Below are 82184 nucleotides of genomic sequence, written 5' to 3'. Positions count from 1 at the left end.
AACAGCACAAATAAGCACAAGGTAAAGGGTTTAGGAAGTCCACTGAGGGCAGAGCCATCTGGTCGCTGTTGCCGCAGGTACGGACAAATACACTTTTCATTTTTATAAAGTCCGTACCGAATGCAAAGGAGACACCTAATGGGAGCGGGGGGAAACCAAAACCCAACAAAAGCGGGCATTCCCTCGTGCCGCAGTCGGCACATATCTCCCCTACGGTTTCTTCATGCCTTGTAAAAGGCAAGCACTCATCTCTTCCCTACCCCCTCACCCCAACTAAGCCCGCTTTTACAGTTCGGCTTTAACTGTTCTGTTTGTCTCCTTTATCTGGCTTTGTTTAACCCCTTTCACCGCCGCCCCGCTCATTTGCGGTCTGGCGTTTACATATCGAGTATCTGCTGTTCGTTTTGCTTGGCTCTGCGGTGGGGATTGGCTATATCGTCCGTAAAATTTTGAGCTATCATTTAATTCATTAACATATAATTTGTTGCATTTTCCCAACAAAAAAGCCCGAGATCATCTCTCGGGCTTTTTCGTGCTTATATGACATTATTTCTTTTTAAAATCGCTGGAATAATATGTATTTACCGCTTCGCTCTTTGTAAGTATAACAATAGACACAATGTTCAGTCCGGAAGCGAGTACAGATGTTACCAGATGGATTATGTCGTTATTGCCCTTTACAACGTAAAGTCCCAGTCCCACGCCTACATAAAGCAGCAGGCTTACCGCATACATTGCTATGGAGAGCATTTTTACGTGCTTTGACTTTATAAACAGCATAAGTGCGCCAACTATCATAAACACAGCCACGTACTGGAAGAACAGATACGAACCCCAGTTAAGGAATATTGCGGAGATAACTGCGGAGCCGAGCCCCATTGCAATGGGGATAAGCGAGATGCCGAAGCCCTTCTTTGCAATCTTCAGCTTCTTTTCTTCCATAAGGCGGTTGTACATATTCTTGCTGGCACGGGCGTTGAAGTTCTCGGGGCGCTTGCTCAGGTCTTCTTCAAGGCGCTGCTTGAGCACACGCTTCTCGTCGCTGTCAAGCTGATCTCTGTCAACCAGCGACTCAGCCTTTTTCTGGGGAGCGGCATATTCATCGCTCAGATCTTCCAGAATAGGAGCGGGACCCATTTCCATTTCCAGGTCGTCCATTTTTATCTTTTCCTTGATGTTCCTTGCGCTTTCCTCTTCTCTTGTGCGGATAGGCGCAACGTGATCGGTAAGATCCTCAAGGATAATGCTGTCGGTGCTTATATGGTCAAGATCAGCGTCGTAATCGTCTTCAAAGACGAACTTTTCCTCATCTGCCTTTGCCTTTTCGGCAGCCTCTTCAGCCTTTGTGTCATATATCTGGATCTCTTCTTCATTCTCAGTCTCGGGCTTGGGGCGCTCGGGCATTGGAGGAAGCTCAAAATCATCGCCTGACAGGTCTATTTCCTCTACCTTGTCCACTTCGTGCTTCTTTTCGTCCGCATCGGGGAGAGAAGCCTCGGGGATATTGCTTATGGCATCAAGAGAGTTATCCACAGTCTTTTCGGGGAGGGGAGGAAGCTCATTGTTGTCGGGGATATCGGTTATAGCGTCCAGAGAGTTATCTACAGCCTTTTCGGGAAGCGGAGGAAGCTCGTTATCAGCTACGCCCACGCTTACCACAGGCTTTACAGTCTTAGCTGAATCGGCGTCGGTGCCGTCGATATTCTTTGCGGGGCGCTTGGGGAGAGGGGGAAGCTCAAAGTCGTCGAAATTTGTACCATTATTATTCAGAATGTCATTCTGAGGCATTGAAGAACAGTCCTTTCAAAGAGAATTGCGCCGAGATAAATTATTCGCCTACTACGATTGCGTCGGGGAACACGTTTGTGGTGCTTTCCTGCATGAATGTCGTGTTTACATAGCCCTTGATAACGGCTCCGTCGATAACGGAGATGGTGGAAGCGGTGATGTCGCCAACAATAACTGCGTCGTTTTTGAACTCAGCCTTGCCGCCGACCTCCACATTTCCCTTTATCCTGCCGTTAAGGTCAAGGTACTGGGTGTCAATATTACCCAGCAGAACGCTGTCGTGATCCATCTGCACCTGTCCCTTGGAGGTGATGCAGCCCTGCATCTGAGCGCCAGCCATAACGGCATTGTTGCACTCGATGTTGCCTACCACCTTGCCCGAGACGGAAATATTCTTTGTGAGCCTGATATCGCCCTGAACGCTTCCTTCAACGTTCACGTTGGCAAAAGAGCTTATGTCACCGCTGATGCGAGTGTTGCGGGAGATGATAGTGGTCTCCTCAGTCTCATAATAGGGCGTTTCGGGAGGTCTGCCGCCTCTGAACGAGTTGCCTGTGGGAGGAGTATATCCGCCGGAGGGCTGCCTTGGGGGAACATATGTACCCGCAGGAGTGTCCTCGGGAGCGTCAAAGTCATTTTCAGCAAAGGGGTCCTGCCTGTAGCTGCTTGCGGCGGCACGCAGGTTGTCCGAATATGAAGTTCCGTAGCTGTTCCGGCTGCGGGAGGGGTCTTCCTGAGTTGTATTTACGGAGCCTTTGAAAGGGTCATCGCCCACCATGCCGTCTTTTTTCAGAAAGTCTTTGACGGCCTGGTTGAAGTTATCCTTTAAGCTCATTTATATGGCCACCTTTCCTATCTTCTATCAGTAAGTCTATATCTATATTATTTTCATTTATACGAAAAAACACATATACTCAATATAATAATACACCTTTTTGCGTTTTCTGTCAACATAATGGGGATAGAAAATAATACGCAATATTCGGCAAATTTTTCATTTTATGGCTTTCCTGCCGATACTTTTCAGCACTTTCAGAGCCTTTTCGGGGGGATAGTCATTTTCCCTGCACCTTGCCATAACATCGGAAAAATATGTGCTGCCCCCTGTGATGTGCTTCTGGAAGTTGTATTCCATGCGCCTGAAAGCGTCAATGTGCCTGTCGATCCCAAGATGAGCATAAACCTTTTCTTCCGTTTCGGCACTTCCGTTCTGCATTTTCCTGAAAAGATAGAACACCGAGCGGAAGATCACAAAATCCACGGGAACGGGGAAATCGGTGCAGAACTCGTAATCCGTCACAGCCTGACCGCCGTTCACGATAATGTTGTCAAAGCACAGGTCGATATCCGTGTAGGGCATGGTGTAAAAATCAGCGCATTTAAGCCCTTTTCCGAACACTTTGTAAAAATCCTCGGTGAAATGGAATTTCTTCGTCGCCCTTGCTTTCAGATTTTCCGCAAAGCGGTAAATGTGTTCGCAGGCTTTTTCATCATTGACCATTTCCTCCGCAATGATGTCAAAAAGCTCCCTGCCCTCTTCAAAATCGAACCTGACACGTCCTTCGGATATTTTTTCGCAGCGATCAATGGAAATAATGCCCTTTGAGAATATGCCCGACAGCTCATTGTATGAGCGCATGAGCCTGTTTACGTGCTCTATGCTTTCAGGCAGAGCTGTTTTTTCGGCATAAAGCTTTCCGCCCTCTTCAATGATATCCGTCCTTATGCGAAACTGCGGTTTCCGTGAAAACGACATTTTGCTGAAAATACATTCGCTCTCGGGCTTTTCACGTCGTATCATAAGCATGAAAAAGTCCGCAAATCGGCGACCGTCAAGAACAGCGCCCTTGCCGCAAAGCACAGGGTCAAAATACAGCTCGCTTTCCTTTGGCAGCCGCTTTTCCGAAAAGAAAAACATAGCCCCTTTAAGCTTGGGGTATGGATATATTATCTGCACATATGCGCTTGCTTCGCTTACGGAAGCGATATCTTCCGCCGTTTTGATTGGGTCATAACCGCCGCTTCCCTTTCCGTTTGGCAGCAGCATTATCATCCCGCCATTGTCCGTGAGCCTGTTTTTCAGGCTGCGGAACATTTCTGCAGGAGAGCTTTCAAGCGCATCATCAGCGCCGTTTATCCAGATAAGGTCAAATTTTTCATCGGGGATATCGCACGTGACCTCAGCTTCGGGGCAGCGGAGCTTTATAAGCCTGCGGCAGGCTTCGCTTTTGTCTGCAGTTACAAGCCTGCGGCATTTTTTCGCCAGAACCACCGTAAATGCGCCGTAATGACCGTTTATTTCAAGAATATTTTCATATTCCCCCGATAACAGCTGAGCCGCATTGCCCGCTTCCGTGCAAAGCTCTTCCGCCAGAGCAGAGCATGAAGCATTATATGCCCATGAGTTTTCCTCGCCCTTTGGGCAGTTTGCAAAAGCATATTCAAGCAGAGCTTCAAAATTATCAGCGGCCATATGTGTCCTTTCGGCTTTCGGTTTTATCTGTACTTTATCCTGCGGTAAATTTTCAGAGCAAATTCAGGGGTCATGTTCCTGAGCTTCAGCCGCAGTTCATTTTTCTTTTTGGCTTTCTTTGCACGTTCGCCCATGGAAAGCTGTGTGGCGGAGCTTCCCAAAAGCTTTCCCAGCGATGAGATATAGCTGCGGAAGTTTGCAAAGCTTACCGTCGAGTATTTTGACAGCGCCTTTGCAGTGCTGTTGGTCATGTACCGCAGGTTTGTAAGCTCCGTGCGAGCGTATTCCGTGTTATATACCCAGCCCGTAACGCAGCCCTTGTTTGCGGCCGCATAGGGGAGAAGCCGCTCAACAGCGTGGCTGAACGTGCCGTCGCCGTCAGCAGGCTCGGCAGGGAAATCCTCATATGTGAAGTCATTTTCAAAAAGCGCCCTCATTGCGCTTGCCCTGCACCAGAAGCAGGTGCCTATAGCAAGGGGCTGCTTGTCCTTTGCGGGAGTTTTTATGCCTATGCGCTGTGCGAGAGCGCAGGAAACGTCATAGCACACTGTCCAGTAGTCAACGCTGGAATAAAAATATGAGCCGTGGTCAACGCCGAAAGGTGAGAGCATTCCAAGGTAGCTGTGTGCCTTGAACAGTCCTATAATGTTCCTTATATACCCCTCGCTGTGGAGCATATTTTCCCAGTTCAGGCGGTCAAACTCAGCGCCCACGGAAGCAAATTCCTTCTGCGAGCTTTTCTTGTCGTGAACGAAGCAGAGAAATTCGTACTTCATCAGAATATCCCTGCACCCAACCAGCAGTGCGGACATATCCCGTCCTCGGTTGGTCACAAGCCGCACTGAAGCTATATCTCCGTAAAGCTCTTTCAGCCGTGCTTCCTTTTCGGGGGTGTTGGTGGTGATGATTATATCCGTCTCAGCAGGGATATTTTTGAGATAATGCCCGTACCTTTCAAACATATCATCATATACCAGATGAGCTATCACAGCGCTTTCACCTTTTTTCAGCTCAGTGCTGCCAATGTCGGGAAGCACATAATCGAGACAAAGGGAGTTTTTCAGCGTCTCAGGCTCATAAAGCCTCAGCAGATGCTCAAATATCAGTGAGATGTCATAATCGTAGTTCTTTTCAATATATTCCAGCGCCCTGAACAGCTCCGAGCCGTTGGAATACTGCAGATATACCGCCCTGTCCGTGTGGAAAGAGCGCCTTTTTATAATCGGGAAGCGCCTGTTTGCCACCATCTCATAGATGTTAAAGGTGTGCTGGTCAAAATTCTTGCTGCGCTCGCCCTCTAAGTCGGAGGTGTCGCAGAGAACGTCCCACTCATAGCCCAGGTCGGAGAAGTGCATTGTCATTACCGCCACGAATTTTTCCGCCAGCTCGTTGTAGCTTTTAAATTCGGGCAGCTTTTCCCAGAAGCTGAAAAAATCCTCGCTGTGAAGCAGATCTTTCTCAAATACCATGAAATAGGTCTGTATATATCTGGGGCGGTAGCCGTAGGGGCACAGTCCCGAGCCGTTGGCTTCGCCGTGAACGCTCAGTCCCCAGTAGTCCTTGCTGCGGCTCTCCATCTCTTTGTAAATGTCTGCAAAGGGGTAAAAGGGGCCGAAAAAAGAGTCGTTGAAAAGGGTGAGGGAGTCGTATTTTGCAAGCTCCTCTCTGCCGCATATCTCAGTTATGCCCTGCTGCCATGCGCCGATGTCAAAGCCCTTGTTTTCACGGATTACCACCTTGTCGGCAATGCTCTCAAACATCTTTACAGCATTTTCGTCCGCCTTGCCGTTGGCAATCACAATGAGCCTGTCAAGGCAGGGGCGGATATCTTTCAGCATATATTCGACATATCTGTCGGCAACGCCGTCTTTATCGTAGAACAGGAAAATTCCCAGTCTTTTTTCAGCCATTTTTATCTCCATTATTCCGTAAATTCGTAGGTCACAGGCTCATAAACCGCCTGCGTGCCGCTGTTTACCATGGTAAAGGTTATCTTGTCCCCGGCGCTTATGCCGTCCGGTATCCACAGGGTAAAGCCGGTTCGCAGCAGCCCATCGCCGAACTTGTCAGCAACGCCCTTTTTCTCAAAGCCGTATGAACAGCGGTATTTTTTGCCGTTTACCTCTGCAATAAGGTCGGTAAGAGGTGTGTTTGATTCAAAATCAGCCGCCCAGCCCGATATCTGCAGCATATCCATATAGGATTTTGCCTTGCTGAGCGAGATCGTGTTGCCCTCCGCCTGATCTTCTATCCACATACCATTGCTGCCTATCCATTCATCTGAGGTCTGGGCGGGAAGAGTGGCAAAGCCGTCATATTCGCCGCTGTCGGTATAGCTTTCGGCAGGGATCTTTGGCGAAAGGGTGAGAACAGAGTCTATAAAACGCTCGCTGCATCCGAAAATTACCACATCAGGGTCATACGCACTGTCGGCAGCGTAATTTACGGAACGTATTCTCGTGCTCATTACCTCTGAGAAGTTTTCGCACAGGTAAGTGGGCATATTTCTGTGAGCCGCCCACTGGCTGTCGCCGTAGATATACAGCTTTCTGCTTTCAGGAAGGCTGTCGTTCACAAAATACGCAGGGGGATATGCCTTAGCATTCATCTCGGAAGTTGAAGATACCACGCTGTTCATAGCGGCATAAACGCTGCCCTCAGCCACTTCCTCAGATGATTTTTCCCACTCTGCCACAGGCGTTTTTTCGGGCTTCAGAACATCGGGGCTTCCCAGCATTGCGGAAAATTCTCCCTGATATTCGCCCTGACCGAATGTTACGCTGACAGGCTCTCCGTAATCACAGCCATATTCTTTCATCTGCGAAAGAATATAGCTGTAAGCGTTATATGAACCAAACTGGTTCCAGTGGGTGTCGGTCTTTAAGTAAAGCTGCCCCGCTTCCTTTGCAGGGATAAGTCCGTCTTTTACGTTTATCACCTTTACATCGGTGTTTGCCTTTATATAATCGGTAAGGATATCTGCGGCGGTAGTTCCAACAGTGTAGTCGCCGTCTGCCATATATTCGGGATATACAGTCGCCTTGCTTGGGGTGATAACAAGAAAATATTCCTTGCCCATGGACTTGTAGTAGTCGTTTATCCTCTGCTGATTGTGGGCGATAGTCTCAAGCATCTTGTCGTCAAGGGGATAGCCGCCCTTTACCAGCTCAAGGTTATGGTCGGGAGTGTAGAACATCCAGCCGTCCTTGCCGAAAACCACTCTTTCGGAAGAGCTGAGACCGAAGCCGTTTACCATGATATTTGAATAGACTTTCATCATATCGTCACGGAAGCCCAGATGATCCTCGAACCAGTCAGCCAGCTCATAGAAAAATTCCTTGTTGAACTTCCTGTCTTCGTCCAGAGCGCTCGGAAATGCCGCCAGCGTTCTGTTTTCGGTGTCGGAGGTAAGCTTTCCGTAATTCAGCGAAATAACAGGTATCACAAGTGCGGCGCAGAATGCGGAGGTAAATATTATATTAAGCTTTTTATTCATAATATCTCCCCCTTAGAAATTAAAGTAAATGAAAGGATTGTAGCTGCTGCTTACCGCAAATGAGCAGGATATTGCCAGCAGTACAAGGCAGATGACCCTTGTGCATATCTCTGCCGCCAGCTGTGCCTTGGGATTTTCGGGTATCTTTTTCCTTACAAAGCCTGCAACGGGCATACAGAAGACGATGCCAAGCACCGCAACAAGTGCATAGCTGCCTATAAGGTTCAGCGATGCTGTGTCCGCAAAGGCGTTGCCGTTAAGGCAGAACATGGAGCGGATATAGGAAAGACCCATTTTAAGTCCCGGCGCACGGAAAACTACCCAGCCGAACATTACGCACAACAGAGTAAATATGCGGTACAGCACCCTCTGCCATGTGTGAGCAAGCTTTTTGGGTATTCCCGTAAGCTTTTCAAAGGTAAGGAGCACAAAGTAGAAAAAGCCCCATGCCACATAGTTCCAGCTTGCGCCGTGCCATATTCCTGTGAGCATCCATACCACAAAGAGGTTGAACACCAGTCTGCCCTTGGAGCTTACTCTTGAACCGCCCAGAGGGAAATATACATAGTCCCTGAACCATGTTCCCAGAGAGATGTGCCATCTTCTCCAGAACTCGGAAACGGAAGCCGAGCAGTAGGGATAATTGAAGTTTTCATCAAAATGAAAGCCGAACATAAGTCCCAGACCTATTGCCATATCGGAATAGCCCGAGAAATCAAAAAGTATCTGGAGCGAGTAGCAAAGGGCGCAGAACCACGCCATTGCTGCGGATACGCCCGAATAATCGGTCAGCTCGAAAGCCTTGTCCGCCGCTGCCGCCGCCAGATTTGAAAGTATAAGCTTTTTTGAAAGGCCGTAGATGAACCGCTTTATGCCCAGCGAAAAATCATCGAGAGTTTCTTTCCTGTTTTTTATCTCATTAGCCACCGTCTCATATCTTACAATAGGGCCTGCAATGAGCTGAGGGAAGAAAGTGATGTACAGCGCCACGTTAAGGGGATTTTTCTGCACAGAGCCGTTGCCCCTGTAAACGTCAATAACATATGACATCGCCTGAAAGGTAAAGAAAGATATGCCTATGGGCAGCACGAATTTTGTCAGCGGGAATGTGGTGCCGAACAGCGCATTCACGTTGGTTATGGTAAAATTCAGATACTTGTAAACAAAGAAGATCGACACGTTCCACAGCACCATAAGGGTAAGATATCCGTGAGCCGCACGCTTGTTGTCCCTGAATTTATCCACAGCCAGACCGAAAAGCCAGTTTGCCATAATGGATATGAGCATTATGAAAATGAACTTAGGTTCGCCCCAGGCATAGAAGATAAGGGACATTATCAGCAGGAAGATGTTCTTGAATTTTCTGTCCAGCAGATAATATCCTGCCAGTGTTACGGGCAGGAATGCAAACAGGAATATGGGCGATGAAAAAAGCATTTATTTATGTCCTCCGTTTGTTTTTAATAGACTGCTTTCGCTTCCTTAAAAGCTTTCAGCCTTTTTGAAGCAGGAAGATCCATTACGGACATATCCAGCTTTTTGTTTGCAAGATGAACAGCCAGATGCTTTTCAAATATCTCCTTTTCGGAAGGGTCTGAAAGCCTCCAGCGGATATATTCGGGGTCCATCATGAACTTGAATGGGATAAGATAGTTCATTGCAAAGAAATTCAGATACATGGGGTCAACCTCGGGAGCCTTTTCCTCCACCGTGTGGGCAGAGCCGTAATAGGAGGGGCTTTTTACCATGGTGTGAGCCTTTCTGCCCCAGAACATGGCCTCTACGCAAACGTTTGAGCCTATGGAGAATATCTCCTCGCAGGAAAGTATAAAGTCAATGGTGGAATGATCCTTTTTGTCCACGCACATTGAATACTTGGGATATTTAGCGCCGTATGGGTCAAAGGGGTGCATTCTTATGAGCATATTGTTGGTGCCGTACTTACGAGCCAGCCTGTACAGCAGCTCGCTGTCGTTAAAGCCCGACTGCGCCTGAAATATTTCCACCACCGCATAGCCCAGCGCAGCGCCGCATCTTACCTCGGGCCTTGTGCCGTACTTATCCAGCATATCCATTTTTTCGGGGCGCAGCAGCAGTGCCAGCAGCTCCTTTGGGGACATTATGTTCCTGTAGCCCTTCATCTCGGACTGAAATTTCTTGAATCTTACTTCCGTGGTGTTGCCGCCGTGCAGGCTCCGGGTGTCCATAAAAGCGGTCTTCATATAAACAGGCTCTCTGAAGCAGCCCATTTCATAATGAAGCACGGGGATATTGAACTTTGCCGCCGCTGCGGAAAGGCTGGGATTTGCGCTCAGCACGCAGAAAGCCTCGATAGGCTCGCTGTAATTTGCCTTTATGTCCTCGATCTGCCTTGTGATATCCTCCACAAGCGGCTCATAGGGCGCACGGAGAATGTGCAGATAAGCGTCAAGATATGAGCCTGTCTCCTTTACCAGATCGTCGATTATCTTTTTATTCACGGCATAGCCCTTGAAATGCTTGAAATCCTTGCTGTGGGGAGTTTCATACCAGAGATGCTCTTTTATAAAATCAGCGTCATATGCGGCACGCTCGCCCATTTTGATAAAATCCTTGAGAGATGACTTTACATATATCTCCTGACCCATTATAGGCCAGTCGTGATGCTTTGCCATATCCAGACCCTTAAAGAAAAACCAAGTATATGGCGCTTCCGAGTAGGTGGACATATTAAAAATAAAGGGGATTATCATCTTGTGATTGTCCTTTCATCATATCCTGTAGTATTTTTCTCCGATCTGTTCGCACTTCTTTTTGCGCATAGCCTCCCATAAGCCGTGGGGGAGTATGGCTTTGGCAACGTCCTTGAACCGTGAGCGGCTCAGGCGGACGAATATCTTTCCGCTTGTTGTTTTCGGCTCACGCAGACCTTTTGCCTTTTTGACTTCTCCGAAAGTGCCGTCAAAGGAGCGGCAGGCGCTTATGAATGCGGTGGAGCTGGGCGCCCAGCCCACTGCGGGTGAAAGCAGCTGATGATATTTTTTCATCGTCTGGCTGTAAAATGCAAATTCCGATGCGGCATACTGCCTGTTCATTATGGTAGCGGGATAATAGCCTGCGTCCTGCACGGCAATGGAATACAGACGCTCAATGGCGTTCATTAAAGAACCGTCAGGGGGAGCGGGCTCAGTGGGAAAGTCGGAATACTTCCAGTTTATCTTTGCAAGCTTCTCCATAGCCTTTGCCCTGAACCAGAAGACTGTTCCCAGAGGTGCCACAGGCGGCTTGTTTTGGGCTATGGGCACATTGAAGCCGTACTTTTTCACAAGGTCGCATACCATCTCATAATTTTCGCCCCAGTCGCCGTCAGCAAAGCGGAAATATGCGGCATGGGTCGGTGGAGGAGGAGAAGCGATGCCAAGGTGTGGGTCAGTGTCAAAAAGCTCAATAACGTTGTTTACATAGTCGGAGGTAATAGCCGTGTTGTCAAAGCAGGTCTCGGAAAAAGCAGAGCCTACACATTCGTAGCTGCCCCTTGCGCCGATGCCCTTTTTGTCGTGCATAAAGCATATATAGTCATATCCGCCGTTCAGGATAACGTCCCTGCCGCCGATAAGCAGAGCGGAAACGTCTCTTCCCGTGTTTTCAATGGGGATAAAGGTTATCTTGTATTTTTTGGAAAGCTCCGCAGTCATTTCCCTGAAAAGCTTTTCCTTTTCCTCGGAGCCTACTGTGAAATAGATATCCGTGCCTGCGGGGAAGCTTTCAAGGTAGGGAATATATTTTGTGAAAATATCCGTGTAATAGGCGTGGAAAATAACAGCTATCCTGCTGTTTGTCACATGGCTGCTGCGGTCATACGGAAGTATCTCTGTAAGCCCCAGCATATGGTGAAGATCGTACTGGTTTACAGTTCTGATAAGGTTCTCCCAAATCATATCCGTGTCATAATCGGTGTGATCCTTAACGTATGCCAGTACCTTTGCAGGCTCAGTGCTGTTCATGCAGTCGGTGTAATGGCTGAGAGGGCTGCTGAATATCCTCTTTCTGAAATAAGGAATTTTCAGCCTGCTTATCTGGTCATAAGCGTTATGGATAGTAGGAGAGGGGCTTGCTCCCCTGTACTCGCCCCTGTCGAGGGAATAGGAAACAAAGCCCGCATTGGTCATATCATAGGAAAACTGCAGCTCGCCGATGTAAACAGCGTCGGTATAGTTGTTTACGGGTGCAAGCTCCTGCCAGTATCTTGCAAATTCAATGCTGTGCAGGCATTTGCTGCGGATAACACGGAAATTGCTGATTATAGCGTCGGGACGGCAGCCCCAGGGAAGCGTCCTGTTCAGATACACCTTTTCTTCCGGGTCGCCGTAGCTCATCTGCAGTCCCCAGAAGTCGCAGCTCACGTTTTCAACCTCGGCAAAAAGCTCTTTCAGAGGGCGCAGAGGACCATATACAGTGTTGTTTGTAAGGATAAGCTCGTCATATTCCTTCAGCCCGTCATAACCGATATATTCGATGCCGTCCTTGTAAGCCCAGGCGTCAAAGCCCTCGTTTTTTCTTACGAACATATCATCGCATACGTCCGCAAGGCGGTCTCTGCTTTCGGGAGCCAGCTTGCCGTTTATGACCACAAGAATATAGTCGCATACTGTGCGCAGCTCTTTCAGATTGTAGAAGTTGTATTCATCGGCGATGCCGTCTTTGTCGTAAAAGAACAGGATACAGGCACGTTTCATTTGCAGTAATTTCCTTTCAAGCTTTGCAGATCAAAGTTCTCCGCAGTTTTTCAGTATTATGTCTATCTTTTCCCTGCTGCCCCATACAGCGGGTGAATCGTATGGACGGTCGGGGAATGCACCGTAGTTCAGCTTTATCTTGAAGTTATGCTCTTTGATGAATTCCTCCACCTTGTCGGCGAGGGCTACAGGCTTACCCGAGCAGCAGTTGATGATGCCCGTTACCTCGCTCTGAGTAACGGCAGCGCTTATCTGGTCGGCAAGCCCCTCAATGGTGATAAAGTCATACTTGTTCTTGCCCGATGTGAAGGGGAAAGTCTCCTTGCCGTCAGCTTCCGCCTGGCATATCTTTGAGAAGATGGAGTTGCCGTGGATATCGTCGCCGATGATGTAGTAAGCTCTCAGCCACTGCATCACAGCGTCGGGATGATCCTTGAAAAGCACCGCCATAGCCTGCCTGAGGGCATTCTTTGCAATGCCGTAATAGCTCAGGGGATTGCAGGGTGTGTTTTCATCTATCATACCCTCGTGATAGCCTGCCTCGTGCATGGTTCCCATTACCGCAGCCTGCTTTAGACCGCCGTCCAGCATATTCCTGAGAAATTCCATATGCTTGGGGAGATATTCTATGTGGCGTGGGCTGTTGTGCTTAAAGCCGTCCAGCCATGCCATATGGAGAAGAACATCGGGTGAGCCGAGCTTTGCGAAAATATCCTTATCGCCCGAGAAAATGTCGCATACTATCTGCTCCGAAGCGGTGCAGCCTTCGATGGGACGAATATCAGCCGCAATTACGTAGCAGTTCCTTTTCATAAGCGCATTGACTGCAAACCTTCCGATATAGCCGCCTGCGCCTGTTACCAGGACCTTTAGCTGTCTGCTGTTTTCCATATTTACAGATATCCTTTCATCGCTTATTTTTTCATATAGGCGTCGCATACCTTGTCGGTAGGGCCGTCCATTACAAGATTGCCCTTTTCAAGCCATACGCACCGTGTACAAAGGTTTCTTACCTGATTTATCGAGTGGGAGACAAAAAGCACCGTGGTGTTGTTTGCCATCATGTCGGAAATACGCTTCTGGCATTTCTCCTGGAATTTGTAGTCGCCTACCGCCAGCACCTCGTCAACAATGAGTATCTCGGGCTTGACGGTGGTGGCAATGGAAAAGCCCAGACGGGCCTTCATGCCTGAGGAATAGTTTTTCAGGGGCACGTCAATGAAATCTCCCAGCTCGGAGAATTCGATTATCTCCTGCATATGTTCGTTGATGTAGTCCTGAGAAAATCCCAGCAGATAGCCGTTGAGGAAGATATTCTCCCTGCCGCTCAGGTCGCCGTTGAAGCCTGCGCCGACTTCGATAAGGGGGGCAACAGTGCCCTTTACGCTTACCTTTCCCGAGGTGGGCTTCATAACGCCTGCAATTATTTTAAGCATTGTGCTCTTGCCGGAGCCGTTAAGACCCACAAGTCCCACCACCTCACCTCTGCTTATGCTGAAGCTTACGTTGTTCAGGGCGGTGAACTCGGTGTACATGAGCTGATGCTTCAATATTTTTATGGCGTATTCCTTTATGCTGTCTATCTTTTCCTTGCTGATGTTGAAGACCATGGAAACGCTGTCAACATCAATAACAGTATCTTTTCCCATGAAAAGCTCCTTATATGTGAAGAATAAATCTATCCTGAGTCTTCTTGAAGAACAGCACGCCGATAAGCAGAATGCCTATGCCCATGCCGCCGCAGAGAAGATTTTCCCGCAGAGTGGGGAGAGTGCCGTATATTATAAGCCCTCTGAACATCTCAATATAATGATAAAGAGGATTGAGACGGATTATGTTCTGCACCATTTCGGGCACAGACTCAAAGGGGTAGAATATAGGCGTAAGGTACAGCCACATTGTGAGCAGAACGCCGTAAAGGTGCTTGATATCCCTGAAAAATACGTTTATTGCCGAGAGAACAAGTCCCAGTCCCGTGGAGAACACGAACACATACACCATCGGCAGCCAGAAGAGCAGCATAGTCCACCGCAGGGGCAGATGAGTGCAGAACATAACGATTATCAGCGCCAGCAGCGAGAAGAACATATTCACCAGCGCCGCAATGGAGCTTGAAAGGGGGAAAACGTACTTAGGAATGTATATTTTCTTTATCAGTGACGAGTTTGACACCACCGAGTTAAGAGATGTCTTTGTGGCTTCCGAGTTATAGTCATAAAAGAGCCTGCCGCACATCAGGTATATGGGGAAGTTCTCTATCTGGTTCTTGAATATTGTGGAAAAAACCATGGTAAGAACTATCATGGTGAGCAGGGGATTGAGCAGGCTCCACAGCATACCCAGATAGGATTTCCTGTACCGCAGGGATATCTGGTTCTTTGCCAGATATACTATCAGGTCCTTATATTTTTTAAAGGTCTGAAAATAAGCTTTCAGCATTCGGAGCCTCCGTTAAAATGAAAAGCCCAGGTCAGCAAAACGGGGATTTTTCTTGTCCTTTTCGCTGAGAAGTATTTCCATATCTGCGGGGATATTCCAGTCAACGCCGATGTCGGGGTCGTTCCACATGATGCCGCCCTCGTCGGTGGGGTCATAGAGCCGTGTGCACTTGTAAGCAAATGTGGCAGTGTCGGTAAGAACCACAAAGCCGTGAGCAAAGCCCTCGGGGAGATAGAACTGCTTCTTGTTTTCCTCAGAGAGAAGAACACCGTACCACTTGCCGTAGGTCTCGCTGTCCTTTCTCAGGTCAACAGCCACGTCATAAACCTCGCCCTCCAGGCATCTTACCAGCTTGCCCTGAGGGTTCTGCTTCTGGAAGTGCAGACCTCTCAGTACACCCTTTTTGGACTTTGACTGATTATCCTGCACAAATTCGGCGGGAGTGCCGTCCAGATGCTTTATATAAGGCTTGAACTCGTCGTTGTATGTCTCCATGAAATAGCCTCTGTTATCGCCGAATACAGTAGGCTCGATAACGTAAAGGTCTTTGATGCCTGTTTCAATAAAAGTAAACTTTCCCATTTTTTGCACCTCACTGCCTGTTGCCGTACATTTTTTCGTAGTAGTTCTGATACTCGCCGGAGATTATCTCTTCCCACCAGTCCTTGTTGTCAAGGTACCACTGAATGGTCTTTTTGATGCCGTCCTCGAACTTTGTTTCGGGGAGCCAGCCCAGCTCATTGTGTATCTTTGTGGGGTCGATAGCGTAGCGCATATCGTGACCCTTTCTGTCGGCAACGTAGGTGATAAGGCTCTCGGGCTTGCCAAGCTCACGGCAGATTATCTTAACAATGTCGATGTTCTTCATCTCGTTATGGCCGCCGATGTTATATACCTCGCCCACTCTGCCGTTGTGGATAATAAGGTCGATAGCCTTGCAGTGATCCTCGACATAAAGCCAGTCACGTACATTCTCGCCTGTGCCGTAAACGGGCAGAGGCTTGTCAGCCAGAGCGTTTGCGATCATCAGAGGGATAAGCTTCTCGGGGAAGTGATAGGGGCCGTAGTTGTTGGAGCAGCGTGAAATGGTGGCAGGCAGTCCGAAGGTGCGGTGATATGCCATTACCAGCAGATCGGCGGAAGCCTTTGATGCGCTGTAGGGGCTTGATGTGTGGATAGGTGTCTCTTCGGTGAAGAAAAGGTCGGGGCGGTCAAGGGGAAGATCGCCGTAAACCTCGTCTGTGGAGACCTGATGATAGCGCTTGATGCCGTACTTGCGGCAGGCGTCCATCATAGTCTGTGTGCCCATGATGTTTGTTTCAAGGAACACGCCGGGATTTTCGATAGAGCGGTCAACATGGCTCTCAGCAGCGAAGTTCACCACAATGTCGGGGTGTTCCTCCTCAAAAAGCTTGAAAACAGCCTCTCTGTCGGTGATAGATGCCTTTACAAAGCGGAAATTTGGGTTGTCCATAACGCTTTTGAGCGTGGAAAGATTGCCCGCATAGGTAAGGCAGTCAAGGCAGATTATCCTGTAGTCGGGATATTTTTTCAGCATATGGAAAATGAAGTTGGAGCCTATAAAGCCTGCTCCGCCTGTTACGATAATGGTCATATTCTTTTCCTTCCTTATATTCTGTAGTAATTGTCAAAAACGGTCTTCCAGTCGGGTGACGAAAGTCCCGTGACTTTTTCTGCTTTTGATATGTCCAGCACGGAATATGTCGGACGTGCTGCGGGGCTTGGGTAATCGGAGGTGAGACAGTGGGATACCTGCGCCTCTATCCCGGCCTGCGAAACAATGTGGCAGGCGAATTCATATTTTGTGCAGCAGCCCTTTCCCGAAACGTGATATGTTCCGTATCTGCCGCTTTTTATCAGCAGCAGGATATATCTCATAAGCTCCTCCGTGCAGGTGGGGCAGCCTGTCTGGTCGCTCACCACTTTAAGGGAGCCGTCACGCCGTGCCTTGTTCTGTATGGCTGTAACGAAGTTGGAGCCGTATCTGCCGTAAAGCCATGAGGTGCGGACGATGTAGTGCTTATGGGTGATGCTGCGCACATATTCCTCGCTCATAAGCTTTGAGCGCCCGTAAATGTTTATGGGCGAGCAGCTGTCCTCCTCGCTGTAGGGGGAAGTGCCCTTGCCGTCAAATACAAAGTCAGTGGAGAGCTGAACAAAGTCCGCTCCTGCCTCAGCGGCGGCGGTGCATATGAGCCTTGCGCCCTCCGCATTTATCCTGTATGCTTTCTCGGGAGCGGTCTCGCACATATCAACGTTGGTCATGGCTGCACAATTTATCACAGCATCGGGACTGTACTTTTTCATGGTGCTGCGTGCCGCTTCAATGTCGGTAATATCCAGTTCTTTTCTGCCCAGAGGGATAATATCGAACTCCCCCGAGCTGAGGCGGACGGCGGAGTTTTCGGCAAACTCCCTGCCCAGCTGACCTCCTGCTCCTGTAACGAGAACTTTCATCAGTATATATACTTTCCTTTCGCAACGTTTAAAAGGTGAGCGCCGTAGGAGGATTTGCCGTATCTTTCGGCGGACTCGGTAAGCTTTTCTTTGGTTATCCAGCCGTTTTTGTAAGCAATTTCCTCAATGGCGGAAATTTTTATTCCCTGACGCTTTTCAATCATGCGAACAAAGTCGCCTGCGTCAATAAGGCTGTCCATTGTGCCTGTGTCCAGCCATGCAAAGCCTCTGCCCAGAATCTTTACGTCAAGGTCGCCCTTTTCAAGGAATATCCTGTTAAGGTCGGTTATCTCAAGCTCTCCTCTGGCGGAGGGCTTCAGGTTCTTGGCGTATTCAACCACCCTGTTATCGTAGAAATACAGACCTGTAACAGCATAATTGGACTTTGGCTCCTTGGGCTTTTCTTCAATGGAAACAGCCTTGCCGTCCTTGTCGAACTCCACTACGCCGAAGCGCTCGGGATCCTCCACAAAGTAGCCAAAAACGCTGGCACGGTGATTTTCCTCTGCATTGTGTGCAGCTTCCTTGAGCATTTTTCCGAAGCTGTTGCCGTAGAAAATGTTATCTCCCAGCACCATGGCGCAGCAGTCGTCCCCAATGAACTCCTCGCCCAGAATGAACGCCTGAGCAAGACCGTCGGGAGAGGGCTGTACCTTGTAGCTGAGCCTTATTCCGTAGCTTGAACCGTCACCCAGCAGCTTTTCAAAGTTGGGGAGGTCGGTGGGGGTGGATATGATAAGTATGTCTCTTATTCCCGCCAGCATAAGGGTGGAAAGGGGGTAATATATCATTGGCTTGTCGTAGATGGGAAGGAGCTGCTTTGAGGTTATCATTGTAAGGGGATAGAGCCTTGTGCCCGATCCGCCTGCGAGGATTATGCCTTTCATTCGTATCGTCCTTTCATATTATCGGCACAGGTTAACAGAAATTTTTTGCTTAACAAAAACGGTTTGCTGTTCAACAGAAAACCAGCTGACCTGCGGCGGTGAGAAAATTCTGCTTTAAAAATCCGTGTTTTATCAGCAGATAAATCCTGCCAAGCTTGTTGTGATTTGGGATATCGGTGTATATTTCCAGGCATTTCCTTGCCTCATCGGGAAGAATGTCCCTGTAGGTGTCAAGGAAATTTTTTGCCTGTGTATAGGTTATGCTGACCCTTTTTTTGGTTTTCATACGCTGGGAGACTATCTTTGCCGCTCCCGCAAGGCTCCTGTTGTTCACCGCCCCCAGCTGATTGTTCCCGTGCTGGCGGTACCTGATGGTAGGGGTATCAACAAAGCCGATCTTTCCGAATGCCGCTGCAGCCATGGCGAACCACCAGTCGTGCATAAGCATATTTTTGGCGTCAATGCCCTTTACAAGCTCCAGCAGCGGACGGTTCATCATAGCGGTGCAGCCCGTAACATTGTTCTGCGCCGCCAGCCTGTTAAGGGTGTTGGCTTTTGGGTCAAGCCCCTGAAACACCGTGAACCTGCTGTGGGTGATGTTAAGCTCACCGTCAGCAATGGCAAGCTCCGTGTGAACAAGGAGAGGAATATTGCCGTTTTTGGCTTCCAGCTCCTTCATCTTTGCAAGTGTGAGCTTTACCTTGTCTTTCTCCCAGAAATCGTCCTGGTCGGAGAACATGACATATTCCGACTGAGCATATTGGAGCATGGACATAAAATTTGCCTGAGCCGAGCCTGTGGGCACAGCATTTTTGTGTGCGGATATTTTGTCGGGATATTTTTGGGCATAGCCGCTTATTATTTCAAAGGAGCGGTCTTTTGACATATCGTCGCAGATAATAAGGTGCCAGTCCGTTTCCGACTGGGCGAGGATAGAGTCTATCTGCTCCGCAACAAATTTTTCGCCGTTATATACCGCCATGAGGATATCAACCATATTAAACTTCTCCGTTCATGCCTCAAAATGGCATAATTACAGATTATACTTTTTCATTATAGCATTTGCGTCAATGAATGTCAAGCAAACAGCCTAATGTTAACGCCGAATTGGCAGACAGCAATACATCTTTCCCCTTGAATTATTTTGTGCAGTATGCTATAATATTCCTGACATTATCACGAAAGGCGGGGTGGCTGTGCCAAAAGCAGCAGGCATAAATCAGAAGCTGAAGCTTTTGTATATGGCAAAAATATTCGAGGAAGAGACCGATGAGGAGCATATGCTCACCATCTACGACATTTGCGACAGGCTCAGCAAGTACGAGATAAATTCCTCCCGAAAGGTGGCAGCCGAGGATATCGCTCTGCTCACCCAGTTCGGCATGGATATCATCACCGACCGCTCAAAGCGCTCCGCCAGATATTATCTTGGTCAGCGCCGCTTCGAGATACCAGAGCTGAAGCTCCTTGCGGATTCGGTAAGCTCCGCACGGTTCATCACCGAGAAAAAATCACGCTCGCTTCTCAAAAAGCTGGAAGCTCTGGCAGGCAGGTTCAGGGGGCAGGAGATAAACCGCCGTGTGTATGTTGCCAACCGTGTAAAATCCGGCAACGAGATGATATACATCAACATCGACGTGATTTCTCAGGCTATAGACGAGGGCAGGCAGATAAAATTCCGCTATTTTGACTATACTGTTGACAAGAAGAAAAAGTACCGTGAGGGTGCAAGAGTTTGCTCCCCCTATGCCCTGACATGGAATGACGGCAACTATTATCTTGTGGCGCACTACGAAAAATACGGCGGAGACCTTTCCAACTTCCGTGTGGACCGCATGGAAGGCGTGCAGATGACCGATGAAAAGTCAGTGCCCATGCCCGAGGATTTCGACCTTGCGGAATATGCCAACACCAGCTTTTCCATGTTCAGCGGAGCCGAAAGCACAGTAAAGCTCAGCTTTGACGAAAGGCTTGTCAACGCCGTTATCGACAAATTCGGCACGGATATCATAATGATACCCGACGGAAACGGCAGATTTACAGTAAACACAAAGGTAAAAACAGGCGCTGCCTTTTACGGCTGGCTTTTCCAGTTCGGCGCAGGAGCGCAGATAATGGCTCCCGAAAATATCCGCAGGGAGTTCGGAGAAATGCTTGAAAAGGTAAGCACTTATTATACGAAAGAAGTAATGAAATGATAAACGTATTATTTGCAGGAGACATTGTAGGCAGCAGGGGCTGCGATTTTGCCGAGGACACCGTAAGGCGGCTCAAGGGCAAGGAGAAAATAGACATAGTTATAGTAAACGGCGAAAATTCCGCCGACGGAAACGGCATCACCAAGCGTTCCATGGAGCAGATATTCAGCTTTGCGGACGTTATCACCACAGGAAACCATTGCTTCAGGCGCAAGGAGTTCACCGAGTATTACGATATCAAGGAAAATCTGCTGCGCCCTGCCAATTATCCCGACGGCGTGGCAGGCCACGGCGTATGCGTGCTTGATATGGGTGCGTACAGCTTTGCAGTCGTAAACCTTATGGGCACAGCGTTCATGGAGCCGCTGAACAACCCCTTCGAGTGCATCGACAGGCTCCTTGAGGATATCCACACCCCCAATATCCTTGTGGATTTCCATGCGGAAGCCACCTCGGAAAAGAAAGCCATGGGCTTCTATCTGGCAGGCAAAGTGTCCGCCGTCATAGGCACACATACCCATGTGCAGACCGCCGACGAGATAATACTTAATGACCACACAGGATACATCACCGATGCGGGAATGTGCGGCGCAGAGCTTTCCGTGCTGGGTGTAAAGAGCGAGCTTGCCATTGAAAAGCAGCGCTTCAAGTGTCCCGTGCGTTTTACCGAGTCGGATAATCCTCCGTTTTTCTGCGGCGTGCTTATGACCATAGATGAAAAATGCGGCAAAATGCACAGTATTAAACGTTTAATGATTAGGTAAACCGTCATAAATTCGGCGGGAGTATTGCAAAAGCGGCTTTTATAGTGTATAATCAAGCTATATAAAGATAAATTTGGAGGTTACGGATATGGAAGTATTGAGGGTATCTGCAAATTCGTCTCCCAGCTCTGTTGCAGGCGCTATTGCAAGCGTTATGCGCACAAGCGGCGAGGTTGAGGTTCAGGCGGTAGGAGCAGGTGCGGTCAATCAGGCCGTCAAGTCCATTGCCATAGCAAGAGGGTATCTTGCACCTGTGGGCATTGATCTTGTAAGCATTCCCGCTTTCGGCAGCGTTATCATCGCCGATCAGGAGCGGACGGCAATGCGCTTCATATGCGTCAACAGATAATATACATAGTAAAAAATGTCCCGTGAGGCTTATGCTTCACGGGATTTTTGCTTATCCTATATTTTTCAGTATCTTTTCCACATCTCTCTGCCTGCCGAGGACTATGGCGTGGTCGTCCTTATCAAACACGTATTCGGCGGTGGGGATAGTGATAAGCTCGTCACCCTTTTTGATGGCAAGTATATTGAGATTATATTTATTGCGTATATTCAGCTGTATGATGCTGTGGCCGCTCCAGCTGCTGATAATGGGTATCTCATAAATTCCCGTATCGTCGGAAAGCTCTATAAAATCAAAGATGTTTGACACGCTGTACTGCACTGCCAGCTTTTCCGCACGGTCACGCTCGGGATATACTACCTCGTCTGCGCCGTTTCGTGCAAGGAACTTTGCGTGTATTGCTGTGCTTGCTTTGCTGACTACTTTTTTTGCTCCCAGCTCTTTGAGCTGGCTTGTTATTTCAAGGCTTGCCTGAAAGTTGCTTCCTATGCACACAAAGCAGATATCAAAATTTCCCACGCCAAGGCTTCTCAAAGCCTCTTCCTTTGTGCAGTCGGCTATTTTTGCGCTGCAGGTGCTGTGCATTACGGCACGGATATTGTCCTCGTTATTATCAACGACCATTACGTCGTTCCCAAGCTCGGCAAATTTTGCGGCAAGATGATTGCCGAATCTTCCAAGACCGATTATAAGTACAGAACGCATAGATATTCTCCTTTTTGTATCATCAGTTTTTCAGAAATTCCGTCAGCAGACGGATATATTTATCAGGCTGTTCATTGAGAAACTGGGCGTGACCGCAGTTTGGTATGACTTTTTCACGGATATGGGGGATATGTTCTTTCAGCAGCTTGAATGATGCAGTGGGTATAGGCTCATATTCGCCTCTCAGGCTGATTATATCAACGCCGTCGGCGGTGATATTGCCAAGCTTATACTCATAGACCTGCCTGCACACGTTCTTTACCGTTATCTTTGATGTGCCGCTGTACATCATATCCACAACGCTTCTGTTGCCCTTGCCGAAAACCGTTTCTATCAGCTTGTCGGGGACTTTTCCACCCTTTCGCATATAGCCGATGCCGATATTGCACATCAACGCACACATATTGGAGTACAGAGCGCCCTTGTTCTGCACATACACGCCGTCAAGGAACACCTTGCTGACGGAAATTTTCTTTCTTGTGAGCAGATGGACGCATATGGTGGAGCCGAGGGACAGCCCGATAAGGGCATATACGCTGCCGTTTCGGTTTTGCTGTACATACTCTTCTATCTGCTCCGCCTCTTTATCAAGGGAAACAAAGTCGGGCGAACCGTCATAGTGACCGTCCAGCCTGCAAAGTACGCAGTGATAATTGTCTTTCAGTGCTTCGGCTACCTTTGAATAGCAGGTCTCGGCTGTGGTGCATGAGCCGTGAATGAATATAAGAGTGGGGGCATTTTTGCTGCCGTATTCCGCAAATTCCATATTGGTCTCCTTATCCTACGCTTATGGTCTCCTCGGGATTTCTCACGCCGCTGTATCGTTTGGTGTTGGTGAATATGAGCGCAAAGGAAACACTTCCCACTCTGCCGCAGTACATCATCAGCATGATTATGATGCGTGAAATGCTGTTCAGGTCACGGGTGATGCCTGTGGTCATTCCCACGGTATTTATCGCCGAAACTGCCTCAAATACCACGTCTGTGGGGTCAAGCTCGGGCTGTATGCCGCAGATGGCTGTAACGCCGATGACGATAAGGGTAAGGCTGAACGCTGCTACGGAAAGAGCTTTCTTGGGCATATCTTCTTCAAGCCGCCTGCCGAAAAGGTTGATGTCCTCATCGTTCCTCATGCTGGCAATCGCCGCAAGGAAAAGCACTGCCACGGTGACGGTCTTTACGCCGCCTGCGGTGGAGCCGGGGCTTCCGCCTATGAACATGTAGCAGATGGTAAGTATTGTCGATGCGGGGCTGAGAGCTGCCGTATCAACTGTGTTGAAGCCTGCGGTACGGGGGGTAACGGAGTTAAATAATGCCAGCAGAAGCTCTTCGCCGAAGCCCAGTCCTGCGGCGGTGTTATTATGCTCAAAGATGAAGAAAAGTGCTGTTCCGATAAGGGTAAGGGCTGCGGTCATGGAAAGGGCTATTTTGCTGTGGAGCCTGTATGAACGGAATTTCAGCTTATATTTTACGATATCGTCCCAGACCATAAAGCCTATGCCGCCCGAAAGTATAAGCAGGCAGGCGGTGATGTTCACCACGGGGTCGCTCCTGAACTCGCATAGTGAGGAATATGCGCCGTATTGGCCGTTAAGGTCAAAACCTGCGTTGCAGAATGCGGAGATCGCAAGGAAGGCCGAGTTGCCTATGCCCTGCAGAAGCCCCATTTTAGGTATGAACCGTGTGGATAGGAGCAATGCGCCTATGCCTTCGCAAATGAATGTTCCTGTGGCGATCTTTTTCACCATGCGTATTATTCCGCCAAGCTCGGGTTTGTTCACGCTTTCGCTCAGCACGCTGCGCTCTTTCAGACCGATCTTTCTGCCTGTTGCCAGTGCTGCCAGCGAGATTATGGTCATAAATCCCATTCCGCCTATCTGGATAAGGATTATCAGCACTATCTGCCCGAAAATCGTCCACTGGCTGAAAGTATCGTAAACTATCAGTCCCGTAACGCACGAGGCTGATGTGGCTGTGAACATTGCGTCCGCAAAGCGGGGCGGCTCGCCCTTAGATGCAAAGGGGAGCATCAGCAGACAAGTTCCGATGAGTATGAGTATAAGGTATCCTGCGGCGATTATCCTTGCCGAGGACATTCGTTTTACGGGGGAGTATTTTCCTCCTGTTATATCGTCAAGCAAATCCCTGAATCTGCTCACTTCAAGTCCTCCTTACTGACCTATTGCTATAATGAAAATTTTAGCACACACGGATTGAGTTGTCAATCGGTAAAACCGTTGCCATTCAGCTTTAATTCAAAAATGTAATTTTCGCACAAATAGTGGTGAAATAATCAAAAGAAAAATAGTTAAAGTATCTATCTTTTCTGCCGATATATAAGATAACGAGGTTTTTGCGGTAATTTTTGATAAAGGGGGATGTAAACATGACAGCACAAGTATTGGCAGGCGCAGCAAGCGCTTATGCGACATTTCAGACAGCGGAAGTTCGACAGGCTGATGTCAGCGACACAGCATCTTTGTCAGACATTATATCTTTGCAGTCCTCACAGGACAGGATCGAGAATACCTGCATAAAGGCATCTTCGCAGTCACATTCTGCGGTGCATGAGATACACAGTCTTAAAAAGCTTCCCGTATTTACCGAGCTTATGGGTTCAAAGCCCGAAACTTCCGCCGAAAAGGAGCCTGAGGCAGATGAATCGCTGCTGGGGGCTATTCTGGAGGAGCGCCTTGCCCATGTGGAGACTGCACGGAGAATGCTTGCTGATTTTTTCAGCGGCGATGAGACTGCCTGCGAAAATCATGACCTGCTGAAAATGTTTATTGACGGCGATGAGATAGACCTGACCACTGCTCACGGCATATTTGAGTCCCTGAGCGGCATGGACTGGACGGGTGAGGCATCTGCAAAGCGTATTTTTGACATTGCAAAGTTTTTTTCCGATGGTGACAGCGAAATGATGGACATGATGAGATCGGCTGTGCTTTCCGCATTTTCTCAGGTGGAGAGCAGCTTTGGCGGCAGCGGAAGCCTTCCGAAGCAGGCGTATGATATGCTGAACAGTGTAAATTCGCTTTTTGATAAGAACTGAAAACAGACCTCCGTGCGTGTGGTGCAGGGAGGTCTGTTCTTTTGTTTATATGATGACATATAAAAAAGTCGGACGCCATACGGTATCCGACTTTTATTTTTACTGTGCTACAAAGTTTTCGGGGTCAAGGTACTTGCCGTCCTTGCGTATCTCGAAGTGGAGGTGGTTTCCTGTGGAATCACCTGTGCTGCCCACATATCCGATAAGCTGACCTGCCTCGATATAGTCGCCTAACTCTGCGGCAAGCTCTGCCTGATGGGCATATACGGTAACATTTCCGTCGTCATTCTCGATAACGATGCAGTTTCCGTAGCCGCCGTTCCAGCCTGTGCCTGCATCGGTAACTGTTCCGCTTGCGGCAGCGTAAATGGGCGTGCCATAGGGAGCTGCTATGTCGATGCCCTTGTGGTTTCTTCCGTCGCCCTGGTGGGAGGAGATATATCCGCCGTCAACAGGCCATACATATTCGCCCGAACCGCTTGCGGTGATGAACTCGGGAGCGTCGTAGGGAATATCGGAAGCCTTTGCTGTGCCTATTCTGATTATCTCGGAAACAGGCTGCTCAACAATAATCGTATCAATGGTCTTTTTCCTGATAACGGTATCGTCTCTGTATGTAACAAGCTTTCTGGAAAGCTTCTCGCCGTCACGACCCTCTGTCTCGACTATGGTCTGTCCCTCGGGAAGCTCGGGATCTTCGATGGTGATGGTCTCGTGGGTGATGGTGCTTCTGAAAGTCTGCTCCTTGTTGCACTCTACCTGGAGATAGGGTACCTCGGATTCGATCTTGATAAGAGTTCCTACCCTGAGAATGCTGTTTTCAAGGTCATCGATGACCTGTCCGTTATATGTAGCGTAGCAGCTGCTCAGCTCTGCAAGGGTCATACCCTTGGCATCGGCGATCTTCCAGAGGTTGTCGCCCGGCTGTACTTCGTAATACTCGGGAGCTGCTTCGTTGCCTGTAAGTGTGGATATAACATCTTCGGGGTCAACAAGCTCTACGGGATCAACGTATTCCTCAAGGTCGTACTCGATATCCTTATCAAAGTTTATCTCGCTGTACTCGCCTGAGTCATAGGGCTGCTTTATTTCGTCAAGTGCTTCTTCGATAGAGGAATAATCCTCAACTGCTCCGATCACCTGACCGTCAACTCTTACGGCATAAGCCTTTACCTTGCCCTCAATGGCTTCGGGAATTGCTTCCTCTGTTTCGTGTTCGGATTCCTCGGGCTGCTTTTCGTCGTATTTCATGGAAATGCGGTCTTCCATCTTTGCTGCCAGTGTATTCTGGTCGATAACGGTATCGGCAGAAGCCAAAGGCTTGATGGAAAGGGTTGCGGTAACGTAAACATCGCCGTCGGTATCGTAATACTTTACTCTGTCGGCTACAACGCACTGAGCCTCGCCCAGAACCTCTTCGCCGCTTACAACGCCGACCTCAGCGCCATCATACTCGACGGAAACGCCGTAGTCGGTGGACATTACGGTATTTACGCAGAAAACAAGCAGTGCAATGGAGGCTGCGGGGAATGCGATGTTAAGGAAAGCCTTTGCGGAGCCGCCTTTTCTCTTTGCGGCAAGTCTGCTCTCTCTGAACTGCATAACTGCGGCACGCCATGCGCCGAATATCTTGGTTCTTCTTTTAAATGATGAAAGCTTTACGGCTGTATCCTCTCTGCGCTTTGCGGCGGAGGAGGAAGCCTTTGATGAAGCTGTTTTTATCAGATGTACAATGTTGCTTCCGAGAGGTGCAACGGTATTTTTTACGTATCTGCCCGCTCCGCAGATAAAAGCGGCAGCATATTTAACGGCAAGCTCTGTACAGCTGCAAACCAGCGCACCGACGTTTTCGGCGAAGGTAACGGGGGCCTTGAGCATGGGGACGAGCTTGTTCTGCTTTCCGTTGTTCATACAGCATCTCCTTTCTCTGTCTTTTGTACGAGATGTGGGATATTATAACATAAAATGCGTTCGGTTTCAACTGATTTCTTTTATCTTTGGCTTATGTGCCAAAATGTAACCGATTGCACTCTGTAACGCACAGCATATCGGAGAATTTGCAGGCTCTCACGGGTATGCCCCGACGTTCAAAAACGTTTAATAATTACAAAGCGGTTACACATTGTTACTATTATAACTCATTGACCGAAAAAATCAAGTGGTTTTTAGGAATATTGTACATTTGCACAGCTTGTTCGTCAAAATGCACATTTTATTTTAACTGAGATTATTGAATTTAGTGACAATTTTTCTCGCTATGTGTCGTATTTACGCCGATGTTCAAATTTTCTTTGTGTATTTTTTTTTCAGGCATAAATGCAGAAATGCCTTATTTTGCCGTTTTTCAGCCCCGATATGCGGAAAAATCAGTCTGTCCGGACATACTATATTATATAATTCTGCCTTGTGTTCCGCCTTGACAAGCCCGCCTGCTCGTGTTATTATTTATATATATGAATCCATATTTGCAAAGGAGAGAAATTACAAGTGCAGCAACAGGTTTTTCCCGTTCTGGGTGATGAAAAAGAGCTTCCGCTGTATGTGATAGGAATCGGTGTTGAATACAGGCAGTTTCCCATAAACCGCCCTTCAGGCTATGAATTTCCGCAGTTTCTCATTACCCGCAGAGGTGCGGGAAAAATTGTTATTAACGGCACAGAGCATGAGCTGACCAAGGATTCGGTCTGCTTTATCCCTGCGGGCTGTCCCCACAGCTATCAGGCGGTGTCTGAGCCGTGGGTGCTCAACTGGGTGTCCTTCAGCGGATATGAATCGGCTTCCCTGCTTGAAAAGTGGGGACTAAATCACTTTGCCGTTCACGGCGGTGGTGACCGTATGCAGCGCATCATCGGCAAGGCATACTATACTATTAAAAGTGACAAGCTTTACGGAAATCATTACGCTTCCGTTCATCTCTATGACCTGCTGATAGAATACCGCAAGCTGGCAGATAACCGTCAGTCGGAGCTTTCATCAGTGAACACTGCGGCTCTGGCAGATGTTCTTCAGTACATTGAGGACAACTATTTCCAGCAGATAAAGCTCAGCACTCTTTCGGATATTGCAGGCATCACTGAGCAGCATCTTTGCAGGCTGTTCAAGCGCAACTTCCGTATGCGCCCCATGGAATATCTGGCAAAGGTAAGGATACAGCACGCAAAGGAAATGCTGGTATTCTCCGACAAGAGCATCTCCGAGATCGCCGAGACTGTGGGATTTCCCGACAGCTCGTATTTCTCTGCGGTCTTTAAAAAGTATGAGCACATACCGCCTGTGGAGTACAGGAGCAAACTATAATAAGGAAGGCATATAAATGAATACACGCCCCAAAGCCACAGGCTGCATAGTTACCTATAATAATGCGGACAAGATAGAAAAAGTGGTCGCTTCCATTCTGGAGCAGACCCGTGACCTGGATTTCAGGCTGATAATATCGGACAATATGTCCGCTGACGGCACTGCGGATATCATACGGCAAAAATTCCCACAGGTGACTGTGGTGGAAAATCACGAGAACGGCGGCTTCGGCAAGGGCCACAACGCCGTCATGGATATGCTTGATTCAAAGTACCATTTTATAATAAACCCCGATATCTTTCTCACCAATGACGCAGTGGGGGAGTTTATTGACTATTTTGAGAGCCATGACGATGTTGTCATGGCGGTGCCCAAGCTTGTTTATGAGGACGGCACGGAGCAGTTCACCCCCAAGCTCACCCCCAGCGTGAAGTACATGATGGGCGGCAGGCTGGAGAAATTCGGCAACCCTTTCAAAAGGTGGCGTGACGAATACACCATGAGGGGGAAGAATGTGACTGAGCCTGTGGACTGCGGCTTCTGCTCGGGCTGCTTTATCTGCATAAGGACTGACATATTTAAAAGTATAGGCGGCTTTGACGAGAGATACTTCCTTTACAGCGAGGATGCAGACCTGACAAGAGAGGCTCAGAAGTATGGCAGGACAATGTATCTGCCGCAGATAAGCGTTACCCATCTGTGGGAGCGTGCGTATATGAAAAGCAATAAGTATTTCCGCATACAGCTCAGATCCATGTTCATGTACTTCAATAAATGGGGCTGGAAATAAGGCTTTTGTGCAGAATAAACTAAAAAATGCGGAAAACGGCGCAGAAAATCTACGCATAAAATTTCCGCAGACTATTGAAAAATGCAGATGCGTGTGTTATAATACTACTTGCGTGACTGCGAATGATATGCGATGAAGCGGAAGGTTGCTTACGGTATGTAAGGGAATTTCCGCAGAGTATGTCCGATTTTAAACCGGGCGGCTGTAATACCGAACACAGTTTAGTGTCTCAAACCGTGGGTCTTTACCCATAGGTGAGTGCTTTGTGTATTTATGCTGAACCCGTCTGACAAGTGATTGTCTGCGGGCTTTTTTATAGCGGTTCCTGCGGAACACACGGCAGCGTGTAAAACGTTTTGGCAGGAAAAGGGTGTTGCAAACTCGTCCCCATGCAAAATTTTATAGGAGGCGATTTAAGTGGCAGTCAATGAAAAAATCAGAATCAAGATCAAGGGTTATGACCATGCTGTAGTAGATGCAGCAGCAGCAAAGATTGTTGATGCAGCTAAGCGCAGCGGTGCAAGAGTTTCCGGTCCTATTCCTCTTCCTACAGACAAGGAGATCGTTACCATTCTCCGTGCTGTACACAAGTATAAGTACAGCCGTGAGCAGTTCGAACTCAGAACTCATAAGAGACTTATCGATGTTCTCCGTCCTACTGCAAAGACTACAGAGGCTCTTCAGGGTCTTGAGCTTCCCGCAGGCGTTGATATCGTAATGGAGATCAAGTAATCCGATCTCAGGCTTTAAGCTAAGATATCCCGACGATGTGGGGTCAATGTTGGTCCGACGGGATCAACCAATTAACCAAGGGAGGAAAAAATCATGACAAAGGCAATCATCGGTAAGAAAATCGGCATGACTCAGATTTTCGATGAAGCAGGAAAGGTTATTCCTGTTACCGTTGTTGAAGCAGGTCCCTGCGTAGTAGTTCAGAAGAAAACCGTTGAAAACGACGGCTACAGCGCAGTACAGTGCGGCTTCGGCGACATCAGAGAGAAGCTCGTCAACAAGCCTATGAAGGGTCACTTCGCAAAGGCTGACGTTGCTCTCAAGAGAACACTTAAGGAGTTCAGACTCGACAATGCAGAGTCCCTTAACGTGGGCGACGTACTCAAGGCTGATTCTTTCGAGGTAGGCGACATCGTTGATGTTTGCGGTACTTCAAAGGGTAAGGGCTTCCAGGGTACTATCAAGAGAAATAACAATGCAAGACTTAAGGAAACTCACGGTACCGGTCCTGTTCACAGACACGCAGGTTCCATGGGTGCGTGCTCTTCCCCTTCAAGAATCTTCAAGGGCAAGGCTCTCCCCGGACACATGGGTGCTGAAAAGGTAACCGTTCAGAACCTTGAGATCGTTAAGATCGATGCTGAAAACAACCTTATCGCAGTTAAGGGCGCAATTCCCGGTCCTAAGAACGGTATTGTAACAATCGTTGACTGCGTTAAGAAAGCTTAATGGAAGGAGGAAGCGATAATGCCTAATATCAAAGTTATGGACATGACAGGTAATGAGGTTTCCAACATTGAGCTGTCAGATGCAATTTTCGGTATTACTCCCAATGTTCCTGCTATGCACACAATGGTTGTAAATTACCTTGCTAACCAGAGACAGGGCACACAGTCCACTCTTACCCGTACAGAGGTAAGCGGCGGCGGAAGAAAGCCCTGGAGACAGAAGGGTACAGGTCACGCAAGACAGGGTTCCATCCGTGCTCCTCAGTGGACACACGGCGGTATTGCTCTCGGACCTAAGCCCAGAACCTATCGTTTCACTGTAAACAAGAAGCTCAAGAGACTGGCTATGAAGTCTGCTCTTTCTTCTAAGGTTCTTTCCGGCGATATGATCGTTCTCGACGCTATCGCTATGAACGAGTACAAGACCAAGGATATCGTTAAGATGCTCAAGGCTGTTGGCGCTGAGGGACAGAAGGCTCTCATCGTTATGCCCGAGGTTGACTCTAAGGTCATCAAGAGCGCATCTAATATCCCCGGCGTTAAGACCGCTCTCGTAAACACAATCAACGTTTACGACATCCTCAACTACGACAAGTTCGTTGTTGTAAAGGATGCGGTTGCAAAGATTGAGGAGGTGTACGCATAATGACTGCACAGGATATCGTTATCAAGCCCATCATCTCTGAGAAGAGCATTGGCGGACTGCAGGAAAACAAATACACTTTCAAGGTTGCTAAGGATGCTAACAAGATCGAGATCGCTAAGGCTGTTGAAGAGCTCTTCGGCGTTAAGGTCGCAAGCGTTAACACCATGAATTGCAGAGGACGTGCTAAGAGAGTAGGCCTGAGCAGAGGCACAACTCCCGCTTGGAAGAAGGCAATCGTTACTCTGACTGCTGATTCAAAGACTATCGAATTCTTTGACGGCATGATGTAATCCTTTTGGGATCTTCCCGAAACGGAATGTATGGAGAGCATTGCTCTTCGCAAAACCATTTTAAGGAGTTGAAATCACATGGCAATTAAGTCATATAAGCCTACGTCCCCTTCAAGACGTCAGATGACTGTTACTGACTACAGCGAGCTTTCCAAGGTAGCTCCTGAAAAGAGCCTCCTCGCTTCTCTCGATAAGAAGGCAGGAAGAAACAGCTATGGTCGTATCACTGTTCGTCACAGAGGCGGCGGAAACAGAAGAAAGTACAGAATCATCGATTTCAAGAGAGATAAGCAGGGCATGAACGCTACTGTTCTTACTCTTGAGTACGATCCTAACAGAAGCTCCTTCATCGCTCTCGTTCAGTACGAGGACGGCGAGAAGAGATATATCATTGCTCCCTACGGTCTTAAGGTAGGCGACGTTGTAAGAGCAGGCTCCGATGCTGATATCAAGCCCGGTAACGCACTTGCACTTGCTGATATCCCCGTAGGTACCTTCATTCACAACCTTGAGCTTTATCCCGGCAAGGGCGCTCAGCTCGTAAGAGCAGCAGGCAACATGGCTCAGCTCATGGGTAAGGAAGATGAGTACGCACTCGTAAGACTTCCTTCCGGTGAAATGAGAAAGATCGCTGCTGAGTGCATGGCTACTATCGGCCAGGTAGGCAACATCGATCACGAGAACGTTAACCTCGGTAAGGCTGGACGTACCCGTCACAAGGGCATCAGACCTACAGTTCGTGGTTCTGTCATGAACCCCAACGATCACCCCCACGGCGGTGGTGAAGGTAAGTCTCCTGTCGGCCGTCCCGGACCTGTTACTCCTTGGGGCAAGCCCGCACTCGGTTACAAGACCAGAGCTACTCATAACCGTTCCGATAAGTTCATCGTTAAGAGAAGAAACGGTAAGTAATCATATGCTGCATGACGCAGCGTAAACTTCAAAATATTATTATACTCATGGATTCGTAAAGGGGAGAAGTGCTGATTTTGTCAAGCACAAAATCAGCAGTATCTTGCCTCTAAACATCTGAGAGGGGAGGAAAACCAATGAGCAGAAGTATCAAGAAGGGACCTTACGTACAGGAAGTCCTTTTAAAGAGAGTTATTGCCATGAATGAGGCCGGCGAGAAGAAGGTACTCAAGACATGGAGCAGATCCTCAACAATTTTCCCTGATTTCGTAGGACACACATTCGCTGTCCACGACGGAAGAAAGCACGTTCCCGTATATGTTACGGAGGATATGGTAGGTCACAAGCTCGGCGAGTTCGCACCTACAAGAACATTCAAGGGCCATGCAGGCTCCAAGACATCCAACAACGGTAAGTAAGGTAGAGAGGAGAGATTTTTAAATGGAAGCAAGAGCATCATTAACTAATGCTCGCATAGCACCCAGAAAGGTTCAGATCGTTCTCGACCTCATCAGAGGCAAGGACGTTGAAACTGCTATGGCGATTTTAAAGTACACACCTAAGTCTGCCTGCGAATACCTGGAGAAGCTTTTGAAGTCTGCTGTTGCAAACGCTGAAAATAACTTCGGAATGAACAAGGAGAATCTCATTGTTTCCGAGTGCTTCGTTTGCCCCGGACCTATCATGAAGCGCATTATGCCTCGTGCACAGGGCAGAGCTTTCCGCATCAACAAGAGAACATCCAACGTTACTCTCGTTGTAGCAGAAAAAGAATAAGTCGAAAGAGGAGGTAAATTATGGGACAGAAAGTTAATCCCCACGGTCTGCGTGTAGGCGTTATCCAGGACTGGGATTCCCGTTGGTTTGCAAATAAGGCTGCTTTCGGCGACACTCTTGTTGAGGACTACAACGTTCGTAATTTCATCAAGAAGAGCCTCAAGGACGCAGGTGTTCCTAAGGTTGAGATCGAAAGATATGCCGATAAGGTAAGAATTCACGTTTACTGCGCTAAGCCCGGTATCGTTATCGGACGCGGCGGCGAAAATATTGAAAAGCTCCGTCTCAGCGTTGAAAAGATGATGGGCAAGTCTGTTTACATCAACATCGTTGAAGTAAAGCAGCCTGACCTCAACGCTACTCTCGTTGCTGAGAACATCGCTACTCAGCTTGAGAACCGTGTATCCTACAGAAGAGCTATGAAGCAGGCTATCGGCCGTTCCATGAAGCTCGGCGCTAAGGGTATCAAGGTTAAGGTAGGCGGCCGTCTTGCAGGTGCTGAAATCGCAAGATCCGAGACTTACCACGAGGGTACTATTCCCCTTCAGACAATCCGTGCCGATATTGACTACGGTTTTGCTGAGGCTCACACCACTTACGGTCGTCTGGGCGTAAAGGTTTGGATCTACAAGGGTGAGATTCTTAAGGGCGAGGCTTCCGCAGCAAGAGTTAACAAGGCTCCCGCTGAAAAGCCTGAGAGAAAGCGCCGCAACAATGACGGCAAGAGACGTGAGGGCGGTTACAGACCCCGCTCCAATAAGAATGAAGGAGGTAATGCATAATGCTGCTTCCCAAGAGAGTTAAGTACAGAAGAGTTCAGAGAGGAAGACTTACCGGTAAGGCTCTCAGAGGAAACAAGGTTTCCAACGGTGAGTATGGTCTTCAGGCTCTTGAGCCCGCTTGGATCACCTCCAACCAGATCGAGGCTGCCCGTATCGCTATGACAAGATACATCAAGAGAGGCGGACAGGTTTGGATCAAGATTTTCCCCGACAAGCCCATCACTGAGAAGCCCGCTGAAACCCGAATGGGTTCCGGTAAAGGTTCTCCCGAATACTGGGTTGCTGTCGTAAAGCCCGGAAGAGTTCTTTTTGAAATTGCCGGCGTTCCCGAGGAGACTGCAAGAGAGGCTATGCGTCTCGCTATGCACAAGCTCCCCATCAAGTGCAAGTTTGTAGCTAAGGAAGAGGAGGCGAGCAACTAATGAAGGCTTCAGAAATCAGAGATATGACTGCACAGGAGCTGGAAAACAAGCTCGTTGACCTTAAGAAAGAGCTTTTCGCTCTTCGCTTCCAGCACACTGTAAACCAGCTTGACAATCCCGCAAGATTAAAGGCTGTTAAGAAGGACATTGCCCGCATCAAGACCATTATGCGTGAGCAGTCCAATGCTCAGTAAGTGAAGGGAGGACATTATAATGGCTGAAAGAAATCTTAGAAAAACAAGAGTAGGCAAGGTAGTTTCCAATAAGATGGATAAGACTATCGTTGTTGCAATTCAGGATAATGTAAAGCACCCCCTTTACAAGAAGATCATCAAGAGAACCATTAAGCTCAAGGCTCACGACGAGCAGAATGTCTGCAACATCGGTGACAGAGTTGAGATCATGGAGACTCGTCCTCTTTCTAAGGATAAGAGATGGAGACTTGTTGAGGTTATCGAAAAGGCTAAGTAATCTTTGCTTGAAATTTGTCTAAAATGCCAAGGGGTAATTTTGCCCTGCGGTATTGACAAATGCCTTGCGGTATGTTATAATCTTAATGTTGCCGTTACAGGTCGGATGTAACATTTACTACGAAACACACGGCAGCGTTGAGACGATATAATTTATTTAATGTGATCAATCGGTATCAGGCAGGTCAAAACCTGCCTAATGCCGTATTTCACTGTTAAGGAAGGAGTTAATGCGCTGTGATACAGATGCAGACTTATTTAAAGGTCGCTGATAACACAGGTGCCAAGGAGCTTATGTGCATCAGAGTTCTGGGCGGCACACGCAGAAGATATGCTAATATCGGCGATGTAGTTGTTGCTTCCGTTAAAAAAGCAACACCAGGCGGCGTTGTTAAGAAGGGCGACGTTGTTAAGGCAGTAATCGTTCGTTCCGCAAAGGGTCTCCGCAGAGAAGACGGAACTTACATCCGTTTTGATGAGAACGCAGCAGTTATCATCAAGGAGGACAAGAACCCCAAGGGAACACGTATTTTCGGACCTGTTGCTCGTGAGCTCCGTGATAAGGACTTTACAAAGATTCTTTCTCTGGCTCCCGAAGTACTTTAATGGAGGTGCCGAGTTATGAATAAGTTACACGTTAAAACCGGCGATACTGTTGTTATCCTTTCCGGTAAGGACAAGGGCAAGCAGGGCAAGGTTCTTGAGGTTTCCCCCAAGGAGCAGAAGGTTATCGTTGAAGGTCTCAATATCGTTACCAAGCATGTTAAGCCCCGTCAGATGGGCCAGCAGGGCGGCATCGTAAAGTGCGAAGCTCCCCTTTATGCCTGCAAGGTTATGGCTGTTTGCCCTCACTGCGGCAAGCCTACCAGACTTGGTCACAAGATCGAAGCTGACGGCAGCAAGTCCAGAGTTTGCAAGAATGCAGACTGCGGCAAATCTTATTGATGAAAGGAGTTACCTACCATGGCAGCAAATCTTAAGGAATTATATGTCAGCACAGTAGCTCCCTCACTTATGAAGAAGTTCAGCTACAAGAGCGTTATGCAGATCCCCAAGATCGACAAGGTTGTTATCAATGTCGGCGCAGGCGAGGCTAAGGACAATTCCAAGGTCATCGACGCTATCATGAACGACCTGGCTCTTATCACAGGTCAGAAGCCTGTTGTTTGCCGTGCTAAGAAGTCTGTGGCAAACTTCAAAATCCGTGAGGGCATGCCTATCGGCGTAAAGGTTACTCTCAGAGGCGAAAAGATGTACGAATTCCTCGACAGACTTTTCAATGTTGCGTTCCCCCGTGTACGTGACTTCAGAGGAATCAACGGCAACTCCTTCGACGGCAGAGGAAATTACTCCACCGGTATCAAGGAGCAGCTCATTTTCCCCGAAATTGAGTACGATAAAATAGATAAGGTTCGTGGTATGGATATCAACATTATCACTACCGCAAACACAGACGAAGAAGCTAAGGAGCTCCTCGAGCTCATGGGCGCTCCGTTTGCAAAGTAATTGGGAGGTTTAATTAAATGGCTAAAACTTCAATGAAGATCAAGCAGCAGAGAACTCCTAAGTACTCTACAAGAGCTTATAACAGATGTAAAATCTGTGGCAGACCCCACGCTTACATGAGAAAGTTCGGAATTTGCAGAATCTGCTTCAGAGAGCTTGCTCACAAGGGTCAGATCCCCGGCGTTAAGAAGGCAAGCTGGTAATCAAATTACCACAGGCTGATTTCGTCTTAAACCGCTGAATTTTTACAAGGAGGTTAAAGGTATGCAAATTACCGATTCAATTGCCGATATCCTTACAAGAATCCGTAACGCTAACACTGCTAAGCACGCTACTGTAGATGTGCCCGCTTCCAATATGAAGAAGGCAATCGCTCAGATTCTTGTTGATGAAGGCTATATCAAGAGCTATCAGATAATTGACGACGGCAAGCAGGGTATCATCAGAATTACCCTCAAGTACGGCGAAAATAAATCTCAGGTTATCACCGGCCTGCGCAGAGTTTCCAAGCCCGGTCTCCGCATTTACTCCAGCTGTGAGGATATGCCCAAGGTCATGAAGGGCCTCGGAATTGCTATTGTGTCAACTTCCAAGGGAGTTATGACTGACAAGAAGGCAAGAGAGCTTAACGTTGGCGGCGAAGTCCTTGCATTTATTTGGTAAGGAGGAACACGTACAATGTCAAGAATAGGTAGAAAGCCAATAGCTGTTCCCGCAGGCGTTGATGTTAAGATCGACGGTCACGTTGTTACCGTTAAGGGTCCTAAGGGTACACTTACCAAGTCCTTCCACAAGGATATGATCATCAAGCTGGAAGGCAACGAAATCATCGTTGAGCGTCCTACTGAGGATAAGCTCCACAAGTCACTCCACGGTCTTACAAGAACTCTCGTATCCAACATGGTTGAAGGTGTTACACACGGCTTCTCCAAGTCCCTCGATATCGACGGTATCGGTTACAGAGCTCAGAAGCAGGGCAAGAATCTCGTTATGAACCTTGGTTATTCACACCAGGTTATCGTTCCTGAGATCGACGGCATCACCATTGATGTTCCCGCTGCTACCAAGATCATCGTAAACGGCATCGACAAGCAGGCTGTTGGTCAGTTTGCTGCTGAGATCCGTGAGAAGAGACCTCCCGAGCCTTATAAGGGCAAGGGCATCCACTACACCGGCGAGCATATCATCCGCAAGGAAGGTAAGGCCGGTAAGGGTAAGAAGTAATTTTTTACCGAATTTACGTTTTCCCTCAATACGAAAGAGAATGGGACAGTTGTTACTACTATTCTCCAGTTTGATAAGGAGTTGAATATTAAATGGTTAAGCAGATGAACAGAAAGGCTGCAAGAGCCAAGAGACAGGCAAGAGTTCGTTATAAGATCAGCGGTACTGCTACCTGCCCCAGACTCAATGTATTCCGCAGCTCCAAGCATATTTATGCGCAGCTTATCGATGATGTTGCAGGCGTAACTCTGGCAAGCGCTTCCTCTATGGACAAGGGCTTCGAGGGCAATGGCGGCAACAAGGACGGCGCATTCAAGGTTGGCGAGGCTATCGCTGCCGCTGCTAAGGAAAAGGGTATCACCGATGTTGTTTTCGACAGAGCAGGTTACCTTTACCACGGCAGAGTTGCTCAGCTTGCAGACGGTGCAAGACAGGGCGGTCTTAACTTCTGATTTATTTTAAATCGGATAACTTTTAAAGGAGGTTATACTTTTGGCTAAGATAGATGCTACTAATCTCGAGCTCACCGAAAAGGTCGTTGCCATTAACAGAGTTTCCAAGACTGTTAAGGGCGGTCGTATCTTCAAGTTCGCCGCTCTCGTTGTAGTCGGCGACGGAAACGGTACCGTTGGCTTCGGTATCGGAAAGTCCGGAGAAGTTCCTGACGCTATCCGCAAGGGTATCGAAGATGCTAAGAAGAATTTAATCAAGATTTCCCTCAGAGGCTCTACCATTCCTCACGAGGTTATCGGCGAATTCGGCGCAGGCCGTGTTCTCATGAAGCCCGCTGCTCCCGGTACCGGTGTTATCGCAGGTGGTCCTGTTCGTGCCGTTATCGAAGTTGCCGGTATCAAGGATATCAGAACCAAGTCTCTTCGTTCCAACAATGCTTGCAACGTTGTAAGAGCTACCCTTCAGGGTCTCTCCAGCTTACGCAGCGCTAAGGAAGTTGCTGAAGTAAGAGGCAAATCCGTTAAGGAAATTTTAGGCTAAGGAGGATGACAGTAATGGTTACCATTAAGCTCGTAAAAAGTCTTAACAGCTGTAAGAAAGACCAGATCGCTACTGCTAATTCCCTCGGTCTTAGAAAAATCGGCGATACTACTACTCAGCAGGATAACGCTGCTGTTCAGGGTAAAATCAAGAAGATTTCCCACCTCGTTAATGTAACTAACGCTTAAATTGCAGGGAGGTGCGATTGATATGAAGTTATATGAACTTTCTCCTGCCGCTGGCTCCGTAAAGGATGTCAAGAGAATCGGCAGAGGTCACGGCTCCGGCAACGGCAAGACTGCCGGCAAGGGCCACAAGGGACAGAATGCCCGTTCAGGCGGCGGCGTAAGACCCGGCTTTGAAGGCGGCCAGATGCCCATGACCAGAAGAATCCCTAAGAGAGGATTCAACAACATTTTCGCTACTAAGTACTCCGTTGTTAATGTTTCTGATCTTGACCAGTTTGTTGACGGTACAGTTGTTGACGCTGATCTCCTCAAGGCAAGCGGTCTCATCAAGAAGACCAACGACGGCGTTAAAATCCTCGGCAATGGTGAACTCACCAAGAATCTTACCGTTAAGGCTGCAGCTTTTTCCGCTTCAGCTAAGGAAAAAATCGAGAAAGCAGGCGGGAAGGCTGAGGTGATGTAATGTGTTCGAGACCATGCGCAATGCTTGGAAAACACCTGAGCTGAGAAAAAAGCTCTTATACACATTACTCATTATCGTTATCTTCCGTCTCGGATGCGCAATTCCCGTTCCCTTCCTTGACCCCAATGCTCTATCGAACATTGTTCAGGACGGAAACATATTCGGATATCTGGATATGCTCTCGGGCGGCGCTCTCTCAAAGGGCACAGTATTTGCTCTTTCAATTCAGCCGTATATCAACGCTTCGATCATCGTGCAGCTTCTCACCTATGCGCTTCCTCCTCTGGAAAATCTCCAGAAGGAAGGCGAAGAGGGAAGAAAGAAGATACAGAAGATCACAGGATATGTGGCACTGGCTATCTCACTGGTTATGTCCTACGCTTATTACCTCACTATGAGAAAGATGGGCGCTGTTGATTACACCTCAGGCTTTGAAGGCGTGTTCGCTGCTATAGTTATTATGGCAGTATTCACCGCAGGTTCAAACCTCATCGTTTTCCTCGGCAACCTGGTAAACGAAAACGGTATCGGAAACGGTATCTCGATTATCCTCTTCGCCGGAATCGTCGCAAGATGCCCCAGCGATGTAAAGGATATGGTTGAGCTCGCAATAAGCGACCCCAACAAGTACGTTTTCCCCGTTATCTTCGTTCTTCTCATTTATGTTGTAATGATCGGCTTCATCGTTCTTATGAACGAGGCTGAAAGACGTATTCCCATTCAGTACGCTAAGCGTGTTGTGGGAAGAAAGCAGTACGGCGGTCAGAACACTCACATTCCCGTAAAGATCGCAATGAGCGGCGTTATGCCTATCATCTTCGCAATGGCATTCATGTCCATTCCTCAGACGATCGAAATGTTCGTTGCAGCACCTACAGGTGATCCTGCAACATGGAGCTTTGGTCAGAAATTCTATCACGGATTCCTGAACTTCTTCAACTACTCCAGCGGCTGGTATGCAGTGATCTACTTCATTCTCATCATTGCATTCAACTATTTCTACGTTTCAATGCAGTACAATCCTATTGAGATCGCAAACAACCTCCGTCAGAACAACGGCGGTATCCCCGGTATAAGACCCGGTAAGCCTACCAGCGATTTCATTCAGAGAGTACTTTCCAAGATTACTCTTATCGGCGCTGTATGCCTCGGTATCATCGCTATCTTCCCCATTCTGTTCCATATGGCAGTTCCTGCTATGAACATCTCCATGGGCGGTACTTCGATACTGATCATCGTAAGCGTTGTACTTGAAACCGTCAGAACTATGGAGTCCCAGATGATGATGCGTCATCACAAGGGCTTCCTTGAATAATTCACTTACCCCGAAACTCTGAAAGGACGAAATGTATGAATCTTATTTTGCTCGGCGCTCCCGGCGCAGGCAAGGGCACTCAGGCTGAAGTGATCAGCAATGCTCTTAACATTCCCCAGATTTCTACAGGCAATATTCTCAGAGCAGCCGTAAAGAACGGTACAGAGTACGGTCTTAAGGCAAAGAGCTTTATGGACGCAGGCGCTCTTGTTCCAGATGAGGTTGTTATCGGTATTCTGAAAGACAGGATCGCTGAGGACGACTGCAAGAACGGCTTTATTCTTGACGGATTCCCCAGAACAGTTCCCCAGGCTGAGGCTCTGGAGACTATGGGCGTTCAGATCGACAAGGTAATCGAGATCTCCGTTCCCGATGAGGCTATCAAGGCTCGTCTGGGCGGCAGAAGAGTCTGCGAGAGCTGCGGCGCTACCTATCACGTTGAGTTCAACCCTCCCAAGGTAGAGGGCAAATGCGACAAGTGCGGCGGCAACGCTGTTCAGCGTAAGGACGATGCTCCCGAAACTGTAATCAACAGACTGAAAACATACCATGAGGCTACTGCTCCCCTCGTAGATTTCTATAAGGGCAGAGGTAAGCTCAGAACTGTTATCGGTCAGGCTGAGGTAGCTGATACCTCCAAGCTTGTTCTTGAAGCAGTGAATGCCTGATTATTACAGAAGAAGGCGCAGCAATGATTAGTGTTAAATCCAGATCCGAGTTGGAAAAAATGCGCAAGGCCGGTATTATTGCCGGTAATGCGCTCCACTTCGGAGGACAGTCAATAAAAGTCGGTATGACCACTTATGAGCTGGATAAGATAATCCACGATTACATCGTTAAGCACGGTGCAACTCCCTCTTTCCTGGGATACGGCGGCTTCCCCGCTTCGGCGTGCATTTCGATAAACAACAAGGTCATCCATGGTATCCCGTCCAAGCATGAACACATCAAGGACGGCGATATCGTGAGCATTGATGTGGGAGCCTATATAGACGGTTTCCACGGAGATACTGCTTATACGTTTGCTGTCGGAAATGTTTCTGAGGAAGCTGCACAGCTTCTCAAGGTCACCAAGGAAGGCCTTTTCAAGGGTATTGAACAGGCTGTCCCCGGTAACCGTGTGGGAGATATCTCCCATGCAGTTGAGGAGTACTGCTCTTCTTACGGATACGGTATCGTCAAGAACTATGTCGGTCACGGCGTAGGCGCAAAGCTCCATGAGTCCCCTGAGGTGCCTAACTTCGGTAAGGCCGGCAGAGGTCCAAGGCTTGTTGCGGGCATGACGATTGCCATCGAGCCGATGATCAATGCAGTAGGTGAGGACGTTAAGGTTCTTCCCGACGGCTGGACTGTATTGACAAAATCCGGTTCACTCTCCGCTCACTTTGAGCATTCAGTCGCAATCACGTCCGAGGGTCCGGTAATTCTTACCATGCCCACAATCGTTTAAGAGGGGGACGCTGATGTGGAAGCAATCACCGGCAGGATAGTCCGCAGCCTTGCAGGCAGGGACAAAGGAAATTTTCTTGTTGTCATCAAAGCGGACGAGAATTTCGTCTATCTGGCAGACGGAAAAGAGCGAAAGCTTGCTTCTCCCAAAAAGAAGCGCATAAAGCATACAGCTTTTACCAATACTGTCATAGATACGGAAACTCTTACCGATAAGAAGCTCAGAAGCGTTATTGCGGAATATTCCTCGTCGGAAAATTCCTGATAATTAACCGAAACCGAAATCCAAGGAGGCTGTCAGCTTGTCTAAGGAAGATGTAATTGAGATTGAGGGTACCGTTATCGAGGCTCTCCCCAACGCCAACTTTCAGGTTGAGCTTGCAAACGGACATAAAATTCTTGCTCACGTATCGGGCAAACTGAGAATGAACTATATCAGAATCGTTCCCGGCGACAAGGTAACCGTTGAAATGTCACCCTATGACCTGTCCAAGGGCAGGATCACATGGAGAGCAAAGTGATGCGGATTTACCGCTAAAACAACCATTTGAGAAGGAGGATTATCATGAAAGTAAGACCTTCCGTAAAGCCTATCTGCGAAAAGTGCAAAGTTATCAAGAGAAAAGGCAAGGTTATGATCATTTGCGAAAATCCTAAGCATAAGCAGCGTCAGGGCTGAATGCTGTTGTTGGCATAAGGCTTATGCCTGCATGAGCTTCATGCCTGCATGAAATAAGGATTATTATATATCGCCATAAAAACACATGGACGTAAAGTCTAAATTTAATTCGGAGGTGCATTTTTAATGGCACGTATTGCCGGTGTTGACCTTCCCAAGAATAAGAGAGTTGAAATCGGACTCACTTATATCTACGGAATAGGCCGTAAATCTGCGGATGAAATTCTCGCAAACACAGGTGTAAACCCTGATATCAGAGTCAAGGACCTCAGCGAAGACGATGTTGCTAAGCTCCGTGACTATATCGACCACAACTTCATGGTTGAGGGCGACCTTAGAAGACACGTTGCTCTCAACATTAAGAGACTTGTTGAAATCGGCTGCTACAGAGGCGTTCGTCACCGCAAGGGTCTCCCCGTAAGAGGTCAGAGAACCAAGACTAACGCAAGAACCCGCAAGGGTCCTGTAAAGACCATCGCTAACAAGAAGAAGTAAGGAGGGATTGAACAATGGCTCAGGTCAAGGGTAAAAAAGCTACTACCATCAGAAGACGTCGTGAACGTAAGAACATTGAAAATGGCGCTGTTCATATCCAGTCCACTTTCAACAACACAATCGTAACCATCACCGATACTCAGGGCAACGCACTTTCTTGGGCGTCCGCCGGCGGACTCGGTTTCAGAGGATCCAAGAAGTCCACTCCTTTCGCTGCTCAGACTGCTGCTGAAACTGCTGCAAGAGCTGCTATGGAGCACGGTCTTAAGACTGTCGAGGTTTACGTTAAGGGCCCCGGCGCAGGAAGAGAAGCTGCTATCAGAGCTCTCCAGACTGTAGGTCTTGAGGTTAGACTTATCAAGGATGTAACCCCCATTCCCCACAACGGATGCCGTCCTCCTAAGAGAAGACGTGTCTAATTTACAGGAGGTGTTATTGCAATGGCTTTAAATAAAGAACCTATCTTAAAGAGATGCAGATACCTTGGTATCAGCCCTATGGTTATGGGTATTTCCAAGGAGTCCAACAGAAACCCCGGCGCTAACAACAGAAGAAAGGTTTCTGAATACGGCACTCAGCTCAAGGAAAAGCAGAAGCTCAAGTTCATCTACGGCGTTCTTGAGAAGCCTTTCCACCACTATTTTGAGATTGCTTCCAAGATGGAGGGCAAGGCCGGTGATAACCTTATCACTATCCTCGAGTCCCGTCTTGACAATGTTGTTTACAGAATGGGCCTTGCTCTTACAAGAAGAGAAGCAAGACAGCTCGTTACTCACAGACATTTCACTGTAAACGGCAAGCGTGTAAATATCCCCTCTTACCGTGTTAAGGAGGGCGACGTTATCGCTCTTTACGAGGGCAGCCGCAGCAGTGCCAAGTTCAAGGATGTTGTTGAGCAGACCGCTAACAGAGTAGTTCCTCTCTGGCTCGAAGCTGATAAGGCTAACTTCTCTGCTAAGGTTGTTCGTATGCCTCTTACAGAGGATCTCGATTACGAGACTCAGACACACCTGATCGTCGAGCTGTACTCCAAGTAATAACTACTTTGAGTCTGCTCAACACCACATTGCGACTATAGGAGGGTTTTATAAATGCTTGAAAAAATCGAAAAGCCGGAAATTGAGACCGTCAAGCTGGAGCCTAATGGCACTTACGGTATGTTCGTTCTTGCTCCTCTCGAGCGCGGCTATGGTACTACTCTGGGCAACAGCCTCAGACGTGTACTGCTCTCCTCGCTTCCGGGTGTTGCTGTCACCTCTGTAAAGATTGACGGTGTGCACCACGAATTATCTACTATTCCCGGGGTTAAGGAGGATGTCACTGAGATCATCCTTAACCTTAAGGGTCTTACTGCAAAGCTCTATGGCGAAGGCCCCAAGACCATTTATATTGAGGCTGAGGACGAATGTGAAGTCACCGCCGGAGATATCAAGACCGATTCTGAGGTCGATATTCTTGTTCCCGAGATGCACATTGCTACTCTGGGCAAGGACGCTAAGCTTTATATGGAGATCACCATTGACCGTGGCAGAGGATACGTTCCTGCTGAAAAGAACAAGCAGCTTTTCAACCTCGGTATCGATGTGATCGCCGTTGACTCTATCTACACGCCTGTACTGAAAGTAAACTTCCGTGTCGAGGATACTCGTCTCGGTCAGGTTACAGACTACGATAAGCTTATCCTTGAGGTATGGACCGATGGTACCGTATCCGCTAAGGAAGCCGTGTCTCAGGCAGCCAATCTCCTCATTGAGCATCTGAAATCCTTTAGTAATCTCTCTGATGAGTCCGCTATCACCGAAATCATGGTGGAGAAGGACGATAAGGGCAAGGAGAAGATCCTTGAGATGACCATTGAGGAACTTGACTTGTCAGTACGTTCCTTTAACTGCTTGAAGCGTGCGGGAATAAATACTGTTGAAGATCTGATCAGTAAATCAGAAGAAGAAATGATGAAGGTTAGAAACCTCGGTAAGAAGTCCTTTGACGAGGTTAAGGAGAAGCTCCAGTCCCTGGGATTCGACCTTAACGCCGATGATGAATAACCGTTCCAATTATTGGTAAGGAGTGATCATAATGCCGGGAACCAGAAAACTGGGCCGTACAAGCGACCATAGAAAGGCTATGCTGAGAGCTATGGTTACTTTCCTGCTTGAAAATGGCAGAATTGAAACTACAGTTACAAGAGCTAAGGAAGTCCGCTCTATGGCTGAAAAGATGATTACAATAGCTAAGACTAACGACCTCCACTCCAAGCGTCAGGTTTTTGCCTACGTTACTAAGGAAGATGTTGTTAAGAAGCTGTTTGACGAGATTGCACCTAAGTATGCAGACGTTAACGGTGGTTATACCAGAATCGTTAAGATCGGTCCCCGTCGTGGCGATGCTGCTGAGATGGCAGTTATCGAGCTCGTTTGATTTAATTAAATCAATTAAAGTCCGTCCCGTTTGGGGCGGACTTTTTTTATAAAGTATAGTCAATCTTTATGTACCTTAATGATCTCTGCCATTTTTACAGTGACAGTATAGCTTTTATTTATCTTCAGCCTATCATAGATCATTAACGAGCAGCCTAATGTGTGAACCTTTGAGAAATTTTCATACAGGCAATCAACCGTATAATGAGTTACTGTTACCTGCTTTGAGCGAGTGGGACTAAGTCCCTGATAGTAAGTGGATCTTTTATTCAGGACAACTATTTCATGTTTTTTTCCACGGTAAAAAACGAAAACGAAAAAGATGATTAAAAAGAATCCGATAATTATGACAACAATAGCGGTCTGTATTACCTGAGATACATTGTCCATGAATTACCCCACTTTCATTTTATGCCCTGCACCTGAACTCAGGCACTTTCTCTTCCATATACACCCTTAGCGCACAATGCTCGCAGTCTGGCTTGCGTGCAGTGCAGGTGTCTCTGCCGAAAAGCACCAGACGGTGGCAGAAATCCGAGCTCTTTTCCGGCGGGATAAGCTTTTTCAGGTCGGTCTCAACCTTTTTCGGGTCCTTTGAATCGGTCAGTCCGAAGCGGTTGGTTATCCTTATGCAGTGAGTGTCCGCAACGATGGCGGGCTTGTGGTGAACATCACCCATAATAAGGTTGGCGGTCTTTCTGCCAATGCCCGAAAGCTTGGTCAGCTCCTCAATGGTGTCGGGGATAACCCCGTTCAGGTCGTAGTAAAGGGCGTGGGTCATCTCAACTATGCTCTTTGCCTTGGTCTTGTACAGTCCGCAGGGACGTATTATCTCCGCTACATCGTCCATATCTGCGTCCGCAAAGCTTTTCAGGGTGGGATATGCGGTGAAAAGCTCCTTTGTAACGATATTCACACGGGCGTCGGTGCACTGGGCGGACAGTCTGCCTGCTATCATCAGCTCGTAAGGCTCCTTGTATGTAAGTGAGCAGAGGGCATCGGGATATATTTTTTCGAGACATTCAACAAGCGCCTCGGCGGTTTCTTTAAGGGACATAACATCATTCCTCCCATAGGCTTCTTTAACAATAATTATACCACACAGATATACTTTTTGCAATAGAGATATCCCTGTGAAAAATTGCCGATGATATTATATTTTGATTGACATTTATGACGAAATGTGTTAAAATAATTATGCTAAATGTTTGAAAATATTTGCTTATCGGAGGAAAGATATGAAGGAGAAAATGCTTGGAAAACGAATTGCTGCGGGGATTGCGGCAATTATGACAGCGGCGACATTATGCGCCTGCGATGATCTTGATGAATATGACGATTATTCGGAGGAAGACACCTCCGAACAGACAGTTACTTCCCGTTCAGAGGAAGTCACCGAAGCTCTAAGCGACAGATCATCTGAAAGCTTTAACGGCAGAGGCTCAAAGCTGAACCTTGACAGCAACGGGGAAGTGTCCATTACAAGACTGGCGAGGGATAATCCCGCTCCCATGGGCGATGCTGACACCTGGACAGTGTTTGTATATATGTGCGGAAGCGACCTTGAAAGCGAGAACGGTCTGGCAGTTGATGATATCGAAGAAATGGCGAACGCATACACAGGCGATAATGTCCGCTTTGTGGTGCAGACAGGCGGAAGCACCCAGTGGAACGGCTATGATATTTCAGCTGACAGTCTCCAGAGGTTCGAGGTAACAGGCGGCGGTGTTTATCTGGTTGACGAGGTATCAGATGCAGATATGGGTCAGGAACAGACGCTGGAGGACTTCCTCAGATGGGGCGTGCAGAATTACCCTGCCGACAAAATGGGCGTTGTTTTCTGGAACCACGGCGGCGGAAGCATTACAGGCGTTTGCTTTGATGAAAAGAACGAGTACGATTCCCTTTCCCTGACCGACCTTGACAAGGCTTTCACATCGGTCTTTGACGAAATGACCGACAAGTTCGAGTTCGTGGGCTTTGATGCCTGCCTTATGGCAACGGTTGAGACAGCAAATGTCCTTGTTCCTCACGCAAGATACATGATCGCCTCCGAGGAGACCGAGCCGGGACGTGGCTGGGATTACACCGAGATAGGCAGATATCTGGACGAGAACCCCGGCTGCACAGGCGCACAGGTGGGCAAGGTGGCTGCGGACAGCTTCTATGACTCCTGCGCAGCTTCCGACGAGGAAGCGGGAGCAACATTGTCCGTTACCGACCTTTCAAAGATAGATAAGCTTATCATTGCCATAAACAACGCTGCTGCTTCCATGAACGGCGCTTCGGACGACAGCTCAAATCTTTCGGGCATGGTCCGCTCCATAAGAAAAGCCAAGAATTACGGCGGCAACAACAAGTCCGAGGGCTATACAAATATGGTGGATCTGGGCGAGCTGTTCAAGTCCGCCTGCGGCGACAGCGAGGCTCAGGAAGTTATGGACGCTCTGAATGACGCTGTGGTATATAACGTTTACGGCGATGATGAATACGGCTCCAACGGACTTTCAACATATTATCCCCTCAGTATTGAAGGCTCACAGGAGCTTAATATCTTCAAGGATATCTGCGTAAGTCCCCAGTATATGAGCTTTGTGGATAAAATGGCATACGGCTCCGCCAACGGCAGCATTGACGGCTACAGCGACGATATGTGGCTTGACGAAGAGAACGGCTATTGGGACGACGAAAGCTGGGAAGAGACCGATTTCTGGTCATATCTCGATGACCTTATAGGCGGCGGACTGAGCTTTACCGATAATGACAGCAGCATCAACTTTGCCGAGGGGCCTTATCTCAATGATGAGGGCACATTCACCTTTACCCTCGACAGCGGCAGCATTGACAATGTGAGCGGAGTTTACTGCTCTGTTTTCTATGTTGATGAGGAAAACGGCTATTTATATGAGCTGGGCCTCGATAACTATGTTAATGTAGATTGGGACAACGGCACAGTCGAGGATATGTTCGACGGCCTCTGGTATATGCTGGGCGACGGTCAGGTACTTGCTGCATACATCGTTGAAGAGGGCGAGGACTATGACATTTATACAGCACCAATTCTTCTCAACGGCGAGCAGACCAACCTGCGAATAAAGAAGCAGTATCACGATGACGGCTACGATAACTTTATTCTCGGCACATGGGACGGCATCGACGAGAACGGTCAGGCAGACAAGACCGTAAGAAAGCTCCGGCAGGGCGATGTTATCACTCCCGTATATTACACATATGACGAAAACGGCGAGTATGTGGACGATATGACAGGTGACGAGTACGTATATGACGGCGATACAAAGGTGTATGACAACTTCCTGCCCTCAGCGGACTATCTGTACAGCTTCTGCATAGAGGATATCTTCGGAAACAGCAGCTATACCGATTTTGTTACATTTAATGTAGATGACAGCGGAGCAGTTTCGTTTTATATTGACTGATACAGCAAGGGCTGCTGCATATCGCAGCAGTCCTTTTGTCTGTGATCGCATATGAAAAAATCAGCACAAATAATCACCAAGGTAAAGGGTTTAGGAAGTCCACTGAGGGCAGAGCCATCTGGTCGCCCTATGCAGTGGTAAACAAAACAAACAGCAGATACTTGACATCTTATTTGTAAAAACAATAATTTAAGGAAAAAAACATTCTTATAAATTTGCTTACTAAATAACCAAAGAGCTTCAAATAAAAGAACGGAGTGAAGCCCAAGCCTGAAAACATAGCTATAGAAAAAGGTACAAATAGATGAATGGGGTTCGGTCTCCGGCGGCAAGCAAAACGTAGGGGGATAAAAAACGGTAGGGAATAGGGGTTCAAGGAAGAGGTGTGCAGAGGAGAAACCATCAGGGGGAAGGGGAATGCCGTTTTTTGCCCTTGCTTTAGTTTCCTCTTCCCCCTGGTGGTGTCTCCTTTGCATTAGGTGCGGACAAATGAGATTGAAGTGTAGGTATGTCCATGCTTTCGTCTTGCAACAGTCTAAGTGATTTTTAAGAATTAGGGTGCTTAAATGACAGCTTCAACCTTGACTATTCCCCCGAAAAGCAGTAAAATAAAAACCGAACCCCTGCACTGCTGTGGGCAGCACAGGGATCCGGTTAGGGGAATCAGGAGGTCTGCTGTCAGCCGCCGATAAGGCTAAGCATGTAGTTTACTACATCGTCAGCCTCTTCCTCGGTGAGCTGAGTGTATATGGAAGCTATTCCATCGGGTGTTGTGAGCTGGAGAGCAGAGCCGTCATCGGAGATCTGCCAGTCCAGTGAGCCCTGGAGCGCATAGTCTGAGTCATAAAGATAAATGTTGTTGTAGTCAATGCCCCAGATGAACTCGGAAGTAGATGCTGAGCCGTCAGACTCAACTGTTACTGCTTCAAGTGTGCTGTCTGTAATATGAAGAGCCTCTGCAGAGCCATCGCCGACAGTTGCCCAGTATGTGCCCTGCAGGTATTCGCCTACCTTGCACGCAGCTGCCATCTGCTGAACAGCTTCCGCTGCCTGATCGAATGAGTAGCTGTCTGTCTGAGCCATTACGGCGTTGTTGTTGAGCACGAGAACGCTGTTCTCACTGTCGTAGCTCCAGGGTATCTCTGCGAGCTGCTCGGTATTTGCTTCGTCACTGTAGATGTAAAGGTTCTGGTCGCTTATAGCCCAGTAACCCTCGATAGATGAGCCGTCATTAGCTGCGAAATATACGTATGTTCCGTTGAAGCCCAGCGCATAGCAGTCATAATCGGGGTTCATTCCGACCCAGAGTGTGCCGTCAAGAGCGTTTGCCAGTTCCTGGACTGCATCGCCCAGCTCGTCAGTGCTCTCATCTGCTGCTTCGGTGTCTTCCTCGGTGTCTTCCTCGGTGTCAGCTTCGTCTGTGTCGTCGCTGCTGTCGTACTCAGCGTCCTGTACCTCTGCTGCGTTTTCTGCGTCGGCAGAATCATCGTAGGACGTGCTGTCATCTCCGCCGCAGGCTGTGAATGCGGACAGTGCCAGCATTATGGCAAGAGCGGAAATAAGAGTTTTTTTCATATGTTTTATTCTCCTTGAGTGGTGTTGCTCTGTATGTGTTCATATGTGTGTGATTTCAGAACCATTAAAGCACTTTTATCATTATACGTATTTTTTGACTGATTTCAATACTCTTGACGTAAACGTCATATTTTTGTCGTAAAAATCAAACAGTAATCTAAAAATATGTTGCATTTAAGGCAAAAAATATTTAATATCGCTAAAATAATACGCAGAAAAGGACGGTAATGCTTATGAAAACTGCTGTTGTCGATGATATGCAGTCGGAAGCCCTACTCCTTGAAGGCTTCCTTAAAGAATATTCGGTCAAAACGGGGCATGATATGGATATTACCTTTTTTTCAGGGGGAGAAAGCTTCCTTGAAGCCTTTGAAAAAGAGGATTTTGACATTATTTTCATGGATATCTACATGAACGGCATAAGCGGCGTGGAAGTGTCAAAAAAGCTTTGGGAAAGCGGCAGAAAGTATGTTCTGGTGTTCCTTACATCGTCATCTGAGCATATGTCCGACGCCTTTGCCTGCCATGCCTTTGACTACCTTTTAAAGCCCGTGACATACGAGCAGCTGGAAAGGGTCATGAACGATATCACCCGTTCCGACAGCACAGAGAATATCAGGCTCACAAACGGCAGAGAGGAATTTGTGCTGCCATGCAGCAGCTTTGTGTGCGCATACAGCGCCGACCATTACATAATCCTCATCACCTCAGACGGGGAGGAGCACAGGATAAGAGGCTCCTTTGCATCATTTTCCGATGCCTTTGAGGGCGTGGAGAGCTTTATGGTCATAAACCGTGGTACGGCGGTGAATATGGACTGCATATCGGATATAGAGGACGGCTGCTGTGTTATGAAGGACGGCAGGAAGTTACCCATCAAGGTAAGGGAGTACGGCAATATCCGCAGAAAATGGCATGAGTACCGCTTTGAAAAAATACGTGCCGAAAGGAGCAGACAATGACTGTCAGAAGCTTTCTGGAAATGGTCTCCCAGTTTTTTATAATCTTTCCCTCAGCGATATTGTGCTACCTGCCAATGGTGAAAAAGCTGCGGTTCCCGCTGAAAAAGATACTTTTGTGGGAGTTTGGCATACTTCTGGTGCTGTCGCCCGTAATGGCATTTCTGTGCCTCAGGTTCGGGCTGTCCATAAATACGTTGCTCATTCCTGCGCTCATACTGTTTTATATCATGTTCAGGGGAACGGTCACAACGGGAAAAATGCAGACGCTGGCGGTGTTCGTGGGAGTGTGCAACCTTATGTCGTTCCCGTCGGTGTATTCTGTTATGTATGACGCTTACCTACACCCCGACGGACTGCTGGAAAATTACAGCATGGAGGCAAATATCTTTTCGCTTGTACTTACGCTGATATTGTCCGCAGTGATAGGCTATCCCCTCTGCGTAAAAGGCTCGGAGCTTATAGAGCACCAGACCAGCGAAAAGGTTTGGGGACTGACTATCCCCGTGTCACTGGTCATGTTGATGATAAACTACAGCATAGAGCCTGTCTATTACAGGAATATGTATGTGGGCAGAATGTTCTTCCTGGCAATTATGATAATAACCGCAATGCTTCTGCTGCTAATGTTCCTTATGGTCATATTCTACTATGCGGCAATGAGCATCTATCAGAACGAGCAGACCAAGGCAAAGGCAAGAATGCTGGAAATGCAGGAAAGCAGATATCTAAGACTTCAGGACTATATCGAGAAAACAAGGAAGCTCCGCCACGATTTCAGACAGTCGATACACGTTATGAATACCCTTGCTGCGGAGGAGGACTATGATACCCTCAAAAAATATCTTGCCGAGTATGAAGCACAGATGCCGGTGGGGCTTACCGACTATTGCAGGATAAATTCAGTAAATGCACTGCTCAACTACTACGGTCAGTGGGCGGAGCAGAACGGGATAAAGCTCAGCTGGAAGATACAGCTGCCCGACGATGCGGGAATATCCCAGCCCGACCTGTGCAGCGTGCTGGGAAATGTGGTGGAAAACGCACTTGACGGCTGCATGACAGCACAGACAGGGGAGAGATATCATCAGCTTTCGGTGGTCTGCGAGGAGCCGTATATATACATAGTTTCCACCAATAGCTTTGACGGCAATGTTAAGGAAAAGAACGGAAGCTTTATGTCAACAAAGCATAAGGGAATGGGAACGGGAATACCGTCAATAAAAGCGGCGGTGGAGAAATATAACGGCACAGCCGAGTTCAGATATAAAGGTAAGGAGTTTTATGGGGATATTATGATGAAAATGGGGGAGACACAACAAAGCCAATAAAAGGTAAAGGGTTTAGGTCAAGCCTTTTTCCCGAAAGGCTTGCGGGTTTCCAAAGGGCGGAGCCATTTGTCGCAGGTACGGACAAATAAACTTTTCGATTTCAGCACCAATGCACAAATGGCAAACCCATACCCCCATGTTAATGTTGACTAATCACCCGAAAAGCGGTAAAATAATAATGACACTCAGCATATCAGGTCAGGAAAGGTGCTTGTATGACGGATACCGATTTTTCTTTTGACAATAATCTCTATATATGTAAGGTCACAGCCGATAAAAAGAAGTGCCCAACCTATCTGCGCAGTATCCCCGCAGTGGCACAGCTTTTTGACAGAGGCATCGAGTTTAAAAAGCGAATAACCGTTTTCATGGGCGAAAACGGCATAGGAAAATCCACACTGCTTGAAGCTATCGCCGCAGCATACGGGTTTAACCCCGAGGGCGGAACAAGGAATTTTTCATTTTCCACCTATAACTCCCACTCGGAGCTGTACGGCGCCCTGAAACTGTCACGGGGCGGATATCCCAAGGACGGCTTTTTTCTGCGTGCGGAAAGCTTTTATAACGTCGCCAGCGAGATAGAACGGCTTGACAATATCCCTGCGGCAAGTCCGCCTATAATAGACGGCTACGGCGGAGTGTCACTCCATGAGCAGTCCCACGGCGAGAGCTTTATGGCGCTGGCAATGAACCGCTTCCGAGGTCATGGACTGTACATTCTGGACGAGCCTGAGGCGGCACTTTCTCCCACGGCTCAGATGGCACTGCTTGCAAGGCTGTATGAGCTGGCAAGGAACGATTCCCAGCTGATAATCGCCACCCATTCGGTGATAATAAGCGCTCTTCCCGATGCAGATGTTTATGAAATTACCGAAAAGGGCATAAATAAGACAGAATACGTAAAAACTTCCCATTATAATATAATGAAGCACTTTATAAATTCACCCGAAAAAATGGTCAGCGACCTGACAGGAAAGGAAAGATAACAATGAAATTTTCAGAAATGAAGTACGTCCGCCCCGATATGGACAAGCTCAAAGCGGAGGCAGAAAGCGCTGCGGACAGGATAAAGAACGCCGCAAATGCCGATGAGGCTGCAAACGCTTATCTTGACTGGGATAAGGCAGCGGCTTCCTTTGCCACCATGAACAGCCTTTGCTATATCCGCCACACCATCAATACCGAGGACAAGTTCTACGATGAAGAAAACGAGTTTTTCGACAGCGCAAACCCCGATTTCGTCCAGTACGCCCAGACCGTTGCGGAGGTCATTGCAAAGAGCGCTTTCCGCCCCGAGCTGGAAAAGAAGTTCGGCAGGGTAATGTTCATCAACACCGATATTTTCCTGAAGAGCTTTTCTCCCGAAATTATCCCCGAAATGCAGGAGGATAACAAGCTTTCCACCGAGTATGAGAAGCTCATTGCTTCCGCTCAGATAGATTTTGACGGAAAGAAGCTGACCATTTCCCAGCTTTCACCCTACAAGCAGTCTCCCGATGACAATGTCCGTCACGCTGCATGGGCAGCCGAAAGCGCATTTTACAAGGAGCATGAGGAGCAGCTTGACCGCATTTACGACGATATGGTAAAGACCCGCACCGCTATGGCTAAGAAAATGGGCTTTGAAAATTATGTTCCTCTGGGCTACCTGAACATGAACCGAAACTGCTATACCGCTGAGGACGTGGCTAAGTTCAGAAATGCGGTCATCAAGTATATCGTGCCCGTTGCCGACAAGCTGTACCGCAGTCAGGCGGCAAGACTGGGCGTATCGTATCCCATGAAGTACGCCGATACCGCCATAACCTACCGTGACGGCAACGCCGTTCCCAAGGGCACTCCCGAGGATATTCTGGAAGCGGGCAGAAGATTTTACCACAAGCTTTCCCCCAGAACAGCGGAGTTCTTTGACTTTATGATGGAAAACGAGCTGATGGACGTTCTCAGCCGAAAGGGCAAGGCGGCAGGCGGTTACTGCACCGAGCTGCCAGATTTTGAAAGCCCCTTTATCTTTGCAAACTTCAACGGCACTCAGGGCGATGTTGAGGTCATCACTCACGAGGCAGGCCATGCCTTTGCGGCATACACCACCCGCCATATGTTCCCCACCGACAACAGGCAGCCTACTCTTGAATCCTGCGAGATACACTCTATGACCATGGAGTTCTTCGGCTGGGCAAGCGCCGATGATTTCTTCGGCGAGGGAGCGGACAAGTTCTGCTACAAGCATCTGGCGGACGCTATAGAGTTCATTCCCTACGGCGCAATGGTCGATCACTTCCAGCACTCAGTTTATGAGCACCCCGAATATACTCCCGAGGACAGGATAAACGAATGGAAGCGCCTGACCGCTTTGTATATGCCATGGATAGATCTGGACGGCTCGCCTTTCTACGGTGAGGGCAGAGCATGGCAGAGACAGACCCACATCTACGAGCGCCCATTCTATTATATTGATTACTGCCTTGCACAGACCGTTGCTCTGGAGTTCTGGGCTATTATGCAGAGGGACAGGAGCGAGGCTCTTACCCGCTATATGAAGCTTGTTGACCTTGGCGGAACCGAGACCTTTGACGGACTTGTTGCCGCTGCGGGGCTTGATACTCCCTTTGGCAATAATGCCCTCAGGACTGTTGCCGAGGCTGCCGAAAAGTGGCTGGAGGCTTCGCCTGTGAAGTAATAAAGTCATTGATCTTTCCTTTTATCCGAAAATAAATATTGAAATTCGATATAAATGTATTGACATTTAAGAATTGCTATGCTATAATCGGATAAAAGGGGGAACTGACAATGTATTACGTCAACAATATTATCAACACCATAGTCGGCTTTATATTCCTGGCAATTTTATTTACCGTGACCTTTGCTATGCCTGCTGTTATGACGATCTGGAACATCATAAGCCTTACGCCCAAAAAGGATATGATAAAGCATCGGCGGAGAAAGGACATTGCAACGCTGCTGCTGGGGCTGTTGCTTACTATTATCATGCTCGGTCTTATGAGCAGCTATCATTGGGATGAGCCTGTAATTATCGGCGGAGATTTCTTTTCCATACTCCATGAGCCGTTTTCATCGGACTATGCACTGTCGCTGCTGTTATATGCGGCTGTGCCCATTGCCTGCATGATAATTGCGGGGCAGGATAAGCTGCTTCCGCCGTTGGCAGGTGCGTTCTGCATCGGCGGCATATACGGCGGAATGGTGCTGTGTTTTTTTTACACGTCACATCTCCTGGGAGGGCTTTTTGAGAGAAAATTTGTCGTTGTTTACCTTGCGTTCCTGTTCATATATGTGCTGAACTATTTCCTTATGGCGGTGCGCATCATCAGCGGCAATGTGAAAAGATACCTCGCTTATTTTAGGGAGAATGATATACACCCCAACAGCGCCCTTGGCGTGTGGGCAGTTAATGTGCTTTCAAAAGCGTCGGGCTGGGTGTGGTTCCCTGTCATCTGCCTGATACCCCTTACAGGGCTGCTTATCTGCATATGTATCCTTTTCGGGCAGGGACCTTGGGGCATCATCAAAGCCTTTACCGAGACCTCCGACTGGACTTATTCCACGATGATATCCCCGCCGCCCGAGCATTACACAGGTCATTACCTTTGCACCGTGGCGGTGAACGGTCACGAAAAGCTTGTGAAGCCTACCAGACTGGGAATCCGTCAGGGCGTGAAGATTGGAGTTAACCGTCAGCTGTGCGTGGCAAATGCCTTTGAGCAGGTCATCGAGGAAAGGACACCACGCTTCCACAGGCTTGTGAGATATATTTACGATAATTACGGCTATCCTCTTTCAAAGCACATCACCACAAAGCTTCGGGCGGATATCATCTACATAGTGATGAAGCCCCTTGAATGGATATTCCTTGCAGTGCTGTATCTTAGTGACATATGCCCCGAAAGCAGGATCGCCGTGCAATATACAGGCAGGAAAATGAACGATTTTTCTATAAAGGAATGAGAATTATGATAAACGAGATATCGAAAAAAGCAGGCAAATACCTTGATTATGCCGTGGAGCTTTTAAAGGAGCTTATTGCTCACAAGAGCGTGGCTGCCGAAGCTCAGGAGGGTATGCCCTACGGCAGGGACTGCGCCGACTGCCTTGCCTTTGCTGAAGATTTCCTTAAAAAAGAGGGATATATCGTCCGCAACTTTGATAACCACGCCATAACAGCAGATTTCGGCGGCGGAAATGCGGAGCTTGGCATACTTTGTCACCTTGACGTGGTTCCCACCGACGGACAGAAGTGGACCTCCGACCCCTTTAAGCCCGAGATAAGAGAGGGACGCATCTACGGCAGAGGCGCCATTGACGACAAAGGCCCTGCGGCGGCTGTTATCACTGCCATGAAGATGATAAAGGACAGCGGCATAAAGGTCAACAAAAACTTCCGCCTTATCCTTGGCAGCAACGAGGAAAACGGTTCTACGGATATGGAATATTACACCTCAAAGGAAAGCTTCCCGCCAATGCTGTTCACTCCCGACGGCGAGTTCCCCATTATCAGCATCGAAAAGGGCATGATAAGGTACGATATGAGCTGCTGTTCCGATGATAAGAATATCGTTTCCATAAAGGGCGGAAGCGTTTATAACGCCGTTCCCGAGACCGCTCAGGCAATAGTTGCAGGCATTTCCGAGGACGATATCGAGGCGGCTATGGTAAAGGCAGACTGCGATGTGCTGTTCACCCTTGAAAAAATAGACGGCACGGACAATATCAGGATAAATGTGGAGGGCAAGGGCGTTCACGCCTCCACTCCCGAAGAGGGCAGAAATGCGGTAACGGCGCTCATATCTCTGCTCAACAGCCTTGATCTGGCAGAGGGCAGCGTTAAGAAAGCTTTATCCGGTCTGGCAAAGTATTTCCCATACGGCGAGACCGACGGAAAATCGGCAGGACTTGACCGCTCCGACGAAAAATCGGGCGCACTTACGCTTGTCCTCAGCAGACTTTTCCTTGAAAACGGCACACTTACCGCAGGCTTCGACAGCCGCTTCCCTGTTTCCGTTACGGGAGCGGAGGTCTCCGCAAAAATGGCAGCCGCTGCCGCAGATATGGGCATGACAGGAAAAGAAATAATCGTCAGCGAGCCTCATTGTGCGGACGAGAACAGCGAAATGGTCAAGACACTGCTCTCCGTTTATACCGACTGTACGGGCAAGGAGAGCAAATGCCTTGCAATAGGCGGCGGCACATATGTACATGACACGAAAAACGGCGTGGCTTTCGGCGCAGAATGGTCGGACGAGAACCATATGCACGGAGCGGACGAGTTTATCGGACTGTATGAGCTGGAAAAGGATATCGAGATATACTGCGAAGCCATTCTGAGGCTTTGCACTGAATAAAGGAGCAAAAAATGGGTTCATCGGCTTCAAAATACTTTGAGATACCAAAATTTTTCGTTTTCGGCGAAAAGGGCGTTTTTACGGGAAGCGCCTCGGAAAAGGACTTTAACTATAAGGTCGTCCCCAACTGCCCCAAGGAGGGGGATAAGTCCCTGAGAGCATATATATGGGCAGGGGATAAGTGCATAGACAAGAGCGAGGGCGTGGAGATGAGAGAATTTCCCCTCAGCGAGGAGGGGCATAAGCAGATGCTGGACTGGCTGGAGGAGGAATATCTGAAGCGTCCCGACGCAAAGCCCTTATATGCAAGACAAATGGAAAAGTCCAAGGAGATAAGGGAAAAATACTTCAGTATAGAGGACTATATGGAAAGAGGACTGGGTATAAAGCAGGAAAATCAGGAAAGTACGGATAAGTGATCCAAAAGTCAGAAGCACTATCAAAATAATCAGCACAAATAAGCACAAGGCAAAGGGTTTAGGAAGTCCACTGAGGGCAGAGCCATCTGGTCGCTGTTGCCGCAGGTACGGACAAACTAACGTTTCAATTTAATATGTTTACACTACAAAAAAGGGGAACAAGGTCAAGTCACTCCCCATAAACCACCCTTTTCACCTCAGTACCCGTGTAATAGTGAGCAAGTATATCACGATATCCGCAGCCGTCCTGCGACATGGCATCGGCGCCTGCTATGCTCATGCCGACAAGATGTCCGCTGCCTGTGACGGTGAAGATGTATGTGTCACCCTCTTCACTGACAGTAAAGGCACTGCTTTCAAGGGACAATATGCGTGCCATGTCCTCCCCGCTGACGGTTATGCCGCAAAGGCTTGCCTCCGAGACGGCTTCCGTGCCGTCAATGTGGGTGAGAGCGATGTGTTCAAGCTCTCCCGCAGCGGGAAAATCGGCAGATATCCTTGCCCGAAGCTCTGCAGAGGTGAATGTTTTTTCACTGCAGAAAACGGCGGCTTCGGGATTTTTTGCGGGCACAAGATATGGAAACGCTTTGCCCCATGCGCTTTCCGCAGACAAAGTGTATTCACCCGAGGAGAGGTGGAATGGTGCTGAGATAGGGTTTCCGTGATAGGTTATCACCTCTCCGCAGGTGTTTTCGGCGGCGCTTTGGGCTGCGGATATGGCTGCGGAGTAGCTTTCTCCGTATATTTCCCGTGCCTGCACGTCGGTAAGGCAAATCTGATATTTGTCGCCGTCATCGGTGATGTGCGCCCCTGTTGAGGGATCTTCTCCCGAAAGTATGCGGCGGACGGCGTATGTCCTGGCGGCGCACGCCTGTGCTTTCATGGCTTCCGTGTCCATTATGTATGGTACCTCTTCAAGAACGGCATAGACGGTGTATTCCTCAACGGTGACTGTGCGTATCCCGTTTGATGTGTATATTTTCAGCTTGTCCGTGGGCAGTATCAGCTGCGATGCGTCGCTTATGCTCTTTGAGCTGACGGCTGACAGCTCAGCGGCTTTTTCGGCTGATCTGGCATTATCAGCGTTGGCGGCAAAGGGGATAAGGCATATCACAGCCGACCAGAGCATAACTGATTTTATAAATTTTTTCATTTTTTGTTTACCGTCCTTTCATTATGAGAAGCACATTACCCTTGGTTTCTTATGTGATCACTGATTTCCTTGATATAAAACCACAAAAACAGTGAATAAATTTAGATAAAACATACTTGACATAAAGTTAATTTTATTGTACAATGTATATATATTGCGGCGCTGTAAGCATTATGCAGAAAAGGGGCATAACAGCCGCAGAAGAATGAGTATATTATCAGGGATCACACGAACATTAAAATAAAGACATTGCAGAGCAGTTCCTCTGCCGAAAGGAATGGTCGGACTATGGGCAAGATGAAGATCAGCCACAGTGACAGCGACGCTCTCGAGAGAGCCAAAAATACAGCCAAAGCAAATAAAAGGGCGCCTATCAACAAAAAGGCTTCCCTTATTGTATATGTTATAGTGCTTGTGCTTGCGGTAGCGGCACGTACTGTCCAGCTTTTCTCCAATATGGACTTTGACAGGGGCAAGTACATTGACCCGTCGTTTATGAAAAACTATCCGCTGCTTGTCATGATACCGGGCTTTGCGATAATAGCCGCCATTCTTATCTGGGGCAATGCAAGGGATAAGGTAATAAGCTCCTGTATCCTTATCAACCCCATGCGTCTGAGATATGACAGGCTCAACAAGAAGATCCCCCACGCAGCAGGCTACAGCTCGCTGTTCATGGCACTCCTTGTGGCTGTACAGATAGTGTTTGACTTCATTAACCTTGTTCACAAGAACACCGAGTATATGAAGACCCTTCCCCGTGAAGAGGCTGAGGACTTCAACAAGCTCACAGGCTATAATCTGGGTATGTTCTTTACCCATCTGCTGATGCTTTTCGTTGTGCTCACATTCGTTTCCATTGCCATAAACATCTTCAACGGCGTGGGATTTTCACACGCAAACTGCGCAGCGCTTTCCACCTATGCTGTTTGGAAGACTGTGGAGATATTCAAGATGGTTTCCCTGAACACAGCTCTCAGCACATATTCGGGACTTGTATATCAGATGCTTTCCTATATGACCGCTGTAGTGTTCTTCCTCTGCACGGCAAGGTTCTTTAACGGTATGGAAAAGAAAAACACCCGCTTCTGGATGTGCTTTATGGGATATGTTTCATCTATCCTTGCGGCTGTATCGGTAATTCCCAGATACATTCTTCTCCTTATCCCCACAAACTATGATGACAGACTGGATATGTCCATTCCCGAGATATCGGACGTGGGCATCGTGTTCATGACAATAACTATCGTTGCGGTTTTCTGGAGCACATACGTTTACCGCATCATGCCAAAGCTCAACCTCGGCAAGCGCCGCTGGAGCAAGGCACCTATCAGCAAGGAATTTCAGCAGATGGAGAGCATCGACGAGTAATTCGGCTCTGTGCTTGTCCGTCACAGCAAAAAATTACAGGGGCGTACATGGCGGATATTGCCTGTGCGCCCTTTTTTAAGGAATACTGCATATGAATATGAAAAAAACAAGGCTTGCGGCTCTGGTACTGACCGGAGCGCTGCTTACGGGCTGCGGCATCGGTTCATCGGTGGACACACTGCTTCTGCCGCCCATGCTTTCCGACGAGCAGAAGGCCATATATACCGCTCTCACCGCCTCGGCAGGAAGCAATATCTCACTTGTATATCCCAGAGGGGGAGCATACCGTTCCGCTTTTGTGTTCTATGACCTTGACATGGACGGTGCCGATGAAGCGGTGGTGTTCTATGACGATACCGATGATTCGGAAAACAGCGTCAGGGTGAATATACTTCACCGTGAAAATAACGGCTGGCGTTCGGTGTATGACCATGCGGGAGCAGGCTCGTACATTGAGCAGGTGTTCTTTGCCGACCTTGGAGGCACGGGCAGAGTTCGCATGGCGATAGGCTACGGATATATGACCCCCACGGAAAAAACACTGAAAATATACAGCCTGGGTGACGGTGTGCTTAACACCGAATACACCGAGACCTACTACAAGACCATGAACATGGATATGGACGGTGACGGCAGCGAGGATATTGCGGTCATAAACTGCAATAACGAGAACCATGCCGCCTATGTTTCCCTTGTGACCGACAGGGGAAATGGCACGGAATGCACAAGCACCGTTGACCTGAGCGAAAGCACAGCTGACCTGCCTTCCGTTATCGGGGGATATATCGGCAATAATACTCCCGCTCTGTTCATTGACGGGCTGACGGTCAGCGGAAACCTCTCCACCGAGATAATCTACTGCGTAAACGGCGAGCTGAGAAACCCCGCAAACCTTTCAGGATCGGATATCCCTGTAATGACCACACGTTCTCAGGGGCTGTACTGCTGCGATATCGACGGCGACGGCATTGTGGAGATTCCCCAGAGAGAGGCATTCCCCGGCTACCGTGACCCTTCGGACGCACAGTATATCACCAACTGGAACGTTTTTGAAAACTATACCGTGGTGAAAAAATACGCTTCCCTTACCGAGGCGGACAAGGGCTATGCCTTTATGCTTCCCGTTCGGTGGGAGGGGCTTGTGACAGTCAAGACGGACAGCGTGACAGGCGAAAAGGTGTTTTACAAATTCAACAGCAGGCTTGCCGAAAGCCGCCTTGAGCTTATGAGGATACTGGTATGCACCCGTGATTCTGCGGCGCAAAGGTCCCTTGAAGGCTACACCGCTGCCGCTTCCGATGATAATGCGGTGTATATGGTAAAATTCGGCGACACTGAGGATAATCTTCTCCTGACCATGACAGAGGTAAGGAATAACTTCTATCTGATACAGAAGAACTGATCTTGAAAGGAAATTGCAATGAGCAAAAAAAGCGAAAAAAACGAGAAATTCAAATCGAAAATAGGCGGACAGGCTCTTATTGAGGGCGTTATGATGAGGGGAATAGACACCTCTGCCATGGCGTGCCGTATGCCTGACGGCTCTATTGACGTGGAGACATGGAAGATACGCAACGGCAAGACTGCTCCCTGGTACCTTAAAACGCCTTTTATCAGAGGCTGCTTCAACTTTGTCATCTCCCTTATAGACGGCATGAAATGCACCATGAAGTCCGCCGAAAAGCAGGCTGACGCCGATGACGATGATGATGACGACGAGCCTTCAAAATTCGAACAGTGGCTCAGCAAGACACGACCCTACAAGTGGCTCGAATCCAAGATCGAGGGCGAAAACGGCAAGGAAGTCATGAACACTATAATGCTTGTAGTGTGCGTTGTGGTGATGATACTTTGCGTTTGTGCGTTCAAGTTTTTCCCTGCGCTGCTGTCACTCCCTCTGGGACTGCTGGGCGCTCCCGACTGGTGCAAGACCGTTTTTGAGGGCATCATCAAGGTGGCGCTGCTGGTGGGCTATATGTGGCTCATTTCCCACATGAAGGAGATACATAAGACCTTTAAGTATCACGGCGCAGAGCACAAGACCATCGCCTGCTATGAGGCAGAGCTGGAGCTTACCGTGGAAAATGTCCGCAAGCAGATCCGCTTCCACCCCCGCTGCGGCACAAGCTTTATTTTCCTTGTGGTGCTTCTCAGCATTATCATAGGAATGTTCCTGCCGTGGAAAAACCTGTGGGCTCGCTTTGGTCTCCAGCTGCTCATGCTTATCCCCGAAACATCTATCGGCTACGAGCTGATAAAGCTTGCGGGACGTTACGACAATATTTTTACAAGAATAATCTCAGCCCCGGGCATATGGCTCCAGCACATCACTACATGTGAGCCTGACGACCCCCAGATAGAGGTAGCTATCGCAGCCCTCAAGCCCTGTATCCCCGAAAATAAGGAAGACGACAAGTGGTAATACCAAACAAAAAAGGAGAATGACGATGAAACACACAGCATCTGTTATGGCAATGACCGCAATAATGATAACATCTGCTTTCGGCATTTCGGCGGGAGCATATGATGACTGCACCTTTGAAGCGACTATGGCTGACGGCTCGGCGGGAACTGTTACCGTCAAGGACGGCAGGCTGAGCTATGATATTGTTTTTACCGACCCCACTTCCCCCTTTGACTTTCCCGAAGCCATAGACCCGACACTTGCGAACTGCGATCCCGATACATTTTACAGCTATTTTGACGCAAATTATGACGATTCCTATTGCTTTCCCATAGATTACGGCTTCAGCTGCGGAAATATGGAATATCCCGTAATCAGCATAGAGGGCGATAAGTATTATGTGGTCGATGTGAAAGCTCAGACAGTTCAGTACGTGGGCTACAACTGCATTTCTGAGGAATATGACACAGATGATGCTATCGACTACAGCGACGTTATCAATGTAAATACCGAGGACGGCTCCGAGTTTATTCTGTACTATTGGAAGGATAACAGCACCGGCTGGGAGGTTGGTGTTTATGAGCCGACCTCTCCCGATGATTTTCCCGCAGATAACAACACATTGGCAGAATATGACCTGTCAGCCGATGAAGAGCTTGCAAGATTTCAGTTCGATGTGAATTTTGAGGATATGGCATATGTTGACGGAAAGTATGTTACAGGCATGATAGGCACAAAATACTGGATAATCAACATGGCAGAAAAGACTGTCAGTTATGTTGGTCACACAGTTGAAGAGTGGAAACAGGAAGTTCCTGCTGAGGATATCCCCGACGGGGACACCGCAGACGGCTGCTTACCCAATACAGGAAACCGCTCATATGCGGCGGCTGTTATGGCATTGTCCGCTCTTATAGGTGCAGGCGCATACTGCATGGGCAAAAAAACAGATAAAAGGAAGAAAATATGACCGTTACACAGCTTTCAAAAAAATTAGATGACATTTTAAAGGATATCCCCGACAAAAGCTTCGACAAGTTATGCATTATGGAGGATATGGGCGGCATTACCCGTGAAAATTGCCTTATCCACCCCGAAAATGAAGTTTCTGAGGACATTGCCAAAAAAGTGATAAGCGCCGCAGAAAAGCGTGCTGAGGGCTATCCGCTGCAGTATATTCTGGGGCAGTGGGAGTTCTTCGGCAGGCAGTTCAAGGTAGGCGAGGGCGTGCTTATCCCCCGACCCGATACCGAGGTGCTGGTGGAAGAGGTGCTGAAACGCCTTTCAAAGTCGGAAAAGCACAGTATCATCGACCTTTGCAGCGGCAGCGGGTGCATTGCGGTAACGCTGGCAAAGGAGCTTGAAGGCTCAGACGTGTATGCGGTGGAGCTTTCGGGGGACGCATTCCCGTATCTTGCGGAAAACGTAAAGAGCAACGGTGCAAATGTGAAGCTGCTGCGTGGGGACGTGATGAACGGAGCTATCATGGAAAATTTCCGTGACCCCGAGGAGCCTGACGAGTATATAAACATCGACTGCATCGTATCAAATCCACCTTATCTCACGGAGCGGGAAATGGCAGAGCTGCAAAAGGAAGTTACCTTTGAACCGCATAAGGCGCTGTACGGCGGCGTTGACGGTCTGCAGTTCTATCGTGTTATAGCAAGGCTGTGGAGCGAGGTGCTTGCCGCAGACGGACTTATGATATTTGAGATAGGCTCGGAGCAGGCGGAGGACGTGAAAAATATCCTTGCCTCCTGCGGGTTTGGCAATATCTTTACCGCAAACGACGCAACGGGAGCGGTAAGGGTCATAGGCGGATATAAGTTTGAGAGTGAATAACAAAAAGGCTGTTGCACAAGATGCAGCAGCCTTTTTCGTTAAGTGGACTTACTTATTTGTCCGCATTTATGTTTATTTGCACAGGGTTCAATGCCTTTTTATTATCCCACGGCAGTTGGCTCGGAAAGCTCCGTCATCTGTGCGCTGGAATAAAATACATCATACATTCCGTCAGAAAAATCCGATTTTACCGCAAAGGAAAAAGCATAGATATTGTCATATGCGCTGAACATCATCATGTACCAGTCGCTGCCGTCTGCACTGAACTTTGCGATATATGTATCATAGCCGAAATGTGCGGTAAGCGTATCGTCAAGCGCTGCTGTATAGCCCTCGCACTCGCTTCCGCTGATATCCTTTGCGGCGGCAAGCATAAGCTCATCGTCATTGTCGCCCGTAAGTTCGGCAGTATTGATGCACACGTTTGATATAACGGTTGCCCCGTCCTGGGTCTTGTCAGCGTAGAAATATCCGCCCTTGTAGCCCGAATCGTTCCGTTCCGGGGTCATTCCTGTGTAGCGCACGCCGTTCATAAGCACGGGTACATCAACGGAGCTTTCGTCAAATTCACGGGTGAACTGTGCTTCACGCTTTCCGCCGAGGGTATCGTCAAATATGCTTGCGGATAAAACGCTATCGTTCAGATACACGTCTGCGGCGATATTGTCTGCGGTAAGCTCGACGGCAATATCCGAGGGATCGCCGCTTATGATGTTGAATGTGCCCTCTGCGGTGACGGTTCCGTCGGGGGCGGTGTATTCCCAGTCGCCGTTGGAGTAAAGCGTAAGGGTATTGTTATCGGCGTTTCCGTCCTCGTACCATGTGCCGCAGATGTCACGAATGCCCATCATAACGTTGTCCATGCGCAGGTAGGATATATTCAGGCGGCTGTTCATGCTCAGGCGTGTGGGGGAACTGAGGAAGAATGACGCAAACTCGCCGTTTTCATCGGAAAATGTGTAGGTGCTGCCGTCAAAAGTCACTGTTCCCTGTGACTCCACAGCGCCGCCGTCATAATATGCGGTATAGTTCCATTTGCTGTCAACTGTAAAATGTGCGCCGTCTTCTGCGCCGCTCATTACCCACTGACCTTCGATTGGGCAAGTGTTTTCGCTTGGTTTATTGCTTGTGGTGAACTTTGTTTCGGGTGCGGTGGTTTCCTCCGAAACGGCAGTTTCGGACGCTGTTTCGTCAGATGCCTGCACGGTTGTTTCCGCTGCCGTTGTTTCGGATGTTTCGTCAGGGGAATCGTTATTGCCTGCGCAGCCCGATAGCATGAGGGCAAGGCACAGTGCGGTGATGATTGATACTTTTATTTTCATATGGCGTCCTCCTTTTGAAAACGCTGTTTTTAATATTATAACATTTATGATCTGCAATGTCAATTATCCCGCAGAAGATAAAGTACGGTTAAGCCTTTTCCTCAATGCTCTCCTTAACGAGCATATACACTGCCGAAAGCAGAGGGATACCAAGCATTATGCCTGCCGCACCGCCCAGCTCCGCCCCTGCGATTATGGCGATGAGTATGAGCACCGAGGGCATTCCCACGCTTTTTCCCACGACTTTGGGATAGATAAGGTTGTTTTCAAGCTGCTGGAGCACGATTATGAACACGATGAACCACAGTGCAGATGAGGGCTTTACCAGAAACAGCACCAGAGCTGAGGGTATCGCTCCGATAAACGCTCCTGCCACGGGGATAAGCGCCGTTACGCCGATTATCGTGCTTATGAGCAGGGGATATTCAAAGCCCAGCACCACCATTCCGCAGAAGCAGAGCGTTCCCAGCACCACTGCTTCCGTCAGCTGACCGCTGATGAAGTTCACCAGTGAGCAGTTGACGGCGGATATTACCCGGGCCGCTTTCCTGAAGCTTTCGGGGGACATTGCCGACCTTGCCCCGCTGCGGATAAAATCAAGTATATGCTCTTTTCCTGCAAGAAAATAGACGGAAAGCACCAGTCCCAGCAGCACATTTGCCGCACTTTTCAGGAAATCGGCAGTGGCGCTGAATGTTCTGCCGAAAAGGTCGGGGAGCTTGTCGGAGGCATAGTCCAGCAGCTTGTCGAGCCATGTTATGAGCCATGATGCTTCCTGAGAGCTGTCATACCGCAGCCGCAGGTCACGGTAATAGCCGTCAATGCTGCCTGCAAAAAGGGCGGCGCTGTCTATAAGGCGGGGAATGACTATCCACACCACCGCCGAGAACACCGCAGCTATCAGCAGATATACAAGGGTTATGGAAAGAAAACGCCCCCCATTGCCCTTTAACGGTTTTTTGAGCAGCCTGCCCAGCGCTTTTTCAAATGTGCATACGGCAGGGTCAATGACCGCCGCAAATATTATCCCCAGAACAACAGGCACTGCCGCTCCCCACAGCTTATGCCACAGCGACAACAGCAGCTCGGGCCGCAGCAGCAGGCACAGGGCAATGAACAGCAGCAGGCAGGGAAAAAAATACTTTTTTATATTCTGTTTCAAGGAGATCTCCTTTCATAGAATGTATTATCATAATTATTATATTTTCCCATATGCTGCCTTATAATCGCAGAAATGGGGATATGCGGTGACAAAATTTTTTTGACATTGTTGTGCATTATGCAGTTTGTATAAATATGCTATTGTCAAAATGACGATTGTGTGATATAATGTATAAGAATGAGAAAGGAGACGGGCTGTCTCCTTTCGAGCCTATATTTGAAAGGACTGATATTATCATGTCAAATTCTCCCGAATGGATCAAAAAGTCTGCTATTTATCACATCTACCCTCTGGGCTTCTGCGGCTGCGAGCGCACCCGTGACGAGTTCTCGGGCGAGGTACACAGGATAAAGAAGATAATAGAGTGGATACCCCACCTTAAGGCAATGAGCATAAATGCCGTTTATCTCGGCCCTGTTTTCGAGTCTGCGGCTCATGGCTATGATACCTCCGACTACACCAAGATAGATGCACGTCTGGGCACAAACGAGGATTTCACAGAAGTCTGCAAGGCTCTCCACGAAAACGGCATAAAGATAATCCTTGACGGCGTTTTCAACCACGTAGGAAGAGAGCATTTTGCTTTTAAGGACGTTAAGCTCAACCGTGAGCGTTCAAGATACTGCGGCTGGTTCTGCAACCTTAATTTCGGCGGCAACACCGCTTATAATGACGGCTTCTGGTACGAGGGATGGAACAACTGCTATGACCTGGTAAAGCTGAACCTGAGAAACAACGAGGTCGTTGAATATCTGCTGAACGCTGTCAAAATGTGGATAGAAACATGGGATATCGACGGTATTCGCTTTGATGCCGCAGATTGCCTTGACAATGACTTTATCAAGCGCATACATAGCTTTACAAGAAGCATGAAGCCCGATTTCTGGCTCATGGGCGAGATAATCCACGGCGACTACCGCCGCTGGGCAAATCCCGAAATGTTTGACTGCGTTACCAATTACCAGTGCTACAAGGGAATTTATTCCTCCCACAACGACCGCAACTACTTTGAGATCGCACATTCTATCGAGTATCAGCTTGGTCAGTACGGCAATATCTATATGTACAACTTTGTGGATAATCACGACGTTGCCCGTCTGGCAAGCAATCTGAGAGATTACGACAGGATATACTGCTGCTATACTCTGCTTTACACCATGTACGGCGTGCCCTCCGTTTATTACGGAAGTGAGTTCGGCATCAAGGGTGCAAAGGGCAATGGCGCAGATGCGGATATGGCTATCCGTCCCTGCCTTGAACTGGACGATATCCCCGGCAGAGATGATACCCTTTTCGAGCATATCTGCGAGCTGGGCGCTATCAGGAGCCAGTTCCCCGCACTACAGTCAGGCTCTTACAAGAAGCTGGAGCTGAAAAACCAGACCTTCCTTTATCAGCGTGAGCTGGACGGTCAGGTGGTCTATATCGGACTTAACATCAGCGACGGTGACTATACCTTTAACGTTGGCACTCACTATGCCCGTCTGGCAGACCGCCTTACAGGCAAGCACTACGATGTAAGCGGCGGCTGTGCAAGGGTAACTGTTCCCAAGAACCATTCCGTTATCCTTGTTGACGCAAATACTCCTGCTCCCGTAAAGGAAGAAGCTGCAAAGGCTGAGGAAGCAAAGCCCGCACCTGTTGAGATCCAGGCTCCCAAGGCTGAGGAAAAGCCTGTTGAACAGGTAAAGGCAGAGCCTGCGCCTGTAAAGGAGGAAGCTCCCAAGGGCACACCCTCCGCAGGAATACCCGAGGGCAGGAAAATCGTTATCGGCGGCCATTACAAGCATTTCAAGGGCGGCGACTATGTTGTTCTGAACGTGGCTCATGACCATGAGACCTATGAAGAGCAGGTAGTGTATATGCAGATATACGACAAGCCCAAGGTCTGGGTACGCCCCCTCAAAATGTTCCTTGAGGACGTAAATGACCACGGCAACATCAAGCCCAGATTTGAATTTATTGATAAGATGGAATAATACAAACAGGTGATACTGCATTTATGCAGTATCACTGCTTTTTAAAGGAGGCGCAGTCAATATGCAGGTAAAGAAAATTGCCGTGCTTGCGGCTGCGCTTCTTTTATGCTCATGCGGCGAAGCTGATAACAGCGATGTCTTATCGGAAGCAGCTTTAACTTCTGCAGAAACATCTGCCACGGAGATAATTGACGAAACTACCGCCCGTGAGATACTTACGGAGGAATATCCCGTTTCGGAAGAAAGCATATCGGAAAGTGAAATCATGTCGGAAATATCCTCTGAGATATCCGCAGAAATTTCCGAAGAGACTTCCGAAACATCAGAAACCACATTTCCGCCAGAAATGCAAACCACTGCCGAAAGCAGTGAAACTGCGGCATATGATATCCGCAGCGAGACTGTCACATTTTCCTCCGCCAAGACAAGCAGCGCAGAGGAGAAGCCTGTAAAAGTGACTGTTCCCAAAATTGCCACAGGCAACTTTACAGGGGCAAAAACCCTGGAAAATGACATTGCTTCCGTGGATATATCCGATGCCGCCAGCGGTGTTGTGCAGGTGAGCTACAAAGGCTCGTGCAGCAACGTTAAGGTTAGAATAACTATGGGGGATAATGTTTATGACTACGGACTTTCAGGCAGCGCAGTATATCCACTGCAGTCGGGCAGCGGCGAATATAACGTAAAGGTGCTGGAAAATATATCGGGCAAGACCTATGCCATTGCCCTTGACGAAAGCTTTTCGGCAGAGGTTTCCGATTTCAGCCCATATCTTCTGCCCTCCCAGTACATCAGCTTCAGCCAGTCGGATAACTGCGTTAAAAAGGCTGCGGAGCTTTGCGCAGGCTGTGACAGTGATGCTGAAAAGATCGCCGCCATATTTAAATATGTCACCGACAACATCTCGTATGATAAGCAGCTGGCGGCATCGGTAAAGAGCGGATATATCCCCGACCCCGACAGCACTCTTGCCAAGGGCACTGGCATCTGCTTTGACTATGCGTCCCTTTTTGCGGCGATGTGCCGCTCGCAGTCCATACCCACAAAGCTGGTCATGGGTTACGTTCAGGGAAATATGTACCACGCATGGAACGAGGTCTATACAAAGGAAACAGGCTGGGTCACGCTGGACTTGTTCATCGAGAAAAACAAGTGGAATCTGCTTGACCCCACATTCTACGCCAGCGCCGACAACAAGAGCGATGCAGCTGAATATATGTCCGACAAGGACGGCTATTCCGCTGTTTACTATTACTGATATGCGAAAGGGGGAATAATATGTCAAAAAAAATACGTCCGCTGACTGCCGATGAGGTGTCATACTTTTGCTATCAGGCGGCGGTGATACTGGATTCGGGCGTTCCCATATATGACGGGCTTACCGTTATCACATCGGAGATGAAGGACAGCTCTCCCGAGGCAATAGAGCTGCTCAAGGCGGTGACAAATTCCCTTTCAATGGAAAGGCCCTTTTATGCCGCTCTTGAAGAAACGGGAGCATTTCCACGCTACTGCATAAAGGCGGTCATGGCAGGGGAAATGTCTGGCAAGCTGGACGAGGCGCTGAAAGAACTGTCCGAATATTACGAGCGTGAAGCTCAGCTGGGAGAGAAAATGCGCAGTGCAGTGGTCTCGCCCCTTATAATGCTGGCAGTGACGGCAGTTGTCATTGCGGTGCTTACCCTTAAAGTGCTGCCAATGTTTGCACAGATATTCTCCGACTTTGACCCTGAGATATACCGTGTTATCGGCAGGAGCGTAAGGATATCATCGGCGGCAGGCACAGTGATGCTTATTATATGTGCGGTGCTTTTGCTTGCGGCGGGAGTGATGTTCATTATCTGGAAAGCGAAAAAGGAAAGCTTTTCATCGGGCTTTATCTCAATGATGCCATTTACCAAAACTGCCTCACGGACCATAGCATCGGCGCAGTTCGCAAACGCCATCAGCATGATGATAAACAGCGGCATTGCCCCTGCGGAGGCACTTTGCAGCGTAAAGGGGATATCATCGGACAAGTGGGTGAACGAGCAGATAGAAAAATGCGCAGAGCTGTTAATGAATGACGTTCCGTTTTCGGACGCATTGGAGCAGACGGAGCTGCTGCCTGTATTTTATTCACGGACACTGCGGATATCATACGGCTCAGGCTCTTTTGACTCAGCATGGCAGAAAATAAGCGCCCGACTTACGGAAGAAGCGGACGCACGAATCAATAGGATCATCAACTCGGCAGAGCCTATATTGACGGTGATACTCACCGCAGCGGCGGGTATCATGATGCTTACGGTTCTGATACCTATGATGAATATAATGTCGAATATATAAAGATCGCTCTCTGGATTTACGTTTCAGGGAGCGATTTTTCAGGTGTGGGGCAAATAAGAAAAGCCGCACAAATGAGAGCATGGTAAAGGGTTTAGGGGGTCAACTGAGGGCAGAGCCTCCTTGTTGTCCTCCGCAGAGGACGACATCCGTTTGCGAGCGGAATAAATGATTAAACCGTCAGCAGATAGATAAATAATCCCCAAAGCCGCCTGCACCGAAAATTCAAAATTAAGCAGAGTAAAAGTTTCATTTCAAATAAATCTGGAACTGTTTGATGCAGGCGGCTTGAAATTGCGTTTCAGTTTCCGTCGTAAGGCGCAGGTACGGTCAAATACACTTTCCATTTTTATAAATTCCGTACCGAATGCAAAGGAGACACCACCAGGGGGAAGAGGAAACTAAAGCAAGGGCAAAAAACGGCGTTCCCCTTCCCCTGATGGTTTCTCCTCTGCACTCCTCTTCCTTACACCCCTATTCCCTACCGTTTTTTATCCCCCTACATTTTGCTTGCCGCCGGAGACCGAACCCCTTTCGTTTATTTGCACTCTTTTCTATAGCTATGTTTATGGGTTTGGGCTTCGCTCCGTTTTTTTATCTGGCGTTCTTTAGCTAATTAGTGAGCAAATTTGTAAGAATGTGCATTAAATTGCGTCACCAACTTGATTATTTTGTCCGCCATCAAACGGATTTAGCAGGTAAACGTAGTTTACCTCTGCGGAGGACGACCAGATGGCTCCGTCCCCAGTTGACCTTTGCCTTGCTCTCATTTGTGCTGCTTTTTTAATTTGTGCGCTTTTCTTACTTTTCTCATAAGATTATAAAAAAGCGCTCTATGAGACCCATAGAGCGCTTATTCCAATACAAATATGATTATCCGATAAGCCTTGTAATAGTCAATATAGCTTATCTGCCCCTTGAAATTAAGGGAGCGGACTATCCTGTCAATGTCCGTCACGCCCTCGCTGTCGGGCTTTATCAGGTCGGAGGTGGTTTGCAGATACAGATTTGAGGAGTCAAGCTTTATCATGAAATACTTTTCTCCCGAATCTATGCAGCGGCGGCAGGACTGCTCTATTATCTTCAGCGCCTGATCGTAGGTCTCGGCATACTTGTTTTCCACGTTGAAGTAGTACATATCGGAGCTGTCCGCCACAGGCGGGTCGCAGAGCATATTGCTTATGATGCGGTTGTTTTCCATTATCGAGTCTTCCGAGAGGAAATACTGGTACAGCACCATGTCGGGATATCTTTCCGACAGCGCCGCCGAGGGCTTGTCCCAGCCCACGTCTATGTGATACCACTTGCCCTCCAGCTTTACCATGTTCCACATATGGTCAACGTCCGTATAGCCTGTGACTATCATATTTTCTATCCCTGCCAGATTGCACAAGTAGGAGAACGCCTTTGCATATCCCTCGCAGAGGGCTTTTTTATTTACAAGAGCGCCATAGATAGAATCGGCAGTGGGGTCATCGGTGGAGCTTTCCACGTTGAGCACAAGGTAATCGTGGAAAATTTTCAGCTTTTCATAATCGGACATGGACGGGTCGGTGAGGGTCATTATCTCCTTTGCCGCCTTTTCCGTTTCCATAAGCATGATGTTTACTTCTTTTATGCTGTACTTATACGAGAAGTTCATCTCATAGGTCTGCACCGTGCTGTCAAAATCCCCTGCGTAGCGGTTCTGGAGATAGAATAGCATCAGCTGTTCGCAGCGGACTGTTTCCAGCACCTTAACGTAGTCCTCGGTGCTTATGGTCAGGGGGACGTAGGATTTGGTGCGGAAATTCTGCATGGTATCCACCACGTCATCGTAAACGTCCTGCATACGCTTGTCGTAATCGAGGGAAGCGTATTTTGTGACCATGTGTTCGGGAATATACAGCTTCGTATCGGAAACATCGGCGTAGATATCCTCGGTCTCGGTGGGAGCTTCCGTGGTCACAGCGGTTCCGCCTGAGATGATAGTGTAGCTCACGTCACCTGTGTTGGGGACTTCTTCCCGGGAGCAGGCAGACAGAACAATGGCAATGCCCGCTGCCAGTATCAGCTTTATTCTGTTGTAGATACCGCTGCTTTGCATCTCGGGAGCCTCCGTGGTCAATCAAGGTAATCAAGGAATATTTTTACGGTGAGGGTATTTTCGTTGCTGTTGTGGTAAACGGATTCGGTGTTGAAAAGCCTTGCAGCCTGCTTCTTTGCCGCTTCCAGAACAGTTATGACGTTGCCCTGCGCATTGCTGAAAAGGGCTGAGGTTATTTCGTCAAATGCTTCGCTGTCTGCGCACATGAACTGAACTGTTGAGCTGCCGTTTTCTGCGGCTTTGAGGGCTTCACGGGTGATTATTGCCTTGGCTTCCTCCGTATCGGCGGCAACAAGGTCATTGTAGCTGTAATACTGATATTTTGTGCCGTTTGCGGCGGGAACTTCATACTCATAGTCATCTACCTGACGAAGCTCTCTTATGCGCTCGTCGGTAAGTCCGAAATAATCATAGCGCACCGAGTCGGGATTGCGTGATCTGTCGGGGTCATCCCAGGTAAGGTCGATGTGATAATAATCGCCGCCCATCTCCACGATGTTCCACATATGCGGCTCGTTGGCAACGCCCAGCACCACCAGCGTTTTTATGCCTGCACGGTGGCACAGATAGGTAAATGTCTGGGAATACGCCTGGCAAAGGGCTTCCTTATCCACAAGGCAGCCATAAATGGTGTTGGGATTTTCAGCCTCGCCCGAATATTTGCAGGAGATTATAACAGAGTCGTGGAAAAGCTTTACTATCTCATAATCGCTCATGTCGGGGGTTATTTGGGAAAGTATCTTTTCAGCTTCCTCCTCGATCTCCGCTTTCATGTCGGCGATAACATCGGCGTCATAATTGTAGAGCAGGCGCATCTGGGTCACAAAGCCTGTGGTCTTGTCCTGTGTGTATTCGATGGTGGGAGAGATGTAGAAAAGCCTGTATTCATCGTTGTAGATAAGCTGATAAATGCTGAAAAGGTCATCGAAGGTTACTTCGTCGTAATAGCTGAACTTTATGCTGCTTTCGCAGTCAAGCAGGGCTGTTACAAGCTCGTCGTATATTTTCTGATGCCTGTCGTTCAGGGTGTAATAGCTGTAGGGGTGGTCGATGGTCTTTCTGTCTGTGTAGGGGCTTTTTTCGCCGTTTGCGGGGAAATATACGGGATTGCCCGCAGCGGAAAAGGCTATGGCTGAGCTTGACCAGTCCATATCTTTTTCCGTTGATTCTTCCGAAACGGTCTCCGATTCAACGGCGATGCTTACAGTGGTAGTTTCAGATGTTTCTTCCTGAGCTTCGCTTTCCGAAACTGTTGTTTCGGGTGTTTCGTTAGCGGCAGTGCTTTCCGGCACAGTGGTCTCTGCCACAGTCTCGGTACTATCGGAAACAGCGGTCTCCTGCGGCTTTTCACTGACTGTTGTTGCAGTTGTTACAGATGTTTCCGCCTGAGTTTCGGTTACGGTATCGGTGGGAAGCGGAGTGTTATCGTTTGTGTCGCAGCCGCCCAGCATCGTTGCCGCCATAAGTGCAGCGGCTATGACAGCGGCATTTCTTTTTCTTTTTATCATTGCATTTACCTTGTATCTTCGCAGATCATCGTTATATGGATTATCAGCAGGCTGTCATTGCAGTAGCGGACGTACTTGTTGGTCATCACCGTTTTGCCGGCAGGCTTATCTGCCCGGCTGTCCGCATATTCCAGTACCTGCCGTATCTTTTTTCTGTCAAAAAGTGCTGTCTTGGCGGAATAATACGCTTTTTCATCGGCAAATCTTATTTCCGCATCGGTAAGCCCTGCTGAAATTGCATCTGCCGCAGCTGATGACAGCAGTGCTATGCCGCTGTCGGCAGAATCTGCATACAGTCCCTCACGCCTGAAATAGTTGTTGTCGGAACTGCATTCCGGATATGAAAAGTACGTATTGTCGGGGAAATGGGTAATGCCCTCAATATCCTTGTCGCTTACCAGAAAATAGTAGTGACGGATAAAATTTTCGTCGGGCGGGTCGAGTATGGGGTCGTCCCATGTGCAGTCAACGTTGTACCACTCTCCATCCAGCATTACCTTGTTCCATGCGTGGGAAGCGCCGTCCGAGCCTGTTCCCGTTACGGTGACGCAGGGGATATCCGACTTTTGGCAAAGGAGATTGAATGCTGCTGCATAGCCCTCGCACATGGAATATCCGCCGCAGAGAGCGCCGTACAGGGTGGTATCCGTATTTTCATCATCGGAAAAGGTGCAGTTCAGGACAATGTAGTCATGAAAGGCTTTCAGCTTTTCGTAGTCAGATGTGCTTTCATCAAAGACTGAGGAAATTTCCCACGATGTTTTACCGATATCCGCCTGCATCTGATGAGTGGTCTCCTCGTCATACCGATAGGTGAGCCGCAGAGTGTCGCTGTCACTGTCGGGGCGGTAGAACTTACTGGTGAGCCAGAAGATATTCTCCTGATAATACACTGCCAGGAACAGCTTTTTCAGCGTTTCGGGCGGGAGCTTTTCGGGGAACACCGCCTGAGGCTGAAAATTCTCCGCTGCATTTTGCAGGATATCATACATCTGCTGCTCCTTTGGTGAAAGTGAGCTGTAGTAGATATACCGCCGGTCATTGCCCGTAATAGCAGACAGGCTGCCCGCAGAAGTAACGGTCTCGGACAATGAATAGTCCTCGTTAATTCTTGAGCAGCCTGACAGATTCGGGAGCGTCAGCACAAACAGCAGTGCGCCGATAACAATTCGTTGGTGTGTTTTCATGCCGTCTCCGTAATTTTCAGCTATCAGAAGCTCAGGTCAAGCTCGATCACCAGTGTGTTGGGGTCGCAGTTGGAGGAAACGGATGTTACCGCAGAGTTTTCGCTCTTTATCCATGAAGCGTAATCCTTCAGGTTCTTGGTAACAGCGTCATATACAGCCTGGCTTGTGACTCTTATCTCAACAGCTCTTGTGTTGCTTGCAGCGCATTCCTTAAGCTTTGCTCTGAGAGCGGTGTCTGCGGAAGCTTCATCTGAATAGAGCTGCTTTGTTACCTTAAAGTAGTTCATATCGTCAGATGTGCAGGCAGGAGGAGTGAAATAAGTCACCTGAGTTCCTGTGGTCTTCTTGTTTACATTGAAGTGGGACTTGTTGTGTATCCACTCGTCGGGAACGAGGAAGTATCTGTATCTGATATTGGTCTTGACAACGTTGGAGAGAATGGGGTCGTCCCAGGTGGTGTCCAGGTTGTACCACTTGCCGTCAACCTTTACAACGTTCCATGCGTGGGAGTCTCCAGACTCGTTTGTGCCTACAACAACGGTGCTCTCGATGCCTGTAAGGTCGCAGAGGTACTGAATGCACTTTGCGTAGCCCTCGCACTGTATCTCACCGTTTACAAAGCCGCCGTAGATGGTCTGGTTGTATCCCGACTCCTTGACGAAGTTGTTGTTGAGTGCGATGTAATCGTGGAATACCTTGAGCTTTTCGTAATCGGACTTGCCGTCAGCCTCTGCAAGTATCTTGCCGACTGTGGCGTCGATCTCCTTCTGCATGGAAGCGATAAGCTCGGGGTCTATCTCCCAGTACCAGAGCTTGCCCTTTGATACCTTCTTGGAGGAGAGCCAGAAAAGCTGAGGCTCCTGCATATATACGCAGCCGTAAACCTTTATCCACATTTCATCGGTAACGCTGTCGTCAACTCTCAGGCTTGTTCTGATGGAGTTTGCAGCTTCGAGTATCTGCTTGTAAAGCTCCTTTTCGGCATCGTTCAGCTGATTATAGCCGTAGCGGGTAGTGCAGTCAACGTTGTACTCCTTGAGAATGGGAGCCTTGGTGGTGACTGTACCGCCGCCGTTCTGGATCATGTTGATGATCTCTTCGTGGTTGGGAGGGAGAGTGGTCTCCTGATTTTCGGCGTCCTCGGGAGGAACATCGCCGGGCTGTGTCTCAACGCCCAGCTGAGCTGCGGGGTCGGAGAAACCGCCCTCGGCTGTGGTCACTTCCTCGCCGCTGGGAGCAGTGGTGCCGTTTTCGATAACGTTGACGGAGGTCTGCGCCTGAGCATCGTCCTCAGTCTTGCTGCCGCAGCCTGTGAATACGGAAGCTGCCATGAGTACAGCTGCTGCAAATGCCATTATTCTTTTATTCATTCTGAAATTACCTTCCTTTTTATTGTTCTTTTTCTCTTTTAATATACCAGGTCATAGTGTACAACGTAAACGCCGCCTGTGAAGGAGCTCTGTCTCATAAGCTTTGTAACGTTGGAGTGGTTTTTCTTTGCGTACTTCTGGAATGTTCTGAAGTAATCGTCGCTCATAAGTGTGTCATAGATGGACTTGTCGGTAACTCTTATTTCGGCAACGTTCTTGCCGTTGGCTGCTGCATCGTCAATAGCTGCGTACATTGCGGACTCAGCCTCGGACTTGGTGCTGTAGAGCTTGTTGTAAGCTGCAAAGTAGTTGCATGCTTCCTTGGTGCAGGCAGGAGGGTCAAAAAGGTGGATCTTGTTGCCGTTTCCTCTTACCATGGTATTTACATTGTAGTGGGTGATGTTATGTATCCAAGCATCGGGAACGAGGAAGAACTCGTACTGAACGTAGCTGGAATCAAAGTGGTTGATGGGGTCGCCCCATGTAGCGTCCAGGTTGTAGTAGCCGTTCTCGCAGTAAACAACGTTCCATGCGTGGGAGTTGTCGTTCTTGTCGGTTCCCACTACAACTGTGCTTTCAATGCCTGCCAGGTCGCAGAGGTACTGTATGCTCTTTGCATAGCCTGCGCACTGGAGAGCGCCGTTGCCGGTAAGGCCGTTGTAGATGGAGCAGTTGTATCCCGAATCGGACTTGCTGAACTCGTTCTTGAGGACGATTGAATCATAGAATACCTTGAGCTTGGAAACTGTTCCGCTGTAGTTGTTTGCCTTGGAGATGATGCTTGCAGCTGCGGAATCGATCTCCTTCTGCATTGCCTTTATCTCGTTCTTGTCGGAGGTCTTGAAGGAGATGATTGCGCTTGATGTGCCTGCGGAAAGGCTTCCGCCCATCCAGAAGAGCTGAGGCTCATTGTTGTAAACGATGGTATATACTCTTACAACATCATCGGTGGTAAGACCGGAGGGAACGTCAACGACGCTGCTCAGGCTCTTTACGGAAGAAATGATGTTGTTATAGAGCTTCTGCTCGGTAGCATTGAGCTGCTTATAAGCGTATCTGGAGGAGGACTTTACCTTGTAGTTTGCATCATCAAGATCGCCGCCGGCGTTGAAGTTCTCGGAAGAACCGCTGTCAGAAGAGCTGTCGGAACCGGAGTTTCCGCTGTCGGACTTTGTGGTCTCTGCGGGAGCCTCGGTGGTAGCTGCTGTGGTAACAACAGGCTTTGTATCGGAAAGATAGTCGGAGTGGATAAATCCGCCCTCGGCAAGCTTATAGTATTCGGTGTCGGTGATGGCTACGACCTCAACGGTGTCACCTGCGTAATGCTGGGAGATAGGTGTGGAGCCGATTATTGCCTTTTCTCTGGAGTAGCAGTTTTCGGTAACGTACATTGTGGCGGACATCTCGGTCTCGCTCCAAGTCTGTGCACTGGTCTCGGAGGTCTCTGCTGCGGAGGTCTCGGCGGGAGTGGTCTCTGTGGGAGCGGTGGTCTCCTCAGTCTCCTCTGTGGTCACTTCTGTGGTAGTGGTGGCTTCGGTGGTAGTCTCGGTGGGAACGGTAGTTACCTCGGGAACGTCTGTTTCCTCGGTCTCGGCGGTGGTTATGCTTACCTCATCGAGAGAGGGGAGCTTGCCTGTATCCTCACTGGTTTTCTGGCAGCCTGTAGCCAGCACGGAAAGAGACATTACGAATGCCATTACCGCACTAATCTTTCTGCTCTTTGCTGATCTCATCATTTTTTTCTATCTCCTTTTCTTCTTTATTTATTACCGCTTTTATTCTGACGATTCTCATATCTTCCGCCAGAAGCACTGTAAAGGTGATGTTTTTGTAGATGACAGAGGGGGTCTCGCCGTCCTCGGGGATACGACCCAGCAGGTCGGTGATAAATCCGCTCATTGTGTCGTATTCGCTGTCATCGGGCAGGGGAGCGCCCAGAGTTTCCATAACGTCGGCAGCGTCAGCGGTGCCGCTTATGGTATAGGTATTGTCGGATATTTTGGTTATCTCCTCAGCCTCATTGTCGTACTCGTCCTGGATATTGCCCACAATGGACTCGACCAAGTCCTCCATGGTGACAAGACCTGCAGTGCCGCCGTATTCGTCAACGGCAACAGCCATCTGGAGCTTTTTGGCGGTGAAGCGCTTGAACAGCTCGCCGCACATACAGCTTTCGGGAACGAAAGCCGCATCTCTCAGAAAGCTTTTCAGTGTCATGCTTTCAGATGAATGAGTACCTATAAGGCACAGAAGATCCTTGACGTATATCACGCCTTCTATGTGATCTATATTGTCTCTATAGACGGGAATGCGTGAAAAGCCGCTGTTTATGGCTGTATATACCGCTTCCGATATCTCGGCATCTATATCCACCGCAACGATATCCGTTCTGTGGGTCATAACATCGCTGACCGACAGCTCATGAAACTCAAAAACGTTGTTTATCATCTCACGCTCGGAGGACTCGATAGAGCCTGTTTCATTGCCTGCGTCCACCATAAGGCGTATTTCTTCCTCGGTAACTGCGTCAGCGTCCTCGGAGGGGTTGCCGGATGCGGCAGCCGCTATTCTGGCTGCAAGGCTGCTTATCAGGGTAAAGGGCTTCATCAGCACATATATGAGCTTAACGGCAGGAGTGCAGCGGACTGCAAAGCTGTCGGGATCCTTGATAAGCTTCTTAGGAACGCTTCCGCCAAGAACTTCGGCGGCAAGCACCGTGCAGAAGATTATAAGCAGCTCGGTGATGATGAATGCGGGGAGAGACATTCCCTCAGCAGGGAAAAGACCTGCAAAGCAGCTGTAAAACGGTGCAAAAAGTGTCCATTCGGCAGCTATGGTGAGAACTGCTGCATTAAGTATGCGGTGTGCGGAGAAAGCGGAGATAAGCTCGCTTGGGTGAGAAAGGAGCCTGTAAAGCAGACCCTTGCCGCCCTTTTCGTTTTCAAAGCTTTTTACCTTTCCGTCGCTTATCTCGGTGCAGGCGGTTTCACAGCAGGTGAAGAACGCCCTTATAAGAATAAGCACAATGCAGATGATGATACCTGCGGTAAGACTGCTGCCATTGGCAGTGCTGTTCACAACAGCGGATATAATATTACACCCGTCAGAATCCATAACCGACTTCCTTTCAGAACACGGCTGTACACCAGCCGATGATAATACACTGTAAATTATACAACAAAACTTTTTTCCTGTCAACGTGACAATAAGATAATCTCTGTAAATTATAAAAGCACCGATATGGTGAAAATGCCCGAAAATACGTTGTTTTGCAAACAGGCGTTATAAGTGTAACTATTTGTAATCAAATTTTGTCCGAATTGAAACGGAAAATCCCGACAGGTGTGCTGTCGGGATTTGGCATATATCACATTTATATAGGATAGATTTACAATATAAGTGCAACACATGGAAAAAATAATGACACATAAAGCAACTCGTGTTATAATGGGAGTAACCACACAACCATAAA

General features: G+C 48.4%; 85 protein-coding genes. 54 read left to right on the top strand and 31 right to left on the bottom strand.

What is annotated here, in order from left to right; genetic code table 11:
• Window positions 1–546 precede the first annotated feature (546 nt).
• The 16 genes from OCV68_RS09695 to OCV68_RS09620 all read right to left on the bottom strand — a co-directional run bounded on the left by OCV68_RS09695 (window position 547) and on the right by OCV68_RS09620 (window position 19273).
• Window positions 547–1788 (bottom strand): hypothetical protein, encoded by a 1242-nt coding sequence (locus OCV68_RS09695; RefSeq protein WP_262572259.1) that lies wholly within the window; start codon window positions 1786–1788, stop codon window positions 547–549.
• Window positions 1789–1828: 40 nt separating this feature from the next.
• On the bottom strand, window positions 1829–2623 hold the full coding sequence (locus OCV68_RS09690) for a bactofilin family protein (protein WP_147622113.1): 795 nt from the start codon (window positions 2621–2623) through the stop codon (window positions 1829–1831).
• Between the two features lie 159 nt (window positions 2624–2782).
• Complete coding sequence (locus OCV68_RS09685) at window positions 2783–4261, bottom strand: class I SAM-dependent methyltransferase (protein WP_262572257.1); 1479 nt, start codon at window positions 4259–4261, stop codon at window positions 2783–2785.
• Window positions 4262–4284: 23 nt separating this feature from the next.
• On the bottom strand, window positions 4285–6171 hold the full coding sequence (locus OCV68_RS09680) for a rhamnan synthesis F family protein (protein WP_262572255.1): 1887 nt from the start codon (window positions 6169–6171) through the stop codon (window positions 4285–4287).
• 11 nt (window positions 6172–6182) lie between these two features.
• On the bottom strand, window positions 6183–7757 hold the full coding sequence (locus OCV68_RS09675) for an alginate O-acetyltransferase AlgX-related protein (RefSeq protein WP_262572253.1): 1575 nt from the start codon (window positions 7755–7757) through the stop codon (window positions 6183–6185).
• A 12-nt stretch (window positions 7758–7769) separates the two neighbouring features.
• Window positions 7770–9194 carry an MBOAT family O-acyltransferase gene (locus OCV68_RS09670; RefSeq protein WP_262572250.1) on the bottom strand — a complete coding sequence of 475 codons (1425 nt, stop codon included), beginning with the start codon at window positions 9192–9194 and terminating at the stop codon, window positions 7770–7772.
• Between the two features lie 23 nt (window positions 9195–9217).
• Entirely contained in the window at window positions 9218–10489 is a 1272-nt protein-coding gene (locus OCV68_RS09665; RefSeq protein WP_262572249.1) for a GT99 family glycosyltransferase N-terminal domain-containing protein, read from the bottom strand.
• An 18-nt stretch (window positions 10490–10507) separates the two neighbouring features.
• Entirely contained in the window at window positions 10508–12472 is a 1965-nt protein-coding gene (locus OCV68_RS09660) for a rhamnan synthesis F family protein (RefSeq protein ID WP_262572247.1), read from the bottom strand.
• A gap of 30 nt (window positions 12473–12502) precedes the next feature.
• Window positions 12503–13363: an NAD-dependent epimerase/dehydratase family protein gene (locus OCV68_RS09655; protein WP_262572244.1), complete on the bottom strand. Its 861-nt coding sequence runs from the start codon at window positions 13361–13363 to the stop codon at window positions 12503–12505.
• 23 nt (window positions 13364–13386) lie between these two features.
• A complete protein-coding gene (locus OCV68_RS09650) occupies window positions 13387–14121 on the bottom strand; it encodes an ABC transporter ATP-binding protein (protein ID WP_022475315.1) in 735 nt (244 codons plus the stop codon).
• A 10-nt stretch (window positions 14122–14131) separates the two neighbouring features.
• Entirely contained in the window at window positions 14132–14911 is a 780-nt protein-coding gene (locus OCV68_RS09645) for an ABC transporter permease (protein WP_022475314.1), read from the bottom strand.
• Between the two features lie 12 nt (window positions 14912–14923).
• Entirely contained in the window at window positions 14924–15493 is a 570-nt protein-coding gene (gene rfbC, locus OCV68_RS09640) for a dTDP-4-dehydrorhamnose 3,5-epimerase (protein ID WP_022475313.1), read from the bottom strand.
• A 10-nt stretch (window positions 15494–15503) separates the two neighbouring features.
• The gene (gene rfbB / locus OCV68_RS09635; protein WP_022475312.1) at window positions 15504–16526 is read right to left on the bottom strand and encodes a dTDP-glucose 4,6-dehydratase; all 1023 of its coding nucleotides are present in this window, start codon (window positions 16524–16526) and stop codon (window positions 15504–15506) included.
• A gap of 14 nt (window positions 16527–16540) precedes the next feature.
• Window positions 16541–17389 carry a dTDP-4-dehydrorhamnose reductase gene (gene rfbD / locus OCV68_RS09630; RefSeq protein ID WP_022475311.1) on the bottom strand — a complete coding sequence of 283 codons (849 nt, stop codon included), beginning with the start codon at window positions 17387–17389 and terminating at the stop codon, window positions 16541–16543.
• Complete coding sequence (gene rfbA / locus OCV68_RS09625) at window positions 17389–18276, bottom strand: glucose-1-phosphate thymidylyltransferase RfbA (protein ID WP_022475310.1); 888 nt, start codon at window positions 18274–18276, stop codon at window positions 17389–17391. Before rfbA ends, rfbD begins: the two co-directional genes overlap by 1 nt.
• Before the next feature lie 70 nt (window positions 18277–18346).
• Entirely contained in the window at window positions 18347–19273 is a 927-nt protein-coding gene (locus tag OCV68_RS09620; protein WP_262572241.1) for a glycosyltransferase family 2 protein, read from the bottom strand.
• A 199-nt stretch (window positions 19274–19472) separates the two neighbouring features.
• Between OCV68_RS09620 and OCV68_RS09615 the strand changes: the two genes are divergently transcribed.
• From OCV68_RS09615 to OCV68_RS09605, 3 genes are all read left to right on the top strand, one after another.
• Window positions 19473–20474, top strand: a complete 1002-nt coding sequence (locus OCV68_RS09615) for a helix-turn-helix transcriptional regulator (protein WP_022475308.1) — start codon at window positions 19473–19475, stop codon at window positions 20472–20474.
• Window positions 20471–21238 (top strand): TIGR00282 family metallophosphoesterase, encoded by a 768-nt coding sequence (locus tag OCV68_RS09610; protein WP_022475307.1) that lies wholly within the window; start codon window positions 20471–20473, stop codon window positions 21236–21238. Before OCV68_RS09615 ends, OCV68_RS09610 begins: the two co-directional genes overlap by 4 nt.
• A gap of 88 nt (window positions 21239–21326) precedes the next feature.
• Complete coding sequence (locus tag OCV68_RS09605) at window positions 21327–21587, top strand: stage V sporulation protein S (RefSeq protein ID WP_022475306.1); 261 nt, start codon at window positions 21327–21329, stop codon at window positions 21585–21587.
• A gap of 51 nt (window positions 21588–21638) precedes the next feature.
• Here OCV68_RS09605 and OCV68_RS09600 read toward each other — a convergent pair whose 3' ends face one another.
• The 3 genes from OCV68_RS09600 to OCV68_RS09590 are packed head-to-tail and all read right to left on the bottom strand — an operon-like array spanning window position 21639 to window position 24451.
• Window positions 21639–22292 carry a potassium channel family protein gene (locus OCV68_RS09600; RefSeq protein WP_147622104.1) on the bottom strand — a complete coding sequence of 218 codons (654 nt, stop codon included), beginning with the start codon at window positions 22290–22292 and terminating at the stop codon, window positions 21639–21641.
• A gap of 22 nt (window positions 22293–22314) precedes the next feature.
• Window positions 22315–23058, bottom strand: coding sequence for an alpha/beta fold hydrolase (locus OCV68_RS09595; protein WP_262572237.1), 744 nt, complete (start codon window positions 23056–23058; stop codon window positions 22315–22317).
• 10 nt (window positions 23059–23068) lie between these two features.
• Window positions 23069–24451 (bottom strand): TrkH family potassium uptake protein, encoded by a 1383-nt coding sequence (locus tag OCV68_RS09590; RefSeq protein ID WP_022475303.1) that lies wholly within the window; start codon window positions 24449–24451, stop codon window positions 23069–23071.
• Between the two features lie 227 nt (window positions 24452–24678).
• On the opposite strand from OCV68_RS09590, the gene OCV68_RS09585 reads away from it, so the two are divergent.
• Window positions 24679–25347, top strand: a complete 669-nt coding sequence (locus OCV68_RS09585) for a hypothetical protein (protein ID WP_022475302.1) — start codon at window positions 24679–24681, stop codon at window positions 25345–25347.
• A 99-nt stretch (window positions 25348–25446) separates the two neighbouring features.
• On the opposite strand, the gene OCV68_RS09580 is transcribed toward OCV68_RS09585, so the two are convergent.
• Window positions 25447–27258: a M23 family metallopeptidase gene (locus OCV68_RS09580; protein ID WP_262572232.1), complete on the bottom strand. Its 1812-nt coding sequence runs from the start codon at window positions 27256–27258 to the stop codon at window positions 25447–25449.
• A gap of 576 nt (window positions 27259–27834) precedes the next feature.
• Between OCV68_RS09580 and OCV68_RS09575 the strand changes: the two genes are divergently transcribed.
• The 34 genes from OCV68_RS09575 (at window position 27835) to rplQ (ending at window position 45923) form a co-directional block, all read left to right on the top strand.
• A complete protein-coding gene (locus tag OCV68_RS09575) occupies window positions 27835–28644 on the top strand; it encodes an AraC family transcriptional regulator (protein WP_262572231.1) in 810 nt (269 codons plus the stop codon).
• Window positions 28645–28660: 16 nt separating this feature from the next.
• Entirely contained in the window at window positions 28661–29434 is a 774-nt protein-coding gene (locus OCV68_RS09570) for a glycosyltransferase family 2 protein (RefSeq protein WP_022475299.1), read from the top strand.
• Between the two features lie 417 nt (window positions 29435–29851).
• Window positions 29852–30166, top strand: a complete 315-nt coding sequence (rpsJ, locus tag OCV68_RS09565; RefSeq protein WP_262572229.1) for a 30S ribosomal protein S10 — start codon at window positions 29852–29854, stop codon at window positions 30164–30166.
• Between the two features lie 93 nt (window positions 30167–30259).
• Window positions 30260–30895 (top strand): 50S ribosomal protein L3, encoded by a 636-nt coding sequence (gene rplC / locus OCV68_RS09560; RefSeq protein WP_147622099.1) that lies wholly within the window; start codon window positions 30260–30262, stop codon window positions 30893–30895.
• Window positions 30896–30913: 18 nt separating this feature from the next.
• Window positions 30914–31540, top strand: a complete 627-nt coding sequence (rplD, locus tag OCV68_RS09555; protein ID WP_022475296.1) for a 50S ribosomal protein L4 — start codon at window positions 30914–30916, stop codon at window positions 31538–31540.
• Window positions 31540–31830, top strand: a complete 291-nt coding sequence (gene rplW, locus OCV68_RS09550; RefSeq protein WP_022475295.1) for a 50S ribosomal protein L23 — start codon at window positions 31540–31542, stop codon at window positions 31828–31830. Before rplD ends, rplW begins: the two co-directional genes overlap by 1 nt.
• A 78-nt stretch (window positions 31831–31908) precedes the next feature.
• Window positions 31909–32742, top strand: a complete 834-nt coding sequence (gene rplB / locus OCV68_RS09545) for a 50S ribosomal protein L2 (RefSeq protein ID WP_022475294.1) — start codon at window positions 31909–31911, stop codon at window positions 32740–32742.
• A 137-nt stretch (window positions 32743–32879) separates the two neighbouring features.
• Window positions 32880–33161 (top strand): 30S ribosomal protein S19, encoded by a 282-nt coding sequence (gene rpsS, locus OCV68_RS09540; RefSeq protein ID WP_022475293.1) that lies wholly within the window; start codon window positions 32880–32882, stop codon window positions 33159–33161.
• A gap of 22 nt (window positions 33162–33183) precedes the next feature.
• Window positions 33184–33519: a 50S ribosomal protein L22 gene (rplV, locus tag OCV68_RS09535; RefSeq protein WP_022475292.1), complete on the top strand. Its 336-nt coding sequence runs from the start codon at window positions 33184–33186 to the stop codon at window positions 33517–33519.
• Between the two features lie 20 nt (window positions 33520–33539).
• Complete coding sequence (gene rpsC / locus OCV68_RS09530; RefSeq protein WP_022475291.1) at window positions 33540–34301, top strand: 30S ribosomal protein S3; 762 nt, start codon at window positions 33540–33542, stop codon at window positions 34299–34301.
• Window positions 34301–34723, top strand: coding sequence for a 50S ribosomal protein L16 (gene rplP / locus OCV68_RS09525; RefSeq protein WP_022475290.1), 423 nt, complete (start codon window positions 34301–34303; stop codon window positions 34721–34723). Before rpsC ends, rplP begins: the two co-directional genes overlap by 1 nt.
• Window positions 34723–34917 carry a 50S ribosomal protein L29 gene (gene rpmC / locus OCV68_RS09520; RefSeq protein ID WP_022475289.1) on the top strand — a complete coding sequence of 65 codons (195 nt, stop codon included), beginning with the start codon at window positions 34723–34725 and terminating at the stop codon, window positions 34915–34917. Before rplP ends, rpmC begins: the two co-directional genes overlap by 1 nt.
• A 19-nt stretch (window positions 34918–34936) precedes the next feature.
• Window positions 34937–35194: a 30S ribosomal protein S17 gene (gene rpsQ / locus OCV68_RS09515; RefSeq protein WP_022475288.1), complete on the top strand. Its 258-nt coding sequence runs from the start codon at window positions 34937–34939 to the stop codon at window positions 35192–35194.
• A gap of 236 nt (window positions 35195–35430) precedes the next feature.
• On the top strand, window positions 35431–35799 hold the full coding sequence (rplN, locus tag OCV68_RS09510) for a 50S ribosomal protein L14 (RefSeq protein WP_022475287.1): 369 nt from the start codon (window positions 35431–35433) through the stop codon (window positions 35797–35799).
• Window positions 35800–35814: 15 nt separating this feature from the next.
• On the top strand, window positions 35815–36138 hold the full coding sequence (gene rplX, locus OCV68_RS09505) for a 50S ribosomal protein L24 (protein WP_022475286.1): 324 nt from the start codon (window positions 35815–35817) through the stop codon (window positions 36136–36138).
• A gap of 18 nt (window positions 36139–36156) precedes the next feature.
• On the top strand, window positions 36157–36699 hold the full coding sequence (gene rplE, locus OCV68_RS09500; protein WP_022475285.1) for a 50S ribosomal protein L5: 543 nt from the start codon (window positions 36157–36159) through the stop codon (window positions 36697–36699).
• A gap of 17 nt (window positions 36700–36716) precedes the next feature.
• Window positions 36717–36902 (top strand): type Z 30S ribosomal protein S14, encoded by a 186-nt coding sequence (locus OCV68_RS09495; RefSeq protein ID WP_022475284.1) that lies wholly within the window; start codon window positions 36717–36719, stop codon window positions 36900–36902.
• 61 nt (window positions 36903–36963) lie between these two features.
• Entirely contained in the window at window positions 36964–37362 is a 399-nt protein-coding gene (rpsH, locus tag OCV68_RS09490) for a 30S ribosomal protein S8 (protein ID WP_022475283.1), read from the top strand.
• Between the two features lie 15 nt (window positions 37363–37377).
• A complete protein-coding gene (gene rplF / locus OCV68_RS09485) occupies window positions 37378–37923 on the top strand; it encodes a 50S ribosomal protein L6 (RefSeq protein ID WP_022475282.1) in 546 nt (181 codons plus the stop codon).
• A 92-nt stretch (window positions 37924–38015) separates the two neighbouring features.
• Window positions 38016–38375: a 50S ribosomal protein L18 gene (gene rplR, locus OCV68_RS09480; RefSeq protein WP_022475281.1), complete on the top strand. Its 360-nt coding sequence runs from the start codon at window positions 38016–38018 to the stop codon at window positions 38373–38375.
• 40 nt (window positions 38376–38415) lie between these two features.
• Window positions 38416–38916: a 30S ribosomal protein S5 gene (gene rpsE, locus OCV68_RS09475; RefSeq protein ID WP_022475280.1), complete on the top strand. Its 501-nt coding sequence runs from the start codon at window positions 38416–38418 to the stop codon at window positions 38914–38916.
• A gap of 14 nt (window positions 38917–38930) precedes the next feature.
• A complete protein-coding gene (gene rpmD / locus OCV68_RS09470; RefSeq protein WP_022475279.1) occupies window positions 38931–39104 on the top strand; it encodes a 50S ribosomal protein L30 in 174 nt (57 codons plus the stop codon).
• Between the two features lie 22 nt (window positions 39105–39126).
• Complete coding sequence (gene rplO, locus OCV68_RS09465; RefSeq protein ID WP_022475278.1) at window positions 39127–39567, top strand: 50S ribosomal protein L15; 441 nt, start codon at window positions 39127–39129, stop codon at window positions 39565–39567.
• 1 nt (window position 39568) lies between these two features.
• A complete protein-coding gene (gene secY, locus OCV68_RS09460; RefSeq protein WP_022475277.1) occupies window positions 39569–40882 on the top strand; it encodes a preprotein translocase subunit SecY in 1314 nt (437 codons plus the stop codon).
• A gap of 35 nt (window positions 40883–40917) precedes the next feature.
• Window positions 40918–41550 (top strand): adenylate kinase, encoded by a 633-nt coding sequence (locus OCV68_RS09455; protein WP_022475276.1) that lies wholly within the window; start codon window positions 40918–40920, stop codon window positions 41548–41550.
• A gap of 23 nt (window positions 41551–41573) precedes the next feature.
• A complete protein-coding gene (gene map, locus OCV68_RS09450) occupies window positions 41574–42332 on the top strand; it encodes a type I methionyl aminopeptidase (protein ID WP_022475275.1) in 759 nt (252 codons plus the stop codon).
• 15 nt (window positions 42333–42347) lie between these two features.
• Entirely contained in the window at window positions 42348–42596 is a 249-nt protein-coding gene (locus OCV68_RS09445) for a KOW domain-containing RNA-binding protein (RefSeq protein WP_022475274.1), read from the top strand.
• Between the two features lie 37 nt (window positions 42597–42633).
• A complete protein-coding gene (gene infA / locus OCV68_RS09440; protein WP_022475273.1) occupies window positions 42634–42852 on the top strand; it encodes a translation initiation factor IF-1 in 219 nt (72 codons plus the stop codon).
• 44 nt (window positions 42853–42896) lie between these two features.
• On the top strand, window positions 42897–43010 hold the full coding sequence (gene rpmJ, locus OCV68_RS09435; RefSeq protein ID WP_002479550.1) for a 50S ribosomal protein L36: 114 nt from the start codon (window positions 42897–42899) through the stop codon (window positions 43008–43010).
• 126 nt (window positions 43011–43136) lie between these two features.
• On the top strand, window positions 43137–43505 hold the full coding sequence (gene rpsM / locus OCV68_RS09430) for a 30S ribosomal protein S13 (RefSeq protein ID WP_022475272.1): 369 nt from the start codon (window positions 43137–43139) through the stop codon (window positions 43503–43505).
• A 14-nt stretch (window positions 43506–43519) separates the two neighbouring features.
• On the top strand, window positions 43520–43924 hold the full coding sequence (gene rpsK, locus OCV68_RS09425; protein WP_022475271.1) for a 30S ribosomal protein S11: 405 nt from the start codon (window positions 43520–43522) through the stop codon (window positions 43922–43924).
• Between the two features lie 21 nt (window positions 43925–43945).
• A complete protein-coding gene (gene rpsD / locus OCV68_RS09420) occupies window positions 43946–44542 on the top strand; it encodes a 30S ribosomal protein S4 (protein WP_022475270.1) in 597 nt (198 codons plus the stop codon).
• A gap of 54 nt (window positions 44543–44596) precedes the next feature.
• A complete protein-coding gene (locus tag OCV68_RS09415; RefSeq protein ID WP_147622097.1) occupies window positions 44597–45550 on the top strand; it encodes a DNA-directed RNA polymerase subunit alpha in 954 nt (317 codons plus the stop codon).
• Window positions 45551–45581: 31 nt separating this feature from the next.
• On the top strand, window positions 45582–45923 hold the full coding sequence (gene rplQ, locus OCV68_RS09410) for a 50S ribosomal protein L17 (RefSeq protein WP_022475268.1): 342 nt from the start codon (window positions 45582–45584) through the stop codon (window positions 45921–45923).
• 408 nt (window positions 45924–46331) lie between these two features.
• On the opposite strand, the gene nth is transcribed toward rplQ, so the two are convergent.
• Window positions 46332–46979, bottom strand: coding sequence for an endonuclease III (gene nth, locus OCV68_RS09405; RefSeq protein WP_262572212.1), 648 nt, complete (start codon window positions 46977–46979; stop codon window positions 46332–46334).
• Window positions 46980–47160: 181 nt separating this feature from the next.
• Between nth and OCV68_RS09400 the strand changes: the two genes are divergently transcribed.
• Window positions 47161–49359 (top strand): clostripain-related cysteine peptidase, encoded by a 2199-nt coding sequence (locus OCV68_RS09400; RefSeq protein WP_262572211.1) that lies wholly within the window; start codon window positions 47161–47163, stop codon window positions 49357–49359.
• A 678-nt stretch (window positions 49360–50037) separates the two neighbouring features.
• On the opposite strand, the gene OCV68_RS09395 is transcribed toward OCV68_RS09400, so the two are convergent.
• Window positions 50038–50934, bottom strand: coding sequence for a hypothetical protein (locus OCV68_RS09395; protein WP_262572209.1), 897 nt, complete (start codon window positions 50932–50934; stop codon window positions 50038–50040).
• A 227-nt stretch (window positions 50935–51161) separates the two neighbouring features.
• Between OCV68_RS09395 and OCV68_RS09390 the strand changes: the two genes are divergently transcribed.
• The 7 genes from OCV68_RS09390 to OCV68_RS09360 all read left to right on the top strand — a co-directional run bounded on the left by OCV68_RS09390 (window position 51162) and on the right by OCV68_RS09360 (window position 59003).
• Window positions 51162–51896: a LytR/AlgR family response regulator transcription factor gene (locus tag OCV68_RS09390; protein WP_262572207.1), complete on the top strand. Its 735-nt coding sequence runs from the start codon at window positions 51162–51164 to the stop codon at window positions 51894–51896.
• Entirely contained in the window at window positions 51893–53224 is a 1332-nt protein-coding gene (locus OCV68_RS09385) for an ATP-binding protein (protein ID WP_262572205.1), read from the top strand. Before OCV68_RS09390 ends, OCV68_RS09385 begins: the two co-directional genes overlap by 4 nt.
• 215 nt (window positions 53225–53439) lie before the next feature.
• Window positions 53440–54210: an AAA family ATPase gene (locus tag OCV68_RS09380; RefSeq protein ID WP_262572203.1), complete on the top strand. Its 771-nt coding sequence runs from the start codon at window positions 53440–53442 to the stop codon at window positions 54208–54210.
• Between the two features lie 2 nt (window positions 54211–54212).
• On the top strand, window positions 54213–55904 hold the full coding sequence (locus OCV68_RS09375) for a M3 family oligoendopeptidase (RefSeq protein WP_262572200.1): 1692 nt from the start codon (window positions 54213–54215) through the stop codon (window positions 55902–55904).
• A gap of 110 nt (window positions 55905–56014) precedes the next feature.
• Window positions 56015–57190: a DUF6688 domain-containing protein gene (locus tag OCV68_RS09370; RefSeq protein WP_262572197.1), complete on the top strand. Its 1176-nt coding sequence runs from the start codon at window positions 56015–56017 to the stop codon at window positions 57188–57190.
• 5 nt (window positions 57191–57195) lie between these two features.
• The gene (locus tag OCV68_RS09365; RefSeq protein WP_262572195.1) at window positions 57196–58584 is read left to right on the top strand and encodes a Sapep family Mn(2+)-dependent dipeptidase; all 1389 of its coding nucleotides are present in this window, start codon (window positions 57196–57198) and stop codon (window positions 58582–58584) included.
• An 11-nt stretch (window positions 58585–58595) separates the two neighbouring features.
• On the top strand, window positions 58596–59003 hold the full coding sequence (locus tag OCV68_RS09360; protein ID WP_262572192.1) for a protein-tyrosine phosphatase family protein: 408 nt from the start codon (window positions 58596–58598) through the stop codon (window positions 59001–59003).
• A gap of 169 nt (window positions 59004–59172) precedes the next feature.
• Here OCV68_RS09360 and OCV68_RS09355 read toward each other — a convergent pair whose 3' ends face one another.
• The gene (locus OCV68_RS09355) at window positions 59173–60156 is read right to left on the bottom strand and encodes a SpoIID/LytB domain-containing protein (protein ID WP_262572190.1); all 984 of its coding nucleotides are present in this window, start codon (window positions 60154–60156) and stop codon (window positions 59173–59175) included.
• Window positions 60157–60444: 288 nt separating this feature from the next.
• Between OCV68_RS09355 and OCV68_RS09350 the strand changes: the two genes are divergently transcribed.
• The 5 genes from OCV68_RS09350 (at window position 60445) to prmC (ending at window position 65773) form a co-directional block, all read left to right on the top strand.
• A complete protein-coding gene (locus tag OCV68_RS09350) occupies window positions 60445–61527 on the top strand; it encodes a hypothetical protein (RefSeq protein WP_262572188.1) in 1083 nt (360 codons plus the stop codon).
• A gap of 91 nt (window positions 61528–61618) precedes the next feature.
• Complete coding sequence (locus OCV68_RS09345) at window positions 61619–62929, top strand: hypothetical protein (protein WP_147622085.1); 1311 nt, start codon at window positions 61619–61621, stop codon at window positions 62927–62929.
• 18 nt (window positions 62930–62947) lie between these two features.
• The gene (locus tag OCV68_RS09340) at window positions 62948–63949 is read left to right on the top strand and encodes a DUF1385 domain-containing protein (RefSeq protein WP_262572185.1); all 1002 of its coding nucleotides are present in this window, start codon (window positions 62948–62950) and stop codon (window positions 63947–63949) included.
• Between the two features lie 25 nt (window positions 63950–63974).
• Entirely contained in the window at window positions 63975–64901 is a 927-nt protein-coding gene (locus OCV68_RS09335) for a hypothetical protein (protein ID WP_262572183.1), read from the top strand.
• Window positions 64898–65773 carry a peptide chain release factor N(5)-glutamine methyltransferase gene (gene prmC / locus OCV68_RS09330; protein WP_262572164.1) on the top strand — a complete coding sequence of 292 codons (876 nt, stop codon included), beginning with the start codon at window positions 64898–64900 and terminating at the stop codon, window positions 65771–65773. Before OCV68_RS09335 ends, prmC begins: the two co-directional genes overlap by 4 nt.
• A gap of 101 nt (window positions 65774–65874) precedes the next feature.
• On the opposite strand, the gene OCV68_RS09325 is transcribed toward prmC, so the two are convergent.
• Both OCV68_RS09325 and OCV68_RS09320 read right to left on the bottom strand, forming a co-directional pair.
• Window positions 65875–67095: a hypothetical protein gene (locus OCV68_RS09325; RefSeq protein WP_262572163.1), complete on the bottom strand. Its 1221-nt coding sequence runs from the start codon at window positions 67093–67095 to the stop codon at window positions 65875–65877.
• Between the two features lie 88 nt (window positions 67096–67183).
• Window positions 67184–68257: an AI-2E family transporter gene (locus OCV68_RS09320; protein WP_262572162.1), complete on the bottom strand. Its 1074-nt coding sequence runs from the start codon at window positions 68255–68257 to the stop codon at window positions 67184–67186.
• 236 nt (window positions 68258–68493) lie between these two features.
• On the opposite strand from OCV68_RS09320, the gene OCV68_RS09315 reads away from it, so the two are divergent.
• The 3 genes from OCV68_RS09315 to OCV68_RS09305 all read left to right on the top strand — a co-directional run bounded on the left by OCV68_RS09315 (window position 68494) and on the right by OCV68_RS09305 (window position 72564).
• A complete protein-coding gene (locus tag OCV68_RS09315) occupies window positions 68494–70236 on the top strand; it encodes a DUF1653 domain-containing protein (RefSeq protein WP_262572161.1) in 1743 nt (580 codons plus the stop codon).
• A 61-nt stretch (window positions 70237–70297) separates the two neighbouring features.
• Window positions 70298–71494, top strand: coding sequence for a transglutaminase-like domain-containing protein (locus OCV68_RS09310; protein ID WP_262572159.1), 1197 nt, complete (start codon window positions 70298–70300; stop codon window positions 71492–71494).
• A gap of 20 nt (window positions 71495–71514) precedes the next feature.
• Entirely contained in the window at window positions 71515–72564 is a 1050-nt protein-coding gene (locus tag OCV68_RS09305; protein ID WP_262572157.1) for a type II secretion system F family protein, read from the top strand.
• Between the two features lie 850 nt (window positions 72565–73414).
• Here OCV68_RS09305 and OCV68_RS09300 read toward each other — a convergent pair.
• The 6 genes from OCV68_RS09300 to OCV68_RS09275 are packed head-to-tail and all read right to left on the bottom strand — an operon-like array spanning window position 73415 to window position 81826.
• Window positions 73415–74647 carry a transglutaminase domain-containing protein gene (locus OCV68_RS09300; protein ID WP_262572155.1) on the bottom strand — a complete coding sequence of 411 codons (1233 nt, stop codon included), beginning with the start codon at window positions 74645–74647 and terminating at the stop codon, window positions 73415–73417.
• Between the two features lie 17 nt (window positions 74648–74664).
• Window positions 74665–76155, bottom strand: a complete 1491-nt coding sequence (locus OCV68_RS09295; protein WP_262572153.1) for a transglutaminase domain-containing protein — start codon at window positions 76153–76155, stop codon at window positions 74665–74667.
• Between the two features lie 5 nt (window positions 76156–76160).
• A complete protein-coding gene (locus tag OCV68_RS09290) occupies window positions 76161–77342 on the bottom strand; it encodes a transglutaminase domain-containing protein (RefSeq protein ID WP_022475243.1) in 1182 nt (393 codons plus the stop codon).
• Window positions 77343–77365: 23 nt separating this feature from the next.
• Window positions 77366–78712: a transglutaminase domain-containing protein gene (locus OCV68_RS09285; RefSeq protein ID WP_262572151.1), complete on the bottom strand. Its 1347-nt coding sequence runs from the start codon at window positions 78710–78712 to the stop codon at window positions 77366–77368.
• Between the two features lie 38 nt (window positions 78713–78750).
• Window positions 78751–80448 carry a transglutaminase domain-containing protein gene (locus OCV68_RS09280; RefSeq protein ID WP_262572150.1) on the bottom strand — a complete coding sequence of 566 codons (1698 nt, stop codon included), beginning with the start codon at window positions 80446–80448 and terminating at the stop codon, window positions 78751–78753.
• Window positions 80417–81826, bottom strand: a complete 1410-nt coding sequence (locus OCV68_RS09275) for a hemolysin family protein (protein WP_262572149.1) — start codon at window positions 81824–81826, stop codon at window positions 80417–80419. Before OCV68_RS09275 ends, OCV68_RS09280 begins: the two co-directional genes overlap by 32 nt.
• Between the last annotated feature and the right edge of the window lie 358 nt (window positions 81827–82184).

Source organism: Huintestinicola butyrica, assembly GCF_025567215.1.
In the GTDB taxonomy this organism is placed as follows: domain Bacteria; phylum Bacillota; class Clostridia; order Oscillospirales; family Ruminococcaceae; genus Huintestinicola; species Huintestinicola butyrica.
The sequence above is the reverse complement of the archived record's forward strand: the minus strand, read 5'-3'. Positions and strand labels throughout refer to the sequence as shown.

Coding starts and splice junctions, on each gene's coding strand:
- OCV68_RS09335 (WP_262572183.1), top strand. CDS start 63,975: ATGAAACACACAGCATCTGTTATGGCAATGACCGCAATAATGATAACA.
- OCV68_RS09605 (WP_022475306.1), top strand. CDS start 21,327: ATGGAAGTATTGAGGGTATCTGCAAATTCGTCTCCCAGCTCTGTTGCA.
- prmC (WP_262572164.1), top strand. CDS start 64,898: ATGACCGTTACACAGCTTTCAAAAAAATTAGATGACATTTTAAAGGAT.
- OCV68_RS09385 (WP_262572205.1), top strand. CDS start 51,893: ATGACTGTCAGAAGCTTTCTGGAAATGGTCTCCCAGTTTTTTATAATC.
- rplO (WP_022475278.1), top strand. CDS start 39,127: ATGAAGTTATATGAACTTTCTCCTGCCGCTGGCTCCGTAAAGGATGTC.
- OCV68_RS09675 (WP_262572253.1), bottom strand. CDS start 7,757: ATGAATAAAAAGCTTAATATAATATTTACCTCCGCATTCTGCGCCGCA.
- OCV68_RS09305 (WP_262572157.1), top strand. CDS start 71,515: ATGTCAAAAAAAATACGTCCGCTGACTGCCGATGAGGTGTCATACTTT.
- OCV68_RS09580 (WP_262572232.1), bottom strand. CDS start 27,258: ATGAACAACGGAAAGCAGAACAAGCTCGTCCCCATGCTCAAGGCCCCC.
- rpsH (WP_022475283.1), top strand. CDS start 36,964: ATGCAAATTACCGATTCAATTGCCGATATCCTTACAAGAATCCGTAAC.
- OCV68_RS09325 (WP_262572163.1), bottom strand. CDS start 67,095: ATGAAAATAAAAGTATCAATCATCACCGCACTGTGCCTTGCCCTCATG.
- OCV68_RS09310 (WP_262572159.1), top strand. CDS start 70,298: ATGCAGGTAAAGAAAATTGCCGTGCTTGCGGCTGCGCTTCTTTTATGC.
- OCV68_RS09415 (WP_147622097.1), top strand. CDS start 44,597: ATGCTTGAAAAAATCGAAAAGCCGGAAATTGAGACCGTCAAGCTGGAG.
- rplW (WP_022475295.1), top strand. CDS start 31,540: ATGACTGCACAGGATATCGTTATCAAGCCCATCATCTCTGAGAAGAGC.
- OCV68_RS09495 (WP_022475284.1), top strand. CDS start 36,717: ATGGCTAAAACTTCAATGAAGATCAAGCAGCAGAGAACTCCTAAGTAC.
- OCV68_RS09345 (WP_147622085.1), top strand. CDS start 61,619: ATGAATATGAAAAAAACAAGGCTTGCGGCTCTGGTACTGACCGGAGCG.
- rpsC (WP_022475291.1), top strand. CDS start 33,540: ATGGGACAGAAAGTTAATCCCCACGGTCTGCGTGTAGGCGTTATCCAG.
- OCV68_RS09585 (WP_022475302.1), top strand. CDS start 24,679: ATGACAGCACAAGTATTGGCAGGCGCAGCAAGCGCTTATGCGACATTT.
- OCV68_RS09600 (WP_147622104.1), bottom strand. CDS start 22,292: ATGCGTTCTGTACTTATAATCGGTCTTGGAAGATTCGGCAATCATCTT.
- rplP (WP_022475290.1), top strand. CDS start 34,301: ATGCTGCTTCCCAAGAGAGTTAAGTACAGAAGAGTTCAGAGAGGAAGA.
- rplD (WP_022475296.1), top strand. CDS start 30,914: ATGCCTAATATCAAAGTTATGGACATGACAGGTAATGAGGTTTCCAAC.
- OCV68_RS09340 (WP_262572185.1), top strand. CDS start 62,948: ATGAGCAAAAAAAGCGAAAAAAACGAGAAATTCAAATCGAAAATAGGC.
- OCV68_RS09690 (WP_147622113.1), bottom strand. CDS start 2,623: ATGAGCTTAAAGGATAACTTCAACCAGGCCGTCAAAGACTTTCTGAAA.
- OCV68_RS09370 (WP_262572197.1), top strand. CDS start 56,015: ATGTATTACGTCAACAATATTATCAACACCATAGTCGGCTTTATATTC.
- OCV68_RS09455 (WP_022475276.1), top strand. CDS start 40,918: ATGAATCTTATTTTGCTCGGCGCTCCCGGCGCAGGCAAGGGCACTCAG.
- OCV68_RS09390 (WP_262572207.1), top strand. CDS start 51,162: ATGCTTATGAAAACTGCTGTTGTCGATGATATGCAGTCGGAAGCCCTA.
- OCV68_RS09670 (WP_262572250.1), bottom strand. CDS start 9,194: ATGCTTTTTTCATCGCCCATATTCCTGTTTGCATTCCTGCCCGTAACA.
- OCV68_RS09650 (WP_022475315.1), bottom strand. CDS start 14,121: ATGGGAAAAGATACTGTTATTGATGTTGACAGCGTTTCCATGGTCTTC.
- OCV68_RS09395 (WP_262572209.1), bottom strand. CDS start 50,934: ATGAAAAAAACTCTTATTTCCGCTCTTGCCATAATGCTGGCACTGTCC.
- OCV68_RS09285 (WP_262572151.1), bottom strand. CDS start 78,712: ATGAATAAAAGAATAATGGCATTTGCAGCAGCTGTACTCATGGCAGCT.
- OCV68_RS09290 (WP_022475243.1), bottom strand. CDS start 77,342: ATGAAAACACACCAACGAATTGTTATCGGCGCACTGCTGTTTGTGCTG.
- OCV68_RS09610 (WP_022475307.1), top strand. CDS start 20,471: ATGATAAACGTATTATTTGCAGGAGACATTGTAGGCAGCAGGGGCTGC.
- OCV68_RS09315 (WP_262572161.1), top strand. CDS start 68,494: ATGTCAAATTCTCCCGAATGGATCAAAAAGTCTGCTATTTATCACATC.
- rfbA (WP_022475310.1), bottom strand. CDS start 18,276: ATGAAAGGCATAATCCTCGCAGGCGGATCGGGCACAAGGCTCTATCCC.
- rplR (WP_022475281.1), top strand. CDS start 38,016: ATGGTTAAGCAGATGAACAGAAAGGCTGCAAGAGCCAAGAGACAGGCA.
- OCV68_RS09645 (WP_022475314.1), bottom strand. CDS start 14,911: ATGCTGAAAGCTTATTTTCAGACCTTTAAAAAATATAAGGACCTGATA.
- OCV68_RS09660 (WP_262572247.1), bottom strand. CDS start 12,472: ATGAAACGTGCCTGTATCCTGTTCTTTTACGACAAAGACGGCATCGCC.
- rplF (WP_022475282.1), top strand. CDS start 37,378: ATGTCAAGAATAGGTAGAAAGCCAATAGCTGTTCCCGCAGGCGTTGAT.
- OCV68_RS09680 (WP_262572255.1), bottom strand. CDS start 6,171: ATGGCTGAAAAAAGACTGGGAATTTTCCTGTTCTACGATAAAGACGGC.
- OCV68_RS09620 (WP_262572241.1), bottom strand. CDS start 19,273: ATGGTTGATATCCTCATGGCGGTATATAACGGCGAAAAATTTGTTGCG.
- map (WP_022475275.1), top strand. CDS start 41,574: ATGATTAGTGTTAAATCCAGATCCGAGTTGGAAAAAATGCGCAAGGCC.
- rfbD (WP_022475311.1), bottom strand. CDS start 17,389: ATGAAAGTTCTCGTTACAGGAGCAGGAGGTCAGCTGGGCAGGGAGTTT.
- rpsS (WP_022475293.1), top strand. CDS start 32,880: ATGAGCAGAAGTATCAAGAAGGGACCTTACGTACAGGAAGTCCTTTTA.
- OCV68_RS09665 (WP_262572249.1), bottom strand. CDS start 10,489: ATGATAATCCCCTTTATTTTTAATATGTCCACCTACTCGGAAGCGCCA.
- rplX (WP_022475286.1), top strand. CDS start 35,815: ATGAATAAGTTACACGTTAAAACCGGCGATACTGTTGTTATCCTTTCC.
- OCV68_RS09360 (WP_262572192.1), top strand. CDS start 58,596: ATGGGTTCATCGGCTTCAAAATACTTTGAGATACCAAAATTTTTCGTT.
- rplC (WP_147622099.1), top strand. CDS start 30,260: ATGACAAAGGCAATCATCGGTAAGAAAATCGGCATGACTCAGATTTTC.
- OCV68_RS09275 (WP_262572149.1), bottom strand. CDS start 81,826: ATGGATTCTGACGGGTGTAATATTATATCCGCTGTTGTGAACAGCACT.
- OCV68_RS09375 (WP_262572200.1), top strand. CDS start 54,213: ATGAAATTTTCAGAAATGAAGTACGTCCGCCCCGATATGGACAAGCTC.
- rpsD (WP_022475270.1), top strand. CDS start 43,946: ATGGCTTTAAATAAAGAACCTATCTTAAAGAGATGCAGATACCTTGGT.
- OCV68_RS09570 (WP_022475299.1), top strand. CDS start 28,661: ATGAATACACGCCCCAAAGCCACAGGCTGCATAGTTACCTATAATAAT.
- rpmC (WP_022475289.1), top strand. CDS start 34,723: ATGAAGGCTTCAGAAATCAGAGATATGACTGCACAGGAGCTGGAAAAC.
- rplQ (WP_022475268.1), top strand. CDS start 45,582: ATGCCGGGAACCAGAAAACTGGGCCGTACAAGCGACCATAGAAAGGCT.
- OCV68_RS09365 (WP_262572195.1), top strand. CDS start 57,196: ATGATAAACGAGATATCGAAAAAAGCAGGCAAATACCTTGATTATGCC.
- rpmJ (WP_002479550.1), top strand. CDS start 42,897: ATGAAAGTAAGACCTTCCGTAAAGCCTATCTGCGAAAAGTGCAAAGTT.
- rplV (WP_022475292.1), top strand. CDS start 33,184: ATGGAAGCAAGAGCATCATTAACTAATGCTCGCATAGCACCCAGAAAG.
- OCV68_RS09685 (WP_262572257.1), bottom strand. CDS start 4,261: ATGGCCGCTGATAATTTTGAAGCTCTGCTTGAATATGCTTTTGCAAAC.
- OCV68_RS09380 (WP_262572203.1), top strand. CDS start 53,440: ATGACGGATACCGATTTTTCTTTTGACAATAATCTCTATATATGTAAG.
- rpsM (WP_022475272.1), top strand. CDS start 43,137: ATGGCACGTATTGCCGGTGTTGACCTTCCCAAGAATAAGAGAGTTGAA.
- OCV68_RS09400 (WP_262572211.1), top strand. CDS start 47,161: ATGAAGGAGAAAATGCTTGGAAAACGAATTGCTGCGGGGATTGCGGCA.
- OCV68_RS09350 (WP_262572188.1), top strand. CDS start 60,445: ATGGGCAAGATGAAGATCAGCCACAGTGACAGCGACGCTCTCGAGAGA.
- nth (WP_262572212.1), bottom strand. CDS start 46,979: ATGTCCCTTAAAGAAACCGCCGAGGCGCTTGTTGAATGTCTCGAAAAA.
- rfbB (WP_022475312.1), bottom strand. CDS start 16,526: ATGACCATTATCGTAACAGGCGGAGCAGGCTTTATAGGCTCCAACTTC.
- rpmD (WP_022475279.1), top strand. CDS start 38,931: ATGGTTACCATTAAGCTCGTAAAAAGTCTTAACAGCTGTAAGAAAGAC.
- OCV68_RS09695 (WP_262572259.1), bottom strand. CDS start 1,788: ATGCCTCAGAATGACATTCTGAATAATAATGGTACAAATTTCGACGAC.
- rplE (WP_022475285.1), top strand. CDS start 36,157: ATGGCAGCAAATCTTAAGGAATTATATGTCAGCACAGTAGCTCCCTCA.
- OCV68_RS09295 (WP_262572153.1), bottom strand. CDS start 76,155: ATGATAAAAAGAAAAAGAAATGCCGCTGTCATAGCCGCTGCACTTATG.
- rplB (WP_022475294.1), top strand. CDS start 31,909: ATGGCAATTAAGTCATATAAGCCTACGTCCCCTTCAAGACGTCAGATG.
- OCV68_RS09355 (WP_262572190.1), bottom strand. CDS start 60,156: ATGAAAAAATTTATAAAATCAGTTATGCTCTGGTCGGCTGTGATATGC.
- OCV68_RS09280 (WP_262572150.1), bottom strand. CDS start 80,448: ATGATGAGATCAGCAAAGAGCAGAAAGATTAGTGCGGTAATGGCATTC.
- rfbC (WP_022475313.1), bottom strand. CDS start 15,493: ATGGGAAAGTTTACTTTTATTGAAACAGGCATCAAAGACCTTTACGTT.
- OCV68_RS09300 (WP_262572155.1), bottom strand. CDS start 74,647: ATGCAAAGCAGCGGTATCTACAACAGAATAAAGCTGATACTGGCAGCG.
- rpsK (WP_022475271.1), top strand. CDS start 43,520: ATGGCTCAGGTCAAGGGTAAAAAAGCTACTACCATCAGAAGACGTCGT.
- OCV68_RS09595 (WP_262572237.1), bottom strand. CDS start 23,058: ATGGAATTTGCGGAATACGGCAGCAAAAATGCCCCCACTCTTATATTC.
- rpsQ (WP_022475288.1), top strand. CDS start 34,937: ATGGCTGAAAGAAATCTTAGAAAAACAAGAGTAGGCAAGGTAGTTTCC.
- OCV68_RS09655 (WP_262572244.1), bottom strand. CDS start 13,363: ATGGAAAACAGCAGACAGCTAAAGGTCCTGGTAACAGGCGCAGGCGGC.